Source organism: Demequina pilifera (assembly GCF_048814985.1).
In the GTDB taxonomy this organism is placed as follows: Bacteria; Actinomycetota; Actinomycetes; order Actinomycetales; family Demequinaceae; genus Demequina.
In genome coordinates, this window is the sequence record NZ_JBMDTW010000001.1 from 62,546 (window position 1) to 177,434 (window position 114,889).

The window sequence follows — 114,889 nt, forward strand, 5'->3', positions numbered from 1 at the left end:
CGGGCCCTCGGGCCCGAGCCGCCGGTGCCGTTCGATGGTGAAGAGCCCGACTTACGAGCAGAAGAGTGCCTTGGCCGCCGCGTTCTTGCCCTGGCCGCCCAAGGCCTTGACGAGATCCCCGACATTGGAGATTCCGTCTGCCTCCAGGGCTCCGGCGTTGACGGCCTTGTGGACCTGGCCGAAGCAGGCAGCATCCGCAGGCGCGGCGTTCGCAGTCCCCGAGAGGCCGACCACGGCGATGGCGGTGATGAATCCTGTGGCGATGATGCGCTTCATTGAGCTTCCTTTCCACGGGCGGGCGCCTGATGCGACCGCTTCAACCACTACTTCCGGGCGAAGGGGTGGCGTGGATGCAGCGTCATACAAATTCCGCTGTCAGCGAACACGAGGCCCTGCGTGAGCGCCCTGTAGGCAAGCGATGACTCATCCCGCGGGATCACTCCGCCAGGATGTGCCAGGCAACCAGCTCGATGAGATAGCGGTCCGCCCAATAGCCGTTGCCCACGACAACCAAGGTCGCGTCGCCCCCGATGGGGACGCCCAACTGCATAGTCCGCGACTCCATGTCCTGAGGATCAGCGACCTCGAAGAGCACCGCACCGCCTACGGGCAGTTGCGTCTCGAGCACCTCGGCCTCCGACGAGCGTGCCGCCGTCTCGTCCCCTGGCACAAGTCTCGCCACGATTGTCGGCAGATCGCCGCTCAGGGGATCCTGGGCCGGAACGAAGACGAGCGGGTCCGCGAGGTCGCCATCGTTTCCTGTGTCTATCGCCTCAGGGCTGATCTGCAATCCGTCCGGGGCGTCGCTCATGCTCGCCAACTCTTCGAGCCTGTCCGCGAGCGCGACTGCGTCGCTCAACAGCCGGTCGGACAGCACAGTCGCGCCCTCTTCGCTGGTGCCGAATGTCTCAGGAACATCCGTGCTCAAGAGCACCTCACCCGTGCGAACGTCGATGAGCACCAGGGAATTCTCTGGCCAGTTCGGGTCAGGATCAGGCACCTTGAAGTCCGGACCCAGGTCGGCATAGGGGCCGAGCGCATCGATGCTCGTGCGGTAGTAGGCCTCGACCATGGTGTTGTCGGCGGTGTAGATCAGCACTGTGTCAGGATTCTCCTGGTCCCACTCGCTGCACGGTGCCGTAGTTGTGTCCTCGAACGAGCCCATCAGGCCACCGAGGTTCCCTACCGGTTTGCCGGGCACGACCACGGCCTCCGCACAACCGGCTGGGTTCGCACTCTCCCCCGTCGGTTCGGGTCCCGGAGCGGCCGATGCGGTGACGGGCGGTCCGACAGGGTGCGCCGGCATGGGTTCGGCAGAGCGCGCTTGGTTGACCCCCACCGCGACCAACGCCACCACCGCGATGCTCGCCACGGATGTGACGGCCGCCCGCGCGCCGCGCCACCTCGCGACACGGCGCTCCACCTGATCAGGACCCTTCGCAATCTCAGAGGCATCGAAGCCGCGCTCGGCGAGAGAGTGCAGGTCATAGAAGGCCTGCCGTGCGTCACTCATCGCGTCCCCCTCTCGTGACCGTCGACGGCGACAGTCGCGGGCTCGCCAAAGCTCATCTCGGGCATCGCGACCCTGAGCCGCGCCAGCCCATCAGACACGTATCGCTTGACGGATCCCGCCGCGATCCCGAGCGTCTCAGCGACGTCGGCCGTGGGCATGTCCTCGAGGTAGCGCAGCACCACGCACGCCCGCTCGCGCGGCGACAAGGTGAGCAAGGCCGCGCGCAGATCGAGCGCATCGTCCATGCGTGCGGTGAGATCCGCTGAGCCCGGGTGCTGACGGGCCCACGTCTCGAAGGCGTCGCCGCGCGGATCGGTCACCGGCCGCGATGCCGCGCGCCTGCCCGAGTCGATGAAGGACGTCGCAATGGACCGCTTCACGTAGACGTGCGCGGCGTCGAGCGATCGTGCGTGACGGCCACTGCGGAACGCCTTCACGAGAGCGTCTTGCAGCAGGTCCTCCGCCGCCGATGCGTCCCCGGTGAGCATGTAGGCGTAGCCGAACAGCGCGCGACCACGCAGGCGCACGAGGTCGTCGAGCGTTGCGCGCCAACCGCTCATCCTCTGGTCCCCTAGCCTCGACGGTTCATGCCAGCAAGAACGTACCGCGGCTCCACCCGGTTGGGGGGGCACGCCTTCTAGGCAGTTCAGGACTGCGTTTCGGCGCATCGCGCGTCCTGGAGGCACGTCAGGACTCATTGGTCGCCGCGCGAGACGCAGCAATGGCGGCGGACACCCCTCGACTGGGGCACCCGCCGCCATCACTGGAAGCAGTCGTCAGGCCAGCTGCATGGTGGTGATGCAGGTGGCGTCCTCGACGTCCGAGGTGGACACCGTGGTGGTCGCACTGAGCCCGTCCTGCTCGATGGTCACCTCGGCATCGATGTCCCTCGGCAGCCACACGCCGACGAAGCCGTTGGCGAAGGTCGTCATCTCCTCGTCGACAATCACGTCACCGGTGGCGGTGTCGGTGATGCTCACCTGAATCTGCTCGCCCTGCATCTCACCCACGCACGTGGTGAGCGAGTGGAAGTAGCAGTCGTGGGTCGTGTCGATGAACGGCGCGAACGACACGTAGAACGCGTCATCGGGCATCGGCAGCGAGGCCTCAGTGCCCGCGGCATCGGTGAGCAGCAGCTCATCGGGGCGCACGGACGCCACGAAGGTATCGGGCCGGTCGCTGAGTGCCGTCGCATCGAGCGTGTCGACGACGGTACGAGCGTCCACTCCGTCGAGGCCCTCGGGAGCCAGCATGGCGTCCGCCGCGGCATCGGCAGTCGATGCGGGGGACGTGGCTGCGGAGGCCTCGACCTGGGGAGCAGGCGCTTCCTCCGGTGTCGTGGAGCAGGCGGCGACGCCAAGAGAGATGGCCGCCGTGGCGGCGATGGTCGCGACGGTGCGTCGCGCGGTGCGGGAAAGCGTGGGGTGCATGATCAATCCTTCTGTCGTGATGAGAGTGAGAGAGGTGCTCAGCCCGAATGGTGGCGAGCCCGTGTGGTTGAGACGCGAGCGCGGCTGCGGGGGACTTCCCGGCCTGCTCGCACACCACTCACGTCCGACAGATACAGAGCGCCTCGAGCCGCGGTGTGGACGGGCGCTCAAGCAGCCTCGGCGCCCACTGGTAGGCGCGCGGAGGGATCCTGGTCTCCCAGGAGGTGGGGGCGCTGCGGCGCACAGCCATCATCACCGCCACCACGAGCACCATGAGGCACGCGGCTATCGCGCCCTCTTCGTGCCCAGCACAGGTGGGGCAACCCGTCTCGGCATGGGACGCGTCCGTGACTGCGTGAACGCCTCCGACCACCATAGAAGCCTCCAGCGCGGAGATGTCTGGGGCGGTCGTGTGTTGGGCGCCGAACCCGAGCGCAGCGGCAATCGCGAGCAGGCTCATGAGCGCGACCATCCGCGCCGTGACCGCGCTGTGGCGGCGGCGTGCGGAAGACGGTCGTGGCATCATCACGAGCAAGAATACGCTGGCTGCTGAGCACAGTTCCCGGGACGATAGGCCCATCGGAACGTCGCCCTTGAGACCCTGGAGAGCGGCTCAGCACACACCTTGCACCGGGTCTGCGCCCTGCAGGAACGTCAGGCGGGCCGGTCCACGATCGCGGTCTCCCCCACTGACATCACGATCTCTCCACCCGTGAGTGCCGCCACGTCCGCCTCCAGCACCGGCACCAGCTCGGGTGCGACGTGGATCGACAGGCTCGCGACCGCGCCGTAGGTGGGTTCGTCGAGCACGGCGCCGTGCGTCTCCGCCCACTGATGCAAGTACGCGACGATGCGGCCGGACTCGGCGTGGGGCGCATCGGCCGTCACCCGGGTGAGGTGCACGCGATCCACCAACTGCGCGCGATCGAGCGCACCTGTGACCGCACCGCCGTACGCCCGCACCAGTCCACCGGCGCCCAGCAGCGTGCCGCCGAACCACCTCGTCACGATCGCGACCACGTCGGTGACGTCGCGATGGCGCAGCACCTCCAGCATGGGTGCGCCCGCGGTTCCGGCGGGTTCGCCGTCGTCGTTCGAGCGTTGCCTATCGGCGTGCGGCCCGATCACCAGCGCCACGCAGTGGTGACGCGCGTCCCAGTGGTCCTTGCGCACCCGGGCGACCACGGCATCGGCCGCCTCGAGGGACGATGCGGGCTCGAGCCGAGCGAGGAACACCGACTTCTTCACCTCGAGCCTGTGCTCGACCGGCGCCGCGATTGTCGATGGCAGCGGGCGGGAAGTCACCCTTGGAGGCTATCGCCGCTGCACGAGTGCTGGGTTTCGGCGGGTGTACAGAAACTTCCTACAGGACGCACCTTCAGCACGAACTGTGTACAGAACCTTCCTACAGGGTGGCGGGGGGCTGGCGGGGAGGGGTCAGGCGCAGCGGGCGACTTCCACGCCCTTGTTCGCCAGCATGTCGGCGCGCTCGTTACCCGGATCGCCCGCGTGGCCCTTGACCCACACCCACTTGACCTCGTGACGGGCCACCTGCTCGTCGAGAGCGATCCACAGCTCCTTGTTCTTGACCGGCTTCTTGTCCCCGGTCTTCCAGCCGTTGCGCTTCCAGCCGTGGATCCACTTGGTGACGCCGTTCATGACGTAGGTCGAGTCGACGTGCAGGGTCACCACGCACGGGCGGTTGAGCGCCTTGAGGCCCTCGATCACCGCGGTGAGCTCCATGCGGTTGTTGGTGGTCTGCGCCTCGCCGCCGAACAGTTCGCGCTCCTTGCCGCCGGCACGCATCCACGCTCCCCAGCCGCCGATGCCCGGGTTGCCCTTGCAGGCGCCGTCGGTCCACATGTCTACGAGGGTCGGGCTGTCGCTAGTCACCCGGAGAGCGTAGGCCATCGGCGCCACCCGTCACATGCGGCACACTGTTGCCCATGGCCAGCCAGGACAGTGCGAGCACGCCCGCAGTCGCGGCCCTCATCGCCGCCGATGTCACCTACACGCTTCACCCCTACGAGCACGACCCCTCGTCCGAGCTCTCCTACGGTGACGAGGCGGCGCACGCACTGCGTGCAGCGCCAGAGCGCGTCTTCAAGACCCTGTGCGTCAAGGCGGACGATGCCCTGCACCTCGCGATCGTGCCCGTCGCGGGATCGCTGGACCTGAAGGCGGTGGCCCGCGCGCTGGGCGTCAAGAAGGCGATCATGGCGGACCCCGACGACGCGGAGCGCGTCACGGGCTATGTCCTGGGCGGGATCTCGCCGGTGGGCGGGCGCAAGAAGCTGCCGGCGATCATCGACTCGAGCGCCTTCGACCACGATCAGATCTACGTCTCGGGAGGGCGGCGCGGCCTCGACATCGAGCTCGCGCCCGCGGACCTGGTCGCCGTCACCGACGCCGCGAGCGCGCCGATTGCGAAGGACGCATGAGCGAGCTCGCCGCTGCGCCGGACGGATGGGACTACGCCGGACAGATCGCCGAGATCAAGGCGCGCATGCACATCGCGGAGGCCCAGTGCGGGCGCGCGGGCGCGGGCGTTCAGCTGCTGGTGGCGACCAAGACGTGGAACGCCGATGCGGCCGCGGCGGTGGTCTCGGCCGGCGGCACCCTCGTGGGCGAGTCGCGCATGCAGGAGCTCGCGCAGAAGGGCGAGGCGCTGCGCAAGGCGGGGGCGCGGGTCCACGTGATCGGCCAGCTGCAGCGCAACAAGGCCGCCATCGCGGTCGAGCACGCCACGTGCGTTCAGACCGTCGACACGATGAAGCTGGCGGAGCGCCTGTCCCGCCTGTGCGTCGAAGCCGAGCGCGACCTCGAGGTGATGATCCAGGTCAACGTCTCCGGCGAGGAGTCCAAGGCCGGTACCGCGCCAGACGACGCGCTGGAACTCGCGACTGCGGTCCAGGCGCTGCCCGCGCTGACCGTGACCGGCTTCATGACCATCGGCTTGAACTCCCGTGAGGAGGGGCCCGTCCGAGAGGGCTATCGCCGCCTGCGCGAGATCCGCGACGCGGCGTTGATCCGGTCCGAGCGCGGCGCCCTTCCCCTCACCGACGCATGGCACCTGTCGATGGGCATGTCCCAGGACCTCGAATGGGCCATCGCGGAGGGCGCGACGATGGTGCGCGTGGGATCCGCCGTGATGGGCTCGCGCCCCACCCCCACAAAGTAGGCACGTCAGGACTACTCATCGGCTCCCGCTGCGCGCTGGAGGCAACTGAGGACTGCGGTCGGCCACAATGGTCACGATGACCTCCGCCGACGCCCGCCTCCTCGCCCGCCTGCCAGACCCGACCCCTGGCGTCGCTCCCGACCCGGATGGGCTCTACGAGGCGTTCAGCCAATGGGCCGTCGATCAGCACCTGCCCCTGTACCCGCACCAGGACGAGGCGCTCATCGAGATCGTCTCCGGATCTCACGTGATCCTGGCGACGCCCACCGGCTCCGGCAAGACCCTGGTCGCCGCCGGCGCGCACTTTGCCGCCCTGGCCGCGCACCGCGCCGGCACCGGCGGCCGGACGTACTACACCGCGCCGCTGAAGGCGCTGGTCAGCGAGAAGTTCTTCGACCTGATCGACATGTTCGGCACGGAGAACGTGGGCATGATGACCGGCGACTCGGCGGTCAACCCCGATGCCCCGATCATCTGCTGCACCGCGGAGATCCTCGCCAACCTCGCGCTCCGGGACGGCGCGGCGACCGACGCCTCGCTCGTGGTGATGGACGAGTTCCACTTCTACTCCGACCCGCAGCGCGGCTGGGCGTGGCAGGTGCCGCTGATCGAGCTGCCGAACGCGCAGTTCGTGCTGATGTCCGCGACCCTCGGAGACACGACCTGGCTGGTCGAGGCGCTGAACGACCGCAGCGACCGTTCCGTCGCCGAGGTCACCACTCTCGAGCGACCCGTGCCGCTGTCCTTCGACTACAGCACCGAGCCGCTGCCCGAGGTGGTCGAACGACTCGTCGAGACCGGCCGCGCGCCCGTCTACATCGTCCACTTCACGCAGAAGGACGCCGTGGACCGCGCGCAGGCGCTGCTCAGCACCCAGGTCGCCACCAAGACGGAGCGCCAGGCCATCGCCGATGCGCTCGGCGACACGCGCTTCTCCACCGGCTTTGGCAAGACGCTGAGCAAGTTCCTGCGTGCAGGGATCGGCGTGCACCACGCGGGCATGCTCCCCAAGTATCGGCGCACGGTCGAGCGGCTCACTCAGCAGGGACTGCTCAAGGTGGTGTGCGGCACCGACACGCTGGGCGTGGGCATCAACGTGCCCATCCGCACGGTGCTGCTGACCTCGCTCGTGAAGTACGACGGCGAGCGCATGCGTCACCTCACGGCTCGCGAGTTCCACCAGATCGCGGGGCGCGCGGGGCGGGCCGGCTTCGACACCGAGGGTGAGGTGCTCGTGATGGCGCCCGAGCACGTGATCGAGAACCGCAAGGCGCTCGCGAAGGCGGGCGACGATCCGAAGAAGCTCAAGAAGATCGTCCGCAAGGGCGCTCCCGCAGGTTCCGTGAACTGGACCGATGCGACCTTCGAGCGGCTGCGGGACGCCCCTCCCGAGCCCCTCACCAGCCGCTTCGCGGTCACGCACGCGATGGTCCTCAACGTCCTGTCGCGCGGCGTCGCCAACCCGACCCTGGGACGCGATGCGGAGGATCCTGTGCTGGCGATGCGCCACCTCCTCGAGGCCGTGCACGACACCCCTGCGCAGCGCTCGGCACACATGCGCCAGTCCCTCAGGATCTACCGATCGCTGCGGATCGCGGGCGTGGTCGAGCACGTCCGCGTGCCCGACCCCTCTCACCCGCGGGGCGAGCGCCCGTCGGTGCGACTCACCGTGGACGTACCCCGTAACTTTGCGCTCAACCAGCCGCTGTCCCCGTTCGCGCTGGCGGCAATGGACCTCCTGAACGTCGACGCCCCGGACCACGCCATGGACGTCGTGTCCGTGATCGAGGCCACGCTGTCCGATCCGCGCCAGATCCTCATGGCGCAGCAGCACGAGGCCAAGGGCGTGGCCGTCGCCGCGATGAAGGCCGACGGGATCGAGTACGACGAGCGGATGGAGCTGCTCGAGGACATCACCTGGCCCAAGCCGCTCGCGGAACTGCTCGAGCCCGCCTTCATCGCCTACCGGCGCACCAACCCGTGGATCCTGGGCGCCGAGCTCTCCCCCAAGTCGGTGGTGCGCGACATGCTCGAGAAGGCCATGTCGTTCGGCGACCTGGTCTCGGTGTACGGACTGGAGCGGACCGAGGGCGTGGTGCTGCGCTATCTGGCCGAGGCCTACCGTGCGCTGCGCCAGACCGTGCCTGAGGAGCACCGCACGGATGAGGTCGAGTCCATCACCGCGTGGCTGGGCGAGATCGTCCGCACCACCGACTCCTCCCTGCTCGACGAGTGGGAGCGACTGCTCAACCCGGACGTCTCGCTGGGCGACGATGCGGATCCCGCCTCCGCTGCCGCATCGGGCACCGTCGCGGGCCCGGCACGGCCCATGTCCGGCAACCCGCGCGTGCTGCGCCGACTGGTGCGCAACGCGATGTTCCGCAGGATCGAGCTCGCCTCTCGCGAGGACTACACGGCGCTCGGGACGCTCGATGCCTCCACCGGCTGGAACGCGCAGGCCTGGCGCGACGCCCTCGACCCCTTGTTCGAGGCGCACGGCAACGGGGCGATCGGCATTGGGCCCGATGCGCGCTCCGCCGCCCTCATCACGTTCGTCGAGCCCGGCGGGGACCACGAGGAGGGACGCGCGCGGGCGGCACTCGCCGCGGCGCCGGAGGCCGCGCTGCCGCACGGCAGCTGGGTGGTGCGCCAGGTCATCGACGACCCTGCCGGCGACCACGATTGGGCCATCACCGCGCTCGTCGACCTCGACGCGTCCGACGAGGCGGGGTCACCGGTGATCGAGGTGCTCCAGGTCGGCGCACAGTAGGCGACTCGTCCGCAGCAGCACGCCGAAGTCTGGTTTTGACCCCACCGCTACCAGGGGTTTCGGTGCTCCCAAGACAGGTGAGCCTTGCTAGCGCTCCCCCGCAGGGACACCTACTCTGGCGGCATGAGCACACGCGCGGAGCCCGACGAGGGCCGCATCACCGGACGGCTGAATGGGCTGCGCGCAGGCGTGCTCGGGGCCAACGACGGGATCGTCTCGATCGCCGCGCTCGTGGTGGGCGTGGCCGCCGCCACTCCCGACAACCACGCAGCCATCCTCGCGGCCGGCGCCGCGGGGCTCGCGGCGGGCGCGTTGTCGATGGGGGTCGGCGAGTACGTCTCGGTCTCGTCTCAGCGCGACGCCGAACACGCCCAGCTCGCGCGCGAGGAGCGTTGGCACGATGAGAGGCCCGAGTGGGAGCTCGACCAGCTCGCGCGCCTCAACATGCGCACCGGCATGTCCGAGCCGACGGCGAAGATCGCCGCCAAGGAACAGACCGAGCACGATGCGCTCGCGATCCACGCGCTCATGCACCTCGGCATCGATCCCAAGCAGCTCGTCAGCCCCCTGCAGGCGGGCGTGGCCTCGCTGGCCGCCTTCACGCTCGGCGGCATCATTCCGCTGCTGACCATCCTGCTGGCCCCGGCGGCGCTGCAGGTGCCGCTGACCTTCGCGGCGGTCGTCGTGGCGCTGGCGCTCACCGGTACGACCTCCGCCTGGATTGCTCACTCGCCGTATCCCCGGGCAATTACGAGAAACATCGTGGGCGGCACCCTGGCAATGGCAATCACCTATGGAATCGGCCACCTCGTCGGAGTGGCGATCTGACCCCCATTTCTCACGCGCCAATGAGAACCCCTGCTATACGCCCTTCTCTGCCCCGATCCCATGGCGGCAGACACATCGTCACCAGGGGCTTCACCTCAGCCTCGAGGACGCGGTAAGGTCCACCATGGCGCCGTTGCAGAAACCGATACCACAGGGGGGCGCATTCGCTGCCGTGGGGACGGCTGCGGTCGCGGGAATGGTGGCCGTCATTGCGATGACGACCGACCAGCCGAGCCTCATTTCGATTCTCGCCGTCGTCGCCATGCTGATCGCGCTGATCATTGCGGCAGCATCGGCTCGCAGCCGCCGTGCCGACACCGCGCCACAGCGCACCAGCGACACCCGAGCGATGGGGGCCGTCGATGCGGCACGCCGGGTGAGCCGGATCGGGACGTGGTCGTACGACTACGACACCCAGGCCGTGACCTGGTCCGACGAAGTCGCCGACATTCACGGCCGCCCAGCCGGCCACCAACCGACCGACGACGAGTCCGTGGCGTACTTCATCGAGGGCGATCGGGAACGCCTGACCGCTGCGATCTCCAGCGCGATCGAACGTGTGGAACCGTTCATCGAGGAGTGCGAGATCGACGCGGCGGACGGGGCGCGGCGATCGATCCTCATCATCGGCGAGCCCGTGATCGACGATTCGGGAAGGCCGCTGCGGCTGCACGGCACCATCCAGGACCTCACCGCCTGGCGCGAGGCCGAATGGAGCGCCGAGTCCCAGCGCCGGCGGTTCACCCAGCTCACGAGCGCGCTGCCGCTCGCGGTGTGGAGCGCCGATGCGGACGGCGTCGTCGACTACATCAGCGAGGCGCTCGCCGACTACTCGGGCAGGAACGTCGAAGACCTGCTCGGCGACGACTGGCTCACGCTCCTTCACCCCGACGACAGGGAGATGATGAAGGAGCGGTGGGCGACCGCACTCGCCGCCCAGAGCCCCTACGAAGCCGAGTGCCGGGTGCGCCACCACCAAGGCGACTACCGGTGGCACAGCGTGAGCGCGAAGCCCGAGTACGACGATCAGGGCCACGTCACGCGCTGGTGGGGCAGCTCGATCGACATCCACCATGCGCGGACCCTCGAGGAGAAGGCCATGCAACTGGCCCGCGACCGCGACGTCATCCTCGACAGCATCTCCGACGGCGTGCTCGTCATCGACAAGGACTGGCGCATCTCCTACATGAACGACCGCGTCCAAGAGATGTCGGGTCGCGCTCGAGAGTCCCTCGTGGGCAAGGAGTGGTGGGCCGAGTACCCCGATATGCTCGGCACGCCAGTGCAAGAGGCCTATGAGGCCGCGATGACGGCCGGTGCACCGCAGTTCCTGACGTTCTACGACGAGGCGCGGTCGCGATGGTTCGAGATCACCGCCACCCCCAGCTCGCTGGGCATCACGGTGTTCTTCCGCGACATCACCCACGCGCGAGAGCTGGGCGAACGGCTCGAGCAGGCGCAGCGACTGGAGTCCGTGGGCCGGCTCACCGGTGGGATCGCCCATGACTTCAACAACCTCCTGACCGTCGTGATCGGCGGAGCCGACGCGGTGTCGCTGGATGACGGCATCTCCCCGGGCTCTCGCGACATGGTCGCTCTGGTGCGCCAGGCCGCGGAGCGGGGCGCCGAGCTGACCGGCCGACTGCTGGCATTCGCGCGACGCCAGCCGCTCGCTCCCCAGCACACCGACATCAACAGCCTGCTCGAGGGTTTCGAGCCCCTGCTTCGCCGCACTCTCGGCGACGAGATCACCGTCGAGACCGCGCTGGCGCCCGAACTTCCGGCGGCCCACGTCGATCCCAGTCAGTTCGAGAGCGCAGTGCTCAACCTCGCGATCAATGCGCGCGATGCCATGCCAGAGGGCGGCTCGCTCATTCTCGAGACTGAGCTCAGGCACCTCGATGAGGCCTACGTGACGTCACATGCCGAGGTGACTCCCGGCTCGTACGTGGTCGTGACCGTGACGGACTCGGGCACCGGGATCGCCCCCGAGGCCCTCGACCAGCTGTTCGACCCCTTCTTCACCACCAAGCCGGTGGGGCACGGCTCCGGAATGGGCCTGGCCATGGTGTGGGGCTTCGCCCGTCAGACAGGAGGACACGTCACCGTGTACTCCGAGGTGGGGCACGGCACCTCCTTCCGGCTCTACCTCCCCCTCGCTCCCGGGACGCCGGCGACGGCCGTGCCCAAGAGGGACACGGACGCCGCTCCGGCTCGAGGCAGCGGCGTCATCCTGCTGGCGGAGGACGATCCACTGGTCCGGGCCTTCGCCACGGGGCATCTGCGCTCACTCGGCTACGACGTGGTGGCCTCGTCCACCGGGCCGGAGGCGCTCGAGCAGCTGGCGCAGATGGACACCGTCGACCTGCTCTTCACCGACGTCATCATGCCCGAAGGCATGACGGGCAGAGACCTCGCCGAGCGTGTGGTCGCCGCCCGCCCGGGCACGCCGGTCCTGTACGCTTCCGGCTACACGGAGAATGTGATCATGCACAATGGCAAGCTCGACGAGGGCGTCGCACTGCTGGCAAAGCCGTACTCCGCCCAGGAACTGGCGGTGCGCGTGCACGAGCAGATGTTTGAGGCGGCGCGCGAGGACACATGACCGAGTCAGACGGCACGGGACGCGTGCTCATCATCGATGACGACCCACTGGTCGGGCAGATGTTGCGTGCCCACGTCATCGCCGCTGGCTTCGAGGGCCGGTTGACCGACGACCCCGACACGTTCTTTGAAGTCGAGCGCGAGTGGCGTCCCACGCACGTGTTCGTCGACCTGGTGATGGACCGCATGGACGGGCTCGCGGTCCTCGCGAAGCTGGCGGAGGCCGGATCGAAAGCCGCCGTGGTGATCTCGAGCGGCATGGGAGAGCGGATCATTCATGCCGCTCACGAGGTCACCGCAGCACACGGGCTGACGTACGCAGGTGCGCTGGCGAAGCCCTGCACCGCCGCCGACGTCGAGGCGGTGCTCAGCGCCAGGACCAACACCCGACCCCGTACAGAGGTCAGCGCCGTCGACCCTCTGTCCGACTGGGACGACCGGCAGTTCTCCGAGGCCTTCCAGGAGGCCATCGACAGCGACTCCGTGCGTTTCATGCTGCAGCCCAAGGTCTCGTGCCGCACTCGCGCGGTGGTGGGCTACGAGGTGCTGTCCCGCTGGCAGGTGGACGGCGTGGACATCCCGCCGTCGACATTCGTCACACGCGCGGAGCACAACGGCCTGGCCACGGCGCTCACCGATCGGATCTTCGCCAACGCGCTGAACTGGTTCGGCGATGCCGTCGGGGCCGGCGACGAGCACCTCTCCATCAATGTCTCCGCGAGCGAGTTCTGCACGCCCGGCCTGGCCGAGCGACTCGCCGCCGCCTGCGGGATCGGCGGGGTTGACCCGCACCGGATCGTGCTGGAGCTCACCGAGACCAGCCCCCTGGAGGATGCACGCCTGTCGCTGCAGCTGCTCACGCGGCTGCGACTGAAGGGGTTCCGCCTCTCCATCGACGACTTCGGCGTGGGCTATTCGTCGATGCGCCAACTCGCCGCGCTGCCGTTCAGCGAGGTGAAGATCGACCGCTCATTCGTCATGCCCATCGCGGAGGCCAGAGAGCCCGAGATCTTCGTGCGCTCGATCCTCGATCTCGCTCAAGCGCTCGGCCTCGAGTGCGTCGCCGAGGGAGTCGAGTGTGGCGGCGTGCTGGACCTGCTGACGGAGATCGGCTGCGACTACGCGCAGGGCTTCCACATCGCGCGCCCCATGTTCCCCGAGGACCTCGCGTCCTGGGCGCCTGGGACACAGCAGGCGTAGGCCGCCGGTCGGTCAGCGGCGCTCGACGCCCGCCTTCAGCAGCCCGTAGACCAGCGAGTCCGCAAGCGCCTCCCACGAGGCCTCGATGACGTTCGGGCCGACCCCCACGGTGCGCCACATGGCGCCCGTCTCCCGGTGCACGGTCGTGATGAGCACCCGGGTCACCGCGTCGGTGCCGTGCGACGCCTCCATGATGCGCACCTTGAAGTCCGTGAGTTCAAACTCCTCGATCTCCGGGTACACGCCGCACAGCGCGTCGCGCAGGGCGTGGTCGAGCGCGTTGACCGGCCCGTTGCCCTCGCCCAGGGCGACGATGCGGTCGGAGCCCGCGCGCAGCTTCACCACGGCCTCGGCGTCGGCATCGGTGGGGTCGCCGAGCTTGGAGGCCACTCGCACGCGCCACGTCTCGACGTCCCAGAAGGCCGGCGTCTCCCCCAGCTCGCCGCGCAACAGCAGCTCGAAGGACGCATCGGCCGCATCGAAGGTGTAGCCGGCGGCCTCGGCGTGCTTGACGCGATCCGTGACGCGGCCCAGGAGCTCGTTCTGCCCCGACAGGTCGAAGCCGAGCTCCTTGCCCTTGAGCTCGATCGATGCGCGGCCCGCCATCTCGGAGACCAGCATGCGCATGTCGTTGCCCACGAGCGCGGGGTCCAGGTGCTGGTAGAGGTCGGGGTCCACACGGATGGCCGATGCGTGCAGACCGGCCTTGTGCGCGAACGCCGAGGCTCCCACGTAGGGCTGGCGAGCGAACGGCGCGATGTTGGTGATCTCCGCGATGGCGTGCGCGATGCGTGTCGACTCCGCGAGCCCGTCGCGCTTGAGGGCGGTGATCCCCCGCTTGAGCTCCAGGTTGGCGACCACGGCGACCAGGTCCGCGTTGCCGGTGCGCTCGCCGTAGCCGTTGACGCAGCCCTGCACGTGGGTGGCGCCGGCGGTGACCGCAGACATTGAGTTCGCGACGGCGCAGCCGGAGTCGTTGTGCGCGTGCATGCCCAGCACCGCGTCCACGCGCGCGCCGACGGCGGTGACGATCTCCGTCACGTCCTCCGGCAGCATGCCGCCGTTCGTGTCGCACAGGCAGACCACGCCCGCGCCGGCCGCGACGCCGGCCTGGAGCGCGCGCACCGCGTACTCCGGGTCGTAGCGGTAGCCGTCGAAGAAGTGCTCGGCGTCGAGGATCACGCGGCGGCCCTCGCCGGCGAGGAACGCGACGGTCTCCTCGATCATGCGCAGGTTCTCGTCGGGCTCGACGCGCAGCGCGCGCTCGGCGTGCCGGATGTCGGACTTCGCGACCACGGTCACGATGGGCGCCTCGGAGTCAAGCAGCGCGCGCACCTGGGGGTCGGCGGCGGCGGTGGTGCCGGCCTTGCGGGTCATGCCGAAGGCCGCGAGCTGCGCGTTCTTGAACGTCAGCTCCTTGGCCGCGAGCGCGAAGAACTCGGTGTCCTTGGGCACGGCACCGGGCCAGCCGCCCTCGATGACGCCCACGCCCAGCTCGTCGAGGAGCGGCGCGATCGCCATCTTGTCCCCGACGGACAGGTTCATGCCCTCCTGCTGCGCGCCGTCGCGCAGGGTGGTGTCGTAGACCTCGACGGTGAGATCCGTCATCGTGTTCTCCTCGGGTCGTGCCATCACCGCAACGATTGGCAACCGCTCATCCAACAAAAAAGCCCCCCAGGGTTCGGGAGGCTGCGCGCTGGGAGGGTGGTCGCCGGCGCGCTACGGAATGATGATCGCGGTGTACATCGGCATCAGTATGGCACAGGGCCCCGCTAGCGCGCCTCAGTACGCAGACGAGCCGCGATGTCCGCCACCTCGCGCAGCTCGCCACTCGCGACGGCCATGGTCAGGTCGAACAGCTCATCGTTCGTCAGCACCAGCTCCCGGCCGTTGACGTACAGGAACATCGTCGCCAGGAGCGCCGCGAGCCGCTTGTTGCCGTCGACGAGCGGGTGGTTGAGACACAGCGAGTGCATGAGCGCCGCAGCCTTGAGTTCCAAGCTCGGGTAGGCGTCGGCACCCATGACTGTGGTGCTCGGGCGCATGAGCGCGGAGTCCAGCAGTCCGTCGTCGCGAATGGGCCCGATGCCCTCGTGCTGGATCACCTTGACCGCGACGGCGAACGTTGGAAAGCGAACCGTCTCCGTCATCAGACGTTGCCGAGTCGGTCAAGCGCGTCTCGGTACTTGCCACTCACGTGCTCGTAGGCGTCGGCGAAGGCCGCATCGGTCCGGTCAGCGCTGGCCGACTCCTCGACGGCACGCAGGATCGCCTCGTTCTTCGAGACGCCCCACCGCTTGGCGAGGGCCGTGACCATCGCGTCCTGCTCCGCCGTCATCCGCACTGTCATCGCCATCCCCCGATGGTATCAAAGTGGTATCACGGCCTACAGGGGTCCGAGCCGCCTCCGGCGGTCGCGCCAGTCAGGCAGGTGGTAGTCCATCAGCGCATAGAAGTCGCGCCCATGGCCGTTCGCGAACAGGTGGCACAGCTCGTGCACCAGCACGTATTCGGCCATGTCGTAGCCGCGCCGCGCGAGCTCGATGTTGAGCGTGATGCGGCGGGTGGTCGGCCGGCAGCTCCCCCATTGCGTGCGCATGATCCTGAGCGAGATGTGGGGCGTCGCCACGTCGAACTCCGCACACCACCGCGGCAACAGGATCTCGAGCCACTCGGCGAGCTGGGCTCTCAGGGCCGCGGCCTCCGGGCCATGCTCGAGCCGCGGCTCCATCCCCACGAGCATCGCCCGCCGGCTCGCGATCCAGTCCCGCCGGGAGGACACGAACTGGTCGATCTCCCACTGAGGAGACGTCCACGGCGCACTGACGCGGATCTCGCCGTCCGGCGGGATCACTCTCATGCGCATGGTCCGCATGCGCTTGCGGATCAGCGTGTACTCGAGCGATGGGGCCGCGGAGCGGTACTCGGCTTGGTCTCGTGACATGACCAGAACAGTATGCGCGACCACTGTCGCGCTTCCTCTCACTGGCACCGAACCGGTGGACTGCTCAGTCGCACCCAACCTGGGGACGCGGCGCTGCGTACTACCCACCATGAACCACGTCAGAATGACCTCATGAGCGCCTGGGCCCGCACGCTGGACCAGCTCATGCGCGAGCGCGCTGCCGCACTCTTCGGCTACGCCTACGTCCTGACCGGCAACGCGGACGACGCCGAGGACCTGCTTCAGGACGCCCTCGTGCGCACCTTCCGGTCAGGAAAGCGCATCGGCACCCTCGACTCCACTCACGCCTACGTCAAGCGCGCGATCTCGACCACGTTCATCGACCGGCACCGGCGCGCGTCCGCCCGACCCTCGCGCGACCGAGGCGACGACGGCGACTACTCCCTGGCCCGCGCATCGGCCGCCGGCCCCGACCACGCCGGGCGCGTGGATGCCCAGCTGGACCTGCACGCCGCGATCCTCACCCTCCCACCGCGCGAGCGCGCGTGCGTGGTGCTGAGGTACCTCGACGATCTGCCCGTCGCGGGAGTCGCGAGCGAGCTCGGGCTCGCGGTGGGCACGGTCAAGCGCTACCTGTCCGATGCGGTCGCACGCCTTCGCGAGGTGTGCGCCGACGTCGACTTCGACACCCCCGAGTCCATCCCCGTGGACGCACACTTCCAAGGAGGCCGATGATGAGCACGGCACACGAACAGCTCGCAGCAATCCAGCACCGCGGCCGCACGGTCTACGCGGGCACCGACCTCGCGCACAGCCACCGCGGCGTGACCAGGCGCGTGCGGCGCGATCGCACGGTGCGCACGGGCGCCGCGACCCTGGCCGGGGTCGGGATAGTCGGCGCAGGCACCTTCGGTGCCCTGCAACTGCGCGGGGCCGATGCGCTCGCACCCATGGGGACGCCGTCGCCTTCAGGCACGGTCGCGGAGAGCCCCTCCCCCGCGCCGAGCGACTCGCTGCCCAGCGGCGGCATCATCGAGGTGGAGTCGGGCGAACGTGCCGATGCGATCATCGAACGACTTGCCGAGGCCTATGACGTCGATGTCGAGACGGCGCGCGAGTTCGTCCTCCTCCAGCTGCCTCCGGAAGCACAGGGCAACCCCGAGGGGTGGCTCTCCGCAGGAGAGCACGCCACCTGGACCGAGGACGGGGCGGCTTCGCGGGGCACCCTCAACGAGCAGGCGTCCTCCCTGGCGCTCGGCACCGAGCTCGCGCTGCAGGACGTTCCTCGCGAGCGGTGGCAGGAGGTCCTGACCATCGCGTCGCTCGTCGAGCAGGAGACGAGCCGCACGGAGGACATGCCTCAGGTAGCGCGGGTGATCCGCAACCGTCTGGATGCGGACATGAGGCTGGAGCTCGACTCAAGCCTGCGGTACGCGCTCGACGTGGACGACCCGGAGCGGTTCACCACCAGCGAGGACAGGGAGCTGGACTCGCCGTACAACAGCTACGCGAACCCCGGGCTGCCCCCGACGCCCATCGCGACGCCGTCACGCGAGGCGATCGCGGCCGCGGCGAACCCTGCCGAGGGACCATGGCTGTACTTCGTCGTCGTCAACCCGGACACGGGCGAGATGCGGTTCGCCGAGGACTTCGAGGAGCACCAGGAGAACGTCATGCTGCTCCGGGAGTGGGCCCAGCAGAACGGCTAACCGACCCGTCGCATCCAGCCCAACGCGTCGTCGGCGCGGCCGTACTGGATGTCTGTCAGCCGCTGGCGCAGCGCCATGGTCACGGTGCCGGGTCCGCCGTCGCCCACGACCACGTCGTGATCGGGCGACACCAGGCGAGCGATGGGCGTGACGACCGCGGCCGTCCCGCACGCGAAGGCCTCGACCACCGAGCCATCCGCGATCCCCTCGCGCAGCTCGGTCAGGGAGATGTCGCGCTCGATGACCTCGCGGCCCTCGGAGCGCAGCAGTTCGATCACGGAGGAGCGGGTCACGCCCTCGAGGATGGTGCCGGTCACGCGCGGGGTCCAGATGGTGCCGTCGCGACGCACGGCGAACACGTTCATGCCGCCCAGCTCCTCGATGTACGTGTCGCGCGCGGCATCGAGGAACAGCACCTGGTCGCAGCCGTGCTCCGCGGCCTGCTGCTGCGGGAGCAGCGAAGCGGCGTAGTTGCCGGCGGTCTTGGCCTGACCGGTGCCGCCGTTGCCTGCGCGGTGATACCCCTGCGCGACCCAGATCGACACGGGCTTCACGCCGTTCGGGAAGTACGCGCCCACGGGTGAGGCCAGCAGCACGTACTCGACGGTGTTGGACGCGCGCACCCCCAGGCAGGGCTCGGTGCCGATCAGCATGGGACGCAGGTACAGGCTGGTCTCCTCCGCGGACGGCACCCACTGCTCATCGACTGAGAGCAGTGCCTCGACGGAGGCCATGAAGTCGACCTCGGGCAGCGGCGCGAGCGCCATGCGGTGCGCAGAGGTCGCGAGCCGGGCCGCGTTCGCCTCGGGCCGGAACAGCCGAATCGACCCATCGGCCCAGCGGTACGCCTTGAGCCCCTCGAACACCTGCTGGCCGTAGTGCAGCACGGTCGCGCCGGGGTGCAGCACCAGGTCGCCGAACGGCTCCACGCGGTGGTCGTGCCAGCCGCGCTCGGCCGTCCACGTGGCCTTCGCGAGGTGGTCGGAGAAGACGGTTCCGAACGGCTGGGAGTCCATGCGGCGGGCGCGTTCCTCGGCCGATGCGGGGGCCGGGTTGGGCGTCACCGCGAAGGTCGGTGCGGCGCCGATAGTCGAGTCGCTCATACCGTCACTTTAACTGCGCTTGGGGAAAGCTACGCGCCCGCCTCGCCGCTCACCCGCACCAGTCGCACACGCCCGTCGCTGGCAGGTTCGTGTAGCAGGAGGGACAGGTCGCTACGGCCGTAACCCGGGCCGGCTCCGCCGCGGACCTGCGCCGCGGCGAGGCGCGGCGAATGCCGGACCCGGCCCGCGCATCGGCCGTCCGGGGCGCGACGGTCTCGGGCCGCGGTTGATCAGCTTCTGCGATCTGGATCCAGTCGCTGGGGCCGCCGGGCGGATGCAGGGCGACGAACGTGCGCGTGATGTACGCGACGGGCGTGGACTCGCCGGCCCGCTCGAGGGCGACATGCTCGCGCGAGTCGGGGATGAACACGTGCTCGTACTCGAGGAATCGGACGGCGGCACGGGCCTTGTCGACGGCGCCGAGCGGCAGTTCAAAGTCCGCCAAGGCGCCGTCAAGGGTGGAGAAGTAGGTGCGGGATTCGAGGTCAGTCGTAAAGCTCACCGGAATATCATTCCTCATCTCAAGACCGGCGATGTCACCGTCCTCGAACACTGAGCTCGTCCGCGAACCGCTGCTCACGCGCAGTAGCCGCACACGCCCGTCGCGGGCAGGTTGGTGTAGCACGAGGGGCACGTGGCAAGCACGCGGTCGCGTCGCTCCTGCGCCAACTTCCGCGCCGAGACGGGGGTTCGTTTCGCCGTCGCCTCTGCAGCGCCGGTGTCGACCCCCGGGGCGCCTTTCGACACGTTCGCGTTAGCTGGGTTCTTGATCATGGCACTCTCGGTTTCTTTGCTCTCGGGTTCCGCTGTGTGGACCCAGTCACTGGGCTGATGAGGCGGGTGGAGAGCGACCCCGGTGCGCGCAATGCACTCGTCGGGGTTAATCTCGCCTGCTAGGTCGAGCGCCACATGCTCCCTCGAACTCGAGACACGAGTGGAGCGACGTGGTGACCCATTCATCTTCCCGCACTCGGAGCAGCGGTGCGGACACGTCGAGTGTGATTGGCCACGAGATCACCCCCGAGTGGCCCTTCAGCCAACGGGGCTAGCGCGGATCCCTGTACTTCCACATCGTCAGCGCGCCGAACACAGCTACCAGCACCGCGGACCAGCCCAGCGTCAGCAGCAGCTCGGAGCCGGGAGCGACGCCGCCCATCACGTCGCGCACCGCGGTGACCAGGTGCGACACGGGGTTCACGCCCACCCACGCCTGCAGCCAGCCGGGCATGGTCGAGGGGTCCACGAAGATGTTGGAGCCGAACGTGAGCGGCATGATCACCATCATCGCGGCGCCCATGATCGCGTTCGCGGAGCGCAGGATCAGGCTGAGGAACGTCCAGATCCAGCCGAGCGCGAAGGCGAACACCAGGATCAGCGCGATCCCGACGACCACGCCCACGATCCCGCCCTCGGGACGCCAGCCGAGCAGGAACCCGACGACTCCGGTGATGACCGCGGCGATGGTGAACCGCACCATGTCGCCCAGCAGCATGCCCACCAGGGGTGACGGCCGCCAGATGGGCAGCGAGCGGAAGCGGTCGAACACGCCCTTCTCGATGTCGCCTCGCAGCGTGTAGCCGGTGTACATCGTGATCATGATCAGCGACTGCACCATGATGCCGGGCAGCAGGAACTGGATGTAGGCCTCGGTGCTGCCCGCGAGCGCCCCGCCGAACAGGAACGTGAACAGCAGCGTGAAGATGATCGGGAACAGGGTGACGTCGGAGAGCTGCTCGGGCACGTGCTTGATCTTGAGCAGCGCGCGCCAGCCGAAGGTGAGCGACGTGCTGGCGGCACTGGGCCGCTGCGGGCGGGTGCCGCCGGTCAGCGCGTCTGCGATCGCGACCGCGCTGGGCGCGGCCTCGGCTGGGCTCTTCGCGGACGGCGCCTGAGCGTCGGTGCTCTGGGTGGCGTTGGTGGGCGCGGTCATGCCGCCTCCTCCTGTGTCTCGTCCTCAGCGGATGCGGCGTGCCCGGTGAGGGCGAGGAACACCTCGTCAAGCGAGGGCTGGCCCAGCGAGAACTGGGCGAGGTCGATGTCGGCCTCGCCCAGGGCGGCGAGCGCACGGGTGACTCGCGCAGAGTCGTTGATCGTGGCGGCGAGCGCCTGCGGGTCGTTGGGCTCGATCACCTCGACCCCGAGCTCGCGCGTCAGGATCGCCTTGGCGTCGGCGCGGTCCGCGCGGTTCATCACGCGCACGTGCAGCGACCCCTCCCCCACGGAGGCCTTGAGCTCGCTCGAGGTGCCCTCGGCGATCACCCTGCCTTGGTCGATGACGCCGATGCGGTCGGCGAGCTGGTCCGCCTCGTCCAGGTACTGCGTGGTGAGCATGACGGTGGTGCCGTGCGCGACCATCGCCCGGATGATGTCCCACACCTCGTTGCGGCTGCGCGGGTCCAGGCCCGTCGTGGGCTCGTCGAGGAACAGCAGTTCCGGGGTGACGACGATGGACGCGGCGATGTCGAGGCGGCGACGCATGCCCCCGGAGTACTTCTTGACCTGCCGGTCCCGCGCATCGGCCAGGCCGAAGGCCTCGAGCAGTTCGGTGGAGCGCCGGGTGGCGGCGGGGCCGCGGTAGCCGAACAGTTTCGCGATGAGCCGCAGGTTCTCGCCGCCGGTGAGGTCCTCGTCGACGGAGGCGAACTGGCCGGTGAGGCTCACGAGGCTTCGCACCTCGTCCGCCTGTTTGGCGACGTCCCGGCCGAGCACGGTGGCCGTGCCCTCGTCAGGGGCGATGAGGGTCGCCAGCATGCGGATGGTGGTGGTCTTGCCCGCGCCGTTGGGGCCCAGGAAGCCGTACACGCCGCCGCGTTCGATGGCGAGGTCCACGCCGTCGACGGCGCGCGTGTCCCCATAGATCTTCGTGAGACCGCGGGTCTCTATCGCAAGGTCGGTCATATGCTGCGGCTCCCGGGGTGGAGTAATATGTTCACAGTGTCCACATCGGACCAGAAATACGCTACACACCGATCCCTTAGGGTGCAAGAGATGGCGATCAAGGACGAGGCCTATCACCACGGCGATCTGCGCCCGGCGCTGATCCACGCCGTGCTCGACATCGCGCGCGATGGCGGCCCCGAGCACCTGTCGCTGCGCGCCGTCACGCGGCGCGTGGGTGTCGCCCCCAACGCCGCGTACCGGCATTTCGAGGACTTCCGTGCACTGACGGTGGCTGCGGCGCTGGTCGCTCAGGAGCGGCTCGCCGCAGCGATGCGCGAGCAGACGCAGGCGCTTCTCGCCGAGGTCGACTCTCAGCGGCAAGCGGCCGATGCGGGGGTGGGGGCCGCGGCGTCCGTCGCCCGCCTGCGTGGGGTCGGCCTGGGCTACATCCACTTCGCGGTCGCCGAGCCGGGCTGGTACCAGCTCGCCCTCCTCACCTTCGACCCGAACGTGGGCGCCGAGCCCGGCGTCACCGTCGCCGCGCAGGTGCCGCCGCCGTTCCAGCTGCTGATCGACGCGCTGGACGGCATGGTGGAGGCGGGCGCCCTCTCCCCCGCCGAGCGCGAGCACGCGGAGTGGCCGTGCTGGTCCGCGGTGCACGGGTTCGCGGACATCGCCACGCGAGGCCCGCTCAAGCACCAGTCCCCCGAAGTGCTGTCCGCGCTCGGCGAGCACGTGGTGGACCGGGCCATCGCAGGGCTTGCGCGCGCTGCGACACCCGGTCAGCGCTAGGAGATCCACAGCCGCGTCCGGCGGGGCGTCCTCGTGGTGCCCGGTGAGGACGACGAGTCCGCGTCGGCCTCACCGGGCACTTGCCCGTGACGCATCAGGCCATGGCGGCAGGGTCCCTTCCGTGGCTTCCGGTTACTCCGTGATCTCGACTGAGCGGTCAAAGGCCACGTAGCCGGAGAAGTCCTTGCCCACCCGGTCCACCGCTCCAGGCAACAGGTCGTTGTAGGACCAGGCCGCATCGGCCTTCTCGCCGGCGTCGGTGGTGGCGTTGTAGTACTGCGCGTCACCCTTCCACGGGCAGTGGTACTGCGTGGGGCTGGTCGGCGTGACCTTGTCCGTCAGGCTCGACGGCGGGAAGTACCAGTTGCCCTCGATCTTGACGAGGTCGTCTTTGCTGGCCTCTGCCAGAACGGTGTCGTTGAGAATCGCCTTCATGTCGTGTGCCTCCGTGCGTGTAGGGGACGGCTTCGGCTGAAACCGTGTGTGAGGGGGTGGTGCCGACGCTCAGACTTGCTGCACGCGCTCGACGTCGGCGGTGAGCTGGCGGAGCTGCTCTGCAGTGGTGCGCTTGCCGTAGGCCGGAGTGTCGCGCTCCACGCGCCAGCTCTCACTCAGGGGACCGAGATCCACCGCGTCGAAGCCCAGGTCGTCGAGGAAGTCGCTGACCGCGACCCTCGCGTGGGCGTGATTGCCCGCGATCGGCAGCGCCCTGCGGTTGGGGTCGCCCTTGGGCAGCCCATCGGTGGGGATCTGCTTGGCGTAGATGTTGTTGAACGCCTTCACCACGTAGCTGTACGGCAGGCGGGCCTGCAACAGCTCGGAGGTGGTGGACTCGTTGTTGTGCAGCACCTCGATGCGACCGTCGCGCTCGGGGTAGTAGTTGTTCGCGTCCATCACGATCTTGTCCTCGAACGGCTCCACGGGGAGTTCCGTGATGGCCCCGAGCGGGATCGCGACCAGCACCATGTCACTCCTGCGGATGGCCTCCTCCACCGTGACCGCTGTCGCGAAGTCGCCCAACTCCTTGATCAGGTCCTGGAGCGTGTCGGGACCGCGCGAGTTCGCGATGAGCACCTCGTACTCCTGGGCGATGGCCGCTCGGGCAACGTTGGAGCCGATGTTCCCGGATCCGATAATTCCGATGGTAGTCATGCCTCGGGGAACGTTAGGTGGTCCGGGAGCATTCCATATCCCCTCGCAGTCCCGCACCCTTGCCGTGGTGCGAGCCAGCTGCCAAGCTGCGGTCATGGAATCCGCCCCGAGCGCCACACTTCGCGCCCGGGTGTTCGAGATTCTGACCACAACCCTGCCCACTGGGGCGATCGCGGACCGAGATGACTTGCTCGGCTTCAAGGTCGAAGGGGTGTCGCTGCCGCTCATCGACTACTCACGCGGAATCAGGAACCCCGCCGCGTTGGAAGCCACACTCAGTGTCGTGTCGTCGGCTGATGGGCCGTATAGCGACGAGCAAATCAGGCCCGGGATCTGGCGCTACGACTTTCGTGCCGGCGGCGCGGGCGGAGACAACAAGAAACTGATCGAGGCCCACCGACTCGGCGTCCCCATTATTCTCTTTCGCAAACTCAAGCCGAAGGTCTACCAAGCGATCTACCCGGCTCGTGTCGCCCACGTCGACCTGGACGCTGGACATGTACTCGTGAGCCTCGAGGAACTCGCAGACATCGCGGACCACGCACCTTCGGCAGTTGAACGCCACTGGGCCGAGTACGTGGCCAAGCGCCGCGTCCACCAGCCCGCATTCCGCGGCATGGTGCTCCGCGCATACGAGACCCAGTGCACGGTCTGCCGCTTCAAACATGCCGAACTGCTGGATGCTGCACACATCACGGCCGACTCCGCCGACGCCGGTGACGCGGTCGTCACGAATGGGATGGCGATGTGCAAGATCCACCACGCCGCCTACGACCGCAACTTCCTGGGCGTGACGCCTGACTACGAGATCAAGATCAACGCCAGTTTGCTCGCGGAGGTCGACGGACCCATGCTCAAGCACGGCCTGCAGGAAATGCATGACCTCCGTATTCAACTACCCGCGCGCCGCTCAGAGCAGCCCAACCGCGAACGTCTCGCATTGCGTTACTCGGAGTTCACAGCCTGCTGATGCCACGAGGGGGCACACAAGTACCTCCTTCGTGACTTCCATTAACCCGCCACCCCCTGAGGGCGAGCGATCAGACCATCCGAGAACATGGCGACCAACGCCGTGGCAAGAGCAACGGCAACCCGCGCTTCATCGATCGTCACATTTCCCGGAGCTGACGGCTGGCCCCCATGACGGTCGTGCTGGCCGTGCCAAAGCGCCCTCATCTGTGCGATCACCAGAGCTTCGGTCGGAGCCTTGTCGTGCTCACGCGCGAGCGGAAGCTTCCAGTCGCCCTGGGACTCCATCTGAGCTAAGACCTTCCCGAGAGTTGCAGAGGCGTCTTTCGGCGAGACGACGGGCACGCTCGCATCCTCCACCGCAAGAATCGCAAGCCGGTAAGCCTCACTCGGGTTCGGCTCCAATCCATAGAGCTCCTCCCATGCCTGTGCGAGTCGAACGCCAGCGCGGCCAGATCGCTCCATGACACCATTTGATACGACCTGCACACCCAGCGGAACCCGGCGCACGAGCGCCTTGCGACCTGCGCGCTCGCCGATTGTGAAAGCCGACTTTCCGCGCTCGAGGATCTTGTCGAGTTCCGCCACGGCACCCCTAGTACCGTGCGCGAGAATGTAGTCCGCGATTTGCAGGGGACTCGAATGCGCTTCGAGATGGCGCATCGCGTCAGTGATGACCTTCTCCGCGGTGTATTCGCCCCGTGCCGCGTCGCCGTAAGCCGGTAGTGGGATCTTCAGCGTTTGACACATGCTCTGAGCGAAGCCGGTGTCGAGGGCACTCCAGCGTCCGTACTGACTTGTGACCACAGTGCACAAAGCAGCGTTGACCCATGACCAGTAAGCAGATGCTAGCCACGGTGGCAGCCCCTCGTGTAACGCGTCGTACTCTGCAATCGCGTCATCGTCATCTACACCAAGTGGTCTCCACGCTCCGCTACTCATTCCGCGATCTTTGCACTAAGCCATCGAATCTCGAAGCCCGGCCGACCCCGAGTTCAAAAGTCGCGTCGAGGAAGCATGGGTGGATTGACGAGTTGCTCCCTTGGCGGAGTACGCCAATCCAGTGGCGGCTTGCAGTGGTCGCACACACGAGTGCTGGAGTCCGTCTACGCCGAGTACTTGAACCTCACAGTGCCGCGAAGAACTCCCGAGCTATGTTGCGGTAGCGAGTGAAGGGGCGCGCGTTGCGCGCTACCCCTACTGCTCCTCTACCCAATCGTTCATGTAGGTCATAACAGCGCTGGACTTGTAGTGCGAGTAGTTGTACTGCTCGCAGAGTCCTTGGTTGTGTTCGTTGAGATTGCTGTAGAAGCCCGACGAGAGGTGAATTGCCTTCCTACCCCATTGCGCAGAGTGCGCTTGCGAAGCGAGGTGTGCGGCGCTGTTCACGACGTCACCCATGTAGACCACCTCGTTGATTCCGCTACCGCTGTATCCCGCCTTGACCATGAGGGCACGCCCGTAGTCAAGACCGACCCCCACGGCAAGCGTCCTGTCGTAGTCGCGCTTCTTCAACTTCACGTTCAGTACGTCAACAATTGAATGCGCCGTACAGGCGACGGTAAAGAGTTCATCGATTTGAGAACGTAGCGGAGTGTTGACGACCGCCCAAACACAGTCGCCAACGATGTTGATCTCTCGCACGCGGGTGTGGTCGGAGAAGGCGGCAACCATCTCGGAGATGAAGCTTCGATAGATGCGTGCGAGCCGCGGCCGCTTGTAGTGGGAGGTGAGTCCGCTCGAGTCACGAATGTCAATAAACACCGCGCTGCAATTAGCGTAGAAGCCGTTTGTGTAAGTCAACTTGCTGCGGTCTGGCAGCGAGTCGGCCTCTTCGAAGGTGCCCGAAGGAGCATCTAGGATTGCGTCTATCCTGTCGCGCGACGCCTGAAAGTTGAACGAGCGGTAATCCGCTTCCATCGACTAAACCCCCATCTGCGCAGCAATCGCAGTTGCGCCACCTAGCCAGATGCCTACCACGAGAAAACGAATCGACCAAGACGTGGCGCGGTACTTGCGTTCCGCAATTCTCGCGTTCACCGTTATCTGCTGCGCCAGATGCTGTCGCCACGATGCGGGGTTCGACTCAACCTCTGCAAGCGCCAATGCGTAGTTGTCTCCACTCTCGCCATACTCCTTTGCGATGTGCCCGAAATAGACCAGCGAGCCGCCCCCCTGGCGCCCGAGTCGTGGTGCAAGAACCAGGAGCGCGAGAATTGACACGCCGAGCAGTGCGGCGGCAGATCCGCATGCGAAAGCGACAGACCAAGGTGAGTGGGCATCAGTTCCGCCCCGTGTTGCGAACGTCGCCAGGACTGCGGCCGAAGCTCCAGCAGCGGCAAGGGTTGCTCCGGCCTTGGCGTCGGCGAAGCGGATCCACTCCGCAGTCCACCGGAGCACCTCCCAAGAGACACCAAGAGAGACCGGCCGCTCGACGCGGCGACGACCTCGGAACACGCGTGCCTCCCATCAGTTCCCGCCGACCTCGGGCCGGCGGCGTACAAGTGCCCGCCCCCTATAGGACTGACGAGCCAGACTTCCGATGTGCTTAACCGTACTTCCAGGTGTCCCGGAGTAAGCAGAGTTCAGCTCCCGTTTCCCCAGACTTCCTTTTGCGCGCGTTCTACGCCGATATCATCCCGAATCATCGAGGCGAGTTCGTCAAAAAGTGCATCCAACTTCTCTTCGAATGCTCCAGCCTTCACAGCGATGAACCTGGGAATGTCGTCGTTGAGCTCCTCCATGCGGTCCTTGACCGCTTGATCGACCTCGTCGATCTTCTCTGCGATGCCGGGACTGCCATATGCGCGCAAGGTCGTACCCCATCGCCGCAGATGACTCATCTGGTCGAATGCGGCTCCCAGTTCATCGAGCGCTGCCGCAGATTTCCTATCTGCTTTTCCCTTGCCCGGATTGCCGTACATCTTGTTATGAAAGCGATGGAACATGTGCGACACCTCGGCGACGACGCCCAAGACTTCCAACTCTGCTTCCCGCCTCGCCGCGAGCACCTGGTGCGCAACACCTGCCCTTGACCGAAACTCCTCAGCCTCACGAGTCCTCTTCGCCGTGTAGAGATTGGACCAGATCACGCCCACTAGAGCCAGGGTCGACGGGGCGAGCACGATCAAGATCGAGGCGGTCGATAGTTGTGTCGTTGCGTCAGCCACGCGAATCCCCTCAGGTGCGAACACCAGTCAACTTACACGCCGATGTATTGACGAGTTGCTCCATTTGTCGTACCGATTGGCTCCCGGTAGCCGAGAAGTAGCGGCGTCTACGATTGGACCCATGCCGGCCACCGATTCTCACCCGCGCAGTGACGATTGGCGTACCCCAACCGAGAGCGAGCGCCGACTCGTCGAGAGGTGGGTCGATGCTTGGAATTCACAAACAGGCGATCGTGTAGTAGCCACATCGGACATGCAGGTTCGATCCAACTGCTCCTGCGGGAAGTGCGGGAGTTTTGCTGCCAGGCCCATCAACATCGAGTCAGCGCGAGTGGGATCGATGCCCCTAGAGGTAGGCGGCAACGCCTATCTCTCCGACGGTTCGCTCGCGGGCGGCCTCATGGTGAGGTGCGCCGTCAATTCGTCCGGCGCTCACGACGTTGATTTCGAGATTTCCCCATACCTAGACGTGCCCGTTCCGGTCGACGGCACCACGTTTAGGTTTTCATCCACGTGACACGAGTGCTCGCCGCGACCAGTTCATACTGAGCGCAAGGCTCCAGGCGCGACTGCTAGGTGTGGTGGTGCACTCACGAGTTGCTGCCTTCGGCGGCGTCCTGGGTGCCTAAAGCCTGCCGACTTTCGTTTGTATTGACTCGCTGACAGCATCGGCGAAGAACTCAGGCAACGGAGACTGGCCGTTCTCTGATTTGACCCAATAGCGTCCCGTGAGCTTCCCGTAGTCGTTGAAGTCCACCTCGGCCGCCCATCGTGAAACGCCTGAGTTCGAACGTATTCGCAATGACACGGCAAGTCCGTTGACGTCCACTGACTCAAGACGCGGGACTTTGTCTGCCGCCACGGCTACCAGGGCCTCGAAATCGCGCCGTGTGAGGGCAGGGTCGAATTCGACAGGGGTCTGCTTGCGACGACGCGTCTCAGCAGCGTCCTTCAGCCCGATCGCTGCGACTGTGCCGACTGCCGCCACTACGCCACCTGCGAAGAGCTTGTCTAGGAAACCCACGTATCCCCCTTTGGGAGTGTTCACCTGGGAGCCTAGTCGGCGTCCTGATCTTCCACTTGCTTCAATACAGGCAGCAGCGTGGTGACGCCGACGGTTCTCGATCGACGCTTACATTGCGCGGAAGTCAGGTCACATGTCACCTACCGGTACAGAAGGCTCCTCAGCACGGTCATGCAGGTGTACTGACAAGTTGCTCCCTTGCGAGCAGCGCTGTGCACTGACCGGCTACGGCTCAGTCGAGATCCTTGCAATGGTCACACTTTCGGTAGCCGCCCGTGCCCGAAACCTTGTTTGACGCGGGAATCTGAGCGCCCGACACACAGTCATTGTGGTCGTGGTAAACGTCGGGATCGGTCGGGTTGCTGGAGTGGTTGGGATTGACCTTCATGATGGAACTCCTTTGTCCACAGCAGCGAGTAGCGCTGCTCCAAACAACGTAGCGTCCTCCTCTGACTCTCGCCCGGGCTCAGGAACGACGCGGACGTCCGATCTCTATGCCTGCCCGGACGTCCGCTCGGGCAGAACTCGACTCTTACCGCGCGAGGAGGACGACACAGTCCTAACCTGACACCATGGGGCGCATCATCGTCGAGCAACACGTCACCGCCGATGGGTTCGTGGCCGGGCCCAACGGAGAGTTGGACTGGGTCGACGACTCGGTGTCGGAGCCCGGGCCGATGGTCGATCAGGCTCTGGCCGAGCTCGAACACGCTGACGCCATCCTGCTGGGTGCCACCACCTACACGATGTTCATCGGCTACTGGCCGCTCCCGGTGGCGAAACGGGACCCCCTTGCCGAGCCCATCAACCGGCTGCCCAAGCACGTCGTCTCGTCGACACTCGACGAGGCGCCGTGGGGACATCACGCCCCCGCGACCGTCGAGACCGGAGAGCCCGCAGACATCGCCGACCGCCTCAAGGCCCGCTACGAGCGCGACATCATCCTGTGGGGCAGCCTCCACCTCGCATCGGCCCTGCTCGAGGCCGGGCGCGTGGACCAGTTGCGGCTGCGTGTGGCGCCAGTCGCAATCGGCCGTGGCACCGCGCTGTGGGACGCGACCCTTATGCCTCGCCACCTCACGCTAGTGTCCGCCACTCCCTTGCCGACCGGGCAGGTCACGCTGATCTACGACCTCGTCTGACGCTCAGCGTCGACAGGCCCGGGAGCCACCCGTCCAGGCGCGCTTCACGGACGCGAGGGCGGCATCGCCTTCGAATAGATCTCGTCGACGACCTTCGAGTAGTGGGCCATGATGACGGCACGCCGGGTCTTGAGCGAGGCTGTGAGCTCCTCGCGCGTCTCGGAGAACGAGCTGGGCAGGATCCGGAACTCGCGGATGGACTCGGCGCGTGAGACCTGGGCGTTCGCGAGCGCGATGGCGCGCGAGATCAGGTCTTGCACCCTCGAGTCCTTGGCGGCCTCTTCGACGCTCATGTCGGGAAGTTCGTGCGACTTGAGCCATGCGGGCAGCATCGCCTCGTCCAGCGCCACCAGCGCGGACACGAAGTGCTTGCCCTCGCCCACCACCACCGAGTCCTGGATCGCCGGATGCGAACGCATCGAGTTCTCCAGCACAGCAGGCTGCACGTTCTTGCCCGAGGACAGCACCAGGATCTCCTTCTTGCGACCCACGATGTTCAGAGCGCCGTCGACCATCTCTCCCATGTCGCCGGAGGCGAACCAGCCGTCGCGCATGACCTCGGCCGTGGCCTCGGGTGCGTTCCAGTAGCCCTGGAACAGGCTCGCGCCACGCAGCAGGATCTCGCCGTCATCGGCCAGCTTCATCTCGTTGCCGGCGATCGGGCGCCCGACGGTGCCCATGATGTTGGCGTCCTCGGGCGTGCCCGAGTGGGCTGCGGTGGTCTCCGTGAGCCCGTATCCCTGCAGGACGGTCACGCCGAGCCCTTGGAAGAAGTGGCCCACGTCCTCGTTGAGGCGAGCGCCGCCCGCGAGCGCATACCTGAGGTTGCCGCCGAGCTTGGCGCGGAGCTTGGACAGCACCAACTTGTCCGCGACCGCGTACTTCGCCTGGAGGACGGGCCCCGGCGTTCCGGTCTGCCGCGCGAGCGCGTACTGGCGCGTGACCTTGGCGGACCAGCGGAAGATGCGCTTCTTGAGTCCCGTCTGCGCGGTGTCGGCCTTGTTGTAGACCGTCTCGAGCACGCGTGGTACCAACACCAGGAAGGTGGGCTTGAACGTCCCGAGGTCCTCCCCGAGCGTCTTGTGACTCGGGGCGAAGCCGATGACGGTGCCGGCGGACAGCGCCAGAATCATGGCGATGCGGCCAAACACGTGCGCCAGCGGCAGGAACAGCAGCAGCCGGGCGTCGTCGCCCTTGACGAACCCGCCGTATCCAGGGTCCCGCTCGATGTTGAGCGCCTGCTCGATGAAGTTGGCGTGCGAGAGCATGGCGCCCTTGGGGCGGCCGGTGGTGCCGGAGGTGTAGATGATCGTGGCGATGTCGTCGCCCACCACGTCCGCGGTGCGCGCGTCGAGATCCGCGTCGGAGATCCCTTCCCCCTCGGCGGCGAGCTCATCCAGCCCGGCGTCGTCCAGCATGACCACGGCGACCGAGGACTCGGCGACCAACCCGGCCCTCTCCTCGGTATCGACGGCCACCAGGCCGATGCCCGCATCGGCCACCATCCATTCCACCTGTGTGGCGGAGGAGGACGGGTAGACCGGCACGCTCACAGCACCGGCGGCCATGATCGCGAAGTCCATGACGGACCACTCGTATCGCGTGTCGCCCATGATGCCCACGCGGTCGCCGGCGTTGATGCCGCGCGCGATCAGGCCCTTGGCGATGGCGCGGACACGCGAGTGGTACTCGGACAGCGTGATCTCGCGCCACGTGCCGTCGGAGGCCTTGACCTCGGCGAAGGCGGCGTCGGGCGCGGCGTGGGCGCGGGAGGCCAGCATGGCGCTGAGGTGGGTGATCTCGTCGCGCTGGACCAGCGTCGGCGTTGACAGTTCGATGCTCATCTTCCGATCGTAACCTACGGTCCCGTAGGTTACGATCGGAAAAGGTCCTACCTTCTCGACGAGTCGCACTGGTATCTTGGGCGGCCCGCTGTGCGAAAGCCTTGGTGCGCTGGCCCGCTAGCCGATCTTCACGATCTTGATCGCCACCGGAGTGGCGAACGCCAGGTTGTCGGAGACAGGGCACCGGGACTCGGAGATCCGAGCGATCTCGTCCAGCTTGTCGGGCTCCGCGTCGCCCTCGACCTCAATGGTCACCTCGATGGCCTCGTAGCCCGCGCGCACATCCATGTTCTTGCCCATGAACTTGGACGGGTCAAGGTCGCCGCGCGCCGTCGCCTTGAACGAGGTGAGCGTCACGCCGTGCTCCCTCGCCACCAGGTGCACCACCACGTTCAGGCATCCGAGCAGCGCGCCCAGCACATACTCGACCGGATTGGGTCCCGTGTTGCCGCCACCCAGGGACTGCGGCTCGTCCACGACGAACTCGAACTCCCGTGCCTTGACCGTCAGTCCGGTGTCGGACGTCGATACTGCGGTCGCTTCGAAGGTAGCCAAGGTTTCACTCCATTGCTCATGACACGGGAAGGATCGGCTCCGTCGAGACCGCTCCCGCATCATCGCCGGGACGGAGGGGGACTGACTCCAGGCTATGGATGCACCTCAAGAAAGCAGGGGACGAAGGTCCCCAGCCGCAACAAGAGTGGAGTGTGCGCCTTTGGCTGGGCCTTCCAGCCGCACCGTTCGGCACGCCCGTCAGCGCGCTTGAACCACTCCCATCATGCCCAGATCCTCGTGGTCGAGGATGTGGCAGTGATACACCGTGCGGCCGGGGAAACGGTCGAATGCGATTCTTACAGTGACGGAGCTCCCCGCAGGCACGTCCACCACGTCACGGAAGTCAACGCCCTCGTGGCCCACCAACTGCATGGGCCAGATGTGCAGGTGGAAGGGGTGATCCATCATCGTGGCGTTGACCAGCGTCCACTCCTCGACGGTATCGAGTTCCACCGTGTGGTCGACACGGTCGGGATCAAAGGCGAGACCGTCGATCAAGAACGTCATGCCGCGCCCCATGCCCATCGTGAAGGTGAGCGTGCGTGCGCGGTCGACGTGGGCATCGCTGAGGTCGCGTGGCGAATCCCGTGAGGGCGCGACCGGACTTGGGTGGGCCGATGCGTCGGGCACCAGCCTCAGGATGGTGGCATCAACCTCCGGAGCAACGGCACCCATCATTCCCATGCCGCCCCCGCCGCGCTCGTAGGCACGCGCCACCAACGACGTAGGCCGTTCGGGCCCCTCGACGAGGACGTCCGCGCGGTTGCCGGGCGCGAGCACCAGCCGGTCGACCGCCCGCGGCGGAATGAAAGCCCCAGAGTCGACGCCACGCACAGACATCGCGAGACCACCCAGGTCGAGGTATCGGCTGGCGCACGCGTTGACGATCAGGAGCCGCTCCGTGCGGCCAGGTGAAACCGCCAAGGGTGGGGCCACGAGCCCGTTGGCGAGTACCACTTCTCCCACCCGCCCCCGGCGACGCTCCGCGTCGGAGACAGCCGCGACGGCACCTCCCGAGAGAGTCACATCGGACACCACGACGATGCGCGGCGCACCCTCCGACCAGTCCTCCTCGTCGACCACGATGGCGCCGTAGAGGCCTCCGAACAGCTGGTCTGCGACGAACCCGTGGCGATGGGGGTGGTACCAGAACACGCCGTGCGGGTGGTCGTCCGGCAAAGAGATCTCGTAGTCAAACGACTCCCCCGGCTCGACTGACACAAAGGGGTTGTCCCCGTTGCCTTCAGCGCTGACCAGCAGGCCGTGGGTGTGCACGTTGGTGGGCTCCTCAAGACCGTTGGTGAGGTGAATGCGAAGCGTGTCCCCCGGGCGCAGGTGCAACGTCGGTCCGGGGACCGCGCCGTTATACGCGAGCATCCGTGCCGACGAGCCACCGACGTCGATCTGCGTCTCGGAAACGGTGAGTTCGCACGTGAGCGCGCCGCCTGAGGACGCGAGCACGGTCGGCTCCGACCACGAGGCCGCGGCGGCACCGCCCGGGGCGGTCGTCGCCCATGGTCCCGAACGGAAGCCGGAAGATGCCACACCCGCGACTCCGAGGCCCAGGGACCCCACGCCCAGCAGACCGAGGCCGATTGCGCTACGGCGCGAGATCGGGTCTGTCACTGGTCGTCGAGGGTGCGAAGCAGATCGCGGAACTCGTCGCGGTCGATCTCGCCGCGAGCGAGGCGCTCCTCGAGGATTTGGCGCGCGGCCGATGGCTGCGCCTGGCCCGGCGCGGATGGCGCCCCATCGCCGGACCCCTTGCTGTCACCGGACCGGGACGCCAGCCTTGCCACGACGTAGGTGAGGACGCCGACTCCGATGACGATGAGCAGCCACCACGCGCCCATCCCCCAGAAGCTGCCCATCCCGTGACCCCAATCGCCCATGGCTTCCTCTCCTGACTGCCAGTCTTGGTGCGGCTCGTCCTTCGATTATGACTCTCTGTGGTGCGCCGTCGAGTGGGCGCTACGCGCCGACCACGTCCCCCAGCATCAGCCACGCCCCGAAGACCGCGCACGCGGCGGTGACCAGCCAGAACACGCCCACCCAGACCAAGCCGGGCACGCGCGTGGACCGAGCGAGCGCATCGGCGTCGGAGCCCCCGCCGCCGGCGGAGCGGCGCGACCCGTGCAACTCCACCACGGCACGCACCGCGCCCAGCAGCAGCAGCCACGTCACGGCGTAGGCGACGCCCACGCGCCACGGATCGGGGGCCGACCACGCGAGCCACCCGAAGGCTCCGATCGCGAGCACCATCACCAGGAACCCGTACACGTTGCGGATCTGCACCAGGACGATCACCAGCACTAGGACCGTGGCCCACAGCAGTCCGAACGCGTAGCCGGCGCCGAGGAGCGCCGCGGCCCCCACGCCCAGCACCGCCGGCGCCGGGTAGCCGGCAAAGGCGGTCAGCGCGAGCGGCAGGCGCTTGGTGGAGCCCGAGTGCGTGGTGAGCCCCGAGGTGTCGGAGTGCAGCCGGATCCCGCGCACCTGCCGGCCCAGCAGGGTCGCAACGCTCGCGTGTCCTGCCTCGTGCGCGATGGTCACGACGTGGCGCACCGCGTGCCACAGCTGGGGAATCGCCAAGCAGACGACCACTGCGGCCAGGGGCCACAGCGCGGCCGCGGTCGACGCGACCACCTGCGTGGTCGCGTCCTCCCAGACCGCGTGCCAGACGTCGACGGGGCTCATGCGAGGCTCCGATCCTGTTGCGCGACAAGGGCGATCACCGTACCAACAGCTCACCGTCCGGCACCTGCCGTGCCCGGGCGCGAAGGCCTACACAGCCGTTATGCGGATATTCACCTGTACGACTGCCCGCGTTCAGGTCGTATTCATATGGGTGGGCTTGCATGTGATGTGTCGCCCGACGGACGACGAGTCACATTCCGAATGGCTGGCTCCACGCCGCCGAAGAAGGGATCACGAGAGTGTCCACTAAGTACCGCAAGATCGCGACGATCACCGCAACGTTCGCCGCCGCCACGATCATGCTCAGCGCCTGCAGCTCCGACCCGGCCGACGACACCGCCGAACCCGTCGCGGACAGCGGCAGCCCTGTCGCAGCAGCCGATTCCGGAGAAGAGACCGAGGGCCTGTCCGGCGCAGTCGTCATCGACGGCTCTTCCACTGTCGCCCCCAACACCGAGGTCGCAGCTGAGCTCTTCGGTGAGGAATACCCCGACGTCAACGTCTCGGTCGGCGTCTCCGGCACCGGAGGCGGCTTCGAGAAGTTCTGCAACGGCGAGACCGACATCTCCGAGGCCTCGCGCCCCATCAAGGACGACGAAGCCGAGCGCTGCGCCGAGAACGGCGTCGAGTTCGTCCAGCTCGGCATCGCGAACGACGGCCTCGCCGTCGTCGTGAACCCGGCGAACGACTTCGCACAGTGCCTCACGGTCGACGAGATCTCGTCGATGTGGCGTGCAGACAACCCGGTGACCAACTGGTCGGACGTCCGCTCGGACTTCCCTGACGAAGAGATCACCCTGTACGGTCCTGGCACCGACTCGGGCACGTTCGACTTCTTCACCGAGGAGATCAACGGTGAGAGCGGCTCGATCAACACGGCCTACAACGACATCGGCGAGGACGACAACGCCGCTGTTCTTGGCGTCGCCGGCTCGTCAGGCGCCTCCGCATTCATCCCGCTGTCCTTCGTCGAGGCAGCAGGCGACCAGGTTCGCGCCATCGAGATCGAGAACGAGGCGGGCGACTGTGTCGCGCCTTCGCTCGACGCCGTGATGGACGCCTCGTACAACCCGCTCGGCCGCCAGCTGTTCCTCTACCCCTCGGACGCTGCGCTCCAGAAGCCCGAGGTCCTCTCGTTCCTCGAGTTCTACATCACCAACCAGGCCACGATCGCTGAGACCGCAGGATTCATCCCGCTGACCGACGAGCAGTCCGCAGAGGCGAACACCAGCCTCGAGTCGCTGCTCTAAGCACTGCCCGGTCTACCGAACCTCTAGCGAAAGTAGCTCTGGAATGGCCACGTCCACGATCACCCGTCGCTCGAATGCGCCGATGACGCTCGAAGCATCGCGTTCCCGCATCGGCGAGAAGGTGATCGTGGCGTGGCTGTTCCTGGCCGCCTCAGTGGCGGTACTCATCACCATCGGCATCGTCTTCGCGCTGGTGCTGCCGACGATCGAATTCTTCCGCACGGTGCCCATCGACCGGTTCTTCTCGATGGATCCGTGGGGACCACTGTTCGCAGACCCGACCTACGGGGTGATCCACATCGTGGGGGGCACCTTCGCGATCGTCCTGTACTCCTCGATCGTGGCGCTGCCTGCAGGACTCGGCTCCGCCATCTACATGAGCGAGTACGCCGGGCCCCGAATGCGCAAGATCCTTCAGCCGCTGCTCGAGATCCTCGAAGGTATTCCCACGGTGGTCTACGGCATCTTCGCCCTGTTCTTCGTGGGCCCCGTCCTCAAGGACAACTGGCCCACCTGGCTGCCCGGAAAGATGGGCGAAGAGCCCGGGTTCCAGTTCCTGCTCGCCGCAGGCCTCGTGCTGGGCGTGATGGTCATCCCCACCGTCGCATCGGTCGCCTCGGATTCGATGAACGCCGTGCCCCGCGCACTGCGAGAAGCCGCCTACGGGCTGGGGAGCACCCGCATGCAAGTCGCCACCAAGGTGGTGGTGCCGAGCGCCTTCTCCGGGATCGTCGCGTCCTTCGTGCTCGGCCTGTCGCGTGCGGTCGGCGAGACGATGGTCGTGCTCATGGCAGCCGGCGCCATGGCCAACCTCACGCTGTGGCCCAACGACCCCATCCTCACCATGACGGCGTTCATCGGCCGGACCGCGACGGGAGACATCTCCACGGGAGGAACGGCCTACTACACCGTCTTCGCGGTGGGCTCGCTGCTCTTCCTCATCACGCTGACAGTCAACTTGATCGCGATCGCGCTGGTGCGCAAATACCGAGAGGTCTACGAATGAGCAAGGCATCCAAGCGCACGCAGGTCGCGGTGGAGACTGCCCGCCAAACCAACCTGAGACTCGAGCGCGCGGGCGTCGACATCAGAGGCGAGCTCTTCCGGGCGGTGCTGCTCTTCAGCATCCTGCTCGGCATCGTGATGCTTGCGACGCTGCTCATCTTCGTGACCGTCCGCGGCGGCCCGCGACTCGACCTCAACCTCTTCACCCAGATGCCGTCGTCGGTCGACACTGCCACCTCGGGCTTTCTCCCCGCGATCGTCGGCACCGTCTACGTCATGCTCGGGACGCTCCTCACCATCGTGCCGCTCGGCGTCAGCGCCGCGCTCTACCTCGAGGAGTACGCCGACCGCAACAAGTGGTACAACCGCGTCATCGAGGTCAACATCCAGAACCTCGCCGCGGTGCCTTCGATCGTCTTCGGCATCCTGGGGCTGGCATTCATCGTGCGTGGACCGCTCGACCTGGGATTCGTCGCCTTCGCGGGCTCACTCACGCTCGCCATGATGGTGCTGCCGACGGTCATCATCTCGTCCCGCGAAGCCATCCGCGGGGTGCCCTCGACGCTGCGCGACGCGTCGCTCGGTCTCGGCGCGACCAAGTGGCAGACCACGTGGCGCCAGGTGCTGCCGCTGTCCATCCCCGGCATCCTGACCGGCACCATTCTGGCGATGTCGCGGGCCATCGGAGAGACCGCACCGCTGCTTCTCGTCGGCGCGACCACGTTCGTCCGGTTCCTTCCGGAGAGTGCCCTGTCGGGCGCGTACAGCGCGATTCCCGTGCAGATCTACCAGTGGGCGGTCCGCCCGCAGGAGGAGTTCCGCGTCCTCGCGGCCGCGGGCGCACTCGTCCTGGTCGCTCTCCTGCTGCTCATGAACTCCTTGGCGATCTGGCTCCGTGCCAGGTACCGCCGCGAACTCTGATCCGACCCAACAACTGAGGAACGTGAAACCCATGACTCACGGCGTACACCACCCCGAGCGCACCGCGTGGCCCCTGAGCGCCGTGTTCAAAGTCGAAGACCTCAATGTCTACTACGGCGACTTCCACGCGGTCACAGACGTGACGCTCGACTTTGGGCACAACGAGATCACGGCTCTGATCGGGCCGTCCGGTTGCGGAAAGTCCACCGTGCTGCGCTGCCTGAACCGGATGAATGATCTGATCCCAACCGCCCGAGTCGAGGGAAGCGTCGAGTACCACGGCATCAACGTCTACGGACCCAAGATCGACCCCATCGAGGTGCGTCGGCACATCGGCATGGTGTTCCAGAAGCCGAACCCCTTCCCCAAGTCCATCTACGACAACATCGCCTACGGCCCTCGTGTCACCGGGATGGAAGTGGAGAACATGGATGACCTGGTGGAGCGGACCCTGCGCCGGGCGGCGCTGTGGGACGAGGTGAAGGACAAGCTCAAGCAGAACGCGTACGGACTGTCGGGCGGCCAGCAGCAGCGGTTGTGCATCGCGCGCGCGATCGCGACCGATCCAGACGTCATCCTCATGGACGAGCCCTGCTCCGCGCTCGATCCGATCGCCACCACCAAGATCGAAGACCTCATGCACGAGCTGCGCGACGACTACTCGATCGTGATCGTCACGCACAACATGCAGCAAGCCGCCCGCGTCGCCGACCGCACCGCCTTCTTCACGGTCAACCAGAACGAGGCGACTGGCGACCGCACGGGCACACTCATCGAGTTCGACAGAACAGAGAAGATCTTCGAGAGCCCCCGGGACACGCGCACGGAGGACTACATCTCTGGACGGTTCGGTTGACCGTCGGCACTTCGCCGCTCGCAACATCAGTCAGGGTGGTCGCGGTCGGCGACCGCGACGCGCTCATCCGAGGCCGCCCGATCGACTTCCGGCATGAGGGCCTGGCCGTGGTCAACAGAGCCACCGGACTCGGAGCTCTCTTGGCGCTGGGTCGACACCCCAGGGCCATCGCTCTGGTTCCCACGGACATGGAGGACCTTCCGCTGCTGGAGTTCGTGGATGTCCTGAGATCAGTAGCGCATGTGCCCGTCATCGCTGGCGTGGCAGAGGGCTGTCCCACCCAGACCGTCTCCGAGCTCTTCGATCACGGGATCTCGAGCGTCGTCAAGCTGCCGGTGACACCGGCGCAACTCGTCGAGGCCACTCACAGCGCCCAAGTCCTCGAGCCGGTCAACCCTCTGGTGCTGAAGATCGGCAACCTCACCCTCGACGACAGCGGCTACCTGGTGACGTGGCACGGTCAGCCCGTCGCCATCACGCCCCGCAGCTACACCTTGCTGCGGTACATGATGGCGGCACACCCGCGCGTGCTGACCATGCGCGAGCTCATTCACGAGTTCGAGGACCCCTCTTCCGAGCCGGGCGTCCGTACGAGAGTCACGATTGGCCAGCTCAGGGCGGCCTTCAAGGAGGCCGTGCCCCATGAGAGCACACCTATCGAGACGGTTCACAGAGTCGGCTACCGCCTCTGCCCGTAGCGGCGACGCTCAGTGTCCGCCGCCCTCAGCCTCCTGCATACGGCCGATGCTCGCCCACCAGTCCTCGAGCACGCGTGCGTGCGCGGCGGGGCGGTCGATCCACGGCTGGTGCCCCGAGCCCTCCATGACCGTGAACGTCGCGTCGGGGGCGTGTGAGGCCCACTCGCGAATGCGGTCGGGCGTTGCGAACGGATCGTTGTCCCCCGCCACCCACAGGGACGGCACGGTCAGCGACTCGATCTCGTCCGTGGTCGCGACCCAGCCCGGTCGCGGCCCGCGCCACGTGGCCGCCTGACGCATCATCTGCATGTCGTGCGCGTAGGTGTCCGTGTCGCGGGACAGCGCGTAGCGCCACTCGAGGTCCGCCTGCGAGATGCCGCCCTTGGCGACCAGGTCGCCGTGACCCATGGACTTGAAGGATCGGCGCAGGTCTCCCTTGTTGACATCGTGGCGGGCGACGGCGTTCGCGACGGGCGCGAATGTCGCCATGCGCATCCACACCGGCAGGTTCATCCCCTCGACCGCCGGCGCGCCCAGCAGCGCGACGCTGCGCACCAGCTCCGGCCGGTGGGCCGCGAGGACGAGCGCCACGAAGCCGCCCGCGGAGCTCGCGACCAGGTCCACCGGCTCGTCGGAGACGGCCTCGACGAGGCGAGACATCCAGATCTCGATCACTTCACGAGCGCGATCCGGCGACATGCCCCGGTAGTCCAGCGGCTCGCTGAGCGCGCATCCGGGGCGGTCGACGACGACCGCGCGCACGCCGGTCAGCTGGCCCACGAGCGGCACGAACACCCCGCCTGCGGTGGGCGTGCCGTGGATGAAGATCGAGGGCCGCCCCTGGCCGTGCTCGTTCGCGTGGACGCGGATGCCGAGATCCTCCGCCTCGACCCACCGCTCGGTGGGCTCCATGCCGTGGTGCGCCCACATGGCCGCCTCGGCCTCGCGGTAGCGCTGCTCGCTGCCTGTGCTGCTCATGGCGTCATTGTCTCCCGAGGGGGCCGGCGCTACGGGCGGTCTGCGCCGCGGGCGCGTAGCGCCAGCCCCGTCCCGACGACCGCGAGGATCGCCTGAGCGATCGCGAGGATCGGCATCCCCACGGCCCAGAAGGCCACGGCACCGAGCAGCAGCAGGCCGATGCGCACGGAGGTCTGAGCGGACTCGGGCGGGGGCATGGTGGCGCGCGGGGACAGGAACACCGCCCAGATGGCCATGACGACCACCGGCAGGCCGATGCCGACGACCCACGACATCGCGCCCTGGTAGGCCGCGAGGCCCCACCATGCGAGCCCGACATACATGCCGAGTTCGGCCAAGAATACGGTCGCTCCGCCAGCCCTGTTCATGGCCCTAGCGTGCCATGCCGGCGAGGCCAAGCCAGCCCCCGCATCGGCCGTATTGCCCCGGCCCAGCGTGACGGGTCAGGCGACGCGGCGCATCCAGCCGTAGGTGTCCTCGTCGCGGCCGTACTGGATGTCGGTGAGGCGCTGACGGATGCCCATCGTGACGCTGCCGGCCTCGCCGCCGTTCACGGTGACGTCGAAGGTGGGAGACGCGAGGCGGCCCACGGGGGTGACGACGGCAGCGGTGCCGCACGCGAAGAGCTCGGCGATGTCGCCGCTCTCGACACCCTCGCGCACCTCGTCCAGCGTGATGTCCTTCTCGATGACCTTGCGGCCGTCATCCTCGAGCTGGCGGATCACGCTCGAACGCGTGATTCCCTCGAGGATGGTGCCGGTCAGGCGCGGGGTCTCGATGGTGCCGTCGCGGCGCACCACGAACACGTTCATGCCGCCCAGCTCCTCGAGGTACCGGTCCTCCTTGGCGTCGAGGAACAGCACCTGCTGGCAGCCGTGCTTCGCCGCCTGCTGCTGTGGCAGCAGCGACGCGGCGTAGTTGCCGCCGCACTTCGCATCGCCCGTGCCGCCGGGGCCGGCGCGGTGGAAGCCCTGCGCGACCCAGATCGACACCGGCTTCACCCCGCCCGGGAAGTACGGCCCCACGGGAGAGGCGATGAGCAGGTAGTCGATGATGTGCGCGGGCCGCACGCCCAGGAACGCCTCGGAGGCGAACATGTAGGGCCGTAGGTAGAGGCTGGACTCCTCGACGCCGGGCACCCAGGCCTCGTCGATGTCGACCAGCGCCTCGATGGACCCGATGAAGTCCTCGACCGGCAGTTCAGGCAGCGCGAGGCGGTGGGCGGACCGGTTGAAGCGCTGCGCGTTGGCCTCGGGGCGGAACAGGTGGACGCTGCCGTCGGCCCACTTGTACGCCTTGAGACCCTCGAAGATCTCCTGCGCGTAATGCAGCACCGCTGCAGCCGGGTCGAGTTGGAGCGGGCCGTAGGCCTCGACGCGGCGGTCTCCCCAGCCCTCGTCGACGCGCCACTGCATGCGCACCATGTGATCGGTGAACTGAGTGCCGAACTTGAGGTCCGCGAGCGCGGCCTCGCGTTCGGCGGCAGGCAGCGGGTTCGCGCTCGGGCGCACGTCGAAGGCGGCTGCGTTCGACACCGCGGCACTGGAATGCGCGGCCGATGCGGTGGTGTCAGTCATCTCGGTTCCCCTTCGTGGTGCGTGGATGGCGCCCCGGAAGGTGCTGAGTGCTCAGAATTGGCAAATTCGGGCACTCAGCACCTTCCAGGACGCGCCGCATGGCTAACTACCCGCGGATCCGCGCGGCGAGCGCGTCGCCGACCTGCACCGTGGTGCGAGACGAGCCATCCTTGGCTGCCGCATCGGCCGCCACCGCGCTCTCCACGCGCTCAGCGAGCTCCGGGTAGCCGAGGAAGTCGAGCATGAGCGCGACCGAGAGCACGGTCGCGGACGGGTCCGCGATCCCCTGCCCCGCGATGTCGGGAGCGGAGCCGTGCACGGGCTCGAACATCGACGGATAGGTGCGGTCGGGGTTGACGTTCCCCGAGGCCGCCAGGCCGATGCCGCCCGAGATCGCAGCCGCCTGGTCCGTGAGGATGTCGCCGAACAGGTTGTCGGTGACGATCACGTCGAACCGGGCCGGGTCGGTGGTCATCACGATGGTCGCGGCGTCGATGTGCAGGTAGTCCCACGTGACGTCCGGGAACTCCGGCGCGACGGCCTCGACCGTGCGGCGCCACAGGTGACCGGCGTGCACCAGCACGTTGTGCTTGTGCACCAGCGTGAGCTGCTTGCGGTCGCGCTTGGACGCCGTCTCGAACGCGTAGCGGACCACGCGCTCCACGCCGTGGCGGGTGTTCACCGACACCTCGGTCGCGATCTCGTGAGGCGTGTCGACGCGCAGCGCGCCGCCGTTGCCCACGTACGGACCCTCGGTGCCCTCTCGCACCACCACGAAGTCCACGGCGTCGACGTCGCGCAGCGGCGACACCTCCCCGGGGTACAGGCGCGACGGGCGCAGGTTCACGTACTGGTCGAGAGCGAAGCGCAGTGGCAACAGCACTCCACGCTCGAGCACGCCGGAGGGAACCGACGGGTCGCCGATGGCGCCGAGCAAGATCACGTCGTGGCCCTTGATGGCCTCGAGGTCATCCGCCGCCAGGGTGTCCCCGGTGGCGTGCCAGCGCTTGGCGCCCAGGTCGAACTCGGTGGTCTCGAACGAGATGCCGGTCCCCTCGGTCGCCGCGGCGAGGCACTTGAGCCCCTCCGCCACGACCTCCGGGCCGATGCCGTCGCCCGCGACGACCGCGAGGCGGTACGCCTGCGGCTGGATCTGTGCGGTCATCGAGCGGTCTGTCCGTCCACGTAGTCCGAGTCGACGTCGTCCTTCCAGGCGAACAGCTTGCGCAGCTCGCGGCCGGTCTCCTCGATCGGGTGGCCCTCGCCCTTGGCGCGCAGCTCCGAGAACTCCTTGCCGCCGTTGTCCTGGTCGCCGATGAACCGCTCGGCGAACGCGCCGGACTGGATGTCTGCGAGCACGGCCTTCATGTTCTCCTTGACCTCCGGGGTGATCACGCGGGGGCCGGAGACGTAGTCGCCGTACTCGGCGGTGTCGGACACGGACCAGCGCTGCTTGGTGATGCCGCCCTCGTGCATGAGGTCCACGATGAGCTTGAGCTCGTGAAGCACCTCGAAGTAGGCGATCTCGGGCTGGTAGCCGGCCTCGGTCAGCACCTCGAAGCCGTACTGCACCAGCTGGCTCGTGCCGCCGCACAGCACCGACTGCTCGCCGAACAGGTCGGTCTCGGTCTCCTCGGTGAAGGTGGTCTTGATGACGCCGGCGCGCGTGCCGCCGATGGCCTTCGCGTACGACAGGGCGATGTCCCAGGCCTTGCCCGAGGCGTCGGCCTCGACCGCGACGATGTCCGGGATGCCGCGGCCCGCGACGTACTCGCGGCGCACGGTGTGGCCGGGAGCCTTGGGGGCGATCAGCAGCACGTCGATGCCCTCGGGCACGTCGATGTAACCGAACCGGATGTTGAAGCCGTGCGCGAATGCCAGGGCCTTGCCCTCGGTCAGGTGCGGCTTGATCTCGTTGTTGTAGATGTCGCGCTGGTGCTGGTCCGGCGCGAGGATCATGATGAGGTCCGCCCACTGCGCGGCGTCGGCCACGGACAGCACCGTGAAGCCGTCGTTCTCGGCCTTCGGCGTCGAGCGCGAGCCGTCGCGGAGCGCGACGCGCACCTCGACGCCCGAGTCGCGCAGGTTCTGCGAGTGCGCGTGGCCCTGCGAGCCGTAGCCGACGACGGCCACCTTCTTGCCCTGGATGATCGACAGGTCAGCGTCCTGCTCGTAGAACATTTCAGCCATGGTGGGTTCTCTCCTTAGAGTTTCGTGGAATTCCGTGAAAGTGGGTGGTGTGCGGGGAGCGGCCGATGCTCGGGCCGGGTCCCGCCTTCCTGCTCGCTTATGCGCTCACGCGCTCGAAGGCGCGCTCGGTGATGGACTTGTGACCGCGGCCGATCGCGACGGTGCCCGACTGGACGATCTCCCGGATGTCGTGCGGCTGGAGGGCTGCGAGCAGCGCCTCGAGCTTGTCGGGCGAGCCGACCGCCTCGATGACGAGGGAGTCCGGGGACACGTCGACCACGTGGGCACGGAACAGGTCCACGATCTGCAACACGTCCGCCCGTTGGCGGGCGTCCGCGCGCACCTTGATGAGCAGCAGGTCGCGCTGCACCGACTTGTCCCGGTCGAGCTCGACGATCTTGAGCACGTGCACCAGCTTGTTGAGCTGCTTGGTGACCTGTTCGAGCGGGTGCGCGTCCACGTCGACGACGACGGTGATGCGCGAGATGCCCGGGTGCTCGGTCTGGCCCACGGCCAGCGAGTGGATGTTGAAGGCGCGGCGGGAGAACAGCCCGGAGACGCGTGCGAGCACGCCCGGCTTGTTCTCGACGAGCACCGAGAGCGTGTGCTTGGTCATGCTGTCACTCCTCCTCGCCGCGGTCCCACTCGGGGGCGATGCCGCGGGCGTACTGAATCTCGTCGTTGCTCGTGCCGGCCGCCACCATGGGCCACACCATCGCGTCGCGCGACACGGTGAAGTCCACGACCACGGGCTGGTCGTTGATCTCCATGGCGCGCTTGATGGTCGCGTCCACGTCCGCATCGGTCTCGCAGCGCAGTCCCACGCACCCCATGGCCTCCGCCAGCTTGACGAAGTCGGGGATGCGGCGAGTGCCGTGGCCGGTGTGCAGGTCCGTGTTGGAGTAGCGCGAGTCGTAGAACAGCGTCTGCCACTGGCGCACCATGCCCAGCGACGAGTTGTTGATGATCGCGACCTTGATGGGGATGTTGTTGATGGCGCAGGTGACCAGCTCCTGGTTGGTCATCTGGAAGCAGCCGTCGCCGTCGATGGACCACACCGTGCGATCGGGCTCGCCCACCTTGGCGCCCATGGCAGCGGGCACCGAGAAGCCCATGGTGCCCAGGCCGCCGGAGTTGATCCACGTGTTGGGGTGCTCGTACTTGATGAACTGGCTGGCCCACATCTGGTGCTGGCCCACGCCCGCGGTGAAGATGGTGTCCGGCCCCGAGATCTCGCCCAGGCGCTGGATCACGTACTGCGGAGAGCCGTGGCCGTCGTCGGTGGGCGTGTAGCCCAGCGAGTACGTGGTGCGCCAGTCGTCCAGCTGCGCCCACCAGGCCTCGAGGTCGGGCTTGCCGTGGCGCGCGTGCTCGGCCTCGAGCGCGGGCACCAGGGCGGAGAAGACCTCCTTGAGGTCTCCCACGATCGGCACGTCGACCGCGCGGTTCTTGCCGATCTCCGCGGGGTCGATGTCGGCGTGCACGATGGTCGCGTGCGGCGCGAAGCTCTCGAGCTTGCCGGTGACGCGGTCGTCGAAGCGAGCGCCCAGCGCGACCACCAGGTCCGCCTTCTGCAGCGCCGCGACGGCGGCCACGGTGCCGTGCATGCCGGGCATGCCCAGGTTCTGCGGGTGGGAGTCGGGCAGCGCGCCGCGAGCCATCAGCGTGGTCACGGCGGCTGCGCCAGACAGATCGGTGAGGCGGCGCAGGCCGGCCGATGCGCCGGCCCGGATCACTCCGCCACCCACGTACAGCACGGGGCGACGGGCGGTCGCGAGCAGGCGAGCCGCCTCCTGCACCGTCTTGGCGTGCGGGCGCGCGCCGGCGTTGAAGCCGGGCAGCTCGATGCGCTCGGGCCAGTGGAACGTGGTCTGTGACTGCATCGCGGACTTGGCGACGTCCACCAGCACGGGGCCGGGGCGGCCGTGAGTGGCGATGTAGAACGCCTCGGCCACGGCGCGCGGGATGTCGTCGGGGTCCGTCACCAGCACGTTGTGCTTGGTGATGGGCTGCGTGATGCCCACGATGTCCGCCTCTTGGAAGGCGTCCGTGCCGATCGAGCCCGCGGCGACCTGACCGGTGATGGCGACCAGAGGGATCGAGTCCATGTTCGCATCGGCGATGGGCGTGACCAGATTGGTGGCGCCCGGGCCGGAGGTCGCGATGCACACGCCCGGCTTGCCGGTGGCGTGGGCGTAGCCCTGTGCGGCGTGGCCTGCGCCCTGCTCGTGGCGCACCAGGATGTGCCGCAGCTGGGTCGAGTCCATCAGGGGGTCGTACGCGGGCAGGATCGCTCCGCCGGGGAGACCGAAGATGTCGGTGGCTCCCGCGCTCTCGAGCGAGCGGATGAGCGACTGCGCGCCGGACATCCGCTCTCCTTCACTGACGGAGGCCGTCGCCGTGGCGGGCGGCCGGGCGGACCCGGGGGCCGGGCTCGTCAGTGCCGAAGGCTTGGGGGCCTTGACCTGTGCCATCTTCTCTCCCATTGAGTCGAACTGATGAGGCGGCTCTCGCATCCGCCTCGCATGAAAAAACCCCTCAGCCTTGGGCGGCTGTCGGGGGTATGCGCGCGGACGATGCCTGGGCTTGGACTAGAGGTCCGCGCGCCCGGTAACTACGAGAATCGTCTGCATAACTAGAGACTGTACGCCTAGGAGGGGGCCCGTGTCGCCATTTGGGCCAACTATCTCAAATAGTGGTTCACCGTCTCACATCCTAAGACACCCCCACCCTCCCCGCCTTAGCGTCCCAGTGGGCGCTCAGTGTCGGTTCCGGAGGCTCCGCGTCTCGTGGAGGACCCTGAGCGTCGCCTGCCGCGCGCGCTGCACCCCACCCAGCGAGCGCATCGGCCTCGCGTGACCCCCGCATCGGCGGATGCCCCGCCCGCCCGGCGCCGACCCACGATTTGCGCGGCACCCACCCTCGCCGTCTCCGCAAGTGTCGATTTCCGTGCAGATCTGCCGCCCAAAGCGACCAAAAATCGACACTTGCGCGAGGAGCGCGAGCGGGAGGACCGGGTGGAGCCGGGTGCGGGCAGCGGGGAGCCAGGTACGGACGTGGGGTGCGGGGCGCCGAAGGAGCAGGGCGCGAGCGGGTGGAGCCGGGCGCGGGTCGCCGAAGGAGCAGGGCGCGGCGAGCGAAGACCGCGAACGGGACGAGCGCGGAGCTCGAGGAGACTCAGAGCGCACAGGGTTGGCGCGCGCACGGTTGACTCACGCGTGTACCGGGCCAGCGCCGGCGGCTCACTCGAGGACGGCGCCCTTCGACGCGGACTGCACGAGCTTCGCGTACTTGGCCAGCACGCCCTTGGTGTAGACGGGCGGCAGCGGCGCCCAGCCCTCGCGGCGGGCGGCGAGCTCGTCCTCGGGCACATCCAGGTTCAGCAGGCCGTTCTCGACATCCAAGGTGATCTGGTCGCCGTCGCGCACGAAGGCGATCGGGCCGCCGTCGACGGCCTCGGGAGCCATGTGGCCCACGCACAGTCCGGTGGTGCCGCCGGAGAAGCGTCCGTCGGTGACCAGCAGCACATCCTTGCCCAGGCCCGCGCCCTTGATCGCGGCGGTGATGGCCAGCATCTCGCGCATTCCGGGCCCGCCCTTGGGACCCTCGTAGCGGATCACCACGACGTCGCCCGCCGTGATGGTGCCGTCGTTGAGCGCGTCGAGAGCAGCCCTCTCGCGGTCGAACACGCGCGCGGTGCCGGTGAACACCGAGTCGTCGAAGCCCGCGGACTTCACCACGGCGCCCTCAGGCGCGAGCGAGCCCTTGAGGATCGTGATGCCGCCGGTCTTGTGGATCGGGTTGTTCAGCGCCCGCACCACGCGGCCGTCGATCTTCTCCGGCTTCAGCTCCTCCATGTTCTCGGCCAGCGTCTTGCCGGTCACGGTCATGACGTCGCCGTGCATGAGCCCGGCCTGCAGCAGGGTGTTCATCACCGCGGGCACGCCGCCCACGCGGTCCACGTCGTTCATCACGAACTGGCCGAACGGCTTGAGGTCGCCCAGGTGCGGCACCTTGGCGGCCACGCGCGAGAAGTCGTCGAGCGTCAGGTCGACGTCTGCCTCGTGCGCGATCGCGAGCAGGTGGAGCACCGCGTTGGTCGAGCCGCCGAAGGCCATGACCACGGCGATGGCGTTCTCGAACGCCTCCTTGGTCATGATGTCGCGCGCCGTGATCCCCTGGCGCAGCATCTCGACCACGGCCTCGCCCGACTTGCGCGCGTACATGTCGCGGCGGCGGTCGGCGCTGGGCGGCGACGCGGAGCCAGGCACGGACATCCCGAGCGCCTCGCCCACGGACGCCATCGTGTTCGCGGTGAACATCCCACCGCACGCGCCCTCTCCGGGGCAGATCGCCTTCTCGATCGCGAGCCGGTCCTCCTCGGACATCAGCCCGCGAGCGCACGCGCCCACCGCCTCGAACGCGTCGATGACCGTGACGTCCTTCTCCGTGCCGTCGGACAGCTTGACGTGGCCGGGCATGATCGAGCCGGCGTAGAGGAACACTGAGGCGAGGTCGAGCCGCGCGGCCGCCATCAGCATGCCGGGCAGCGACTTGTCGCAGCCGGCCAGCAGGACGGAACCGTCCAGTCGCTCGGCGCTCATCACGACCTCAACGGAGTCGGCGATCACGTCGCGCGACACGAGAGAGAAGTGCATGCCCTCGTGGCCCATCGAGATGCCATCGGAAACGGAGATGGTGCCGAACTCGAGCGGGTACCCGCCGCCGGAGTGGACGCCCTCCTTCGACGCCTGCGCGAGACGCTGCAGGGAAAGGTTGCACGGCGTGATCTCGTTCCACGAGCTCGCGATGCCGATCTGGGGCTTGACCCAGTCGTCGTCGCCCATGCCGACGGCACGAAGCATGCCGCGCGAGGCCGTGGCCTCCAGTCCGTCGGTCACCTGGCGGGAGCGGGGCTTGATATCAGGCGTCTGCGTCATAGACCGGAGTCTAGGACGGCGCCGTGGGGTCGCGCGCAACAGTCGCGAAAACGCGCCTTGACATTGACGCCGCGTCAACTCCTACAGTCGAGACATGACCACCACCGACCGCACCGACGGCACCCTCGACATCGCCCAGCTGGCACGCCTCACCGGGGTGACGAGCCGCACCCTGCGCCACTACGACAGCATCGGCCTGCTGACCCCCGCGTGGACGGGGACGGACGGCCGCCGCCACTACTCCCGTCCGGAGCTGCTCCGGCTCCAGCACATCCTCGTGCTGCGCGAACTGGGCACCGGCCTCGACCGCATCGGCCGCATCGTCGAGGCGGACGATCCGGCGGAGACCGTCGCGCAGCTGCGCGCCCATCTCGCGGGCCTCACCGCCGAGCGCGACCGCTACGCACGCCTCGCGGCCACCGTCGCGCGAACCATCGACTCACTCGAGAAAGGCAAGACCATGACCACCGAACAGCTCTTCGACGGGTTCGACCACACGCAGTACGAGCCCGAGGCCCGCGAGCGCTGGGGCGACGCGACCGTCGACGCCTCGAACGCGCAGTGGGCGAAGCTGGGCGAGGACGGCAAGCGCCGCCACATGCAGACGGACCGCGAGATCGTCGAGGCGCTCGGCGCCGCAGTACGGGTCCACCTGGCCCCCGACAGCCCCGAGGTCCAGGAGGTGATCGCCCGTCACCACGCCTGGGTGAGCGTCATCTGGACGCCCGATGCGGACGCGTACCGCGGACTCACGCAGATGTACGTGGACGACGAGCGGTTCCGCTCGCACTACGACGAGGTCGCCCCGGGGGCGGCGCAGCTGCTCCGCGACGGCGCCGAGGTCTACGCGGACGCGCACCTCTAGCGCCCGCCGGCTCCCTCCGGCCGATGCGGTCGTCGCCTTGCCGACGACCGCATCGGCCGTATGCGTGGCCGGGTCGGTCGAGGAGAAAAGAGCGCCGTACGGGAATAGTTGAAACATCATCTATTGTTGATCAGGTGTCGCCATCGCTGCCGACAGCCATGACCCCCGTACCCAACGACAAGGACTACACCATGACTCGCATCGGCATCATCGTCGGATCCGTCGCAGAAGGATCGATCAACAAGAAGGTCGCGACCGTGCTCCCCACGCTCGCCGACGACCAGAACGTTGAGTTCGTCCACCTGGACCTCACTCAGCTCCCCATCTACAACTACGAGCTCGACGGCAACTGGCCCGACGTCGCCAACGAGTGGAAGCAGTCCATCGAGGACGTCGATGGACTGATCATCGTCACCCCCGAGTACTCGCGCTCGATCCCCGGCGCCCTCAAGAACGCCCTCGACTGGGCCTCGCGTCCCTGGGGCCAGAACTCCTTCACCGGCAAGCCCGTCGCCGTCATGGGGGTCTCGATCGGCGCCACCGGCACCGCGATGGCGCAGCAGCACCTGCGCAACATCCTCGCGCACTTCTCGTCGCCCACGCTGGGCCAGCCCGAGACGTTCTTCCACTTCAACCCGGCCGCATTCGGCCAGGACGGCTCGCTGCAGGACGACGCTCAGGCCGCCGTGCTCGGTGGGTTCGTGAACGCCGCGGTGGACCACGTCGAGTCGCACACGCGCATGAACGCCAACGTCTGATCCCCCACATTGGACCTGCTGGGTATCCAGCACTCACACGGTCTCCCACGTTGGACGTGATGGGTATCGAGTGAGATGAGCAGTACAGAACGGCCGCCGGGATTGCCCGGCGGCCGTTCTGCGTTGTGCCCGGCATGACGCGACTCTGGTGGGCCCGCCGCGACCTGCGCCTCGACGACAACCCCGCGCTGCTCTCGGCGCAGGAGGATGGCCCGGCCGCCGCGATCTTCGCGTGGACGCCGGCGCTGCACTTCTGGTCGGGACGGCGCCGCGCCCACCTCGCGCGGGTGCTGTGGTCGCTGCGCGAGGGCACCGGCGGCGCGCTCGCGGTGCGACGGGCCAGCGCGGCCGATGCTGTGCTCGGCGCCGCTCGGGCGGCCGATGCGTCAGTGGTCTGGGCGGCACAGGAGTACACCCCCTCCGGCGTACGCGAGCAGCACGAGGTCGCCGCGGCGCTCGAGGCCGACGGCCGCGAGCTGCAGATGATCGGGTCGCCGTACGCGGTGGCACCGGGCCGGGTCAGGAAGGGCGACGGCACGCCGTACCGCGTCTTCACTCCCTTTCGCGGCGCGTGGCGCGAGCACGGCTGGCGTTCCCCCGCCGGACCGGCCGACCCTGAATCCTTCGTGCACCTGGACCCCGACCCGTCCGACGTCGACCTCGACCAGATCGCCGCGCACGGCGACGCAGAGGACCCGCTCGAGAGTCCGCACGAGTTTCGCGAAGCCCGCGTGCGCGAGTCGCTCGAGGAGTTCGTCGACGGCGACATCTCCGCGTACGTCGACGAGCGCGACCGCCCCGACCTGGACTCCACCTCTCACCTGTCGAGCGCCCTCGCGTTCGGGCTCGTGCACCCGCGCACCGTGCTGGCGCTCACCGGCGCCGTCGACCACTCAGCCGCCCGCACCTTCGAGTCCGAACTGTCGTGGCGCGAGTTCCACGCCGACACTCTGTGGCACGAGCCGCAGGCGCTGCGCGAGTCGCTCTCCACGGTGGTGCGCGACGAGGACTGGGCGACCGGCCCGGGTGCAGACGCGGCCTTCGTCGCGTGGCGCGAGGGCCGCACCGGCTTCCCGCTCGTGGATGCCGGCATGAGGCAGCTGGCCTCCACCGGATGGATGCACAACCGCGTGCGCATGGTCGTCGCGAGCTTTCTCGTGAAGGACCTGCACCTGCCGTGGCAGCGCGGCGCCGACCACTTCCGGCGCGCGCTCCTGGACTACGACCATTCCCAGAACCAGCTCAACTGGCAGTGGGTCGCCGGCACCGGCCGGGACGCCTCGCCGTACTTCCGGGTCTTCAACCCGGACACCCAGCTGTCCAAGTTCGACCCCCACCGCCGGTACGTCCAGCGGTGGGTCCCCGAGCTCGACACCCCCGAGTACCCGGCCCCCATCGTCGACCACAAGGCCGAGCGCGAGACCGCGCTTGCACTCAACCGACGAGCGAAGGGCCGCGAAGGGCGATAGCGTCGGTGGCATGAGGGGTGACGAGGTGGACCGCTGGATGGGCCACTACGACAATCCGATGAAGGACGTCGTGCAGCGGATCCGGCAGATCATCCTGTCCAGCGACGACCGCGTGGACGAGTGCCTGAAGTGGGCCACCCCCACCTTCACCTACAAGGGCGACATCGCGAGCTTCTTCCCCAAGTCGACCCAGCACGCCACGCTGATGTTCCACAAGGGCGGCCTCATCCCGGGCAAGTTCCCTCACCTGATCGGCCAAGGAACCGAGGCGCGCGCCATGAAGATCGTGTCGATCGCGGAGGCCGAGGAGCGCCGCGACGAGATCAACGCGGTGATCCAGGCGTGGATCGAGTGGAAGGACCTGGACACCGACATCGACACCGGCGCGGCTGGGGCCTGAACGCGCCGAGCGATCAGCGCGCGGTCAGCACGCGATCAGGCCGGGAAGGCCCCCATCGCCACGAAGTTGACCGGATCGTCCCCGTGCCGCACCGCCTCCACCTGCTTGCGCACGAGCGCGGTGTAGCGCTTGTCGGTCAGCAGCGCGAAGCCCGCGACGTGGGGAACCACGATGCACCCTGGCGCCGAGAACAGCGGGTGGCCGTCCGGCAGCGGCTCGGGATCCGTCACGTCCAGCGCGGCGCGCAGCCGTCCGGTCTGGAGCTCGGCGAGCAGCGCGTCCGTGTCCACCACCTTGCCGCGTCCCACGTTGACCACCAGCGCATCGTCCGGCAGCGCGGCAAGGAACTCCGCATCCACCAGGCCCTCCGTCTGCTCGGTCAGCGGGGTGACGAGGAACACCACCTCCGCATCGGGCAACAGGGCGGGGAGGTCCTCGATGGCGCGCACGTCCGTGCCGTCGGGAGCAGTCCGGGCCGTCCGTGCGACGCCAGTGACCCGCGCCTCACACGCACGCAGTCGCTGCCCGAGAGCCGCGCCGATGCTGCCGTAGCCGATCACCAGGCACCGGCGGTCCGCGAGCGATGGGGCGTAGAAGTCCGCCTCCCACGTCTGGCGCGACTGCGCGTCCCAGAACTTCGGGAGCCGCCGCTGGCTGGCGAGCGCAAGGGCGAGCGCCATCTCCGCAGTGCGCGAGTCGTGCACTCCCCTGGCGTTCGCGAGCTTCTTGCCCGCGGGGATGAAGGGCATGGCGTGCTCGTACCCCGCCGACGGGATCTGAATCACGCGCAGGTCGGGACACTCGGCGAGACGGCCGTACACCGTCCTCCCGCCGGTCAGGTGCGGGATGCACGCGATGGTGATGCGCTCGCGCTCGGCGTCGGGAACCGGGTCGGCGCTCGGGTCCCACACGACGACCCGGGCGTCGTCGCCCAGGTCGCCCAACGCGTCAGCGATCTTCTGGTGCGGCACGGAGACGGTGATCATGGGCCCAGTCTTTCACTGCTTGCCTCGGAACCGCCCCGAACATGGCTCCAGGCGGCGCGCCGTCCGGACGGCCGATGCGGGGGCTGGCTTGGGCGGGTCGCCTCGCCTGATGTTCGGGAGGGAACGGTGTTCGGGACGGACCGGCAGTCGGAGAAGCCTGGGGTCAGGGGATGGACGCCGGCCGGAGCTTCTTGGGCGGCGGCGCGGTGCTGCCTCGCACGATGAGCTCGGTCGACATGCGCACGTGGGTCTCGCGCTCCACACCGTTGATGATCTCGAGCAGCATCTCCATCGCCGCGCGACCCATCGCCTGCATGGGCTGGCGCACCGTGGTCAGCTGCGGGACGGCGAGCGAGGCCTCGGGGATGTCGTCGAAGCCCACCACGGACACGTCCTCGGGGATGCTCAGCCCGTACTCCGTTGCGACCTCCATGGCACGGATCGCCGTGACGTCGTTGGCGGCGAAGATGGCGGTGGGGCGATCGGGCAGCTCAAGCAGATCCCGCGTGATCTCGGCGGCACGGTCGGGGGCGTAGCGGGTCTCGCGCACGAGCGACGGGTCCACCGGCACGCCGGCCTCGTCCATCGTGCGGCGGTAGCCGGCCTCCCTCAGGTGAGCCGAGTCGAGCTCCGAACGACCGCCCAGGAACGCGATGCGCCGGTGGCCCAGCGACAGCAGGTGCGCGGTGGCCTGCTGGGCACCCGAGTACGAGTCCGCGTCGATGGTGGGCATGGACGACGGGCCAAAATGCGGGTCGACCGCGACCGACGGGACGATGGTGCGGGCGTCGAGGACGGTCGGGGTGACGAGCACCGCCCCATCGATGAGCGTGCCTCCCAGGCGTGACAGCGAGCGCCGCTCCCACCCGTGCTGGTCGCCACCGGAGTGTGACAACAGCTCGTAGCCGCTGCCGCGCGCCCCGATCGCGGCGCCCTTGAGGAGTTCGGCGCTGAACGGCTCGAAGTCAGGAACGAGGATGCCGAGCACGTTGGTGCGCCGGTTGCGCAGCGAGGCCGCGATCAGGTTCGACTCGTAGCCGAGCTCGGCGATCACCCCCTGTACCAGCTCGACAGTGTCTTTCGCGACGCCATAGCGACCGTTGACGACCTTCGACACGGTGGCGACGGAGACTCCCGCCTTCGCGGCGACGTCTGCCATCTTGATTCGCGGGGCGGTCTCCATGGCCTGATGCTACCGCGCCGGGGAGCGTCGAATGGCTTGTGACTAAAACGTTATCCATAACGATTGACACGGCGTAAGACTCCCTGTCATAGTTCCCGTGTTCGGCTGGTCAACGAAGATCGAAAGGACGGGACATGGCGAACATGCGACGAGCGGGGGCCATCACGGCATTCGCGACATCTGCCGCTCTCCTGCTGGCTGCTTGCAGCAGCGGAGAAGGCGAAGAAGAAACCCCGGAACCCACCGATGCTGCCACCAACGGGCAGGCGGAGGAGAGCGCGGAACCGGTCACCCTCACGTGGTGGCACAACGCGGTTGCGGGTGACAACGGAGAGAACGACCTGGGCGACTACTGGCAGTCACTTGCCGATGCCTACACGGCAGAGAACCCCCACGTGACCTTCGAAATCGAGCAGGTCCAGAACGAGGACCTGCAGCGCACGCGCATCCCGCTCGCGCTGCAGTCCGGAGATGCTCCCGACCTCTACCAGGCATGGGGTGGCGGCGAGCTGTCCAGCCAGGTCGAGTCGGGCTACGTGATGGACCTGTCGGAGACGCTTGCGGATGACATCGATCGCCTCGGCGGCGGTGTCTCTCCGTGGCAGCACGAGGGTTCGACCTACGGTCTGCCCTTCACGTTCGGCGTCGAGGGCATCTGGTACCGCGAGTCTCTGTTCGAGGAGGCCGGGATCACTGAAGAGCCCGCCACCATGGAGGAGCTCAACGCTGCGGTCCAGGCGCTCAAGGACGCGGACATCACGCCCATCGCGGTGGGCGCCGCCGACGGTTGGCCCGCCGCTCACTGGTGGTACAACTTCGCGCTGCGCTCCTGCTCGCAGGAGGTCATGGCGGCCGCAGGCGTCGACCGTGACTTCTCGGACCCGTGCTGGGTCGAGGCTGGCGAGCAGCTCGAGGAGTTCATCGACACCGAGCCGTTCCAGGACCAGTTCATCTCCACCGTGGCTCAGACGGGAGCGACGTCCGCAGCCGGACTCGTCGCCACCGGCGAGGCCGCCATGGAGCTCATGGGCCAGTGGAACGTCTTCGTGTACGAGGGCTTCACGGACGGCACCGAAGAGGGCATCGCTGCTCTGCAGGATGACCTCGGCTGGTTCCCGATGCCCGCGACCGAAGGCGGCGAGGGTGACCCCTCCGCTGCTCTCGGTGGAGGCGACGGGTTCTCGTGCTACGTCGACGCTCCGCCGGAGTGCGCTGACTTCCTGTCGTTCATCGTGAGCGACGAGAACCAGATGGCCTTCACCGAGGCCACGGGCGCACTGCCCGTCGCACCGGCCGCGGCAGACTCCGTGACCAACCCGGTGCTGGTCGAGCTGGCTCAGGTGGCCGGTAACGCCGAGTACGTGCAGCTGTGGCTGGACACGTCCTTCGGCACCAACGTCGGCGGCGCGATGAATGACGGAATCGTCAGCATCTTCGCCGGCACAGGTGAGGCTCAGGACGTGGTGGATCTCATGACCGCCGCCGCCCTGACCGAGTAGGACACTTCCACCCGACCCCCTGATCACAGAAAGCGAGGCTCCCTGGTGACTGCACTGGAGGCCTCGGGTACGGGACAGGGCCCCGTCGCCGATGCCAAGGCATCGGTGGCGGGGTCCGACCCTGTCACCCCCGCCGCACACAACCCCCGCCGCGACCGCCGCCGCAAGTGGCTCGAGATTGCCATCTTCGTCGGCCCCGCGCTCCTGATCTTCCTGGCATTCGTGATCCTGCCGATGATCATGGCCGCGCGCTACAGCCTGTACAAGTGGGACTCCCGCCAGCCCTTCGAGCTCGCGGAGTTCATCGGATTCGATAACTACACCCGTGCTCTCATGGGCGGCACCGACCCTGAGACCAAGGACATCTTCTGGAAGGCGTACGCCCAGCCTTTCTGGAACGCCGTGGGCAACAACGCGCAGATCATCGCGCTGTCGATGCTCATCCAGCTGCCGATCGCGATGATCATCGCGCTGGTCCTGAACCGCAAGTTCCCGGGCCGGTCGAGCGTGCGGCTCATCATCTTCGCCCCCTACGTCCTCAGCGAGGTCGTCGCCGGTCTGATGTGGCTGATGCTGCTCGACCCGCGCGGTCCCGTCACCGAGATGCTGGCTGCGATAGGAATATCCGACCCGGCGGGAGGATGGCTCGAGGATCCACAAGCGGGCTTCTGGACGTTCTTCTTCATCGTCTCGTGGAAGTACATCGGCCTGGCGATCATCCTGTTCCTGGCCGGCCTGTCAGGCGTGCCACCCGAGCTTCAAGAGGCCGCCTCCATCGACGGCGCGAGCTGGTGGCAGGTGCAATGGCGCATCAACATTCCGCTCATCGGACCGACGGTCCGGGTGTGGGCGTTCCTGTCGATCATCGGCTCGATCCAGCTGTTCGACATGGCATGGGTGCTCAACAAGGGCGGATCGACCGGGCAGTACTCGACGATCGCCACGCTCATGGTCGACATCGGCACGCAGCGCAACGACGGCGGCTATGCCTCGGCGCTCGCGATCATCATGTTCATCTTCTCCATGGTGGCCGCCATCACGTACATGACCGTCGTCATGCGGCGTGACACCGGCGCCCGTGCTGGAAAGGGGGCCTGACATGGCCACCGCAGTCAAGGACGACACCACGCGCAAGCCCAGGAAGGCGGGGCAGTCCCGCACTCGCACCAGGTTCGCCGGCGACTCGTCGATCTATGTGACGATCTTCGTGGCCCTCGTGGCCGTGGGTCTCACGCTCGGCCCCATCCTGTTCCTGGGCCTTGGCGGCTTCCGGACCAACGGTCAGATCGCCGCGGACCCGACCGGGCTGCCCAACCCGTGGGTGTGGCAGAACTACTGGGAGATCCTCACCGGCACCAGCTTCTGGGAGTTCACGCTCAACTCGGCGATCATCTCGGTCGCGACGACGGCCGGCGTGGTGCTGTTCGGCACCATGGCGGCCTACCCGCTGGCGCGGTACGCGTTCCGTGGGCGCGAGGCCCTGTTCCTGGTGTTCACCGCCGGACTGATGTTCCCCCTCACGGTCGCGATCTTCCCGCTGTTCCTGCTGCTGCAGGACTTGGGCCTGAAAGGCATGTGGGGCCTGATCATTCCGCAGGTCGCCTTCGCGCTGCCCGTCACGGTGATCATCATGCGACCGTTCCTTGCGGCGCTGCCCGACGAGCTCGAGGAGGCGGCCTTCATGGACGGCCTCACCCGGGTGGGCTTCTTCTTCCGCATGGTGATCCCGCTGGCTCGACCCGGCATGGTGACGGTGGGCGTGCTCGCCTTCCTGGGCTCGTGGAACGCGTACCTGCTGCCGTTGGTGATGCTCACCGGCCGCGACGCTCCGACGACCCTGCCGCTCGGCGTGACCCAGTTCCAGGGCCAGAATGCCGCGGACTTCGCGGGCATCATGGCGTACACGTTCCTCGCGATGATCCCGGCCCTCGTGTTCTTCCTCATGATGGAGAAGCGCATCGTCGACGGGCTCTCCGGCGCGGTGAAGGGTTGATGGCGATGAGCACCGGATCCATCAGCGCGCGCTCGCGCGCTGCCGAACGCCCTGAAGGCGTCAGCCCGCGCGTGCGTGCGCTCGTGGCGGAGCTGTCCCTTGACGAGAAGCTCGCGCAGATCGTGGGCTTCTGGGAGGGCGAGGAGGGAGACTCCGTTGCCCCTCTCCAGGGCGAGCTCGCCTCCACCGGCAAGCTGGACGATGCCACGAAGCACGGCCTCGGCCACCTCACTCGGGTCTACGGCACCAACCCCGTCGAGCCCGACGAGCGGGCCGCGTACCTGTGGCGGCGGCAGCGGTCGCTCGTCACGGACACCAGGCCCGGCATCCCGGCGCTCGTGCACGAGGAGTGCCTCACGGGACTCGCGGCGTGGAAGGCCGCCACGTTCCCCACGCCGCTGGCGTGGGGCGCGGCGTTCGACCATGAACTCGTCGAGCGGATGGGGGCGCTGATCGGCGGCTCGATGCGCTCGCTCGGCATCCACCAGGGCCTCGCGCCCGTGCTCGATGTGGTCCGCGACGCACGCTGGGGGCGCGTCGAGGAGTGCATCGCCGAGGATCCCTACCTCGTGGGCACCATCGGCACGTCGTACGTCCGCGGCATCCAGTCGGAAGGCGTGGACGCGACGCTCAAGCACTTCGTGGGCTACTCGGCGTCCCGCGCCGGCCGCAACTTCGCTCCGGTCCACGCGGGCCGGAGGGAGCTGCAGGACACGCTGCTCATCCCGTTCGAGATGGCGGTGCTGGACGGCGGCGTGCACTCGATCATGCACTCGTACGCGGAGATCGACGGCCTGCCGGTCGCCGCGGACCCCGAGCTCCTCACGGTCAAGCTCCGCGAGGAGTGGGGCTTCACGGGTGTGGTGGTGGCCGACTACTTCGGCGTCGCGTTCCTGCACCTGCTGCACGCCGTGGCCGCCGACCTCGGCGAGGCGGCAGCCCAGGCGCTCGCCGCCGGAATCGACATCGAGCTGCCCACGGGCGACGCCTACCTCGCTCCGCTCAAGGCGGCGATCGAGTCCGGCGCCGTCGACGTCGCTCTCGTGGACCGCGCGGTCGAGCGCGCACTCGCGCAGAAGGAGCGGCTGGGACTGCTGGACGCGACCTTCGACGAGGACCCGCCCACCGGCATCGACCTCGACTCCCCCGCGCACCGCGCGGTGGCGCGCGAACTTGCCGAGAAGTCTGTGGTGCTGGTCTCGAACGGCGGCGCGCTGCCGCTCGACGCGTCCAACCCTTCCCAGGTGCTCGGCGTGATCGGCCCCAATGCGGACCGCTTCTCCGCGCTGTTCGGCTGCTACTCGTTCGCCAACCACGTGCTGTCTCAGCGCCCCGGCGTCGAGCTGGGCCTCGAGGCTCCGTCGATGCTCGAGGGGATCCGGGACGAGTTCGCGGGCACCATCCTCTCCGCACCCGGGTGCGGCATCGACGACGACGACCGTTCGGGATTCGATCAGGCGCTCGAGGTGGCTCTCGAGGCTGACACCGCGATCGTGGTCGTCGGCGACGAGGCGGGGCTGTTCGGCCGCGGCACTGTCGGCGAGGGCTGCGACCGCGACGACCTCGAGCTGCCGGGTGTGCAGCGCGAGCTCGTGGAGGCGATTCTCGACACCGGCACCCCCGTGGTGCTCGTCATGCTCACCGGCCGCCCGTACGCGGTGTCGTGGGCGATCGAGCGCTGCGCGGCCGTGGTCCAGGCCTTCTTCCCTGGCGAGGAGGGATCGGGGGCGATCGCGCGCGTGCTGTCGGGACGAGTCAACCCGTCGGGCCGTCTGCCCGTCACGCTCCCCCGCTCGGTGGGCGCGCAGCCGTACTCCTACCTGCACCCCAAGCTGGGCGGCGACGGCGAGGTCACCAACCTCTCCACGGCCCCGGCGGCGTGCTTTGGCCACGGACTGTCGTTCACGACCTTCGCGCACGAGGACCTGCAGACCGCCGATGCTCCCACCGACGGCGCGATCACCGCGTCCGTCACGGTGACGAACACGGGAGACCGCGACGGCGACGAGGTGGTGCAGCTGTACGCCCACGACGTCGTCGGCTCGATCACCCGCCCGGTCGCCCAGCTGGTGGGCTACCACCGCGTCACCCTCGCGGCGGGCGAGAGCAGGCGAGTCGAGTTCACCGTGCCCACCACGCGGCTGGCGTTCTCGGACCGCTCCTACACGCGCATCGTGGAACCCGGGGCGATCGAGCTGTGGACCGGCACCAGCCAGGACCGGCTGACCCAGGCGCGCCTCACCCTGGTGGGCGAGGCGCATCCGGTGACTTTCCGCTCGGCCCGTTGGACCACGACGAGGCTCGCGTGAGCACCGAGCGAGGCATCGACCATCGGCTGGGAGAGGCGGCGGTGTCCGTGACGGACGCCGCCGGCCAGCCGCTGGCCGAGCGGGAAGTCACCGTCGAGCAGACGCGCCACGACTTCGGCTTCGGCAACATCGGGTTCGATCTCGTCAGCTGGATAGGCGGCGAGGGCGACGCGGGGACGCACCTGTTCGGGGGCGCGTCGACCGAGTCGGCATCGCTGATCGCAGACAGGTACCTCGAGCTCTACAACGCCACCACGCTGCCGTTCTACTGGCGCGGCTTCGAGCCGCGTCGCGGGGAGCCGGACACCGAGCGGCTGCGCAAGACCGCGCAGTGGTTCGTGGATCACGGGGTGAGCGTGAAGGGGCACCCGCTGCTGTGGCACACGCTCGCACCGCAATGGCTGCTGGAACTCGACGACGCCGAGGCCGAGTCGGTGATGCGCGCCCGGATCGCGCGCGAGACGCGCGATTTCGCCGGGGTGGTGGACCTCTGGGACGCGATCAACGAGGCCGTCATCCTGCCCGTGTTCACGGCCGACCCCAACGCCGTCACGCGCTTGGCGCAGTCCAAAGGTCGCGTCGAGATGGTGCGACTCGCGTTCGAGTCCGCGCGCGAGGGCAACCCGAACGCACGGCTCGTGCTGAACGACTTCGACCTGTCCGCCGACTACGAGCGTCTGATCGAGCAGTGCCTGGAGGCGGGGATCCAGATCGACGCGATCGGGCTGCAGACCCACATGCACCAGGGGTATCGCGGCGAGGACGCCGTCTGGGACATCCTCGAGCGGTTCGCGAGGTTCGGACTGCCGCTCCAGATGACGGAGACCACCCTCGTCTCCGGCGACCTGATGCCGCCCCACATCGTGGACCTCAACGACTACGTGGTGGATGACTGGCCATCCACGCCCGAGGGCGAGGAGCGCCAGGCCGACGAGATCGTGCGGCACTACCGCACCCTGGTGTCCCACCCCGCGGTGGAGTCCATCGCGTACTGGGGGCTCACGGACGAAGGCGCATGGCTGGGCGCACCGGCAGGGCTGCTCCGCTCCGACGGCAGCCCCAAGCCGGCGTTCGACGCCCTTCATGGCCTGATCAAGGGCGAGTGGTGGATGGCTCCCACGCAGTTGCGCACCAACGTGCACGGCCAGGTGGATGTGCACGGGTTCGCGGGCGACTACCGCATCTCTCACGGCTCCCGCAGCGCGACCTTCCACATCGATCGCGGCGCCCCGGCGCGCGTCAACGCGACGCTGGAATAGGGAACGCGATGGCCGCCGACCGACAACGACGTCGATCGCCCAGGGTCACGATCGGGGACATCGCGGCGCAGGCCGGCGTGTCACTGCCCACCGTCTCTCGCGTGCTCAACGGACGGGCGGGAGTCTCAGACGAGACCCGGGCCGCGGTCCAGCGGCTCCTCGACGAGCACGGCTACGAGCGCCGTGGGACCGCCGCGCGTCACCGCGTGGGCCTGATCGACTTCGTGCTGCGCGACCTCGACCCCATCTGGGCGATGCCGCTCATCCAGGGGGCGGAGACGGAGGCCATGCGGGCAGGGGCGAGCATCGTGCTCACCTCCACGCACGGGCGATCGGCCGGCAATCGCCGCTGGATCCAGCACCTCGCGACCCGGCGCACCGATGCGGTGGTGATCGTGGTCTCCGAGCTGTCAGCAGGTGCGGCCGAGGAGCTCAGCCGCCTCCACACCCCCGTGGTGCTGGTCGACCCGGTCGGGTCCGCGCCGGGCCACATGCCCACCGTGACCGCCGCGAACCGCGCCGGCGGCCGCATGGCGACGGAGCACCTGCTGCGGCTCGGCCACCGGCGCATCGGCATCATCACCGGCCCCGCGGGCGTGCGATGCTCGGAGGATCGGCTCGCCGGGTACCGCGACGCGCACCTGCGTCACGGGATCCCGCTCGACCCCGAACTGCAGACCTACGGAGACTTCATGCCCGCGTCGGGGCTGGCCTCGACACGGCGCATGCTCGCCATGAACCGGCCCCCCACCGCGATCTTCGCGGGGACGGACCAGACCGCATCGGGCGTCTACGCCGCGGCTCGAGAACGAGGGCTGCGCGTGCCCGAGGACCTGTCTGTCGTGGGGTTCGACGACGTGATCCTGTCCGAGTGGCTGCAGCCGCCCCTCACCACCGTTCGCCAGCCCCTCGAACAGATGGCGCGCGCCGCGATCCGGGCTGCCGTGCAGATCGCGTACGAGGGTCACGGCCCCTCGGGCCGGCTCGAACTGCCGACCTCCCTCACGCTCCGCTCGTCCACCACGGCACCCGCACGCGCCGCCGCATAGCGGACCGCTCGGGAACGCGCCGGCGGATCGACGCCCACCGTGTGGCCGATCCACCGTGTGGCCGATCCACCGTGTGGCCGATCCGCCGCCGCGGCCGCCCGTCAGTTCGCCGCGTGCTCCGGCCGGAGGCTCACCCGGCGCAGCAGCTGCGCGTTGGCCGCCACCACGATGGTCGACAGGCTCATCGCGATCGCCGCGACCGCCGGCGGCATGGTGACGCCCGCCCAGGCGAGAGCACCGGCAGCGACCGGGATAGCGACCACGTTGTAGCCGGTCGCCCACACCAGGTTCTGGCGCATCTTGCGATACGACGCTCGCGACAGGACGATCACCGACAGCACGCCGCGCGGGTCGGAGCTCGCGAGCACCACGCCCGCCGCCTCCATCGCCACATCGGTGCCGGCGCCGATCGCGAGCCCGACGTCCGCGCGCGCGAGTGCGGGCGCGTCGTTCACGCCGTCCCCGACCATCGCGACCTTCTTGCCCTGATCCTGCAGGCGCGCCACGGCATCGTCCTTGTCGCCTGGGAGCACCTCCGCGAACACGTCGTCGATCCCCAAGTCGCTCGCGACCGCATCGGCGACCGCTTGAGAATCGCCCGTGACGAGCGCGACGGCGATGCCCCGGTGGTGGAGCGCATCGACGGTCGCACGGGATTCCTCGCGCACCGGGTCCGACGTCGTGAAGGCCCCCACCACGGCGCCATCGACCGCCACATGGAGAACCGCGCCGCCGCGCTCGCGCCATGCCGTCGTCGCGCTCGACAGCTCCTCGGGCTCCGAGAGCCCGAGCTCCTCCAGCAGCGCGGGGCCTCCCACCGCCACATCCTGACCGTCCACACGAGCGCGCACGCCCTTGCCCGGCACGGTGTCGTTCCTCTCCACGTCGGGAATGGCGATGTCCCGATCCCGGGCGGCGGCCACGACGGCGCGGCCCACGGGGTGCTCGGAGTCGCGCTCGGCCGCCGCGGCGAGTGCAAGGACGCGGTCGGTCTCCCAACCGTCGACGGTCGCCGTGTCGGTCACGTCGTGGGATCCCTCGGTCAGGGTTCCGGTCTTGTCGAACAGCACCGTGTCCACCGTGCGCATCGCCTCGAGCGCCTGGGTGTCCTTGATCAGGATGCCCTGCCGTGCGCTCGACGAGGTGCCGATGGCGATCACCAGCGGGATCGCAAGGCCCAGCGCGTGCGGGCAGGCGATCACCAGCACCGACACGGCCCGGGTGAGGCCGGTCGCGGGGTCGTCGAGGATCGAGGTCACCACGAAGGTCAGGGCGGCGGCGCCGAGCGCGATCCAGAACAGCCACGCAGCGGCCCGATCTGCCAGCCGGCGCGTCCCGGAGTGGGACTCCTGCGCGGACTGCACCATGCGCTGCACACCGGCCAGCGCGGTGCCCTCACCGGTCGCAGTGACCCGGATCCGGAGCGCGCCGTCGGTCGCGACCGTGCCGGCCACCACCGCATCGTCTTCGCGCTTGGACACCGGAGCCGATTCGCCGGTGATCAGCGACTCGTCGACCGCCGCGTCTCCACGCAGGATCGTGCCATCGGCGGGGATGCGTCCGCCCGGGCGGACCACCACCACGTCGTCTTCGGCAAGCTCTGAGATCGAGACCGTCTCGGTCGCGTCGCCCTCCGTGATTCGCTCGGCGTCATCCGGCAGCAGCTCCGCGAGCGCCTGCAGCGCGCCGCGAGCCTGCCCCACCGCCTTCATCTCCTGCCAGTGGCCGAGGAGCATCACCACGATGAGCGCGGCGAGCTCCCACCAGAAGTCGAGGTCGCCGAAACCGAGCGTCGCGGCGGATGAGGCGAGAATGGCCACCGTGATGGCGAGTGAGATCAGCGTCATCATGCCCGGCTGGCGGCGGGTGATCTCGTCCCTCCACGCCATCGACAGGAACGGCCATCCGCCCCATACGAAGATCACCGTGCCGAGCAGCGGTGGGATCCACGCCGTGCCGGGCAGGTCGTAGTTGAACCAGTCCTCGACCATCCGGCTCGTCGCGATCACCGGGATCGCGATGATCAGGTTCCACCAGAACAGGCGGCGGAACATGTCGGCGTGGCCGGAGTGGTCCGTGCCGTGCTGCTGGTGATGATGATCCATGGAGACCTCCTGGTAGGAGAACGTCCTTGAACCGTAGACCTTCCACTCCACTGGAAGGTCAAGCCGAGGCTCGCCGGCGGCGGCCTCGACCCAGCGCTACTCGCTGACGCCCGCCCGCTGGAGGATGATCTCCCGCACTCGGCCCGCATCGGCCTGACCGCGGGTGGCCTTCATGACCGCTCCGACGATCGCTCCGGCCGCCTGAACCTTGCCGCCCTGGATCTTCTCGAGCACGTCCGGCTGAGCCGCGAGCGCCTCGTCGACGGCCTTCTCGAGCGCCGAGTCGTCCGACACCACCTCGAGGCCCCGAGCGGAGACCACCTCCGCCGGCGACCCCTCCCCCGCGAGCACTCCCTCGAGCGCCTGGCGGGCGAGCTTGTCGTTGATGCGGCCCTCGTCGACCAGTCCCTGCAGCTCCGCGATGTGCTCCGGGGTGACGGGCAGGTCGCGCATGGCGACGTCGCGGTCGTTGGCGGTGCGGGCGAGCTCGCCCATCCACCACTTGCGTGCCGCCTGGGGCGTGGCGCCCGCGGCGACGGTCGAGGTGATCAGGTCGAGCGCATCGGCGTTGACCGCGTCGCGCATCTCCAGGTCGCTGAAGCCCCAGTCCTCCTTGAGCCGCGCACGCATCTTGGCCGGGTGCTCGGGGAGCGTGCCACGCAGCTCTTCGACCCACTCGCGGCTGGGCTCCACGGGCAGCAGGTCCGGCTCCGGGAAGTAGCGGTAGTCCTCCGCCTCCTCCTTGGAGCGGCCAGGCGTGGTCGAGCCGGTGTCCTCGTGCCAGTGGCGGGTCTCCTGCACGACGGGCTGACCCGCGAGCAGCAGCCCGGCCTGGCGCGACGCCTCGTGGTGGATGGCCCGCTCGATCGCGCGCAGCGAGTTGACGTTCTTGGTCTCGGACCTCTTACCGAACGGCACCGAGTTCTGGTCCTCGCCCGGCGCGGCCTTGGCGCGCAGCGACAGGTTGACGTCGGCGCGGACGGAGCCCTGCTCCATGCGGCCGTCGGAGATGCCGAGCGCCTTGACGATGTCGCGAATGGTCGCGACGTAGGCGCGGGCGACCTCAGCGGTACGGGCGCCCGCCCCCGTGATCGGGTGCGTGACGATCTCGACCAGCGGCACGCCGCCGCGGTTGTAGTCGACCAGCGAGTGGCTCGCGCCCTGGATGCCGCCGGTGCCACCCACGTGGGTGTTCTTGCCGGCGTCCTCCTCCATGTGCGCGCGCTCGATGCCGATCGTGAACACCGTGCCGTCGTCGAGCACCACGTCGAGGCTTCCCTCGAAGCACGTGGGCTCGTCGTACTGCGAGATCTGGTAGTCCTTCGCGAGGTCCGGGTAGAAGTAGTTCTTGCGCGCGAACCGGCTCGATTCGCGGATCTCGCAGCCCAGAGACAGCCCCAGGCGAACCGCGGACTCGACGGCCTTCTGGTTGGTCACGGGCATCGAGCCCGGCAGCCCCAGGCACACCGGGCACACCTGCGTGTTGGGCTCGTTGCCGAACTGGTTGGCGCAGCCGCAGAACATCTTGGTGGCGGTGTTGAGCTCGACGTGGACCTCGATCCCGAACACCGGGTCGAACTGCTCCATGGCCTGCTCATACGTCAGGGCGGTCACTTATGCCACCTCCAGTTCGGGGGCCCGGGCGGCCAACGGGCCGCCCCAGTCGTCGGTGAGTGCCTTCTCGAGCGCGGCGCCGATCCGGTACAGGCGAGCGTCCTCGTGCGCGGGGGCGAGGATCTGGAATCCCGTGGGGAGCCCGTCCTCGGGCGCCGTGCCGGAGGGCAGCGACATGCCCGGGATCCCTGCCAGGTTCGCGGGGATGGTGGCGACGTCGTTCAGATACATCGCGAGGGGATCGTCGATGCGCTCGCCGATCTTGAACGGCGTGGTGGGCGTGGTGGGGCTCACCAGCACGTCCGCCTGTTCGAACGCGGCGGCGAAGTCACGCTGGATGAGGGTGCGGACCTTCTGCGCGGATCCGTAGTACGCGTCGTAGTAGCCCGCGCTGAGGGCGTAGGTGCCCAGGATGATGCGGCGCTTGACCTCGTCGCCCAGTCCCTCGGCGCGCGTGGCCGCCATGGTGCGCTCGATCGTGCCCTTGTCGACCCGCATGCCGAACCGCACCGAGTCGAACTTCGCCAGGTTGGACGACGCCTCCGCGGGAAGGATCAGGTAGTACGCGGCGAGCGCGTAGTCGAAGGACGGGCAGGACACCTCGACCACCTCGGCGCCCAGGGCGCGGAGCTTGTCGAGCCCCTCCTCGAAGCGCTGCTCGACGCCGGCCTGATAGCCGTCGCCGGAGAGCTCCTTGATGACGCCCACGCGCACGCCGGCGAGGTCGCCCTCGCGGCCCTGGCGGGCGGCCTCCACGCAGCCGGGGACCGGCTCGTCGAGGCTGGTCGCGTCCATCGGGTCGTGACCGCCCATGACCTCGTGCAGCAGCGCGGCGTCCTCGACCGTGCGGGCGCAGGGGCCCAGCTGGTCCAAGGAGCTCGCGAGCGCGATCGCGCCGTAGCGGGACACGCCGCCGTAGGTGGGCTTCACCCCGACGGTGCCGGTCACGGACGCCGGCTGGCGGATCGAGCCGCCGGTGTCGGAGCCGATCGCGAGCGGGGCCTCCCACGCGGCGATCGACGCGGCCGAGCCGCCGCCGGAGCCGCCGGGGATGCGGTCCAGGGCCCACGGGTTGTGGGTGGGGCCGTAGCCCGAGTGCTCGGTCGACGAGCCCATGGCGAACTCGTCCATGTTGGTCTTGCCGAGGATCGGCATGCGCGCCTCGCGCACCTTGCGGGACACCGTCGCGTCGTACGGCGGCTCCCAGCCCTCGAGGATCCGCGATCCCGCGGTCGTCGGCATGCCCTGCGTGACGAGCACGTCCTTGATGGCGATGGGGACGCCAGCGAGTGGCGGCATCTCCTCACCGGCGGCACGGGCCTCGTCGACCTCGCGTGCGGTGGCGAGGGCGCCTTCGGCGTTCACGTGCAGGAACGCGTGGACGTCGCCATCGACGGCCTTGATGCGGTCCAGGTGGGCCTGAGTGAGTTCGACCGACGTCACCTCTCCCGAGCGCAGGGCGGCGGCCATCTGGGCGGCGCTGGCACGGGTCCAGTCGCGAGGCGCGGTCATGCCTCCTCCCCCAGGATCTGGGGCACGCGGAACCGGCCGTCCTCGGCCTGGGGCGCGCCGGACAGTGCGGCCTCCTGCGACAGCGACGGGCGCACCACGTCCTCGCGGTGCACGTTGGACATCGGGATCGGGTGGCTCGTGGCGGGGACGTCGTCGCCGGCGACCTCGGCGACCTTGGCCACCGAGTCGACGATGGCGTTGAGCTGGCCACCCAGCCGGTCGAGGTCCTCGTCGGTCATATCGATGCGGGCGAGCGCCGCGAGGCGCGCCACGTCTGCGCGTTCAAGTGACATGCCCCCGAGTGTAGTGGCGGCATCGACCCCGCTCTCCGCTCGATACCCACGACGTCCAACCCAGGGCGCCTACGGTCTGCTGGATACCCAGCAGGTCCGATTCAACTCGCGGACTGCTCCGGCTCCCACGAGTAGCCGATGAGCCGAATGCCGCCGTCGGCCTCCGACATCTTCGAGACCGTGCCGTCGTCGTTGTCGATGACGGTCCAGTCCAGGTCCTCGCGCCGCTGGAACCCCATGCGCTCGTACAGGCGGTGCGCGACGTGCATGGACTCCATGGTCGACAGCACGATCCGCGAGGCCCCCCACTCGACCGCGAGGTCCATCGCGGCCCGCGTGAGCTTGGCGCCGATGCCGCGGCCGCGCTCGATCGGCGACACCGCGAGCATGCGCAACTCGAACTCGTCCCCCTGAGCGAGCTCCACGAAGCTGGAGCCCGGCGGCACCACGGTGATGGTGCCGACGACGGGCCCCTCGCCCGATTCGCCGTCCACCATCATCAGCAGCATCGCCTCCTCGGCGCGCGCGTGAGCGTCCTTGAGCTGCGGGATGTACGGGTGAGCCTGGTCGACGAGGCCGTCTGCCAGGTACGCGAGGGCCGTGAGCTGGCCGATCTCGGTGAGCCGGCTGGACTCGCTCGGATCGACGATACGGATGGTCTCGGCCATGGCTCTCCTTCGACGACCTTCGGGCGGGCTGGAATCCAATGTAGCCCACCACACGCGTGCAAGCGGGGCCGGCGGTCAGTCGTCCGCGGCGGTCTCCGGTCCCTCCGCGAGCAGCCGCTCGAACCCTGGCTCGTCGAGGATGGTCACGCCGAGTTCCTCCGCCTTCGCCGCCTTGGAACCGGCATTCGCGCCCACCACCACGTAGTCCGTCTTCTTGGATACGGACGATGCGGCCTTGCCTCCGCGGGAGATGATCGCCTCCTTCACGGAGTCGCGGGTGAAGTTCTCGAGAGAGCCGGTCGCCACGATGGTGAGGCCCTCGAGGGTGCGGGCGATGGACTCGTCGCGCTCGTCGGCCATGCGCACCCCGGCCGCGGCCCAGCGCTCGACGATGTCGACGTGCCAGTCGACCTCGAACCAGCGCTGCACGGACTCGGCGATGACAGGACCCACCCCCTCGACGGCCGCGAGCTCCTCCTCGCTCGCCGAGCGGATGGCATCCATCGACTCGAACGCGGTCGCGAGCGCGCGTGACGCCGTGGGGCCCACGTGCCGGATCGACAGCGACACCAGTACCCGCCACAACGGCTGCTCCTTGGCGGCCTCGAGGTTGTCGAGCAGCCGCCGGCCGTTCGTGCTCACATCCCCCGCAGTGCGGACCACACCGTCCTTCTTGGAGTCCGCGTCAAGCGTGAAGAGCGGCACTCGGCGCAGATCGTTCTCCGTGAGGTCGAACAGACCCGATTCGTTGACGAGCACCCCGGACTGCACCATGGCGGCCGCAGCCTTCTCCCCCAGCACCTCGACATCGAGTGCGCCACGCGAGCCGATGAAGGCGATGCGGTCGATGATCTGAGCGGGGCAGGCCCGAGAGTTCGGACAGCGCAGGTCCTTGTCGCCCTCCTTCTGCTCGGCCAGCTCGGCCCCGCAGGACGGGCAATGGGTGGGCATGGACCACTCGCGCTCCTTGCCGGTGCGGGCGGCCGCGACGGGGCCCACGATCTCGGGGATCACGTCCCCGGCCTTGCGCAGCACCACCGTGTCGCCGATCAGCACGCCCTTGCGCTTCACCTCATGCCGGTTGTGGAGAGTCGCGTACGTGACGGTGGAGCCCGCCACGGTCACGGGAGTCATCACGCCGTACGGCGTCACGCGGCCGGTGCGGCCCACGTCCACCCGGATGTCCTCCAGGGTGGTGTGCACCTCTTCCGGCGGAAACTTGTAGGCGATCGCCCACCGTGGCGCCCGCGACGTGGAGCCGAGCTCGGACTGAACCGCGCGGTCGTCGACCTTCAGCACGGCGCCGTCGATCTCGTGCACCATGTCGTGGCGGCGGTTCTCGAGGTCGACCAGGTACGACTCGATGGAGCCGATTCCCTCGAGCACCTTGGCGAACTGGCTCACCGGCATCCCCCACTCCGCCAGCACCTCGTAGATGCCGGACTGCGTGCCGATGCTCGGGTGCGGCTGCGCATCGCCCCAGTCGAGCGCGCCGAGTGCGTACGCGGTGAGCGCGAGCGGACGCGTCGCGGTGACCGCGGAGTCCTTCTGTCTCAGGGAGCCTGCGGCGGTGTTGCGCGGGTTCGCGTACGGGTCCTTGCCCTCTTCGCGCAGGCGGTCGTTGAGGCGCTCGAACGCCTCCACCGGCAGGAACACCTCGCCGCGCACCTCGACCCGCGCGGGCACGTGATCGCCCGCGAGCCGATGCGGGAGGCCGTCGATGGTGCGCACGTTCGCCGTGACGTCCTCGCCGGTGGTGCCGTCGCCGCGGGTGACGCCCTGAGTGAGTTCGCCGTTCTCGTAAGTGAGCGAGATCGACAGCCCATCGATCTTGGGCTCGCACACGATCTGGCGGTCCCCCGCCTCTTTGGCGATGCGCGCGAGCCACGCCTCGACCTCCGCGAGTGAGAAGGCGTTGTCGAGGCTCATCATGCGCTCACGGTGACGGACCGACGCGAAACCGGTGTCGCCGCGCGCAGCCCCCACCAGCTGCGTGGGGGAATCGGGCTCCGCGAGCTCAGGGTGATCGGCCTCGAGATCTCTCAGCTCGCGCTCGAGCACGTCGTACTCGGCGTCGGAGATGGTGGGGGCGTCGTCCCCGTAGTAGCGGGCCCGGTGCTCCTCGACCTGCTGCACCAGATCCTGGTGACGGGCGCGAGGATCCTGCTGCGCAGTGGGGGGCTCGGTGGCACGGGACTCGGTGTTCTCGCTCACCCCCCTATCTCACCACGCAGGTGTGACACCGGCGACGCCCGCATCGGCCCTCGCCCTGCCCCGCCCACGGCCCCTATCCTGGGGCCGTGCCCTCCCGCCTCGCCATCTTGACCGTCGCCGCAGCAGCCGCCGCGCTCGGCGGCTGCTCGGTGCTGTCGCCGTCGCCCACCCCGACGGTGACCGTCGAGGCCGTGACGGTGACCACGGCGACCCCGAGCCCCGAGCCGGTGCCGACGGTCACGCTGAACCCCGACCAGGCGGATCACGACGCGATGTATGCCCGCCCGCAGTGGCTGGGCACGATCCCGCTCGAGGTCCAGCCGGACAACCTGGGCGAGCGCAAGCCGACTCCCGAGGAGCTACGCGACCGCCAGCTCGCGCCCCGGCCATGGCTGCCGGAGCCCGAATCGGACGAGTTCGCGTCCTCCATCAGCGAGGTCCCCGACGACGTCGCAGAGCGCTCCACGTGGCGCTCCGAGTGCCCCGTCGGCCTCGACGAACTGCGCTACATCACCATGACGTACTGGGGTTTCGACCAGCAGCCCCACATGGGCGAGATGCTCATCCACCGCGACCATGCCGAGGACGTGGTGGGGGCGTTCGAGACCATCTACGAGGGACGATTCCCCATCGAGGAGATGAGGGTGATCTCGCTCGAGGAGCACCTGTCGCCGCCCACCGGCGACCACAACGTCACCAGCGCGTTCTGGTGCCGGCAGGTGGTGGGCACGGCCAACGTGTGGTCCGAGCACGCCAAGGGCCTCGCGGTGGACATCAACCCGTTCCACAACCCCTATTACAAGGGCGAGGAGCTGTTCCCCGAGCTGTCCGAGGCCTACCTCGACCGCACATGGGAGCGGGACGGCATGATCTACGACCCGAGCATCGTCTACGACGCTTTCGAGGACATGGGCTGGACGTGGGGCGGCCATTGGCATGGCCGCGAGGACTGGATGCACTTCTCTGCCGAAGGTGGATAGAAGACACAGTTCCGCCGAAGGTGGATAGCACGCGGCCGACGCGCGGGTACAGCAGTCCGTGAGTGCCGGACAGGAGGGTTTGGTCTCCTGGAGGCGTCAATGAGTGCCGGACAGGGGTGGGGCGCGGGTCCCGGGCATTCGGACGCGCGGCACGGCAAGATGGTTGAGTGACCACGATTCCGACGGCTGACGACATTGCGCGCGCGGGAGCGGCCATCGCCCCCCACGTGCGCCGCACCCCCAACATCGAGATCCGCGGCGAGACGCTCGGGATCGACGCGACTCTGGTCTTCAAGCTCGAGTTCCTCCAGGTGACGGGGGCGTTCAAGGCTCGAGGGGCCACTCACTACGTCGCGACACAGCCCATCGCTCCCGCCGGAATCGTCGCCGCCTCGGGCGGCAACCACGGCGCGGCCGTCGCGTATGCCGCGCGGCAGTTCGGCCATGAGGCGCACATCTTCGTGCCCACCACCGCCAACCCGTCCAAGGTCGAGAGGCTGCTGAGCCTGGACGCTCAGGTGCACTCGATCGGCATCTCCTATGGCGACGCTCGCGACGCCGCAGAGGAGTACCTCGACGAGCACGACGCGACCAGCATCGAGGCGTTCGACGACCCGGTGGTGATGGCCGGCGCGGGCACCGTCGCGATGGAGCTCGACCAGGACGACCGCGCGCGCTCCGGCCGCGACCTCGACGCGATGATGCTCGCGGTGGGCGGCGGCGGGCTAGCGGGCGGAGCGGCCGCGTGGTGCGGAGACCGCATGCGGATCATCGGCTGCGAGACCGCCGGCACCGCGTCGTACGCCGCCGCGGTGGAGGCGGGCGGCCCCGTCACCGTGCCCGTGTCCGGCGTGGCCGCAGACCACCTGGGCGCCAGGCGCATCGGCGACGTGCCGTGGGCCGCGCTGTCCCGCGCGGGGGCCGAGTCCGTGGTGCTCACTGACGACGAGGTGCTCGATGCCCAGGCGCGACTGTGGCGCCTGCTGCGCGTGGTGGTCGAACCGGGCGTGGCCGCCCCCTTCGCCGCCCTGCTCACCGGGCGCTGGGTGCCCGAGCCCGGCTCGCGCATCGGCGTCGTGCTGTGCGGTGCGAACGTGGTGATGCCCGCTGTGGGCCGCTCCCCCGTGCCGTCCTGAGGCACGCCTCCACACAGCGCCATTTCGGACCCTTCGGATACCAGCGGACACTAGCGGCGCTGAGCGCGTGGCCTTTGCCACACGCGCTGGTCTTTGGGGAACTACGTGCGGTGTCATGTGCAAATGTCTCCCACCTCTCGTCGCGGATTCGCCGCGCTCATCGCACTTGCTCTCATCCTTGTTGTGCCCGCTGCTCCCGCCACGGCGGCCGATGCCGGGACCTGGCAGGAGCTCAGCGATCAGCTCGCAGCAGGGGGCCACGTGACCGTCACCGCCAACATCGACGGCGGCAGTGTCGGCGTGCCCAGCGGGGTGCCGACGACCCTCGACCTTGCGGGCCACAACGTGACCCTCCATTCGGACTTCGGAGGAGAAGCCGTCGTGCACGTCGGCCAAGGAGCGGATCTCACCATCACGGACTCCGTGGGGGGCGGTGTACTCGTTGCGGATGGCTGGAGTGCGATGGAAGGAGCGGCGATCGGCGGCCAATACTTCGAGTCCATGGGCGCGCTCACGGTGGCTGGCGGAACCGTCCGCGCGATCGCCGGCTTCAGGGGTGCCGCCATCGGCGGGGGCTTCCGGGGCGACGGCGGCGCTCTCACCGTCACCGGCGGCTTGGTCGACGCGACGAGTCGCTACGAAGGCGCCGCCATCGGCGGCGGCATGGATGGCCACGGCGGGACAGTCCTCATCTCTGGTGGCGAGGTCGATGCACAGAGCATGGGGACCGGCTCAGGGATCGGCGGGGGCGTCTTCGGCGCCGGAGGCGACGTCACCGTGACTGGCGGCGTGGTGACGGCACACGGAATATCAGCAATCGGACCGGGTGAGTCGGGCTACGGCAGGGGAACACTCACGATCGCCGGCACTCCGACAGTGGACTCGGCCGCGTCGGCTGCCGGGTTCGGCGGCTCACCCGTGACCTCCACGGGGACGCCCGAGGGCGTGCAGCACCGCGTGATCAGCCTTGGCAACCAAACCCACATCGATTTCGTCCTCGAGGTCGGCTTCGACTCGAACGGCGGCACCACGATCGATCCGGTCACCGTCGACTACGGCGACACCGTGACCGCACCCGCGCAGCCCACGCGCGAGGACTACACCTTCACCGGGTGGACCCTCAACGGAGACCCGTACGACTTCACCACCGCCGTCACCGCACCACTCACGCTGACGGCAAGCTGGTCACTCAACACCTACGACATCACCTTCGACAGTGCAGGCGGCACAGCCGTCGACACGGTAAGCGTCGACCACGGCAACACCGTCGCCTCGCCGGCGAACCCCTCGCGTGAGGGCTACTCGTTCACCGGCTGGACCCTGGGCGGCGACCCGTACGACTTCACCACCATCGTCACCGCACCGCTCACGCTGACGGCAACCTGGTCACTGAACTCGTACGACGTCACCTTCGACGCCAACGGCGGCACCACGATCGATCCGGTCACCGTCGACCACGGCGACACTGTCGCCGAACCCGTGCAGCCCACGCGCGAGCACTACACCTTCACCGGATGGGCCCACGGCGGCGAGGACTTCACCTTCGACACCCCGATCACCGCCGACACCACCCTCACCGCCGGCTGGTCCCTCAACACCTACGACGTCACCTTCGACGCGAACGGCGGCACCACCATCGACCCGGTCACTGTCGACCACGGCGACACCGTCGCGTCGCCGGAAGCTCCCACCCGCACCGGCCACACCTTCATCGGGTGGACCCACGGTGGCGAGGACTTCACCTTCGACACCCCGATCACCGCCGACACCACCCTCACCGCCGGCTGGTCCCTCAATGCCTACGACGTCACCTTCGACGCTGATGGCGGCACAGCAGTGGACGCCATCACGGTCGACCACGGCGACACCATCACCGCACCTGCCGACCCGACCCGTGAGGGCTACACGTTCGCTGGGTGGACCCACGGTGGCGACCCGTACGACTTCACCACCGCCGTCACCGCACCACTCACGCTCACGGCAACCTGGTCGCTGAACTCGTACGACGTCACCTTCGACACCAACGGCGGCACCACCATCGACCCGGTCACCGTCGACCACGGCGACACCGTGACCGCACCAGCGAACCCCACCCGCACCGGCCACACCTTCACCGGCTGGACCCACGGTGGCGAGGACTTCACCTTCGACACCCCGATCACCACCGACACCACCCTCACCGCGGGCTGGTCCCTCAACGCCTACGACGTCACCTTCGACAGTGCTGGCGGCACAGCCGTCACCATGACGAGCGTTGACCACGGCGGCACCGTCGCCTCCCCCGAAGCTCCCACTCACACCGGCCACACGTTCACCGGCTGGACCCTCAATGGCGACCCGTACGACTTCGACACCCCCGTCACCGGACCGCTGTCCCTCACCGCCAGTTGGTCGTTGAACTCCTACGAGGTCACCTTCGACCCTGATGGCGGCACAGCAGTGGATGCCATCACGGTCAACCACGGCGACACCATCACCGCACCTGCCGACCCGACCCGTGACGGCTACACGTTCGCTGGGTGGACGCTCAACGGCGACACCTATGAATTCTCAGAACCGGTGACCGGCAGCATCACAATCGCCGCCAGCTGGTCGCTCAACAGTTACGACGTCGAGTTCGACAGCGCGGGCGGCACGGCAGTCGTCACCATGAGAGTCGACCACGGCGACACCATCACCGCACCGGTGAACCCGACCCGTGACGGCTACACCTTCACCGGCTGGACCCTCAACGGCGACTCGTACGACTTCACCACCGCCGTCACCGCACCACTCACGCTCACGGCAACGTGGTCACTCAACAGCTACGACGTCACCTTCGACACCAACGGCGGCACCACGATCGACCCGGTCGCCGTCGACCACGGCAACACCGTGACCGCACCGGCGAACCCCACCCGTGAGGGCTACACGTTCACTGGGTGGACCCTCGACGGCGACGCCTACGCGTTTGACTCATCTGTCAAGGGCGACGTCACCCTCGTCGCCAACTGGACCGCGATCAGCATTCAAAGCTCCACGAGCGTCGTGGGGGGAGACATCCTCGACGTGCGAGCGTCCGGCCTGCTTCCGAACCACGAATACGGCGTCGCGATCAGGACGCTCACCGGTGGCGCGGGAATGGCAGTTGGCGGCGCCCGAACGTTGGTGGAAACCGTGACCACCACCGCCGGCGCCGGCGCGCTCTCGGTCAGCCTGCAGGTCCCCCACGACGCCTCCGGCCCCGCCATGGTGGTCATCCTCGACGGCGACACTGAGGTCCAAGCAACGGTGATCAGCATCGAGGCAGAAGCAGAGGCCGAGTCCGAGGCCACCGACGTTCCCGACGCGAGTGCTGGATCGGACGACGACGGCCTCGCCGCCACCGGCGCCTCTCTGTGGCCGCTCGCCGCTGCGGCGATCCTGCTGCTTGCGGGCGCCGGACTGCTGATCCGATCCAGGCAAAGGGCGTAGCGCCCGAGCGCCCGCCCTCCCCCGCATCGGCCGCCTTGCTGAACGGGCCGATGCGGGGGTCGCCGCTACCGAGCGACCGCGCCCTTCAGCGAGCCCTCGAGGATGTCGAGGCCCTGGTGGAGCTCGTCGTCGGTGATCGTCAGCGGCGGGGCGATGCGGAAGATGCCGCCCATGCCGGGCAGCTGGACGATGTTCATGTGGAGTCCGGCGTCCAGACACGCGGACGTGACCGCGCGCCCCAAGCCGTCGGCCGGCGACTTGCTTTCCTTGTCTGTGACGAGCTCGATCCCCTGCAGCAGGCCACGGCCGCGCGCGTCCCCGACCTGCTCGATGCCGTCCCGCATCGCGACCAGCCGCTCGCGGAGCACCTCGCCCAGCTGAGCGGCGCGCGCCACCAGGCCATCACGCTCGATCACGTCGAGCACCGTCAGCGCGACCGCGGACGGCAGTGGGTCGGAGACGTGCGTCGTGAAGAACAGGAAGCCGCGCTCATGACAGAGCCCCTCGATGGCGGCGCTGGTGACGACCGCGCTGACGGGCAGGCCGGCGCCCAGGGTCTTCGACAGCGTGAGGATGTCCGGCACCACGCCGGCGCGCTCGAAGGCGTACATGGCGCCCGTGCGACCCACGCCCGTCTGCGCCTCGTCGAGGATCAGCAGCATGCCGCGCTTGTCGCATTCCTCGCGCAGTCGCGCCAGATACCCGGGCGGAAGCTCGATGATCCCGCCGGAGGACAGGATGGGTTCGACCATGCAGGCCGCGAGCGCACCCGAGGACTGCTTGTCGATGAGCGACAGCCCGAACTCGAGCTCGGTCTCCCAGTCGTGGCTGCCATCGGGATGACGGAACGGGGACCGGTAGGCGTTCGGGGTGGGCAGCGTGAGATTCCCCGGCATCGGCGGCCCGTAGCCGCGCCTGCCGGCCGAGTAGGTCGCGGACGCCGCGCCCGACGTCATGCCGTGCCATGACACGTCGAAGGACACCACCTCGTAGCCGCCGGTCGCGAGCTTGGCCATCTTGAGGGCCGCCTCGTTGGCCTCGGCGCCGGTGGTCAGCATCAGCACCTTGTCCAGCCCGTCGGGCAGCGTCCCCGCCAGCCGAGCGCTGACGTCCACCACCGGCCGGCTCAGCATTCCGCTGAACAGGTGATCGAGGGTGGTCATCGACTCGGTCACCGTCGCCACCACGTCGGGGTGCGAGTGGCCCAGAATCGCGCTCATCTGCCCCGACGTGAAGTCGAGGATCGCATTGCCCTCGGAGTCGTAGATGGAGGAGCCGGCCGCCCGTTCGATGATGCGCGGCGAGAACTCCGTGCCGTAGCGAATCACGTGGTCGGCGGCGTCCTCCCAGAATCGGTCGCGGGTCACGAGGCCTTCCCTTCCTGAGCGTCACTGCGCTGGACACTACGGCCGCGCGGTTTCGGTCACGACGTCACTGGTGTTTCGCGGACGTAAATTTCGCGCGGAATAGCACGAGGTGCCCTGTCAATCGTGGCAGATTCGTGGGGTGACGGCGCGCGAGGCGGCCGTACTGCGGCGGTGAGATGAAGGTGGAGACGTGGATCTGACGGCGGTTCAGGGGGTGCGGGTCGCGCGCTCGCGCGCCGACCTCGCGCTGGACCAGGGCGAGCGGTATCTCGCGGGCGGCACCTGGATGTTCTCCGAGGATCAGCCCGGCGTCACGGGTCTCGTCGACCTGTCCGGTCTCGGGTGGGACGAGCTGGACGTGACCGCGCAAGGCGACCTGCGCATCGGCGCGATGGCCCCTATCGGAACCCTCGAACGCTGGGCCGCCACGGCCACGTTCCCCGCGGCACCGCTGTTCGCGCAGTGCTCGGAGTCCCTGCTGGCGAGCTTCAAGGTGCGCGCGGCCGCGACCGTCGGCGGCAACATCGTGCGGGCGTACGCGGCCTCGTCGATGGTGGCGCTGGCCGCGACCCTGGACGCGACCGCGACCATCTGGCACGCCGACGGCACCGACTCCGTGGTGCCGGTCGCTAGCCTGCCCACGGGCAACGGCACCACGTCCCTGTCGACGAGCGATGTGCTGCGCGACGTGATCGTGCCCGCACCGGCGCTCACCGCGCGCACCGCCCACCGCCGCATCGCGCTCGCCGAGCACGGCCGGTCCGGGGCGCTGCTGACGGGCAGGCGCGACCCGGACGGCAGCTGCACGTTCGTCATCACCGCAGCCACGCTCACGCCCACGGTGCTGCGCTATCCGGCTGCGCCCGCCCCCGATGAACTCGAGCGCGACGTTCGCGACGCTGAGGGCTACTACACGGACCCGCTCGGCACCGCGGATTGGCGCCGACAGGTGAGCGCCGTGCTGCTGGCCGAGGTGCGCGAGGAGCTCGCATCATGAGGGTCGACGGCCAGGACGTCTCGGGAGCGCCGGCACCCGGCCAGTGCCTGCGCACCTTCCTGCGCGAGTCCGGTCACACGGCCGTCAAGAAGGGCTGCGACACCGGCGACTGCGGCGCGTGCACCGTGCTCGTGGACGGGTCTCCGGTGCACTCGTGCATCACACCGGCGTTCCGCGCGGCCGAAAGCGACGTCATCACCGCCGCCGGGCTCGCGCCGGGCGACGAGCTGAGCCCGTTGCAGGAGTCCTTCGTCGACCACTTCGGCTTCCAGTGCGGCTTCTGCACCCCCGGCATGGTGGTGGCGGCTTCCGCACTCGGCGAGGACCAGACGGACGGCCTCGCGCGCCAGATGCGCGGCAACCTGTGCCGCTGCACCGGGTATCGCGCCATCGAGGAGTCGATCCAGCACTGCGGCGACGCGCGCGAGGGGTGCGGCGGGTGCGCTCGGGGCGCACGTCGAGCGGCCGATGCGGGGGCGGGCACCAGCACGGGTATCCAGGGTGCGGCGAAGGCGGGTATCGGAACCGGGTCGGGTATCGAGGGGGTCGGCGCGGCGGCCTCTCCCCCGGCCGCGCGGCGCGTCGTGCAGGGCCGGGAGCCCTTCACCTTCGACGAGATCCCCGCCGGCAGCGCACACCTCGCGGTCGTGGGGTCTCCGCACGCTCACGCGCGAGTGATCTCCATCGACGCCTCCCAGGCCCTCGCGATGGACGGCGTGCTCGCCGTGCTCACGCACGAGGACGTTCCCGCCGGCCGCTTCTCGACCGCGCGCCACGAGCACCGCACGGATGACCCCGACGACACCCGCGTCCTCGACGACACCGTGAGATTCGTCGGCCAGCGCGTGGCAGCGGTGGTCGCCGAATCTGCGCGGATCGCGCACGAGGCGGCCCGCCTGGTCCGGGTCGACTACGAGGTGCTTCCCGCCGTGCTGGATCCCGAGGCGGCCCGCGCTCCCGGGACTCCGCTGCTGCACCCGACGCTCGGCCCGGACGACCGCGTCGCGGACGCCGGGCGCAATGTGGCCGCCGCCGCACACAGCGAAGTGGGCGATGTCGAGAACGCGCTCGCCGCATCGGCCGTCACCACCCAGGGAACGTGGACGACCTCGCGAGTGACCCACGCGCAGCTCGAGACCCACGGCTCCATCGCGTGGGTCGACGAGGACGGCCGGCTCACGGTGCGCACCAGCTCGCAGGTGCCCTTCCTGGCGCGCGCCGAGCTCGCGCGGATGCTCGGACGCGACCCCGAGACGGTACGAGTGTTCACCGCGCGCGTGGGCGGCGGGTTCGGCGGCAAGCAGGAGATGTTCACCGAGGACATCACCGCGGTGGCGACGCTCGCCGTGGGCCGACCGGTCGCGTACGAGATGACGCGCGAGGAGGAGTTCGTCCGCACCTCCGTGCGCCACCCGTTCCGGGTCTCGGTGAGGGCCGGCGCCGACTCCTCCGGGCGGCTCACGGCGCTGACGGTCGACGCGCTGAGCGACACCGGCGCGTACGGCAACCACGCGGCCGGCGTGCTGTTCCACGGTTGCCACGAGTCGATGGCGATCTACCGCGTGCCCGCCAAGCGGCTCGACGCCGAGGCGGTCTACACGAACAACGTGCCGTCCGGGGCGTTTCGCGGCTACGGGCTGGGGCAGGTGATCTTCGCGATCGAATCCGCCCTCGACGAGCTGGCTCTCCAGCTGGGGCTCGATCCCTTCGAGATGAGGCGGCTGAATGCCGCGCGGCCCGGCGACCCGTTCGTGGTGGCGGGCGAGCCCGACAAGGACCTCATCTTCGGCTCCTACGGGCTCGACGAATGTCTCGAGTCGGCGCGCGCCGGCCTCGCGGCGCCTGACGACGTGCCCGCCCCTGAGGGCGACGCGTGGGCGATCGGCGAGGGCATGGCCGCGTCGATGATCGCGACGCTGCCGCCGCGCGGGCACCGGGCCGTCGCGAGAGTCAGCGTGGCCGCGGACGGCGTGTACCGGGTGGGGGTCGGCACCGCCGAGTTCGGCAATGGGACTGTCACCGTGCACTCGCAGATCGTCTCGGAGGACATGGGCGTTCCGCGTGAGCGGGTCGCGATCACGCACGCGGATACGGACGCGGTCTCGTACGACACGGGCGCGTTCGGGTCGGCGGGCATCACCGTCGCCGGCAAGGCGCTGCACATCGCGTGCCTCGAGCTGCGCGAGGCGCTGGTGGCTGCGGGCGCACGGCTGCTGGGAGTGGACCCGGCTCGGTGCGAGCTCGGAGCCCACGGGGTCAGCGCCGGGGCCGCGACCGTCCCCTTCGGCGCGTTGGTGGCCGCCGTGGACGCGGATCATTCGCGCGACGGCGCCGCCCACGCAGAGGCGTCCCTCAACCAGCTCGTGCGATCCGTGTCCTACAACGTGCAGGCCTTCCGGGTCGCGGTGAACCGCGACACCGGCGAGGTGAGGATCCTGCGGTCGGTGCAGTCCGCGGACGCCGGGACAGTGGTGAATCCGGAGCAGTGCCGGGGCCAGATCGAAGGCGGCGTCGCACAGGGCATCGGCTCGTCCCTGTACGAGGAGGTGCTGATCGACCCGGAGGGCGCGGTGGCCAACCCCGTGTTCCGGCAGTACCGCGTGCCGCAGATGGCGGACGTGCCGCACACCGAGGTGCTGTTCGCATCCACGTCCGACGAGCTCGGTCCCTACGGGGCGAAGGCGATGTCCGAGTCTCCGTACAACCCCGTCGCGCCGGCGTTGGCCAACGCGGTCCGCCGGGCGCTCGGGACGCGGCCGCACGAACTGCCGATGTCGCGCGACCGCGTGTGGCGTCTGGCCTCCTCAGCCCACTGACCCACCGCTGGGGCGGGGCGGCTCAGGCGCGGGCGTGGATGGGGCCCGACGTCTCGCTGAGTCGCGGCGCGCGGGACTGTCCCGCGACGATCTCGGCCACGATCGACACGGCGGTCTCCGCCGGGGTGACGGCCCCCAGGTCGAGGCCGATGGGGCTGCGGAGCCGAGCGAGCGACTCAGGCTCGACACCCGCCTCGCGGAGCAGTTCCCGGCGCCGCGCATCGGTGCGGCGCGAGCCCATGGCCCCCACATACGCGGCATCGGTCGCGAGCGCCGAGACCAGCGCGGGGATGTCGAACCGCTCCTCGTGCGTGAGGACGCAGATCGCGTCGCGGGGGCCCACCACGGTGCCGGCCAGGTACTCCCCCGGCCACGCCCGGATGACCTCGTGCGCATGGGGGTGGCGGACGGCGGTCGCGAAGGCCGGACGGGCGTCGACCACGGTGATGCGGTAGCCGAGCGGGCGCGCCGCCGTCGCGAGCGCGGAGGAGAAGTCCACCGCGCCGACGATGATCAGGCGCGGCGCGGGAGGGCGCACCAGGTGGAGCACGCCTTCCTCGAGCCGCGTGTCGAGACTCATCGGGCCCGGCGGGACCGACACCCCGCCGTCGTCGAGGGCGACGTCGAGCGCCGCGGCCTCCCCGCGCGATGCCGAGCGCAGCTGCTCACGCACCCCGGCATCGGCCGGGCGGAGGACGCTCGCCACCACGGTGAGGTGCCCGCCGCATGCCAGACCGGCCGCGAGCGCATCGTCGTCGGACAGCCCGAGCGTGCTCGACGGCGCGGCCCGGCCCTCGAGGGCGGCTCCGGCCAGCTCGTGCGCCTCGGACTCGACGCAGCCGCCGGAGATGGCGCCGATCACCTCGCCGGCAGCGGTCACGGCCATCGCGGAGCCGATCGCGCGCGGCGCGGATCCGTGCACCGCGACCACGGTCACGACCCCCACCCGTTGGCCGGCCTGGAGCGCCCGCTCCAGCTCGCCCGCGACATCGAACATGAACACAATGTAGGCGGGTCAGGTTTCGGCCGCATTGCGCCGCCCACGACACTCGCGAAACATCTCCGGATCGCGCCGGCCCCCAACGGTCACCGCCTCGACACGCGGACGCAACATCGAACCCGTACTCTCGCGCCATGACGGACTTCGACCTCGTGGTGCGCGCCGACCGGGTGCTGATCGACGGAAAGTGGAAGCGCGCCGCAGTGGGAGTCAGCGGCGGCGTGATCGCGCGCATCGGCCCCCGCCACGCGGAGTGGTCGGCGACCCACACCGTCGGGCTCGCCACCGACGAGGTGCTGATACCCGGCGTCGTCGACACTCACGTGCACGTCAACGAGCCGGGCCGCACCCACTGGGAGGGCTTCGCCACCGCGACCCGCGCCGCCGCGGCCGGCGGGGTGACCACGATCATCGACATGCCGCTGAACTCGATCCCGCCCACCACGACGGTCGCGGCGCTCGCGGCCAAGCGCGCCGCGGCGGCCGAGAACGCCGCGGTGGACATCGGGTTCTGGGGCGGCGCGATTCCCGACTCGCTGGGCGCGCTCGAGCCGTTGCACGATGCCGGCGTGTTCGGCTTCAAGGCCTTCCTGTCGCCCTCGGGGGTCGACGAGTTCCCACACCTCACTGCCGCGCAGCTGCGCGAGGCCGTCGCGGAGACGGCCCGGTTCGGCGGCATGGTGATCGTCCACGCCGAGGACCCCGACCGCCTGGCGCCGTACTCCGGCAGCCGCTACTACGAGGACTTCATGGCGTCGCGGCCGGACGCGTCCGAGACGAGCGCGATCGCGACCGTCATCTCCGCCCTGCGGGCGACGGGCGGCCGCGCGCACATCCTGCACCTCAGCTCGGCCACGGCGCTGAACCAGATCCGCGGCGCGAAGGCCGAGGGGCTGCGGCTCACGGTCGAGACCTGCCCGCACTACCTGACGTTCGATGCGGACCACGTCCCCGACGGCGCCACCGAGTTCAAGTGCTGCCCGCCGGTGCGCGACGAGGACAACCGCGAGGCGCTGTGGGCCGCCCTCGCCGACGGCACCATCGACTTCGTGGCCTCCGACCACTCCCCCGCGACGGTCGACCTCAAGACGGGCGCCGATGGCGACTTCGCCCGCGCGTGGGGCGGCATCTCGGGCCTGCAGGTGATGCTCTCGGCGGTGACGTCCGGAGCCACGGCCCGAGGGATCCCGATCGAGACGGCCGTGTCGTGGCTGACCTCGAAGCCCGCGGCGTTCGCGGGGCTGGAGGACAAGGGCGCCATCCGTGAGGGCGCACGCGCGGACCTCGTGTCGTTCGCGCCGGGCCGCGCCTGGACGGTCGAGGCGGCCGGCCTCGAGCACCGCAACAAGGTCTCGGCATTCGACGGGAGGGCGCTGACCGGCCAGGCGACTCGCACCTGGGTGGGCGGCGCGCAGGCGCACCCGCCCGTGCCCGATGCGCCACTCGCCGGCAGGCTCATCGCGCGGCCTGCGCTCGCCGTCCAGGGCGAGCCCGCGGCCGCTCAGCGTTAGCGCGCCGCACGCCGGGCCATCGATCTGGTGCAAGTCCCGACCGGCCACGGGAAAGGCGCCGCCCCTGGGCGAGAATCCCCTACGAAACGCCGCCGAAACCAAGAATGGATAACGTGAGGACAAAAGCGGGTGTCCCCTCATTCCCGCATTCGTGAAAGGCGTGATCATGGCGATCGTTCTGGGCGACCACCAGTACGGCAAGGCGGAGAACCGCATCGTGCGGATCGTGCGCGACACCGCTCGGCACGAGATCGCGGACGTCAACGTCTCGACCTGCCTGCGCGGCGACTTCGACGCTGCGCACCTGACGGGCGACCAGGGCACCGTGCTCCCCACCGACACCCAGAAGCAGACCGCGTACGCCTACGCGAAGACCGTGGGGCTCGAGTCGATCGAGGCATACGCGCTCGCCCTCGCGACGCACTTCGTGGACGACGTCGAGCCGGTGCGCGAGTCACGCGTCGAGGTCGAGCAGTACGACTGGACCCGCGTGGACGCCGACGGCAGCGGCGCGGGCCACGACCACACCTGGGTGCGTTCGGGCCAGGAGGTGAGGACCGCATCGGTCACCGTGACGGGCGAGGCCGGTGCGCGCCGCACCTGGGTCACGGGCGGCCTGAAGGACCTGGTCCTCCTGAAGTCCACGGGCAGCGAGTTTCACGGCTTTCTCGAGGACGAGTTCACCGTGCTCGAGCCCACCCACGACCGCATCATGGCGACCGCGCTGAACGCCAAGTGGCGGTTCGGTGGAACGGACGTGGACTGGAACGCGGCGTACGCGACCATCAAGCGCGCGCTGACGAGCACCTTTGCGGAGCACCACTCGCTGGCGCTCCAGCAGACCCTGTACGCCATGGGCACCGCGGCTCTCGAGGCCGTGCCGGAGCTCGTCGAGGTGCGCATGTCCGCGCCGAACAAGCACCACTTCGAGTACGACCTGGGGCGGTTCGGCATCGACACCCACGGCGAGGTCTTCCACGCCGACGACCGCCCATACGGGCTCATCCACGCCAGCGCCATCAGGGACGACGCTCCCGACGCCGGCCCAGCGTGGGCCCCGTTCTCCGGTCTCGTCTGAGCGGCGGCGCCATGACACCGACCACCGGCGCACGGGTGTTCCGCGCGCACATCTTCCACATCTCCGGCTCGCCCGCGCAGCCGGACGTGACGGATGCGCTGGCGTCCATCCCCGACGGCGCCCTCGTCGTGAGCGGCGACCACGGCGAGATCGCGTGGATCGGCCCCTACGCGCAGCTGCCGGACGAGTACGCCGCAGCGCCCGTCACGCGCGCCGACTACCTGATCCCCGGGTTCGTCGACTCGCACGTGCACTTCCCGCAGTCCTACGCCACGGCCGCCCACGGCGGCGGCCAGCTGCTCGAGTGGCTCGACCACTGCATCTTCCCCACCGAGACGCAGTACCGGGACCCGGAGTTCGCCGGCCGCGCCGCACGCTACTTCACGCGCCGGCGCATCGCGGCTGGGACCACGGCCGCGATGGTCTTCGGCAGCGCGTTCCCGGTGGCGCAGGACGCGCTGTACCGGGAGACGCTCGCCTCGGGCCTGCGGGTCGTGTCCGGCCGCGGCATCCAGACCGTGGGGCCCAACGCCGCATCGGCCCTGATCACCGACGAGAAGACGGCGATCGACCTGGTGTCGAAGGAGATCAACCACTGGCATGCCGTGGACACGGGCGACCCGCGCACCGCGCGCGTGCAGGTGGCGATCGTGCCGCGCTTCTCGCTCTCGGTGACCGCGCAGACGCTGGGCGCGCTCGGGGAGCTCTACGACGAGGCGCGCATGCGCGGCGTCTACTTCCACAGCCACCTGAACGAGAACAACCGCAAGGGCGACGGCGAGATCGCGGCGGTGCTCGGGACGTACGGCGTCGAGACGTACCTCGACACCTACGACGGCAGGTTCCTCACGGGTTCGCGCGAGGGCGGACGCACCCTGCTGGGCCGGCGCTCGTCGCTGGCGCACGCCGTCCACTCGCAGCCGCGCGAGCTCGCCCGCATGGCCGAGACCGGCACCTCGATCGCCCACTGCCCCACGTCGCAGCTGTTCCTGGGCTCGGGCACCATGCCGTGGCGCGCGACCGTGGCCGCGGGAGTCAACGTCGCACTGGGCACCGACATCGGAGCGGGCGACGAGTGGCTGATCTCGCGCGTGGCGGGCGACTGCTATAAGGTCCACATCTCCGAGGGCGACGACGCCGGCACCGCGCTGCACCCCGCCGAGCTGCTGTTCGCCGCGACCCTCGCGGGGGCGCGGGCCCTCGACATGGAGCACGCCTTCGGCAACCTCGACGTGGGCAAGGAGGCGGACTTCCTGCTCATCGACAAGTCGCGCTGGGAGCCGCTGGACGGCATGCTCACCATGGGCATCCGCTCGGACGACGAGGCCGAGGCGACGCTCGAGGAGCTGTTCACCCTGCTCATGGGCCTGCGCCAGCCGGCGATCGCCGGTGTGTACGTCCAGGGCCAGGAGGTCGTCACGCCGAACCTCGACCCCGACTAACCCCTGTCCGGCACTCATTGACCCCTACACGGCCTGAATGCTCCCTGTCCGGCACTGAGCGTCGCTTGCTACCGTGTCGGCCATGCACCCAGTCGCCAAGCGCTGCCTCATCTGGGCCGCAGTCCTCGTCGTCGTGGGGTCCATCACGTTCGTCTATGGCCCAGATCTCCTCTACCGCCTCGGCGGAGGGCTGAGTGCACAGGACCGAGCAGGCGGGCAGGTGCTCTCGTTCGCCCTGAACATGGCGCACAACTTCGCGCTCCCGCTCGCGGCGGGCCTGGTCACGGCCGCAATCGTGATCCAGACCCTCGGCCCGCGGCCGGAACCGGAACCGATCGACGACTGACGGGGTCACCGCAAGTGCTGCTCTTCTCGCACGACACCTCCGCCGCCGACTGGATCGCCGGCTCCTCGACGCGTGCGGACCAGCTCATCACCTTCGGTCCCGACGCCTACGGCTCCTTCGCAAGGGTGCGGTTCATCCCCGACCCAGCGCGACCCGGGCTCACGGAGGCAGACGCCCAGGTCCCCGCCGACCACCCCACGAATCTCGATCACCTCGTGCGCGCGGTCGAGGCCCTGACACCGTTCACCGGCACCCCCGACGCCGCCTTCTTCCTGGTGTGGGACAGCGGCGTCAGCACCATTGCGGCCGATGCGCGGGCCAGGTCAGCGGTCCATGTCCCCCACCGCGAGTCGTTCCTCTCCGAGGGCGGCCTCGCCGACCTTCCGCGGTGGTGCGAAGACTTGGGCCTGGACGAGTACGACCACCCATCCTTCATCTGGCCCGCCGATCGCGCCTGGTGCATCGCGGCGGACGTGGACCCGCACTGGGCGGGTGTGGGCGCCACCGAAGCCGCTATCGAGGCGCTGCTCGGGGACCCGGGCGTCGACTCGGCGCGCGCGGACCCGGCGCAGCGCCAGCCGACGTACTACTGAGACCCCGGCCCGCGCATCGGCCGGGCAGAGGGTCCCAGTGACTCGACAGCGCAACCCCACTACCCTGGGGGGCGTGAACTCACCCATTGATGCCACCGCCACCTCCGCCTGGGCCGAGCTCGAGGCCCACCACCGCGACTTCGCGCCCGACCTGCGCGGCTGGTTCGCCGCCGACGCGGGGCGCGTGGGCCGCATGAGCCTCCCCCTCGGGGACCTGCACGTCGACCTGTCGAAGAACCTCGTCACGGACGAGATCCTCGCCAGCCTGGTCAAGCTCGCCGAGCAGACCGGCGTCGCCGACCGCTACCAGGCCATGCTCGCGGGCGAGCACATCAACACCACCGAGGACCGTGCCGTGCTGCACACCGCGCTGCGCCGCCCGGCCGATGCGACACCCGAGTTGGTCGTCGACGGCCAGAACATCGACGAGGACGTGCAGGAGGTGCTGGGCCGCGTCAACGAGTTCGCGGACCGCGTGCGCGCGGGCGAGTGGACCGGCGTCACCGGCAAGCGCGTGGAAACAATCGTCAACATCGGCATCGGCGGCTCCGACCTGGGGCCCGTGATGGTCTACGGGGCGCTCGAGCCCTACGCCAACGCGGGCATCACCGCCCGGTTCGTCTCCAACATCGACCCCACCGACATGGGCCAGAAGGTCAAGGGGCTCGACCCCGAGACCACGCTGTTCATCGTCGCGTCCAAGACCTTCACCACCCTCGAGACCCTCACCAACGCGCGTCTGGCACGCACGTGGCTCTGGGAGCAGCTGGGCGAGGCGGGCGTCGACGTCTCCGACGACGCCAAGCGGGCCGATGCGGTCGCGCACCACTTCGTGGCCGTCTCCACCGCGCTCGACAAGGTGGCGGACTTTGGCATCGACACGGACAACGCCTTTGGGTTCTGGGACTGGGTGGGCGGCCGCTACAGCGTCGACTCCGCGATTGGACTGTCGCTCGCGATCGCGCTCGGCCCGGACGTGTTCGGTGAACTGCTGGACGGCTTCCACACCGTCGACAAGCACGTGGCCGAGACCCCGCTCGAGGAGAACGTCCCCGTCCTCATGGGGCTGCTCAACGTCTGGTACGTGAACTTCCTGGGCTCGCAGTCGCACGCCGTGCTGCCGTACGCGCAGCAGCTGCACCGGTTCGCCGCCTACCTGCAGCAGCTCACCATGGAGTCCAACGGCAAGTCGGTGCGCTGGGACGGCACTCCCGTCACCACCGAGACCGGCGAGATCTTCTGGGGCGAGCCCGGCACCAACGGGCAGCACGCCTTCTACCAGCTCATTCACCAGGGAACCAAGCTGATCCCGGCCGACTTCATCGCGGTGGTCAACCCGGCCTACGACCTCAAGGATGGCGACCAGGACGTCCACAGCCTGTTCCTCGCCAACTTCCTCGCGCAGACCAAGGCGCTGGCCTTCGGCAAGACCTCGGAGGAGGTCGAGGCGGAGGGCACCACCGGTGCCCTGGTCGCGGCGCGCACGTTCGCGGGCAACCGGCCCACGACGTCGATCTTCGCGCCGTCGCTCACCCCTGCCGTGCTCGGCCAGCTCATCGCGCTGTACGAGCACATCACCTTCACGCAGGGCGTGATCTGGGGCATCAACAGCTTTGACCAGTGGGGCGTCGAACTCGGCAAGCAGCTCGCGCTGCAGATCGCACCGGCGGTCGAGGGCGACGCCGATGCCCTCGCCTCCCAGGACGCCTCGACCCAGGCGCTCATCGAGTACTACAAGGCTCACCGCTCGTAGGGCGGCGCGGAGTGCGCCTCTTGCACTGATCGGTGGGCCCCGGCGGGCACAGGACCTCACAGCCCGCCGGCCTGGGCCGAGCACCCGGGAATGCCTCGTCGCCCACCGTCGTTGGCATGCGATGTAGGGAAGGTCTCGGTTTGGCACTGTCGCAACGACAACCGCTACACCGAGACCTTTTCTGTCCCAACGTGGGGCCCCGGTAGCCCGGACCCACGTCTTGGCTCCCGGATCACCACTCGATCCCCCAAGGAGAGCCCATGATTCTCAAGTTCCTGGCACCATTCTCGCGCAAGCGCAATGCCGACCCGTACTCGCACCTGCCGGAGCCGATCCGCGAACAGGTCCGTGCCGACATGGAAGCGACCTCGAGGTACGACCTCCGATAGTCCGCGCTCAGCGCGCGCAATACGAGCCCCGTCGAGGACCACTCCTTGGCGGGGCTTGTTGCATCCCCGTCCCGCCTGCGACAAGGGACAGCTTCGACCGGTGGGGCGTCGAACTCGGCGAGCGGTTTGTGACCGCGTTCGCCCGGCAGTCATACTGGCTGCCAGCGGAGCGCCAGGCGCTACCCGCATGCAGGCTCACGCAGGCGCGACACCGAGGATCTTCCTCGTGCGGGGCGCCCGACGAACACGGGAGATCGGCCGATGACCGCAGCCACAATCGGCGGGGTGCTGCTCGTCGCGGCCACCGGGGTGGACCTCGCGCTGACGCTCCTGCACCCCACCCGCAGCGGATACCTGAGCCGCGTGGCCATGAGTGTCACCTGGCGGTTTGCCCGGACCGCGGCGACCCGACTGCGCCGCAACGCGATCGTCGGATACGCGGGCCCTGCGATCATGCTGGTCCAGATCTCGAGTTGGGTCCTGGGCCTGTGGCTCGGCTTCGCACTCATCTACGCCGGCCAGCTCGATCACCTGGGCTACATGCCGCCTCACGACGGTTCGGACGTCTCCTTCGTCGACGCCGTGTACTTCAGCGGCGTCTCGCTGTCCACCGTGGGCTTTGGCGAGCTGGTGGCCGAGAACGATGCGCTGCGCCTGATTAGCGCAGTGCAGGCCGCGAGCGGGCTGGCGGTATTCGGCGCGGCGATCTCGTACCTGCTGACGGTGTACCCGCTGGTATCCGAGACGCGCACCATCGCGCGCCTGCTGACCAGCGCCCAGGATCACAAGGGAGCTGCCGAACTGGTGGTGCACGGCGGTCAATCACGGCTGCAGGCGCTGCAGCGTGACCTCATCCAACTCGACGAGAGCACCCAGCGCTTCCCCATCCTGTACTACTTCCACGCCAACGACACCAGCGCCTCCCTCGGCAGCGCCATGCGCGGTGCCAGCCTGGTCACCATGCAACTCCAGTTCGGGCTGGCGGCTCAAGCGGCGCCGTACGGTCACTGGTACGGCCAGGTCCTCGGCAGGACTCTCACGCGGGTGACCGAGCACTTCAGTGAGCGCTTTCACCCCGGCGCCGATGCCGCCGCGGGTTCGCAGTCCACCGCGGAGCAGGTGGAACGGGCCCTCGTGGCGATTCGCGACTCGGCCGCAGAGGTCACCGGGGTGCGCGCCGAGGACGAGGCCGACCGCGAGGCTCTCGCACGACTCCTCGACCACACGAACGCTTTCCTCGCGGAGCTGGAGCGCCAGCACCTCCACTCACACGAGCGCATCTGAATCCCTGAGGCTCGGACCGCCGGCACGCGACGGTGCGTACAGACGGGCGCCTGGACCACCGCACCGCGATGTGAGTACGATGCAAGGGCAAACGCGGGGAGCTCGGGGCAGCCGAGCTGAGAGTACGGCCACCAGCGCGCCATAGACCCGAGAACTTGACCTGGGTAATGCCAGCGTAAGGACGTGTCTTCGGCACGGGCGTGAGCACAGTGGGGTCCGTCGCGGCCCGACCCTGCACTTGCCCGGACGAGCCGACGACGGCTGACTGTGCGCCGCGCGGACCCCCGGTCCGACGCCAAGGAGTCACCCGTGATCGCCGAGATCCAAGTCCTGCCCCGCCCCGTGGGCACCCCCGACGACCGCTACGCGCACGTCGACGCCGCCATCGCCACGGTCAAGGCCTCTGGCCTGTCGTACGAGGTGGGCGCGATGGGCACCACCCTCGAAGGGTCGCCCGACGAGGTCTGGGCCCTGCTTCGCCAGGTGCACGAGTCCACGCTCGCAGCCGGCGCGGAGGGCTGCATGTCCATGATCAAGGTCTCCGGCGGCGCCGGCGACTCCGGTCCCACCGTCCAGGACCTGGTGGGCAAGCACCGCCGATGACGCTCGGCGCTCGCACTCGGGGCGCGTTCGTCGGCACCGCGACGGTCGTGCTGCTGCTCGCCGCGTGGGAGACGTCGGTGCGCTTGGGCGACCTGCCTGAGTTCGTGCTGCCCAGCCCCTCACAGGTGGTGGCGGCCGGGATCGAACAGGCCCCCGCGCTCGGACAGCACGTCACCACGACGGCCACGGAGGCGGTCCTGGGACTCGCTCTCGGCACCGCGCTCGGGTGGCTGCTGGCCGTGCTCACCTCCGTGGTCGCGACGGTGGGCCAGGTCGCCCGTCCCGTGGTGCTGCTCAGCCAGACCATCCCCACCGTGGTGCTCGCCCCGCTGATGATCCTGTGGGCGGGCTTCGGCCTCGCGTCCAAGGTGGCGCTGGTCGCTCTCACGGTGTTCTTCCCGGTCCTGATCGCCGCAACCGCGGCCATCAGGGAAGTGGACGCCGAGTACTCCGACACCGTCGCCGGACTGGGCGGCGGGCGCGCGCATCAGCTGTGGCTGGTGCGCCTGCCCGCCTCCATCCCGGGTGCGCTGGCCGGGCTGCGCATCGCCGCGACCTACGCCGTGGGCGCCGCTGTGGTGTCCGAGTACCTCGCCGGCGAATCCGGCATCGGCGTCTTCATCCAGCGCTCGCGCAAGGCGTACGCGGTGGACCAGATCTTCGTCGGGATAGTGCTCATCGCACTGCTCACCGCCGTGCTGGTCGCCGCCATCGCCCTGCTGCGCCGCGTCGCGACGCCCTGGCAGATCCAGCCCACGCACCACTGACCCACGCGACCCCACCCTCACCCCACTCGACCCTCAACCAAGGAGACATCTCATGACTGATCACCCCCGCATCGGCGCTCGCGCCACGATCGCAGCAGGCACCGCACTCGCCCTCGCGGCCTGCTCCGGGACCACGGCCGCCGTCGCGCCGTCCGACGAACCGGCGGAGCCCACGCCCGTCTCGATCGTGCTCGACTGGACGCCCAACACCAACCACTCCGGTCTCTACCTGGCACTCGCCAACGGCTGGTACGAGGACGCGGGCCTGGACGTGACCGTCATCGAACCCGGGGAGACCTCGGGACTCCAGCTGCTGGCCGCGGGTCAGGCCGACTTCGCGTACTCGGTGGCCGAGGGGCTGCTGCCGGCCCGGGCCGCGGGTGCGGACGTGGTCTCCGTCGCCGCCGTCATCGAGCACAACACGTCCTCGCTGCTGTCGCTCACGGAGGACGGCATCGAGCGGCCCCGCGACCTCGAGGGCAAGAGGTACGGCTCGTACGGGTCGGGCCTCGAGGAGGCCATCATCTCGAGCCTGGTCGCGTGCGACGGCGGCGATCCTGCGCTGGTGGAGCACACCCCGCTGGTGAGCAACGACTTCCGGATCGGCCTCACGCAGGACCAGTTCGACGCAGCGTGGGTCTTCGACGCCTGGGACACCGTGCGGCTCGGCGAGGTCGACGACCTGGACGTGTCCACGATCGCCTTCCGCGACTGGTTCGAGTGCATCCCGGACTGGTACACGCCGTTGCTGGCCACCAGCGCAGAGCACATCGAGGCCGCTCCCGACACGGTCAGCGCCTTCGTCGACGTCACCGCACGCGGATACGCGGCGGCGATGGACGACCCCCAGGCGGCGGCCGACGCGCTCATGGCCGCGGCTCCGGAACTCGACGAGGAGCTCGTCGCCGCCAGCACCCGGTGGCTCGCGGACCAGTACTCCGAGACCCCCGAAGCCTGGGGAGTGCAGCAGGAGTCCACCTGGACGGAGTTCTCGCAGTGGCTCGCCGATGGAGACATCCTCAACGGAGACCCCGAGGTCGACGGCGCATGGACCAACGACTTCCTCACCGCACAGCAGTGACGGCCGCGACGGCCGATGCGGGCGTGCGCAGGATGGCGCCTCCCGTCCTATCCGTGGCGGGCTTGAGCATCGGGTTCCCCTCGCGCACCAAGGGCGGCGGTGGCCTGGAGGTGCTCGAGGACGTCGACCTGAAGGTGGCCGACGGCGAGTTCGTCGCGATCCTGGGCCCCTCCGGATGTGGAAAGTCCACGCTGCTGCGGGCGCTCGGCGGGCTCCTCGATCCGCGCGCCACCGTGTCGGGCCGCATCGAGGTGCCGCGCGACCACGAGGGGCGCCACGCCACCGCCTGGATGCCTCAACGCGACGGACTGCTGCCGTGGCGCCGGGCGCTGCCGAACGCGATGGTCGGGGCGCTCGCGGCCGGGGTGCCGCGAGAGCGCGCCCACCCGCGGGCGCAGCGGCTGTTCGACGAGTTCGGGCTCGGCGGCTTCGAACGAGCATGGCCGCACGAGCTGTCGGGAGGCATGCGGCAGCGCTTGGCGCTCCTGCGGACGTGCCTCGCCGAGCGACCCGTGCTGCTGCTCGACGAGCCGTTCGGCGGGCTCGACCCGGTCACTCGTCGGCGCATGAACGCCTGGCTCGCCTCGCTGCGCCTCACTGAGACCGCGGCCACGGCCCCTGGTGCGGACCCCTCGGCGGCTCCCGGCTCGGGGGTGGTGCTGGTCACGCACGACATCGATGAGGCGTCGATGCTCGCCGACCGCATCATCGTGCTGTCGGACCGTCCCGGCCGAGTGGTTCTCGAGGCGCGGGCACGTCTCGGCGACAGCCATCGCTACGACCGTGACGTGCTGCTGGCGGCCCTCGACTGCTGACCACGCGAGAAACGCGAGCCCCAGGCACCACCCCGCCCGGGCAGGCAACTTGAGGCGGGGGCAACACGACAGTCATACTGAAGCGACAGTCTCCGGCCGAGCACAGGCACACACACTGAGGAGTAGGCACAGTGGACGAGACCGAGCAGCCGGATGCCCCACGATCACCTCACCTCAACGTGATCCGCAGGTACCTGCCCGACGTTGTCTACGGTGCGAACGACGGACTCGTGACGACATTCGCGATCGTCTCGGGTGTCGCGGGAGCGGGCCTGTCCCGCACGGTCGTGCTCATTCTGGGGTTCGCGTCGCTGGTCGCCGACGGGTTCTCGATGGCGTCCAGTGACTACCTCTCCGAGCGCACTCCCAAGCAGGACGAGGAGCGAACCAGTCGCGCCTCCGCCGCGCGGCACGGCTACGCCACCTTCGCCGGGTTCATCGCGCCCGGAGTCGTGCCACTCTTGCCCTACGTGCTTCCCGTCGCCGCCGAGTACCGGTTCCCTGCTGCCGCCGGTCTCACGCTGCTCACCCTGTTCGTGGTCGGCGCCGGCCGGGGAGCGCTGTCGAGCCTGTCCCCGTGGCGAGCGGGACTCGAGATGCTGACGGTAGGAGCATTGGCTGCAGGGGCCGCGTACGCCGTCGGCGTCCTCGGCTCCGCACTGGCCGGCGGCGATTTCGCGGCGGTCTCGGTGGCGCTGACGGGCCCGTAACCCGGGAGCCTTCGAATACCGCACCACCAAGAGCAGCTCCCAAGTGCTGGCAACGAGTCGAACGCAGGGCGCTTGATGACGATCGCGGTCGCGATTGCCGGAGCGCTGATCATCGCCGCCACGGGTGTGGCTATGGCGCTGATGCTGCTGCACCCCACCCGCAGCGGATACCTGATTTCGCTCACCACCGGCCTCACCTGGCGGGTGACCCGCATCGAGGCGACCCGGCTGCTTCACAAGTCATCGTGGGCTACGCAGGCCCGGCGATCATGGTTGCCTAGCTTGGCAGCTGGGATCTTGGTCTGTGGCTCGGCTTCGCGCTCATCTACTTCCACAACCTCGATCACCTGGGCTACGCGCCGCACTTCGACGAAGTCGCCCTATGCGTCGCCGACGCGCTGCACTTCAGCGGGGTGGCCCTGTCTACTACAGGCTGGCCGCCGTCGGCGCAACGGTCTCCCCCCCTGCTCACCGTCTATCCGGTGGTCTCGGAGACCCGCTCCATCGTGCGGTTCCTGGTGTCAGCGCAAGATCAACGTGGCGCCGCCGAGTTGATCGTGCACGGAGTGCCGTCGTGGATCCAGGCACTCGAGCGTGATCTGATCCGGCTCGAAGAGAGCCCTCAGCGCTCTCCGATCCTCTGCTACTTCCACGCCAACGACGTCTCGGCCTCCATGGAGCACGTCCTGCGGGGTGCCAGCCTGTCACGATGCACCTGCGGTTCGGGCTGTCGGTACACGTCGCACCGCACGCCCGGTGGCATGGCCGCGTCCTGGACGCGACGCTCGTGGAGGTGAGGGGCCGCCTCGGCGATCGCGACCACCCGCCGCCCACTGCAGCGTCGGCTGAGCAACCCACCACGGACAAGGCCAAGCACGAGCTTCGCGAACTGCGTGAGGCCGCCGTGCTGGTGGCCGGGGGCACTCCGACGACGAGCCGGACCGTGACGTGCTGCTGGCGGCCCTCGACCGCTGAGGCCCTCGGTCGCCGATTGGCATTCGGCGTGCGTGGCGACACGACGGTCGGCCCCGCCCCCAGCACATAATGGTGACGTTCAGTGCCGAACACCGAGGAGACACCATGGACACCGCACTCGCCAAGCTCCGCCCGTTCAACCTGATCGCGGGCGTGCTCCACCTCGCGTCCTTCGTGGGGATCCTGGTGCTCGCCAACGACGCCACGCTGCCGGTGCGTGCGACCTACCTCAATGGCCCGCCCGGGTCGGACGCTTTCGGCGACCCGGTGACGATCCTGGACATCAACATCGGCCACGCGGTGGCCGGATTCCTGCTGCTCTCGGCCATCTTCCACTTCCTAGTGATCTCGCCCATGTTCTTCCCGCGATACACCGCCGGACTGCGCGAGAGCCGCAACACATTCAGGTGGGTCGAGTACTCGCTGTCGTCGTCGATCATGATCGTGCTGATCGTGCAGCTCAACGGCATCTCCGAACTCGCCGCGCTCGTCGGCCTGTTCGCCGTGAACGCCAGCATGATCCTGTTCGGCTGGCTGCAGGAGCGCTACGCGACGCCGGGCGACAAGGACCTGCTGCCATTCATCTTCGGCAGCATCGTCGGAATCGTCCCGTGGCTCGTCATCGCCATCTACCTCATCGGGCCCGGGAACACGAGCGAGCAGGCCGTGCCCGGGTTCGTCTGGGGGATCATCGTCTCCCTGTTCCTGTTCTTCAACGCCTTCGCCGTCGTGCAGTGGCTGCAGTACCGCGCGAAGGGCAAGTGGGCGGACTATCTGCGGGGCGAGCGTGCGTACATCGTCCTCAGCCTCGTGGCCAAGACGGCCCTCGCGTGGCAGGTGTTCTCGGGGGCGCTCGCGGCCTAGGCGGCCCTGCTCACACGACGCCCGTGAGCCCGGGCCCGCTCGCGCGCGCGTCCTCGGTGCTCGGCACCCGGCCCGTACGGCGCGGGGCCTCGCGGGAGTACCTCACCGCCCGGTCGCGACCGTCCGACTTGGCGCGGTACAGCGCCAGGTCTGCGTGCTCGTAGATCTCCGCCAGCGAATCGCCGTCGTCCGGCCCGGCGATGCCGAAGCTGACCGTCGGCAGCGCGAAATCGAAGGTTTCCGCATACGCGCGGTACGCCTCGCCGACGGCCGCCAGGCGTACGGCCACGTGGGGTTCGCCGGTGTCCAGCAGCACGAAGCCGAACTCGTCCCCGCCCTGGCGTCCCGCGAATTCCCCTGGTCCCAGCGCGCCCCTGAGCGCGGCCGCGAACGCGATCAGCACCTCGTCCCCTGCAGGGTGGCCCTGAACGTCGTTGACCTCCTTGAACTGATCGAGGTCGGCCACCACCAGCAACGCGGTCGTGTCTCTGGAGCGCGCTTGCGAGAGGGCCTGATCGGCCTGCAGACGGAACTCGGTCCGCCCCAGCAGACCCGTGAGGTCGTCCTGCATGGCGCGGCGACGCAGCTCCCGGGTCTGCTGGTCCCAGCCCACGGCGGACACGCTGAACGTGACCGCGACCAGGCAGACCAGCAGGAGCACGCTCTCCGAGGCCGCGAAACCGGCCAGTTCGGCACGGCTGCCGCCAGGACCTCCCACCACTTGCGTGACCGCGCGCACCGCGTAGAACCCCGCGAACACGGTGCCCGCGATGGCGGTCACGAGAAGTGCCACCACGGGTTCGCCGCTGCGGGTGGGCGAATCGGTGACGCGCAATGACCTCCACGCCAGCCACGTCTCGACGGTTCCCGCCACGAACATCACCGCCATGTAGAGGAACAGCGGACGGTTGCCCAGCCAGACCCCACCGGCGGCGGCCTCGAGGATCCTCGGCACCAGGATCACGACCGGCGCAGCCCCGAGGAGCCACAGCGGCAGGCGCTCCCGGCGCAGCGACCGCGTCGCGAACCACACACTCGTGACTCCGATCACGGCCAGCACGATCGACGCCGAGTTCGTGATCACCTGGAGGTCGCTGCCGTTGAACAGCAGCAGCAACCGGGCCATGGCCGCACACAGCAGCGTCAGCGTCCACCAGCCGGAGAAGCTCGACCGGGTCGGTCGGTACACGCCGAGGTAGAACAGCAAGAGGACCGTCAGCGTCACGCCTCCGAGCACAAGGCGCATGGTCTGGTCATCGAGCACGAGATCAACCTAGTGGGCGCAGTGGGCCCCGGACGCAATTCGTGAGGTACTCCACGCGCACGCGACCCGCCCGGCCAGCGAACTGGTTCCCGTCACGCCAAGACCCGGCGAGCGCATCGGCCGTCCGAAACCCCAAGGAGGCTGGGGCCGATGCGCTGACACCGAGACATTCACACCGAGGCGAACGCGTCCGGGTTGTCGGGCTCGTCAGGCCGGGAGTCGTCGCGGCGGTCGGCAGCCCGACCGGTCCGGACGCGCCCGCCGCGCCGTCCGAGGTCACGGGAGTACCTGACGACGCGGTCGCGGCCATCCGCCTTCGCGCGGTACAGCGCCAGGTCTGCGTGTTCGTAGATCTCGGCCACGGAGTCGCCGTCCTCCAGGCCGGCGAGCCCGTAGCTGACCGTCGGCAGCGCGAAGTCGAAGCCGCTCGATCGTGCGGCGAAGGCCTCGCTGATAGCTTCCAGGCGCGCGTTCGCGTCCGCACCGTCCACGCCGAGGAGCATCACCCCGAACTCCTCGCCCCCCATGCGTCCCACGATCTCGCCGGGCCGCAGGGAGTCCTTGAGGACCTTCGCGAACTCCACGAGCGCCCCGTCGCCCGCAGCGTGACCGTGCACGTCGTTGATGCCCTTGAAGTGATCGAGGTCAGCCACCACCAGCAGCGCACAGGTGCCCGTGGACCGGGCGCGAGCGAAGGCGCTCTCGGCCTGGAGCCTGAACTCCGTCCTCCCCAGCAGGCCGGTGAGATCGTCGTGCATCGCCCGGCAGCGCAGCTCCTGCGTCTGCTCATCCCAGCCGATCGCGGACACACCGAACGTGACGGCCACCATCCCGATCATCAGCAGCGCGACCTCCGGGCCCGAGCCCGCCGTGGTCTCGAAGGCCCGGCTCTCCGGCCCGGCCGCGAAGTGGACCAGGATGCGCAGCACGTAGAACGCCGCCAGCCCGCTCGCGGCGACGGCGATCACCAGCAGAGCCACCACCGCTTCACGGTTCAGTTCGTGTTCCGCGTTCGCGCGCCGCGTTCTCCACGCCCGCCACATCTCGATGGAGGACGCCACGAACATCAGCGCCATGTAGGAGTACAGCGGCCCGTTGCCGGCCCAGGCGTCGCCCACGCGCTCGTCCATGAGCACGGGCAACACGATGGCAGCCGGGGCCACGCCGATCAGCCACATCGGCAGCCGTTCGCGCCGCAGCGACCGCGTCGCGAACCACACGCAGGTGGCGCCGATGGCGGCCAGCACCGTCGATGCCGGGTTGGCCACGGCGTGCAGGTCGCTGCCGTTGAGCATCAGCAGCGCGTTCGAGGCTCCCGCGGACAGCAGGGACAGCGTCCACCAACCGGAGAAGCTCGATCGGGTGGGTCGATAGACGCCCAGGTAGAAGAGCAGAAGAACCGTCAGCGAGACCGCGCCCAGGGCGATTCGCATGGTGTCGGCGTCTAGCACCCGGCTAACCTACGCCAACCCGCGCCCCGCATCCCACAGCGGGTGACGCACTTCACCCTCGAGCCGCGTCGAACGCGTCCCGGCCGGGTCCGACGCGCCGGCCGAGGTCGCGCGAGTACGTCACGACCCGGTCCCGACCGTCTGCCTTCGCCTGGTAGAGCGCCAGATCCGCCCGCTCGTAGATATCGGACGCGGAGTCGCCCTGCTCGCGACGGGCGAGCCCGTAGCTCACGGTCGGAAGCGTGAAGCCGACGCTCCCCGAACGCCCCGCGAAGGTCTCGCTGATGGCGTTCAGGCGGTCGGCCGCCTGCGCGTCATCGACGTCGAGCAGCAGCAGGCCGAACTCCTCTCCTCCCATCCGGCCCGCGAGGTCTCCGGGTCGCAGCGCATCCTTCACGGCGTCGGCGAACTCCACGAGCGCCCCGTCGCCCGCGGCGTGGCCGTGAGTGTCGTTGATGGCCTTGAAGTGATCGAGGTCCGCGAACACCAGCAGTGCCCGGTCACCCCTGGACTGCGCCCGAGTGAGCGCACGCTGCGCCTGCGCACGGAACTCGGACCTTCCCCACAAGCTGGTGAGATCGTCACGCGTGGCTCGGCGCCGCAGCGCCTGCGTCTGCTGGTCCCAGCTCACTGCCGAGACGCTGAAGGTGACGGCGACCATGCAGATCAGCAAGGTCACGTCCTCGGGACCCGAGCCGGCCGTGCGCGCGAACACCCCGCTCTCATCCCCTGCCGCCACGAGCATCACCACCCGGAACGCGTAGAACGCGCTGAGCGCGGTCGCCGCGAGCGCAATCACGTTCAGTGCCACCACGGCCTCGCCGTTCGGCTCCGTGTCGGCGCCCGCGCGCCTGACCCTCCACGCCCGCCACGACTCCACCGCTCCCGCGACGAACATCCCGGCCATGTAGAAGGACACCGGGCCGGTCGTGGCCATGCCGTTGTCATCGGGGGCCTCCATCGACGCCAGCACCAGGTTGACGAGCGGGCCGAGGACGAGCACCCACCGCGGCACGCGAGCGCGCCGCAACGACCTCATCGCGAACCACACGCAGGTCGACCCGGCCGCGGCCAGCGCTGTCGAGACGGGATAGGTCACCACCCGCACCGCACTGTCGTTGAACAGCAGCAGCACCGTCGCCGTCCCCGCCAGCAGCAGCGAGATGGTCCACCACCCGGAGAACCCCGAGCGCGTGGGCCGGTAGACGCCCAGGTAGAACAGGACCAACACCGTCACTGCCACAGCGCCGAGCGCGAACCGCATGGTCTGATCGTCGAGCACCCGCCTAACCTACGCCGACCCGGCGCAGCGGGCGAGCAACCCGTGATGGAGATCACGCGCGTGCGCTGCCACACCCCTCATCGGCGTGCGCGCCTCGCACAAAGCGCGCCACACCAGGCACTCCGCGCAGCGAGACGCAGATCAGGTCTCGCGGAGCTCGTGACCGGTGTCCGCCGTGTCCTTGTGGATGTCGAGGTGCTCCAAGGGCTGGCTGGAGGGGGCGCCCGCACCCCGGTCGGTCGGCAGGCCGTTCCGCACGCGGCCGCTGCGCGGCCCGAGGTCGCGCGAGTACGTCACGACGCGGTCGCGGCCATCCGCCTTGGCGCGATACAGCGCCAGATCTGCATGCTCGTAGATCGCGGTCAAGGAGTCCGCGTGGTCGAGGCCGGCGAGCCCAAAGCTGACGGTCGGCAGCACGAAGTCGAAGCCGCTCGAACGCGCGGCGAACGTGTCGCCGATGTGGCCCAGCCGGGCCACCGCATCGGCGTCGTCAGCGCCGAGGAGCAACAACCCGAACTCCTCGCCCCCCATGCGCCCCGCAAGGTCTCCAGGGCGCAGAGACTCCTTCAACACCGCGGCGAAGTCCACGAGCGCCCGGTCCCCCGCAGAGTGGCCATGCACGTCGTTGACCGCCTTGAAGTGATCGAGGTCGGCCACCGCGAGAAACGCAGTGACGCCATTGGACCGAGCCCCAGCGATGGCGGCCTCGGCCTGAAGGCGGAACTCCGTGCGTCCCAGGAGTCCGGTGAGGTCGTCATGCATCGCCCGGCTCCGCAGCTGCTGCGCCTGCTCATCCCACCCGATCGCCGAGACGCTGAACGTGACCGCCACCAAGAAGATCAACAGGAGTGCGTCCTCCGCGCCCGAGCCCACGATCATGTGAAAGGCGTCGCTCTCCGGTCCGACCACAAGGTTCATCGCGGTGCGCAGCACGTAGAACACGGCGAGGGCGCTCCCCGCGATGGCGATCACCACGAGCGCCACGAGCGCCTCACGATTCAGTTCGTGCTCGGCCATGGCGCGTCGCGCCCTCCACGCCATCCACATCTCCACGGCGGTCGCCACGAACATCACGGCCATGTAGAGGCTGAGCAACGCGTGATCGACCCAGGTGTCTCCCACCGGCTCATACCTGAGCGCTGACACCAGAATCGCGATTGGCGCCACACCCAGCAGCCATAACGGGAGCCGCTCACGCCGCAGCGACCGCGTCGCGAACCACACGCACGTGGCGCCTACTGCGGCCAACGCCATCGAAGCTGAGTTGGCGACGACCTCGAGCTCGCCGCTGTTGAACAGCAGCAACGTGCTCGAGACGCCCGCGCTCAACAGCGACAGGGTCCACCACCCGGAGAAGCTGGAGCGTGTGGGCCGATAGACGCCCAGGTAGAACAACAGGAGGACCGTCAGCGACACCGCACCCAGGGCGATGCGCATGGTCTCGTCGTCTAGCACTAGGCCAACCTACGCTGACGGAGGGCTGGAGACGCCAAGCGCGTGACTGAGTTTGTCCGCCCGCCGCACACGCGAAGGGGAGCCTCCCCCCGGCTGGGTGCCGTTGCTGACTCACCTGACGGGCGCATCGGCCCGTCGTCCAGTCCTCACCTAGCGCAGGCGCTCACACCCTGTCGAACGTGTCCGGGTCGGGGCCCACCCGGCCCTCGGGCCCCCGGTCGAGGGCGTCGATCTGCTCCATCTGCTCCTGAGTGAGCTCGAAGTCGAAGATCTGGAAGTTCTCTTCCATGCGCTCGCGGCGCATCGACTTGGGGAAGATGATGTCTCCGCGCTGGAGGTGCCAGCGCAGGATCACCTGTGAAGGTGCCCGCTCGATTCCTGCGGCGATGGTCCCGATCACGTCGTCCTCCAGCACCGCGCCCTGGCCCAGCGGGCCCCACGCCTCGACCGCGATCGCGTGCTCGTGCGACGCCTTGCGGGCGGCGTCGTTGCGGAAGTACGGGTGGGCCTCGATCTGGTTGACCACGGGCGCGAAGCCGGTCTCGCCGACGATTCGCTCGAGGTGGTCGGGCTGGAAGTTGGAGACGCCGGCGGAGGCCAGGCGCCCGTCGTTGACCAGCTCCACCATCGCCTTCCAGGTCGACACGAAGTCGCCGTCGTAGCGCGTGGGCAGGGGCCAGTGGATGAGGAACAGGTCCAGCTTGTCGACACGCAGCTTCTCGAGCGTCTCATCGAACGAGCGCATCACGTCATCGCGGGCGTGATTGGGGTTGTTGAGTTTGCTGGTGATGTACACGTCGTCACGGGCGAGCCCAGAGTTCGCGATCGCCTCGCCCACCTCGGCCTCGTTGTGGTAGCCCTGCGCGGTGTCGATGTGGCGGTAGCCCACCTCGAGCGCGGTGCCGACGGTGGCCGCAGTCTCCTCGGGGGGAACCAGGTAGGTGCCGAACCCGAGCTGCGGGATGGTCGTTCCGTCGTTCAGTGTCGTTGAGGGAATCATGCTCAGGCCAACCGCCCGCGTCGGCTCAAGATTCCCGGCCGATGCGCGGGCTAGCTTCCCCGGTAGGTCGAGTACGCGAACGGGCTGAGCAGCAGGGGCACGTGATAGTGGTCGCCGCCGTCGACCTCGAACGTGATGACCACCTCGGGGTAGAACGTCGCGACGTCCGCTTGAGAGAAGTACATGCCCGTGTCGAAGCGCACCTGGTAGACGCCGTCCTCCAGGCGATCGGGGCCGAAGTCGCTCACGCGCCCGTCGTCATCAGTGACGGCGGAGGCCACCGGCTCCCAGCCCTCTCCCCCGCGCTCCGACAGGGTGACGGACACCCCGGCGGCGGGGATGCCGCGCACGGCGTCCAGGACGTGTGTGGTGACGTGGCTCATGCGTCCTCCCAGATCTGCTTGAGGCGCAGCGCGGCGATCTCCCGCAGCTGCTCGGCGACCTCGTCGGTCTCGACGCCGGGGTCGTTCATCAGTCGCCGCGAGAGCTCTTCGAGGATGGCGCGGCGGTCACGTCCCGCGGCGCGGATCAGGAACACCCGGCCAAACTGCGCCTCGTATTTCTCATTGCCCTGGCGCAGGTGCGCCTCGAGCTGCTCGTCGGGGTCATCACTCGATGCCTGCTCGGCGCGCGAGAACGCTGCCTCTGCACCGTCGCCCTCGGCCTTATCGCCGATGCGGGGGTGGGCTGCCAGCGCCTCGTCCACCTCGGCCTCGGTCAGCGGGGTGGCGGCCTGCATCCCTGCCTCGACCAGCGCATCGGCGGTATCGAAGTCCTGGCCGGCGAGCTCGTCGGCCCAGCGCTCGACGCGCAGGCACTCGAGCAGTCGTTCTCGTTCGAACCTCATCGTCCCATCGTAGGGTGAGGGGCATGGATGTCACGGGAGTCGTACTCGCCGCGGGAGCGGGAAGCCGCGCCGGCGGGCCCAAGGCGCTGCGCCGCAACGAGGACGGCACGCCGTGGCTCGAGATCGCTTGCCGTGCGCTGCGCGACGCCGGCTGCCGCGAGGTGATCATCGTGCTGGGCGCGGACGCCGATGCGGCCCTCAACCTGGTGCCCCGCGGTGCGCTGCCCGTCGTGGCCACGGACTGGGAGGACGGCCAGGCGGCATCGCTGCGCGTGGGCCTCGCGGCTGCCGCGACGTCGAGCACCGACGCCGTGCTGCTGACTCTGGTCGACCTGCCGGATCAGGCCGCCGCCGCGGGACGGCGCGTGCTCGACGCCGCGCTGGACGACCCGCGCGGCACGCTCGCTCGCGCGCACTACGACGGCGAGCCCGGCCACCCCGTGCTCATGGGACGCGACCATTGGCGCGACATCGCCGACACCGTGGTGGGCGACATGGGCGCGAAGGACTACCTGGTGCGCCACCTCACGATCGAGGTCGACTGCACGGACCTGGGCGGCGGGGCGGACGTCGACGACTGACTGCGACTAGGCCTGGGGTGAGCGCACGCTGATGGCCGCCCGCTGGACGCTGAACTCCACGCGCGTGCACTCGCCCACCTCGTCGCCGTCCAACTCCAGGACCCGCGGCGTGCCGAGTCCGAGGGTCGCCGATGTGAACTGCCTGTTGGTCACGGAGCCGCTGCTCTCCGCCTTGTGCTTGCCGCCGAACAGTCGCTTGACTCCGTTGTCCCAGACCATCGTCTTGAGGGTCTCGAGCCATCCCCCCACGCCGTCCGCGCGCAGCACGAGCATGTCGAGCTCGCCGTCCGTCGGGTCCGCGTCGGGGATCAGCGTCACGCCGCCCTGCAGCATCCCGCAGTTGCCCACGATCAGGGTGTGCGCCCTCTCCTTGGACGTCTTTCCCGCGTCGACCTTGATGTCCATGTCGATGACTTCGCTGGCGGACAGCGCACGGCCCAGCGACTCGATGTAGGCCAGCCAGCCCACCTTGTCCTTGAGTCCCTCGGCCGTCTCGATGATCATGTGGGCGTCGATGCCCACGCCCGCCATCACCGTGAACGCCATCGTCTCCGTGCCGTCGGACTTGGTGATCTCGGCCCAGCCCAGGTCGATTGTCCGGGCCTCGCAGTTCAGCGCCGCCTCCAGCGCCTTGGCGACGTCGTTCAGCGGGACCTCGAGGTTGCGCGCGAGCAGGTTGCCGGTGCCCATGGGGATGATCCCCAGGTGAGCCGACGACTCGACTTCGGCAAGGTACTCGCCTACCGCACGGACGGTGCCGTCTCCGCCAGCGGCGACCACCAGGTCCACGCCGGCCTCGAGCGCGTCCTTGGCCATGCCCCGGCCGGGATCCTCGACCGTGGTCTCGAACCACGACACCTGCATGTCGGGGTGCTCAGTGATCGCCGACGTCAGCTCCTCTTCGAGCTCGGACCTGCTGGTCTTCGACGGGTTCAGGACGATTCCGACGTGCGCTGCGCTCACCGCGAGGCTCCCTTTGTGGCTGTGGACTCGGAGCAAAGGTTGCCTTCTCCGTGGTCTTCCTCAGAGTACGGCACCCCTCGCGCACACCATCGAAAACCGGACCCGGCTTCGACGACAGTGGTGTGCGGGCAGAGCTGGTCCCTCAAGGGCGCACCAGTGTGTCCGCGCGACCACCAGAGTTATGAGTTCGGCGCCAAGTCGTAATTTTCGCTCGCAGAGTTATGACTTACGAGTACTGCTCCGCCAACGTCAGCACGGCGGCCTCGAACGCGTCCAGCGCGACCTCGACGTCATCAGGACGCACGGACTCATCGCGGTGGTGGGAGATGCCGTCCTTGCAGCGGATGAAGAGCATGGCGTAGTCGCACAGGTCGGCGATCGCCATGGCGTCGTGGCCCGCCTTGGACAGCAGGTGCATCGGCTCGGCGTCGCCCGTCGCGCGGATGCCCTCCGCGATCGCGAGCGCCAGCGACTCCCCCACCTTCGTCGCGCGGGCCGCGTGCATCTCGGACACCTCGAAGGCGAGGTTCCGTGCGGCGGCGGCCTTGCGCGCCGTCTCCTCGATCTCGCGCCACACGTCGTCGCGGACGGCGTCCGACTCGGCGCGCAGGTCGAGCGAGAACTCCACGCGCCCCGGGATCACGTTCATGGCGCCAGGGAACGCCCTCAGCTTTCCGACCGTGCCCACGGCCCCGGCGTCTCGCGCCAGCACCTCGACCGCGGACACCACCTCGGAGGCGCCCAGCAGCGCATCTCGCCGGCGACCGTACGGCATGCCGCCGGCGTGGCCGGCCTCGCCGACCATCTCAAGGTCGAACCGCCGCGCGCCCATGATGCCGCGCACCACTCCCAGCGCCCGGTCCGCGTCCTGCAACAGCGGCCCCTGCTCGATGTGCGCCTCGAGGTAGCCGATCACGCGCGCCGGATCCAGCGCCGCGTCCCCCACCCGCTCAGGGTCGAGCCCGAAGGCCCGAAACGCGTCCCACATCGTCACGCCGTGGGCGTCCTGCAGACCCCACCACGTGTCGTCCCAGGTCCCGGCGACCGCGCACGAACCCAGCAGGGTCCGCCCAAAGCGGGTGCCCTCCTCGTCCGCAAAGCCCATCACCTCGATGCCGAACGGCAGCTCCACGCCACGGTCGCGCAGTCGGCCCACGACCGCGATCGCCATCAGGGTGCCCAGCACCCCGTCGTATCTGCCCGCACCCGGCACCGTGTCCAGGTGAGAGCCGAGCAGAAGCACGGGCGCATCGGCCGTCGGCCCTGCCAAGGTGCCCCGCTGATTGCCGGCCGCATCCTGCCACGCCGTGAGGCCCGCATCGGCCATCCACTCGCCCACGGTCCAGTTGGTGCGCGCATGCTCGGGCGTCAGGTAGCTGCGTTCGATGCCGTCCACTGCCGCGGAGATCTCGGCGAGCACGTCGCAGCGCGCGAGCACCTCCGCCGCATCACGCTTCGATGAGGGCTCAGCGCTCACGCGGACGCCCCGTACACCTCGTAGGCCGCGTCGACCCCGGCCCCGGCGGGCATCCGGTGCCCGGCGCGGCGGAGCACCGCCTCGAGGGCCGCGAGCGTCTGCAGTACCGCGTCCGTCCGGGCGTTGTAGCCCATGGTGCCCAGCCGCCAGATCTTCCCGTGCAGCGGGCCGAACGAGGTCCCGATCTCGATCCCGAAGTCCTCGAGCATCGCGCCGCGCACGGCGTCGCCGTTGACCCCGTCCGGGATCTTGACGCCCACCACGTTCGACATCTTGTAGGCGAGGTCGCCGAACGGCGCGAGCCCCAGCGCCGTCGCCCCATCCAGCATCGCCCGGCCGTGCAGCTGGTGCCGGGTCCACGAGTCCGCCAGGCCCTCCTGCATGAGGATTCGGGCACACTCGCGGGCGCCGTACAGCATGGTCGTGGCCTCGGTGTGGTGGTTGAGCCGGCGCTCGGACCAGTAGTCGAAGATCTGCGCCATGTCGAGGTAGTTGGAGCGAATCGGGTGGGCCGAGACGGGGTCACCCTCGTCGCGAATGCCCTCCTCGATGGACTTGCGCGCCTCCACGACGGCCGCGGCGCGCTGCGAGAACGTCACCGGCGCCGAGCCCGACGGCCCTCCCAGGCACTTCTGCAGCCCGGCAGTGGCGACGTCGATGCCCCACTCGTCGACGCGGAACTCGTTGCCGCCCAGCGTCGCGGTGCAATCCGTGTAGAGGAGCGCCCCGAGCTTCTCGCACAGCTCTCCGAGCCCCTCGAGCGGCTGGGCCACCGTGGTGGACGTGTCGCCATGGACCACGGCGAGCACCTTGGGGCTGACATCGGACAGAGCGGCCTCGAGAGCCTCCTCGGTGAAGACACGCCCCCACTCGGTCTCGATCGTGTGCACCTCGGCCCCCGCACGGCGGCAGATCTCCGCCAGCAGGTGACCGAACCGACCGAAGATCGGCACCAGCACCCGGTCGCCCGGCTCGAGCAGCGACACCAGCGCCGCCTCGATGCCGGCCCGAGACGTGCCGTCGACCACCATCGTGTGGTCGTTGTCGGTGATGAACACCTGCCGGTAGAGGTCCATGACCTCGTTCATGGTGTCCGTCATCCACGGGTCGTACTGCCCCACGAGCTGCGCAGACATCGCGCGCAGCACGCGCGGATCCGCGTTGATGGGGCCGGGGCCCATGAGGAGGCGCTGCGGCGGGTGAATCGACTTGGGGATGGTCACCCCGCCATCATGCCAAGCCCGGGTTACCTGTGGGTTTCGGGAACACGGCCGATGCACGGGCCGGGTCGCGCCGCGCGCTCACCCAGCGCTCGATTCAGCCCGCGATCCCTCTACCGCAGTGCGTCGACCCATCCCAAAGCGATGTCGATGAGCGCGAGATCGCTGCCACGCGGCCCCACCAGGCTGAGCCCCACCGGGCCGCCGTCGAGCTCGAGCAGGGGCACGGACAGCGCGGGCCGTCCGGTGATGCCCGCCACCGCCGTGATGCCGAGCGTCGCCTCGCGCACCTCCTGAAGCCGCTCGGGCGGGGCGTCGAGCGCAGGGGCGACGGAACTGGTCGCGGGCAGCAGCAGGATGTCGTCGCCGAGAGCGGCGTCAATTCTCTCGCGGGCCGCGCTCTTGGCCTCGAGCGCCTCCGCCTCTTGGCCCCCCGTGACCGATGTGGCCCACGCGAACCGCTCCGCCACATCGGCGGCGAGGGCGCCCGGGTGCGCCTCGACCCACTCCTGCCACGACCGAGCCGCCTCGGCGGACTGGGTGTACCGGAAGATGCGGAAGAGCTCGGCCGGGGCGGGCATGTTGACGGGCTCGAGCGACGCGAACACCCCGTGAGCCGCAAGGGCGTCGATGACGTCCGCCAGCCCCAGGCGCACGTCGGAGTCCGCGGCCTCGAACAGCGACGCCGCGACGACGGCCCGGTCGCTGGGGATCGAGCGCTGCTGGTCCTGGCGGAGGCTCGCGGCGGCGGCCGCGCGCAGGGTGGCCCCATCGCGTGCGAGCCAGCCCGGGGTGTCGTATGCGGGGGCCAGCGGCAGCGCGCCGGCCAGCGAGACAGCGCCGTGGGTGGGCCGCAGTCCCCACAGTCCCTGGTAGGACGCCGGAACCCGGATGGATCCCGCCGTGTCGGTGCCCAACCCGATGGTGGCGTGCCCGCTGGCGACCGCGGTGGCGGGACCCGACGAGGACCCGCCCGGGATGGCTCCGGGCGCGGCCGGGTTGGGCGGCGTCCCGTACGCACCGTTCTTGCCGGCGATCGAGTACGCGAACTGGTCGGTCTGCGCGATTCCCCGCACCGAGGCGCCGGCGCCGAGCAACGCGGCGACAGCATCGGCCGGCTCCTCCTCGACGGCGGACTCCGCAAGGTAGGCCGGGACCCCGGCGCCGATGCGGTGCCCCGGCACCGCGAAGACGTCCTTGACCGCGACGGTCTCGCCCGCGAGGGGGCCGTCCGCGGCCGCGGGCACGAGCGGGGATCCGAGCACGCGCCAGACCCGACCGTCCATCGCCGGCGGGGGTGCGCTGACGTGCGCGGCGGTGATGACCCACCCGCCCGGCGTCGCGCCCTCGTCGCCGCTGCGCTCCCACAGCTGGGTGACCAGGCCGCGCCCGCCCTTGTCCGGCGTGTTGACGGAGGTGACGTATGCGTGGGTGTCGGTGAGGGGGCGCACCTGGATCTCGGTCACCGTGCGCGCGGGCGCTCCCCCGCGCCCGGTGCGGAACCTGTCGATGCTCTCGCGCCCCACGAGGAGGCCGGCGCCGTCCCCGCGCATCACGTCGGGGCCCGTCGCGAAGTAGGCGCCCAAGAGGTCCACGTCGTCCGCCATCAGCGCGGCCTCGTAGCCCCAGAACGCATCCATCAGCTGCGGCGGCGGCTCGAGGCCTTCCGGGAGCTGCAGGATCGCCTGCAGGTCGCGAGCCGCGTCATGGGCCGGGTGCTCGCTGGACTCACTCATCTCGTACCGCCTCGAAGTCGCTGATTCGGATCATCGCGTGCACTCCCTGCACCAGGTCCACCACCTGGGAGATGCGGAAGTCCGTCGCGGCGCTCAGGTACGCGTAGGCCAGGTGCGCCTCCATGCCGTACCTCGCACTCAGGATCGCCACGGCTTGCCGCACGCACGCGCGCATGGCCTCGTCGAGGTCCGCGTCGAGGCCCGTGGGCATCAGGTAGTCAGCGGACTGACCGAGCGGGCCGGCCAACTCGCCGAAGGCCCTCATCGCCTCGCGCTGGGGCACCACGTCGAACCGCACCGTCGCACGCAGCGAGGCCTCGAGCGCCGTGAGCGCCACCTCGCCGTCTCCCTGCGCGAAGTGCGGGTCTCCTAGATAGGCCAGCGCGCCGGGCACCTGCACCGGCAGGTACACCCGGGTGTCGGCCACCAGCTCCTTGATGTCCAGGTTGCCGCCATGCGCACCTGGCGGCACCGAGTGCGCGCGCTCGTCGGTGTCCGTCGCCACGCCGATGATGCCCATGAACGGGGCGAGCGGGAAGCCGGTCGTCGGGCGCCCGCCGTCGCGGCCGGGAAGCCAGCCTCGCCACTGCCCCGCGGTGTCCGGGCCGATTCCCGTGAACACGCTCACGTTGTCCGGGCTCGACGGCATCTCTCCAGGCAGGGCGCCGCGCCCATGGCGATTCGAGATCACGCCGTAGGGCACGCGCGGGGTGAAGTCGAGCAGGTCCACCACGAGCAGGTCTCCCGGCTTCGCGCCGCGCACGGCGATGGGACCCGTGACGACGTGAGGGCCGTCCTCCTCCCCCCTGCCGCCGCGAGAGGCGAGCTCGGAGGCCTCGGCGAGGACCGCATCGGCGCTCACGCCGTGCCCCGCGAAGAACGCCACCGGATCCGACCCCTGATCGGGCAGCAGGCCCTCGTGAGACAGGGTGTCCACCACCACGGTGGCGCCGCGGTCCACCGTGAGGACGGGGGCGTCGTTCCTCGCGGGCAGGCGCCCCCACAGCGCGGTGTCCGTGCCGACGGGAAGGTAGGTCGCGCCGTCGGGCACTCCCTCGCCCCGGCGCAGCACCCCGGCGTATTCGCCCATGCTCACGTCTCCTGCCTGGTCGGTGCCCTACTCTTGTTCGAGACTACCGGCGCCCTGGCCAAGGATGGCTCCACCGCAAGCGCGGTGCGGGGCCATTGAACACGAGGAGGCCGCCATGCGTGACGCCATGCGACGAGACGTCGCCCGCACTCATCTGCTGCTCATGCTCGCGCTGACGTTCTCGACGGGCGTCATCGACGCGGTGGGGTACCTGGGCCTCGACCGCGTGTTCACGGGCAACATGACGGGCAACGTGGTGATCCTCGGCATGGCGCTCACCGGGGTCGACGACCTGCCCGTGCTCGGCCCCGTCCTCGCGCTCATCGGCTTTCTCGTGGGTGCGGCGATCGGCGGGCGCACGCTGCGCACCTTCGATGCCGGCTGGTCCAACAAGACCACGCTGCTGTTCTCGTTCGTGGCCGTCACGCTCATCGCCTCCGCCATCGTCGCCACCATCGAGTCGGAGCCGCCCCACTTCCTGGCCTTCTCCGTCACGACCGCGCTCGGACTGGCGATGGGCCTGCAGGCGGCCGTGGCGCGCCACATCGCGGTCAAGGACATCACCACCGTGGTGGTGACGTCGACCATCACCGGCCTGGCTGCGGACTCGTTCGCGGGTGGGGAGGGCCTGAACTTCTGGAAGCGCCGCATGGGCGCGATCCTGCTGATCGGCGCGGGCGCATGCGCCGGTGCCCTGCTGCTCACCATTCACATCGCCGTGGGCATGCTCGCGAGCGCGCTCATCACCGTGGTCGTCACGATCGTGGGGCACGTGTCCAAGCCCCAGCCCGGCGACCTCGCCGAGGCCACCGGCCTGTAGCGCCCGCACCTGCCCCGCCCGCGCATCGGCGGCTTCACGCCACAGCGTCCTGCCCGCTCAGCGCTCGCTTTCAGCCCGGCTGCGGCCAGTTCTGCACACACCGGTGACGTATGCGGCATGTGCGACACCAGTGCAACCCCACCGGCCCCGCACGTCCCTTGCGTCACGGCCGTGTGCAGAAGTGGCGCCCGCAGGACGGCGGTGACGCGCGTGCCGATCTCCCTCAGCGAACACGCTCTTTTCAGAGTTGCGCGGCCTCGACTCAAGTCTTAACATGAGTGGTATCGGCTCAACTTTGCAGCCGACGCCGTCGGAAGGCGGTGACATGACACTTTTCAGGAGGTTCACCATGGCACGAGAGGTCACTCGTCAGACGGTCCCGGCGACGGCTCAGTCGCTGTGGCAGGACGACTTCAACCGGATGGTCCGCCAGTTTTTCGGAGACTCCGACGCGTCGCTCGCGGGCGCCTTCAGCCCCGCCCTCGACGTCGAGGAGAACGAGGACGGCTTCACCCTTCACGTCGAGCTGCCGGGCGTGACGCCCGACCAGGTGGACGTGTCCATCGAGGAGAACGTGCTGACCGTCGCCGGCCAGCGCGACTTCTACTCCGACGCGAACGCGGACGGATTCAAGCGCATCGAGCGCCGGTTCGGCCGGTTCCACCGCGCGGTGCGACTGCCCGACCGCGTCGACCCCGAAGGGATCGAGGCGGCGTACCGGGACGGCCTGCTCACCATCACGGTGCCCAAGGCCGAATCCGCCAAGCCGCGCCGCATCCAGGTCGCCACGGCGTAAGCCGCGCCGACATGCTCAGGGCCGGGCCCGCCCCCACGGCGGCGCCCGGCCCTTTGCTGTGCGTCGACGGCCCCTACACCGCCGACCACCCGCCGTCCGAGGGCAGGATCGCGCCGTTGACGTTGTGACCGTCATCGGACAGCAGGAACGTGATCGAGGCGGCGAGCGACTCGGGGCCGACCGGCGTGGGCATCGCGCCCATGGCGGTGCGGATGCGCCTGCCCCCGAGCTCCGAGTCGAAGCTCGCCTCGATTCCGGTGATGACCGGCCCGGGAGCCACCGCATTCACGCGGATGCCCTGCGGGCCGTACATGAACGCGCTGGACTTGGTGATGCCCACCACCGCGTGCTTGGACGCTGTGTAGGCCAGGCCAGCCGCAGAGCCTCGCAGCCCCGCCTCCGAGGTGATGTTGACGATCGACCCCGCGTGAGCGTCCAGCATCGCGGGAATGACCGCGCGTGACAGCTTGAACAGCCCCGTCGCGTTGACCGCCATCACGCGGTCCCAGACCTCATCGCTGACCTCGTGAAGCGGGGTCATGTTGTCCATGATCCCTGCGACGTTGGCGAGACCGTCGATCCGATCACCCGCGGCGGCCACGATGGCGTCGACGTCGTCCTGTTCCGTGACGTTGGCCACCACCTTCACGATGTCGGCGCCCGGGTTCTCGGCGACGAGCTCCTCGAGTCCGGGCTCCTTGATGTCCACCGCGATCACACGCCCGCCCTCACGCGCGATGCGTGAGGCAGTGGCGCGGCCGATTCCGGACCCCGCGCCCGTCACGATCACCGTCTTGGCCGCGAAGCGGCCCTCGGTGATCGACTCGACGAACTCGGGCAGCTCGATCTCCTCGTCCTCACCGGCGCCCTCGGGGGCCGATGCGCGGG

The 114,889-nt window shown here is 69.0% G+C and carries 107 protein-coding genes and 1 riboswitch (1 of these 108 only partly in view); of the genes, 49 read left to right on the forward strand and 58 right to left on the reverse strand.

Annotation, left to right across the window (positions count from 1 at the left end; translation table 11 throughout):
- Positions 1 to 51 precede the first annotated feature (51 nt).
- From ACNI14_RS00250 to rnhA, 6 genes are all read right to left on the reverse strand, one after another.
- Positions 52 to 276: a hypothetical protein gene (locus tag ACNI14_RS00250; protein ID WP_420517915.1), complete on the reverse strand. Its 225-nt coding sequence runs from the start codon at positions 274 to 276 to the stop codon at positions 52 to 54.
- Between the two features lie 160 nt (positions 277 to 436).
- The gene (locus ACNI14_RS00255) at positions 437 to 1,513 is read right to left on the reverse strand and encodes a hypothetical protein (RefSeq protein ID WP_420517916.1); all 1,077 of its coding nucleotides are present in this window, start codon (positions 1,511 to 1,513) and stop codon (positions 437 to 439) included.
- The gene (locus ACNI14_RS00260; RefSeq protein ID WP_420517917.1) at positions 1,510 to 2,073 is read right to left on the reverse strand and encodes an RNA polymerase sigma factor; all 564 of its coding nucleotides are present in this window, start codon (positions 2,071 to 2,073) and stop codon (positions 1,510 to 1,512) included. Before ACNI14_RS00260 ends, ACNI14_RS00255 begins: the two co-directional genes overlap by 4 nt.
- A gap of 216 nt (positions 2,074 to 2,289) precedes the next feature.
- Entirely contained in the window at positions 2,290 to 2,943 is a 654-nt protein-coding gene (locus ACNI14_RS00265; protein WP_420517918.1) for a CueP family metal-binding protein, read from the reverse strand.
- A gap of 654 nt (positions 2,944 to 3,597) precedes the next feature.
- The gene (locus tag ACNI14_RS00270; protein ID WP_420517919.1) at positions 3,598 to 4,248 is read right to left on the reverse strand and encodes an IMPACT family protein; all 651 of its coding nucleotides are present in this window, start codon (positions 4,246 to 4,248) and stop codon (positions 3,598 to 3,600) included.
- A 132-nt stretch (positions 4,249 to 4,380) separates the two neighbouring features.
- Positions 4,381 to 4,806 (reverse strand): ribonuclease HI, encoded by a 426-nt coding sequence (gene rnhA / locus ACNI14_RS00275; RefSeq protein ID WP_420518413.1) that lies wholly within the window; start codon positions 4,804 to 4,806, stop codon positions 4,381 to 4,383.
- 83 nt (positions 4,807 to 4,889) lie between these two features.
- On the opposite strand from rnhA, the gene ybaK reads away from it, so the two are divergent.
- The 6 genes from ybaK (at position 4,890) to ACNI14_RS00305 (ending at position 13,526) form a co-directional block, all read left to right on the forward strand.
- The gene (ybaK, locus tag ACNI14_RS00280; protein ID WP_420517920.1) at positions 4,890 to 5,384 is read left to right on the forward strand and encodes a Cys-tRNA(Pro) deacylase; all 495 of its coding nucleotides are present in this window, start codon (positions 4,890 to 4,892) and stop codon (positions 5,382 to 5,384) included.
- Positions 5,381 to 6,124, forward strand: coding sequence for a YggS family pyridoxal phosphate-dependent enzyme (locus tag ACNI14_RS00285; protein WP_420517921.1), 744 nt, complete (start codon positions 5,381 to 5,383; stop codon positions 6,122 to 6,124). The genes ybaK and ACNI14_RS00285 overlap by 4 nt, the downstream gene beginning before the upstream one ends.
- Before the next feature lie 67 nt (positions 6,125 to 6,191).
- The gene (locus tag ACNI14_RS00290) at positions 6,192 to 8,894 is read left to right on the forward strand and encodes a DEAD/DEAH box helicase (RefSeq protein WP_420517922.1); all 2,703 of its coding nucleotides are present in this window, start codon (positions 6,192 to 6,194) and stop codon (positions 8,892 to 8,894) included.
- Positions 8,895 to 9,017: 123 nt separating this feature from the next.
- The gene (locus tag ACNI14_RS00295; protein ID WP_420517923.1) at positions 9,018 to 9,722 is read left to right on the forward strand and encodes a VIT1/CCC1 transporter family protein; all 705 of its coding nucleotides are present in this window, start codon (positions 9,018 to 9,020) and stop codon (positions 9,720 to 9,722) included.
- A gap of 172 nt (positions 9,723 to 9,894) precedes the next feature.
- Positions 9,895 to 12,327 (forward strand): hybrid sensor histidine kinase/response regulator, encoded by a 2,433-nt coding sequence (locus ACNI14_RS00300; protein ID WP_420517924.1) that lies wholly within the window; start codon positions 9,895 to 9,897, stop codon positions 12,325 to 12,327.
- Positions 12,324 to 13,526, forward strand: a complete 1,203-nt coding sequence (locus tag ACNI14_RS00305; RefSeq protein ID WP_420517925.1) for an EAL domain-containing response regulator — start codon at positions 12,324 to 12,326, stop codon at positions 13,524 to 13,526. Before ACNI14_RS00300 ends, ACNI14_RS00305 begins: the two co-directional genes overlap by 4 nt.
- 12 nt (positions 13,527 to 13,538) lie before the next feature.
- Here the strand turns inward: ACNI14_RS00305 and cimA are convergent, their stop codons facing one another.
- The 4 genes from cimA to ACNI14_RS00325 form a co-directional block, all read right to left on the reverse strand.
- Positions 13,539 to 15,134: a citramalate synthase gene (cimA, locus tag ACNI14_RS00310; protein ID WP_420517926.1), complete on the reverse strand. Its 1,596-nt coding sequence runs from the start codon at positions 15,132 to 15,134 to the stop codon at positions 13,539 to 13,541.
- A gap of 164 nt (positions 15,135 to 15,298) precedes the next feature.
- Positions 15,299 to 15,676 (reverse strand): type II toxin-antitoxin system death-on-curing family toxin, encoded by a 378-nt coding sequence (locus ACNI14_RS00315; protein ID WP_420517927.1) that lies wholly within the window; start codon positions 15,674 to 15,676, stop codon positions 15,299 to 15,301.
- Positions 15,676 to 15,882 (reverse strand): hypothetical protein, encoded by a 207-nt coding sequence (locus ACNI14_RS00320; protein WP_420517928.1) that lies wholly within the window; start codon positions 15,880 to 15,882, stop codon positions 15,676 to 15,678. Before ACNI14_RS00320 ends, ACNI14_RS00315 begins: the two co-directional genes overlap by 1 nt.
- Positions 15,883 to 15,912: 30 nt before the next feature.
- Entirely contained in the window at positions 15,913 to 16,470 is a 558-nt protein-coding gene (locus ACNI14_RS00325; RefSeq protein ID WP_420517929.1) for a M48 family metallopeptidase, read from the reverse strand.
- A 132-nt stretch (positions 16,471 to 16,602) separates the two neighbouring features.
- On the opposite strand from ACNI14_RS00325, the gene ACNI14_RS00330 reads away from it, so the two are divergent.
- Positions 16,603 to 17,166 (forward strand): RNA polymerase sigma factor, encoded by a 564-nt coding sequence (locus ACNI14_RS00330; RefSeq protein WP_420517930.1) that lies wholly within the window; start codon positions 16,603 to 16,605, stop codon positions 17,164 to 17,166.
- On the forward strand, positions 17,166 to 18,140 hold the full coding sequence (gene mltG, locus ACNI14_RS00335) for an endolytic transglycosylase MltG (RefSeq protein ID WP_420517931.1): 975 nt from the start codon (positions 17,166 to 17,168) through the stop codon (positions 18,138 to 18,140). Before ACNI14_RS00330 ends, mltG begins: the two co-directional genes overlap by 1 nt.
- Here the strand turns inward: mltG and ACNI14_RS00340 are convergent.
- The 4 genes from ACNI14_RS00340 to ACNI14_RS00355 all read right to left on the reverse strand — a co-directional run bounded on the left by ACNI14_RS00340 (position 18,137) and on the right by ACNI14_RS00355 (position 22,141).
- Positions 18,137 to 19,243, reverse strand: a complete 1,107-nt coding sequence (locus tag ACNI14_RS00340; protein WP_420517932.1) for a branched-chain amino acid aminotransferase — start codon at positions 19,241 to 19,243, stop codon at positions 18,137 to 18,139. The two genes, mltG and ACNI14_RS00340, sit on opposite strands and share 4 nt — an antisense overlap.
- Before the next feature lie 49 nt (positions 19,244 to 19,292).
- Positions 19,293 to 19,745, reverse strand: a complete 453-nt coding sequence (locus ACNI14_RS00345; protein ID WP_420517933.1) for a hypothetical protein — start codon at positions 19,743 to 19,745, stop codon at positions 19,293 to 19,295.
- Positions 19,746 to 20,288: 543 nt separating this feature from the next.
- Entirely contained in the window at positions 20,289 to 21,173 is an 885-nt protein-coding gene (locus ACNI14_RS00350) for an ABC transporter permease (protein WP_420517934.1), read from the reverse strand.
- Positions 21,170 to 22,141, reverse strand: coding sequence for an efflux ABC transporter ATPase subunit, DrrA-related (locus tag ACNI14_RS00355; protein ID WP_420517935.1), 972 nt, complete (start codon positions 22,139 to 22,141; stop codon positions 21,170 to 21,172). Before ACNI14_RS00355 ends, ACNI14_RS00350 begins: the two co-directional genes overlap by 4 nt.
- A gap of 90 nt (positions 22,142 to 22,231) precedes the next feature.
- Here ACNI14_RS00355 and ACNI14_RS00360 point away from each other — a divergent pair, with 90 nt between their 5' ends.
- On the forward strand, positions 22,232 to 22,915 hold the full coding sequence (locus ACNI14_RS00360) for a TetR/AcrR family transcriptional regulator (protein ID WP_420517936.1): 684 nt from the start codon (positions 22,232 to 22,234) through the stop codon (positions 22,913 to 22,915).
- Positions 22,916 to 23,047: 132 nt separating this feature from the next.
- Here ACNI14_RS00360 and ACNI14_RS00365 read toward each other — a convergent pair whose 3' ends face one another.
- Positions 23,048 to 23,350, reverse strand: a complete 303-nt coding sequence (locus tag ACNI14_RS00365; protein WP_420517937.1) for a DUF427 domain-containing protein — start codon at positions 23,348 to 23,350, stop codon at positions 23,048 to 23,050.
- A 69-nt stretch (positions 23,351 to 23,419) separates the two neighbouring features.
- A complete protein-coding gene (locus ACNI14_RS00370) occupies positions 23,420 to 24,163 on the reverse strand; it encodes an NADPH-dependent F420 reductase (protein WP_420517938.1) in 744 nt (247 codons plus the stop codon).
- Between ACNI14_RS00370 and ACNI14_RS00375 the strand changes: the two genes are divergently transcribed.
- Complete coding sequence (locus ACNI14_RS00375) at positions 24,162 to 25,037, forward strand: HNH endonuclease (RefSeq protein ID WP_420517939.1); 876 nt, start codon at positions 24,162 to 24,164, stop codon at positions 25,035 to 25,037. The two genes, ACNI14_RS00370 and ACNI14_RS00375, sit on opposite strands and share 2 nt — an antisense overlap.
- Positions 25,038 to 25,078: 41 nt before the next feature.
- Here ACNI14_RS00375 and ACNI14_RS00380 read toward each other — a convergent pair whose 3' ends face one another.
- The 6 genes from ACNI14_RS00380 to ACNI14_RS00405 form a co-directional block, all read right to left on the reverse strand.
- On the reverse strand, positions 25,079 to 25,786 hold the full coding sequence (locus tag ACNI14_RS00380) for a hypothetical protein (protein ID WP_420517940.1): 708 nt from the start codon (positions 25,784 to 25,786) through the stop codon (positions 25,079 to 25,081).
- Between the two features lie 447 nt (positions 25,787 to 26,233).
- Positions 26,234 to 26,956 carry an adenylate/guanylate cyclase domain-containing protein gene (locus ACNI14_RS00385; protein WP_420517941.1) on the reverse strand — a complete coding sequence of 241 codons (723 nt, stop codon included), beginning with the start codon at positions 26,954 to 26,956 and terminating at the stop codon, positions 26,234 to 26,236.
- Positions 26,957 to 26,959: 3 nt separating this feature from the next.
- Positions 26,960 to 27,493, reverse strand: coding sequence for a Pycsar system effector family protein (locus ACNI14_RS00390; RefSeq protein WP_420517942.1), 534 nt, complete (start codon positions 27,491 to 27,493; stop codon positions 26,960 to 26,962).
- Between the two features lie 128 nt (positions 27,494 to 27,621).
- Positions 27,622 to 28,206, reverse strand: coding sequence for a hypothetical protein (locus ACNI14_RS00395; RefSeq protein ID WP_420517943.1), 585 nt, complete (start codon positions 28,204 to 28,206; stop codon positions 27,622 to 27,624).
- Positions 28,207 to 28,831: 625 nt separating this feature from the next.
- On the reverse strand, positions 28,832 to 29,254 hold the full coding sequence (locus ACNI14_RS00400) for a hypothetical protein (protein ID WP_420517944.1): 423 nt from the start codon (positions 29,252 to 29,254) through the stop codon (positions 28,832 to 28,834).
- A 208-nt stretch (positions 29,255 to 29,462) separates the two neighbouring features.
- A complete protein-coding gene (locus ACNI14_RS00405) occupies positions 29,463 to 29,618 on the reverse strand; it encodes a hypothetical protein (protein ID WP_420517945.1) in 156 nt (51 codons plus the stop codon).
- Positions 29,619 to 29,802: 184 nt separating this feature from the next.
- On the opposite strand from ACNI14_RS00405, the gene ACNI14_RS00410 reads away from it, so the two are divergent.
- Entirely contained in the window at positions 29,803 to 30,372 is a 570-nt protein-coding gene (locus tag ACNI14_RS00410; protein ID WP_420517946.1) for a dihydrofolate reductase family protein, read from the forward strand.
- 44 nt (positions 30,373 to 30,416) lie between these two features.
- On the opposite strand, the gene ACNI14_RS00415 is transcribed toward ACNI14_RS00410, so the two are convergent.
- The 5 genes from ACNI14_RS00415 to ACNI14_RS00435 all read right to left on the reverse strand — a co-directional run bounded on the left by ACNI14_RS00415 (position 30,417) and on the right by ACNI14_RS00435 (position 35,468).
- Entirely contained in the window at positions 30,417 to 32,216 is a 1,800-nt protein-coding gene (locus ACNI14_RS00415; protein ID WP_420517947.1) for an AMP-dependent synthetase/ligase, read from the reverse strand.
- A 117-nt stretch (positions 32,217 to 32,333) separates the two neighbouring features.
- A complete protein-coding gene (locus ACNI14_RS00420; protein WP_420517949.1) occupies positions 32,334 to 32,771 on the reverse strand; it encodes an OsmC family protein in 438 nt (145 codons plus the stop codon).
- 198 nt (positions 32,772 to 32,969) lie between these two features.
- Entirely contained in the window at positions 32,970 to 34,397 is a 1,428-nt protein-coding gene (locus ACNI14_RS00425) for a multicopper oxidase family protein (RefSeq protein ID WP_420517950.1), read from the reverse strand.
- Positions 34,394 to 34,663: an SHOCT domain-containing protein gene (locus tag ACNI14_RS00430; protein ID WP_420517951.1), complete on the reverse strand. Its 270-nt coding sequence runs from the start codon at positions 34,661 to 34,663 to the stop codon at positions 34,394 to 34,396. The genes ACNI14_RS00425 and ACNI14_RS00430 overlap by 4 nt, the downstream gene beginning before the upstream one ends.
- A gap of 79 nt (positions 34,664 to 34,742) precedes the next feature.
- Complete coding sequence (locus ACNI14_RS00435) at positions 34,743 to 35,468, reverse strand: M50 family metallopeptidase (protein ID WP_420517953.1); 726 nt, start codon at positions 35,466 to 35,468, stop codon at positions 34,743 to 34,745.
- A 239-nt stretch (positions 35,469 to 35,707) separates the two neighbouring features.
- Here ACNI14_RS00435 and ACNI14_RS00440 point away from each other — a divergent pair, with 239 nt between their 5' ends.
- From ACNI14_RS00440 to ACNI14_RS00460, 5 genes are all read left to right on the forward strand, one after another.
- On the forward strand, positions 35,708 to 36,718 hold the full coding sequence (locus ACNI14_RS00440; protein WP_420517954.1) for a PstS family phosphate ABC transporter substrate-binding protein: 1,011 nt from the start codon (positions 35,708 to 35,710) through the stop codon (positions 36,716 to 36,718).
- Between the two features lie 82 nt (positions 36,719 to 36,800).
- Entirely contained in the window at positions 36,801 to 37,724 is a 924-nt protein-coding gene (gene pstC / locus ACNI14_RS00445) for a phosphate ABC transporter permease subunit PstC (protein ID WP_420517955.1), read from the forward strand.
- The gene (gene pstA / locus ACNI14_RS00450; RefSeq protein ID WP_420517956.1) at positions 37,721 to 38,644 is read left to right on the forward strand and encodes a phosphate ABC transporter permease PstA; all 924 of its coding nucleotides are present in this window, start codon (positions 37,721 to 37,723) and stop codon (positions 38,642 to 38,644) included. Before pstC ends, pstA begins: the two co-directional genes overlap by 4 nt.
- 73 nt (positions 38,645 to 38,717) lie before the next feature.
- On the forward strand, positions 38,718 to 39,500 hold the full coding sequence (gene pstB / locus ACNI14_RS00455; protein ID WP_518486576.1) for a phosphate ABC transporter ATP-binding protein PstB: 783 nt from the start codon (positions 38,718 to 38,720) through the stop codon (positions 39,498 to 39,500).
- Positions 39,497 to 40,198, forward strand: a complete 702-nt coding sequence (locus tag ACNI14_RS00460; RefSeq protein ID WP_420517958.1) for a winged helix-turn-helix domain-containing protein — start codon at positions 39,497 to 39,499, stop codon at positions 40,196 to 40,198. Before pstB ends, ACNI14_RS00460 begins: the two co-directional genes overlap by 4 nt.
- A 9-nt stretch (positions 40,199 to 40,207) precedes the next feature.
- On the opposite strand, the gene ACNI14_RS00465 is transcribed toward ACNI14_RS00460, so the two are convergent.
- The 8 genes from ACNI14_RS00465 to ilvD all read right to left on the reverse strand — a co-directional run bounded on the left by ACNI14_RS00465 (position 40,208) and on the right by ilvD (position 49,883).
- Positions 40,208 to 41,176: an alpha/beta fold hydrolase gene (locus ACNI14_RS00465; RefSeq protein WP_420517959.1), complete on the reverse strand. Its 969-nt coding sequence runs from the start codon at positions 41,174 to 41,176 to the stop codon at positions 40,208 to 40,210.
- A gap of 29 nt (positions 41,177 to 41,205) precedes the next feature.
- Positions 41,206 to 41,544: a YrdB family protein gene (locus ACNI14_RS00470; RefSeq protein ID WP_420517960.1), complete on the reverse strand. Its 339-nt coding sequence runs from the start codon at positions 41,542 to 41,544 to the stop codon at positions 41,206 to 41,208.
- A gap of 75 nt (positions 41,545 to 41,619) precedes the next feature.
- Positions 41,620 to 42,753, reverse strand: a complete 1,134-nt coding sequence (locus ACNI14_RS00475; protein WP_420517961.1) for a branched-chain amino acid aminotransferase — start codon at positions 42,751 to 42,753, stop codon at positions 41,620 to 41,622.
- Positions 42,754 to 42,859: 106 nt separating this feature from the next.
- On the reverse strand, positions 42,860 to 43,918 hold the full coding sequence (locus ACNI14_RS00480) for a 3-isopropylmalate dehydrogenase (protein ID WP_420517962.1): 1,059 nt from the start codon (positions 43,916 to 43,918) through the stop codon (positions 42,860 to 42,862).
- Entirely contained in the window at positions 43,915 to 44,943 is a 1,029-nt protein-coding gene (ilvC, locus tag ACNI14_RS00485; protein WP_420517963.1) for a ketol-acid reductoisomerase, read from the reverse strand. The genes ACNI14_RS00480 and ilvC overlap by 4 nt, the downstream gene beginning before the upstream one ends.
- A 97-nt stretch (positions 44,944 to 45,040) precedes the next feature.
- Positions 45,041 to 45,559 carry an acetolactate synthase small subunit gene (gene ilvN / locus ACNI14_RS00490; protein ID WP_420517964.1) on the reverse strand — a complete coding sequence of 173 codons (519 nt, stop codon included), beginning with the start codon at positions 45,557 to 45,559 and terminating at the stop codon, positions 45,041 to 45,043.
- Between the two features lie 4 nt (positions 45,560 to 45,563).
- Positions 45,564 to 47,417, reverse strand: coding sequence for an acetolactate synthase large subunit (locus ACNI14_RS00495; RefSeq protein ID WP_420517965.1), 1,854 nt, complete (start codon positions 47,415 to 47,417; stop codon positions 45,564 to 45,566).
- 768 nt (positions 47,418 to 48,185) lie between these two features.
- On the reverse strand, positions 48,186 to 49,883 hold the full coding sequence (ilvD, locus tag ACNI14_RS00500) for a dihydroxy-acid dehydratase (RefSeq protein WP_420517966.1): 1,698 nt from the start codon (positions 49,881 to 49,883) through the stop codon (positions 48,186 to 48,188).
- Positions 49,884 to 49,977: 94 nt separating this feature from the next.
- Here ilvD and ACNI14_RS00505 point away from each other — a divergent pair, with 94 nt between their 5' ends.
- From ACNI14_RS00505 to ACNI14_RS00520, 4 genes are all read left to right on the forward strand, one after another.
- Entirely contained in the window at positions 49,978 to 50,748 is a 771-nt protein-coding gene (locus tag ACNI14_RS00505) for a MerR family transcriptional regulator (protein ID WP_420517967.1), read from the forward strand.
- 158 nt (positions 50,749 to 50,906) lie between these two features.
- Entirely contained in the window at positions 50,907 to 51,506 is a 600-nt protein-coding gene (locus tag ACNI14_RS00510; RefSeq protein WP_420517968.1) for an NADPH-dependent FMN reductase, read from the forward strand.
- A 134-nt stretch (positions 51,507 to 51,640) separates the two neighbouring features.
- Entirely contained in the window at positions 51,641 to 52,975 is a 1,335-nt protein-coding gene (locus ACNI14_RS00515) for a cryptochrome/photolyase family protein (RefSeq protein WP_420517969.1), read from the forward strand.
- Positions 52,976 to 52,985: 10 nt separating this feature from the next.
- On the forward strand, positions 52,986 to 53,375 hold the full coding sequence (locus ACNI14_RS00520; protein ID WP_420517970.1) for a DUF1801 domain-containing protein: 390 nt from the start codon (positions 52,986 to 52,988) through the stop codon (positions 53,373 to 53,375).
- Positions 53,376 to 53,410: 35 nt separating this feature from the next.
- Here the strand turns inward: ACNI14_RS00520 and ACNI14_RS00525 are convergent, their stop codons facing one another.
- Together ACNI14_RS00525 and ACNI14_RS00530 are read right to left on the reverse strand one after the other, a co-directional pair.
- Positions 53,411 to 54,361, reverse strand: coding sequence for a 2-hydroxyacid dehydrogenase (locus tag ACNI14_RS00525; protein ID WP_420517972.1), 951 nt, complete (start codon positions 54,359 to 54,361; stop codon positions 53,411 to 53,413).
- Positions 54,362 to 54,524: 163 nt separating this feature from the next.
- Positions 54,525 to 55,544 (reverse strand): LacI family DNA-binding transcriptional regulator, encoded by a 1,020-nt coding sequence (locus ACNI14_RS00530; protein WP_420517973.1) that lies wholly within the window; start codon positions 55,542 to 55,544, stop codon positions 54,525 to 54,527.
- Between the two features lie 134 nt (positions 55,545 to 55,678).
- Here ACNI14_RS00530 and ACNI14_RS00535 point away from each other — a divergent pair, with 134 nt between their 5' ends.
- Genes ACNI14_RS00535 through ACNI14_RS00560 form a run of 6 tightly spaced genes read left to right on the forward strand, consistent with a single transcriptional unit; the run spans position 55,679 to position 63,653 of the window.
- Positions 55,679 to 57,043 carry an ABC transporter substrate-binding protein gene (locus tag ACNI14_RS00535; protein WP_420517974.1) on the forward strand — a complete coding sequence of 455 codons (1,365 nt, stop codon included), beginning with the start codon at positions 55,679 to 55,681 and terminating at the stop codon, positions 57,041 to 57,043.
- 45 nt (positions 57,044 to 57,088) lie between these two features.
- Entirely contained in the window at positions 57,089 to 58,141 is a 1,053-nt protein-coding gene (locus ACNI14_RS00540) for a carbohydrate ABC transporter permease (RefSeq protein WP_420517975.1), read from the forward strand.
- Between the two features lies 1 nt (position 58,142).
- The gene (locus tag ACNI14_RS00545; RefSeq protein WP_420517976.1) at positions 58,143 to 59,036 is read left to right on the forward strand and encodes a carbohydrate ABC transporter permease; all 894 of its coding nucleotides are present in this window, start codon (positions 58,143 to 58,145) and stop codon (positions 59,034 to 59,036) included.
- 5 nt (positions 59,037 to 59,041) lie between these two features.
- Positions 59,042 to 61,345: a beta-xylosidase/alpha-l-arabinosidase gene (locus ACNI14_RS00550; RefSeq protein ID WP_420517977.1), complete on the forward strand. Its 2,304-nt coding sequence runs from the start codon at positions 59,042 to 59,044 to the stop codon at positions 61,343 to 61,345.
- Complete coding sequence (locus ACNI14_RS00555; RefSeq protein WP_420517978.1) at positions 61,342 to 62,604, forward strand: endo-1,4-beta-xylanase; 1,263 nt, start codon at positions 61,342 to 61,344, stop codon at positions 62,602 to 62,604. Before ACNI14_RS00550 ends, ACNI14_RS00555 begins: the two co-directional genes overlap by 4 nt.
- 8 nt (positions 62,605 to 62,612) lie before the next feature.
- Positions 62,613 to 63,653 carry a LacI family DNA-binding transcriptional regulator gene (locus ACNI14_RS00560; RefSeq protein WP_420517979.1) on the forward strand — a complete coding sequence of 347 codons (1,041 nt, stop codon included), beginning with the start codon at positions 62,613 to 62,615 and terminating at the stop codon, positions 63,651 to 63,653.
- A 101-nt stretch (positions 63,654 to 63,754) separates the two neighbouring features.
- On the opposite strand, the gene ACNI14_RS00565 is transcribed toward ACNI14_RS00560, so the two are convergent.
- The 6 genes from ACNI14_RS00565 to ligA all read right to left on the reverse strand — a co-directional run bounded on the left by ACNI14_RS00565 (position 63,755) and on the right by ligA (position 72,059).
- Positions 63,755 to 65,758 (reverse strand): heavy metal translocating P-type ATPase, encoded by a 2,004-nt coding sequence (locus tag ACNI14_RS00565; RefSeq protein ID WP_420517980.1) that lies wholly within the window; start codon positions 65,756 to 65,758, stop codon positions 63,755 to 63,757.
- 96 nt (positions 65,759 to 65,854) lie between these two features.
- Positions 65,855 to 67,372, reverse strand: coding sequence for an Asp-tRNA(Asn)/Glu-tRNA(Gln) amidotransferase subunit GatB (gatB, locus tag ACNI14_RS00570; protein ID WP_420517981.1), 1,518 nt, complete (start codon positions 67,370 to 67,372; stop codon positions 65,855 to 65,857).
- Complete coding sequence (gene gatA, locus ACNI14_RS00575; RefSeq protein WP_420517982.1) at positions 67,373 to 68,884, reverse strand: Asp-tRNA(Asn)/Glu-tRNA(Gln) amidotransferase subunit GatA; 1,512 nt, start codon at positions 68,882 to 68,884, stop codon at positions 67,373 to 67,375. It abuts the gene before it with no gap.
- Positions 68,881 to 69,177: an Asp-tRNA(Asn)/Glu-tRNA(Gln) amidotransferase subunit GatC gene (gene gatC / locus ACNI14_RS00580; RefSeq protein WP_420517983.1), complete on the reverse strand. Its 297-nt coding sequence runs from the start codon at positions 69,175 to 69,177 to the stop codon at positions 68,881 to 68,883. The genes gatA and gatC overlap by 4 nt, the downstream gene beginning before the upstream one ends.
- A gap of 101 nt (positions 69,178 to 69,278) precedes the next feature.
- Positions 69,279 to 69,845 (reverse strand): GNAT family N-acetyltransferase, encoded by a 567-nt coding sequence (locus ACNI14_RS00585; protein WP_420517984.1) that lies wholly within the window; start codon positions 69,843 to 69,845, stop codon positions 69,279 to 69,281.
- Positions 69,846 to 69,920: 75 nt separating this feature from the next.
- Complete coding sequence (gene ligA / locus ACNI14_RS00590) at positions 69,921 to 72,059, reverse strand: NAD-dependent DNA ligase LigA (protein ID WP_420517985.1); 2,139 nt, start codon at positions 72,057 to 72,059, stop codon at positions 69,921 to 69,923.
- An 86-nt stretch (positions 72,060 to 72,145) separates the two neighbouring features.
- Between ligA and ACNI14_RS00595 the strand changes: the two genes are divergently transcribed.
- The 3 genes from ACNI14_RS00595 to ACNI14_RS00605 all read left to right on the forward strand — a co-directional run bounded on the left by ACNI14_RS00595 (position 72,146) and on the right by ACNI14_RS00605 (position 77,628).
- On the forward strand, positions 72,146 to 73,039 hold the full coding sequence (locus ACNI14_RS00595; RefSeq protein WP_420517986.1) for a M15 family metallopeptidase: 894 nt from the start codon (positions 72,146 to 72,148) through the stop codon (positions 73,037 to 73,039).
- Positions 73,040 to 73,206: 167 nt separating this feature from the next.
- Positions 73,207 to 74,175 carry a serine/threonine dehydratase gene (locus ACNI14_RS00600; RefSeq protein WP_420517987.1) on the forward strand — a complete coding sequence of 323 codons (969 nt, stop codon included), beginning with the start codon at positions 73,207 to 73,209 and terminating at the stop codon, positions 74,173 to 74,175.
- A 123-nt stretch (positions 74,176 to 74,298) separates the two neighbouring features.
- The gene (locus ACNI14_RS00605) at positions 74,299 to 77,628 is read left to right on the forward strand and encodes an InlB B-repeat-containing protein (RefSeq protein WP_420517988.1); all 3,330 of its coding nucleotides are present in this window, start codon (positions 74,299 to 74,301) and stop codon (positions 77,626 to 77,628) included.
- Between the two features lie 65 nt (positions 77,629 to 77,693).
- Here the strand turns inward: ACNI14_RS00605 and ACNI14_RS00610 are convergent, their stop codons facing one another.
- Positions 77,694 to 78,995: an aspartate aminotransferase family protein gene (locus tag ACNI14_RS00610; RefSeq protein ID WP_420517989.1), complete on the reverse strand. Its 1,302-nt coding sequence runs from the start codon at positions 78,993 to 78,995 to the stop codon at positions 77,694 to 77,696.
- Between the two features lie 190 nt (positions 78,996 to 79,185).
- On the opposite strand from ACNI14_RS00610, the gene ACNI14_RS00615 reads away from it, so the two are divergent.
- Both ACNI14_RS00615 and ACNI14_RS00620 read left to right on the forward strand, forming a co-directional pair.
- On the forward strand, positions 79,186 to 79,992 hold the full coding sequence (locus ACNI14_RS00615; protein WP_420517990.1) for an FAD binding domain-containing protein: 807 nt from the start codon (positions 79,186 to 79,188) through the stop codon (positions 79,990 to 79,992).
- On the forward strand, positions 79,989 to 82,808 hold the full coding sequence (locus tag ACNI14_RS00620; protein ID WP_420517991.1) for a molybdopterin-dependent oxidoreductase: 2,820 nt from the start codon (positions 79,989 to 79,991) through the stop codon (positions 82,806 to 82,808). Before ACNI14_RS00615 ends, ACNI14_RS00620 begins: the two co-directional genes overlap by 4 nt.
- 22 nt (positions 82,809 to 82,830) lie before the next feature.
- Here the strand turns inward: ACNI14_RS00620 and ACNI14_RS00625 are convergent, their stop codons facing one another.
- Positions 82,831 to 83,805 carry an XdhC family protein gene (locus ACNI14_RS00625; protein ID WP_420517992.1) on the reverse strand — a complete coding sequence of 325 codons (975 nt, stop codon included), beginning with the start codon at positions 83,803 to 83,805 and terminating at the stop codon, positions 82,831 to 82,833.
- A 137-nt stretch (positions 83,806 to 83,942) separates the two neighbouring features.
- Here ACNI14_RS00625 and allB point away from each other — a divergent pair, with 137 nt between their 5' ends.
- The 15 genes from allB (at position 83,943) to heR (ending at position 98,019) form a co-directional block, all read left to right on the forward strand.
- The gene (gene allB, locus ACNI14_RS00630) at positions 83,943 to 85,319 is read left to right on the forward strand and encodes an allantoinase AllB (RefSeq protein ID WP_420517993.1); all 1,377 of its coding nucleotides are present in this window, start codon (positions 83,943 to 83,945) and stop codon (positions 85,317 to 85,319) included.
- Positions 85,320 to 85,485: 166 nt separating this feature from the next.
- The gene (pucL, locus tag ACNI14_RS00635; protein ID WP_420517994.1) at positions 85,486 to 86,397 is read left to right on the forward strand and encodes a factor-independent urate hydroxylase; all 912 of its coding nucleotides are present in this window, start codon (positions 85,486 to 85,488) and stop codon (positions 86,395 to 86,397) included.
- A gap of 11 nt (positions 86,398 to 86,408) precedes the next feature.
- Positions 86,409 to 87,839, forward strand: coding sequence for an amidohydrolase family protein (locus ACNI14_RS00640; protein ID WP_420517995.1), 1,431 nt, complete (start codon positions 86,409 to 86,411; stop codon positions 87,837 to 87,839).
- An 82-nt stretch (positions 87,840 to 87,921) separates the two neighbouring features.
- Positions 87,922 to 88,185, forward strand: coding sequence for a hypothetical protein (locus ACNI14_RS00645; protein ID WP_420517996.1), 264 nt, complete (start codon positions 87,922 to 87,924; stop codon positions 88,183 to 88,185).
- 14 nt (positions 88,186 to 88,199) lie between these two features.
- The gene (locus tag ACNI14_RS00650; protein WP_420517997.1) at positions 88,200 to 88,778 is read left to right on the forward strand and encodes a hypothetical protein; all 579 of its coding nucleotides are present in this window, start codon (positions 88,200 to 88,202) and stop codon (positions 88,776 to 88,778) included.
- Between the two features lie 73 nt (positions 88,779 to 88,851).
- The gene (gene pgi / locus ACNI14_RS00655; RefSeq protein WP_420517998.1) at positions 88,852 to 90,531 is read left to right on the forward strand and encodes a glucose-6-phosphate isomerase; all 1,680 of its coding nucleotides are present in this window, start codon (positions 88,852 to 88,854) and stop codon (positions 90,529 to 90,531) included.
- A gap of 260 nt (positions 90,532 to 90,791) precedes the next feature.
- The gene (locus ACNI14_RS00660; protein WP_420517999.1) at positions 90,792 to 90,920 is read left to right on the forward strand and encodes a hypothetical protein; all 129 of its coding nucleotides are present in this window, start codon (positions 90,792 to 90,794) and stop codon (positions 90,918 to 90,920) included.
- 261 nt (positions 90,921 to 91,181) lie between these two features.
- A complete protein-coding gene (locus tag ACNI14_RS00665) occupies positions 91,182 to 92,204 on the forward strand; it encodes a potassium channel family protein (protein WP_420518000.1) in 1,023 nt (340 codons plus the stop codon).
- A gap of 84 nt (positions 92,205 to 92,288) precedes the next feature.
- Positions 92,289 to 92,403: riboswitch (TPP riboswitch) on the forward strand.
- A 110-nt stretch (positions 92,404 to 92,513) separates the two neighbouring features.
- On the forward strand, positions 92,514 to 92,807 hold the full coding sequence (locus ACNI14_RS00670) for a thiamine-binding protein (protein WP_420518001.1): 294 nt from the start codon (positions 92,514 to 92,516) through the stop codon (positions 92,805 to 92,807).
- The gene (locus tag ACNI14_RS00675) at positions 92,804 to 93,574 is read left to right on the forward strand and encodes an ABC transporter permease (RefSeq protein WP_420518002.1); all 771 of its coding nucleotides are present in this window, start codon (positions 92,804 to 92,806) and stop codon (positions 93,572 to 93,574) included. The genes ACNI14_RS00670 and ACNI14_RS00675 overlap by 4 nt, the downstream gene beginning before the upstream one ends.
- A 52-nt stretch (positions 93,575 to 93,626) precedes the next feature.
- Entirely contained in the window at positions 93,627 to 94,655 is a 1,029-nt protein-coding gene (locus ACNI14_RS00680; protein ID WP_420518003.1) for an ABC transporter substrate-binding protein, read from the forward strand.
- Positions 94,652 to 95,470 (forward strand): ABC transporter ATP-binding protein, encoded by an 819-nt coding sequence (locus ACNI14_RS00685; protein WP_420518004.1) that lies wholly within the window; start codon positions 94,652 to 94,654, stop codon positions 95,468 to 95,470. The genes ACNI14_RS00680 and ACNI14_RS00685 overlap by 4 nt, the downstream gene beginning before the upstream one ends.
- Before the next feature lie 131 nt (positions 95,471 to 95,601).
- Complete coding sequence (locus tag ACNI14_RS00690) at positions 95,602 to 96,180, forward strand: VIT1/CCC1 transporter family protein (protein WP_420518005.1); 579 nt, start codon at positions 95,602 to 95,604, stop codon at positions 96,178 to 96,180.
- Positions 96,181 to 96,889: 709 nt separating this feature from the next.
- Positions 96,890 to 97,225 (forward strand): hypothetical protein, encoded by a 336-nt coding sequence (locus ACNI14_RS00695; protein ID WP_420518006.1) that lies wholly within the window; start codon positions 96,890 to 96,892, stop codon positions 97,223 to 97,225.
- A gap of 35 nt (positions 97,226 to 97,260) precedes the next feature.
- Entirely contained in the window at positions 97,261 to 98,019 is a 759-nt protein-coding gene (gene heR, locus ACNI14_RS00700) for a heliorhodopsin HeR (protein WP_420518007.1), read from the forward strand.
- 10 nt (positions 98,020 to 98,029) lie between these two features.
- On the opposite strand, the gene ACNI14_RS00705 is transcribed toward heR, so the two are convergent.
- From ACNI14_RS00705 to uraD, 7 genes are all read right to left on the reverse strand, one after another.
- Positions 98,030 to 99,283, reverse strand: a complete 1,254-nt coding sequence (locus ACNI14_RS00705; RefSeq protein WP_420518008.1) for a GGDEF domain-containing protein — start codon at positions 99,281 to 99,283, stop codon at positions 98,030 to 98,032.
- Positions 99,284 to 99,453: 170 nt separating this feature from the next.
- Positions 99,454 to 100,734 (reverse strand): diguanylate cyclase domain-containing protein, encoded by a 1,281-nt coding sequence (locus ACNI14_RS00710; RefSeq protein ID WP_420518009.1) that lies wholly within the window; start codon positions 100,732 to 100,734, stop codon positions 99,454 to 99,456.
- Positions 100,735 to 100,786: 52 nt separating this feature from the next.
- Positions 100,787 to 102,016, reverse strand: coding sequence for a GGDEF domain-containing protein (locus ACNI14_RS00715; RefSeq protein WP_420518010.1), 1,230 nt, complete (start codon positions 102,014 to 102,016; stop codon positions 100,787 to 100,789).
- Between the two features lie 141 nt (positions 102,017 to 102,157).
- On the reverse strand, positions 102,158 to 103,471 hold the full coding sequence (locus tag ACNI14_RS00720) for a GGDEF domain-containing protein (protein ID WP_420518011.1): 1,314 nt from the start codon (positions 103,469 to 103,471) through the stop codon (positions 102,158 to 102,160).
- A gap of 163 nt (positions 103,472 to 103,634) precedes the next feature.
- Complete coding sequence (locus ACNI14_RS00725; RefSeq protein ID WP_420518012.1) at positions 103,635 to 104,471, reverse strand: aldo/keto reductase; 837 nt, start codon at positions 104,469 to 104,471, stop codon at positions 103,635 to 103,637.
- A 50-nt stretch (positions 104,472 to 104,521) separates the two neighbouring features.
- Positions 104,522 to 104,854, reverse strand: a complete 333-nt coding sequence (gene uraH / locus ACNI14_RS00730; RefSeq protein ID WP_420518013.1) for a hydroxyisourate hydrolase — start codon at positions 104,852 to 104,854, stop codon at positions 104,522 to 104,524.
- Complete coding sequence (gene uraD / locus ACNI14_RS00735; protein WP_420518014.1) at positions 104,851 to 105,318, reverse strand: 2-oxo-4-hydroxy-4-carboxy-5-ureidoimidazoline decarboxylase; 468 nt, start codon at positions 105,316 to 105,318, stop codon at positions 104,851 to 104,853. Before uraD ends, uraH begins: the two co-directional genes overlap by 4 nt.
- A gap of 23 nt (positions 105,319 to 105,341) precedes the next feature.
- On the opposite strand from uraD, the gene ACNI14_RS00740 reads away from it, so the two are divergent.
- On the forward strand, positions 105,342 to 105,899 hold the full coding sequence (locus ACNI14_RS00740; protein ID WP_420518016.1) for a nucleotidyltransferase family protein: 558 nt from the start codon (positions 105,342 to 105,344) through the stop codon (positions 105,897 to 105,899).
- Between the two features lie 6 nt (positions 105,900 to 105,905).
- On the opposite strand, the gene ACNI14_RS00745 is transcribed toward ACNI14_RS00740, so the two are convergent.
- The 5 genes from ACNI14_RS00745 to ACNI14_RS00765 all read right to left on the reverse strand — a co-directional run bounded on the left by ACNI14_RS00745 (position 105,906) and on the right by ACNI14_RS00765 (position 112,385).
- Complete coding sequence (locus tag ACNI14_RS00745; RefSeq protein WP_420518017.1) at positions 105,906 to 106,862, reverse strand: diacylglycerol/lipid kinase family protein; 957 nt, start codon at positions 106,860 to 106,862, stop codon at positions 105,906 to 105,908.
- 226 nt (positions 106,863 to 107,088) lie between these two features.
- Entirely contained in the window at positions 107,089 to 108,339 is a 1,251-nt protein-coding gene (locus ACNI14_RS00750; protein WP_420518018.1) for an allantoate amidohydrolase, read from the reverse strand.
- Positions 108,336 to 109,562: a (S)-ureidoglycine--glyoxylate transaminase gene (gene pucG, locus ACNI14_RS00755; protein WP_420518019.1), complete on the reverse strand. Its 1,227-nt coding sequence runs from the start codon at positions 109,560 to 109,562 to the stop codon at positions 108,336 to 108,338. The genes ACNI14_RS00750 and pucG overlap by 4 nt, the downstream gene beginning before the upstream one ends.
- Before the next feature lie 110 nt (positions 109,563 to 109,672).
- Positions 109,673 to 111,295, reverse strand: a complete 1,623-nt coding sequence (locus tag ACNI14_RS00760) for an AtzH-like domain-containing protein (protein WP_420518020.1) — start codon at positions 111,293 to 111,295, stop codon at positions 109,673 to 109,675.
- Positions 111,288 to 112,385, reverse strand: coding sequence for an acetamidase/formamidase family protein (locus ACNI14_RS00765; protein ID WP_420518021.1), 1,098 nt, complete (start codon positions 112,383 to 112,385; stop codon positions 111,288 to 111,290). The genes ACNI14_RS00760 and ACNI14_RS00765 overlap by 8 nt, the downstream gene beginning before the upstream one ends.
- A 115-nt stretch (positions 112,386 to 112,500) precedes the next feature.
- Here ACNI14_RS00765 and ACNI14_RS00770 point away from each other — a divergent pair, with 115 nt between their 5' ends.
- Positions 112,501 to 113,205, forward strand: a complete 705-nt coding sequence (locus tag ACNI14_RS00770; protein ID WP_420518022.1) for a YoaK family protein — start codon at positions 112,501 to 112,503, stop codon at positions 113,203 to 113,205.
- A gap of 349 nt (positions 113,206 to 113,554) precedes the next feature.
- Positions 113,555 to 114,001: an Hsp20/alpha crystallin family protein gene (locus ACNI14_RS00775; RefSeq protein ID WP_420518023.1), complete on the forward strand. Its 447-nt coding sequence runs from the start codon at positions 113,555 to 113,557 to the stop codon at positions 113,999 to 114,001.
- 73 nt (positions 114,002 to 114,074) lie between these two features.
- On the opposite strand, the gene ACNI14_RS00780 is transcribed toward ACNI14_RS00775, so the two are convergent.
- On the reverse strand, positions 114,075 to 114,889 hold the 3' portion of the coding sequence (locus ACNI14_RS00780) for an SDR family NAD(P)-dependent oxidoreductase (RefSeq protein ID WP_420518024.1). The gene runs 313 nt beyond the window's last position; 815 of the gene's 1,128 nt are visible here — the last part of the coding sequence; its start codon lies off the right edge, out of view — the gene reads right to left on this strand; the stop codon is at positions 114,075 to 114,077.

Coding starts and splice junctions, on each gene's coding strand:
- ACNI14_RS00625 (WP_420517992.1), bottom strand. CDS start 83,805: ATGTTCGATGTCGCGGGCGAGCTGGAGCGGGCGCTCCAGGCCGGCCAA.
- allB (WP_420517993.1), top strand. CDS start 83,943: ATGACGGACTTCGACCTCGTGGTGCGCGCCGACCGGGTGCTGATCGAC.
- ACNI14_RS00340 (WP_420517932.1), bottom strand. CDS start 19,243: ATGAGCGACTCGACTATCGGCGCCGCACCGACCTTCGCGGTGACGCCC.
- ACNI14_RS00385 (WP_420517941.1), bottom strand. CDS start 26,956: ATGGAAGCGGATTACCGCTCGTTCAACTTTCAGGCGTCGCGCGACAGG.
- heR (WP_420518007.1), top strand. CDS start 97,261: ATGGACACCGCACTCGCCAAGCTCCGCCCGTTCAACCTGATCGCGGGC.
- ACNI14_RS00305 (WP_420517925.1), top strand. CDS start 12,324: ATGACCGAGTCAGACGGCACGGGACGCGTGCTCATCATCGATGACGAC.
- ACNI14_RS00285 (WP_420517921.1), top strand. CDS start 5,381: ATGAGCGAGCTCGCCGCTGCGCCGGACGGATGGGACTACGCCGGACAG.
- ACNI14_RS00315 (WP_420517927.1), bottom strand. CDS start 15,676: ATGACGGAGACGGTTCGCTTTCCAACGTTCGCCGTCGCGGTCAAGGTG.
- pstA (WP_420517956.1), top strand. CDS start 37,721: ATGAGCAAGGCATCCAAGCGCACGCAGGTCGCGGTGGAGACTGCCCGC.
- ACNI14_RS00350 (WP_420517934.1), bottom strand. CDS start 21,173: ATGACCGCGCCCACCAACGCCACCCAGAGCACCGACGCTCAGGCGCCG.
- ACNI14_RS00325 (WP_420517929.1), bottom strand. CDS start 16,470: ATGTCACGAGACCAAGCCGAGTACCGCTCCGCGGCCCCATCGCTCGAG.
- ACNI14_RS00695 (WP_420518006.1), top strand. CDS start 96,890: ATGCACCTGCGGTTCGGGCTGTCGGTACACGTCGCACCGCACGCCCGG.
- ACNI14_RS00355 (WP_420517935.1), bottom strand. CDS start 22,141: ATGACCGACCTTGCGATAGAGACCCGCGGTCTCACGAAGATCTATGGG.
- gatC (WP_420517983.1), bottom strand. CDS start 69,177: ATGTCACTTGAACGCGCAGACGTGGCGCGCCTCGCGGCGCTCGCCCGC.
- uraH (WP_420518013.1), bottom strand. CDS start 104,854: ATGAGCCACGTCACCACACACGTCCTGGACGCCGTGCGCGGCATCCCC.
- ACNI14_RS00480 (WP_420517962.1), bottom strand. CDS start 43,918: ATGACCGCACAGATCCAGCCGCAGGCGTACCGCCTCGCGGTCGTCGCG.
- ACNI14_RS00265 (WP_420517918.1), bottom strand. CDS start 2,943: ATGCACCCCACGCTTTCCCGCACCGCGCGACGCACCGTCGCGACCATC.
- ACNI14_RS00680 (WP_420518003.1), top strand. CDS start 93,627: ATGACTGATCACCCCCGCATCGGCGCTCGCGCCACGATCGCAGCAGGC.
- ACNI14_RS00380 (WP_420517940.1), bottom strand. CDS start 25,786: ATGTGTCAAACGCTGAAGATCCCACTACCGGCTTACGGCGACGCGGCA.
- ACNI14_RS00415 (WP_420517947.1), bottom strand. CDS start 32,216: ATGAGCATCGAACTGTCAACGCCGACGCTGGTCCAGCGCGACGAGATC.
- ACNI14_RS00530 (WP_420517973.1), bottom strand. CDS start 55,544: ATGGAGACCGCCCCGCGAATCAAGATGGCAGACGTCGCCGCGAAGGCG.
- ACNI14_RS00470 (WP_420517960.1), bottom strand. CDS start 41,544: ATGAACAGGGCTGGCGGAGCGACCGTATTCTTGGCCGAACTCGGCATG.
- ACNI14_RS00760 (WP_420518020.1), bottom strand. CDS start 111,295: ATGAGTGAGTCCAGCGAGCACCCGGCCCATGACGCGGCTCGCGACCTG.
- ACNI14_RS00565 (WP_420517980.1), bottom strand. CDS start 65,758: ATGGATCATCATCACCAGCAGCACGGCACGGACCACTCCGGCCACGCC.
- ACNI14_RS00320 (WP_420517928.1), bottom strand. CDS start 15,882: ATGGCGATGACAGTGCGGATGACGGCGGAGCAGGACGCGATGGTCACG.
- ACNI14_RS00475 (WP_420517961.1), bottom strand. CDS start 42,753: ATGACTGACACCACCGCATCGGCCGCGCATTCCAGTGCCGCGGTGTCG.
- ybaK (WP_420517920.1), top strand. CDS start 4,890: ATGGCCAGCCAGGACAGTGCGAGCACGCCCGCAGTCGCGGCCCTCATC.
- ACNI14_RS00330 (WP_420517930.1), top strand. CDS start 16,603: ATGAGCGCCTGGGCCCGCACGCTGGACCAGCTCATGCGCGAGCGCGCT.
- ACNI14_RS00260 (WP_420517917.1), bottom strand. CDS start 2,073: ATGAGCGGTTGGCGCGCAACGCTCGACGACCTCGTGCGCCTGCGTGGT.
- mltG (WP_420517931.1), top strand. CDS start 17,166: ATGAGCACGGCACACGAACAGCTCGCAGCAATCCAGCACCGCGGCCGC.
- ACNI14_RS00560 (WP_420517979.1), top strand. CDS start 62,613: ATGGCCGCCGACCGACAACGACGTCGATCGCCCAGGGTCACGATCGGG.
- ACNI14_RS00495 (WP_420517965.1), bottom strand. CDS start 47,417: ATGGCACAGGTCAAGGCCCCCAAGCCTTCGGCACTGACGAGCCCGGCC.
- pucL (WP_420517994.1), top strand. CDS start 85,486: ATGGCGATCGTTCTGGGCGACCACCAGTACGGCAAGGCGGAGAACCGC.
- ACNI14_RS00545 (WP_420517976.1), top strand. CDS start 58,143: ATGGCCACCGCAGTCAAGGACGACACCACGCGCAAGCCCAGGAAGGCG.
- uraD (WP_420518014.1), bottom strand. CDS start 105,318: ATGAGGTTCGAACGAGAACGACTGCTCGAGTGCCTGCGCGTCGAGCGC.
- ACNI14_RS00665 (WP_420518000.1), top strand. CDS start 91,182: ATGACCGCAGCCACAATCGGCGGGGTGCTGCTCGTCGCGGCCACCGGG.
- ACNI14_RS00375 (WP_420517939.1), top strand. CDS start 24,162: ATGGAATCCGCCCCGAGCGCCACACTTCGCGCCCGGGTGTTCGAGATT.
- pstC (WP_420517955.1), top strand. CDS start 36,801: ATGACGCTCGAAGCATCGCGTTCCCGCATCGGCGAGAAGGTGATCGTG.
- ACNI14_RS00525 (WP_420517972.1), bottom strand. CDS start 54,361: ATGATCACCGTCTCCGTGCCGCACCAGAAGATCGCTGACGCGTTGGGC.
- ACNI14_RS00620 (WP_420517991.1), top strand. CDS start 79,989: ATGAGGGTCGACGGCCAGGACGTCTCGGGAGCGCCGGCACCCGGCCAG.
- gatA (WP_420517982.1), bottom strand. CDS start 68,884: ATGACCGCGCCTCGCGACTGGACCCGTGCCAGCGCCGCCCAGATGGCC.
- ACNI14_RS00585 (WP_420517984.1), bottom strand. CDS start 69,845: ATGGCCGAGACCATCCGTATCGTCGATCCGAGCGAGTCCAGCCGGCTC.
- ACNI14_RS00505 (WP_420517967.1), top strand. CDS start 49,978: ATGACCACCACCGACCGCACCGACGGCACCCTCGACATCGCCCAGCTG.
- ACNI14_RS00740 (WP_420518016.1), top strand. CDS start 105,342: ATGGATGTCACGGGAGTCGTACTCGCCGCGGGAGCGGGAAGCCGCGCC.
- ACNI14_RS00660 (WP_420517999.1), top strand. CDS start 90,792: ATGATTCTCAAGTTCCTGGCACCATTCTCGCGCAAGCGCAATGCCGAC.
- ACNI14_RS00725 (WP_420518012.1), bottom strand. CDS start 104,471: ATGATTCCCTCAACGACACTGAACGACGGAACGACCATCCCGCAGCTC.
- ACNI14_RS00765 (WP_420518021.1), bottom strand. CDS start 112,385: ATGGGCGAATACGCCGGGGTGCTGCGCCGGGGCGAGGGAGTGCCCGAC.
- ACNI14_RS00435 (WP_420517953.1), bottom strand. CDS start 35,468: ATGAGCCCCGTCGACGTCTGGCACGCGGTCTGGGAGGACGCGACCACG.
- ACNI14_RS00255 (WP_420517916.1), bottom strand. CDS start 1,513: ATGAGTGACGCACGGCAGGCCTTCTATGACCTGCACTCTCTCGCCGAG.
- ACNI14_RS00290 (WP_420517922.1), top strand. CDS start 6,192: ATGGTCACGATGACCTCCGCCGACGCCCGCCTCCTCGCCCGCCTGCCA.
- ACNI14_RS00520 (WP_420517970.1), top strand. CDS start 52,986: ATGAGGGGTGACGAGGTGGACCGCTGGATGGGCCACTACGACAATCCG.
- ACNI14_RS00605 (WP_420517988.1), top strand. CDS start 74,299: ATGTCTCCCACCTCTCGTCGCGGATTCGCCGCGCTCATCGCACTTGCT.
- ACNI14_RS00410 (WP_420517946.1), top strand. CDS start 29,803: ATGGGGCGCATCATCGTCGAGCAACACGTCACCGCCGATGGGTTCGTG.
- ACNI14_RS00510 (WP_420517968.1), top strand. CDS start 50,907: ATGACCCCCGTACCCAACGACAAGGACTACACCATGACTCGCATCGGC.
- rnhA (WP_420518413.1), bottom strand. CDS start 4,806: ATGTGGACCGACGGCGCCTGCAAGGGCAACCCGGGCATCGGCGGCTGG.
- ACNI14_RS00405 (WP_420517945.1), bottom strand. CDS start 29,618: ATGAAGGTCAATCCCAACCACTCCAGCAACCCGACCGATCCCGACGTT.
- ACNI14_RS00370 (WP_420517938.1), bottom strand. CDS start 24,163: ATGACCGCAGCTTGGCAGCTGGCTCGCACCACGGCAAGGGTGCGGGAC.
- ACNI14_RS00770 (WP_420518022.1), top strand. CDS start 112,501: ATGCGTGACGCCATGCGACGAGACGTCGCCCGCACTCATCTGCTGCTC.
- ACNI14_RS00675 (WP_420518002.1), top strand. CDS start 92,804: ATGACGCTCGGCGCTCGCACTCGGGGCGCGTTCGTCGGCACCGCGACG.
- cimA (WP_420517926.1), bottom strand. CDS start 15,134: ATGACGGATCTCACCGTCGAGGTCTACGACACCACCCTGCGCGACGGC.
- ACNI14_RS00250 (WP_420517915.1), bottom strand. CDS start 276: ATGAAGCGCATCATCGCCACAGGATTCATCACCGCCATCGCCGTGGTC.
- ilvN (WP_420517964.1), bottom strand. CDS start 45,559: ATGACCAAGCACACGCTCTCGGTGCTCGTCGAGAACAAGCCGGGCGTG.
- ACNI14_RS00550 (WP_420517977.1), top strand. CDS start 59,042: ATGAGCACCGGATCCATCAGCGCGCGCTCGCGCGCTGCCGAACGCCCT.
- ilvC (WP_420517963.1), bottom strand. CDS start 44,943: ATGGCTGAAATGTTCTACGAGCAGGACGCTGACCTGTCGATCATCCAG.
- ilvD (WP_420517966.1), bottom strand. CDS start 49,883: ATGACGCAGACGCCTGATATCAAGCCCCGCTCCCGCCAGGTGACCGAC.
- ACNI14_RS00295 (WP_420517923.1), top strand. CDS start 9,018: ATGAGCACACGCGCGGAGCCCGACGAGGGCCGCATCACCGGACGGCTG.
- ACNI14_RS00645 (WP_420517996.1), top strand. CDS start 87,922: ATGCACCCAGTCGCCAAGCGCTGCCTCATCTGGGCCGCAGTCCTCGTC.
- ACNI14_RS00535 (WP_420517974.1), top strand. CDS start 55,679: ATGGCGAACATGCGACGAGCGGGGGCCATCACGGCATTCGCGACATCT.
- ACNI14_RS00365 (WP_420517937.1), bottom strand. CDS start 23,350: ATGAAGGCGATTCTCAACGACACCGTTCTGGCAGAGGCCAGCAAAGAC.
- ACNI14_RS00465 (WP_420517959.1), bottom strand. CDS start 41,176: ATGAGCAGCACAGGCAGCGAGCAGCGCTACCGCGAGGCCGAGGCGGCC.
- ACNI14_RS00360 (WP_420517936.1), top strand. CDS start 22,232: ATGGCGATCAAGGACGAGGCCTATCACCACGGCGATCTGCGCCCGGCG.
- ACNI14_RS00430 (WP_420517951.1), bottom strand. CDS start 34,663: ATGGGCGATTGGGGTCACGGGATGGGCAGCTTCTGGGGGATGGGCGCG.
- ACNI14_RS00640 (WP_420517995.1), top strand. CDS start 86,409: ATGACACCGACCACCGGCGCACGGGTGTTCCGCGCGCACATCTTCCAC.
- ACNI14_RS00775 (WP_420518023.1), top strand. CDS start 113,555: ATGGCACGAGAGGTCACTCGTCAGACGGTCCCGGCGACGGCTCAGTCG.
- ACNI14_RS00515 (WP_420517969.1), top strand. CDS start 51,641: ATGACGCGACTCTGGTGGGCCCGCCGCGACCTGCGCCTCGACGACAAC.